Here is a 112,595-nt window from a genome sequence, read left to right on the forward strand (position 1 = left end):
GCGCGGTGTCATTGGAATCGTAGTCGGTGATGGTCACCTTGATGTTGTATTTGTCCTCGAACTTCTTGATCACGTCGGGGCTGGTATAGTTGCCCCAATTGTAGATGTTGAGCACGCCGTCGGCGTGGGCGAGGCCCGTCGAAGCGAGCAGCGCCAACCCCATGGCGGTCGCTGTGGTCTTCCAGTTCATCGTTCTATCTCCCATTTCAGGTTCAGTCTCGTTTCCTGCTGACAAAGAAAAACAACGTGACGATCGCGACCGAAAGCAGCAGGAAAGCGGTCGATATCGCGTTGATCTCGGGTGTAACGCCACGGCGGATCTGGCCAAGCATGTAGGTGGGCAGCGTGTCCTGGCCGCCCGATTTGACGAATTCGGTGATGACGACATCGTCGAGCGAGATGACGAAGGCCAGCATCAGGCCGGCCAGGATGCCCGGCCACAGAAGCGGCAGCGTGATGCGGCGGAAGGTCTTCCACGGCGTTGCGTAGAGATCGGCCGCGGCACGCTCCAGCGTCAGGTCCATGTTCTCCAGCCGCGCCCGAATCGGCAGGTAGGCGAACGGGATGCAGAACGCCGTATGCGCGGCGATCAGGTAGCCGAGGCCGGAATAGCCGGTGAAGATCTTGATGCGCGAGAAGAAGATCAGCAGCGCCACGCCGGTGACGATCTCGGGCACCATCAGCGGCTGGTTGATCGCCGCGTATTTGAAGGTAAGGCCGGGATAGGAGGCGGTACGCGTGGTGGCGAGCGCAGCCATGGTGGCGAAGATCGTCGACAGCACCGCCGCGATGGCGCCGATCTGGAACGAGCGCAGCGTCGCGTCGATGACCTGCGTGTTCTGGTATGCCGACTGGAACCATCTCATCGAGAAACCGCCCCATTCGGATGTCGAACTCGCCGCGTTGAAGGCGTAGACGACCAGCACGATGATCGGCAGATAGAGCACGACGAAACAGGTTGCCGCGATCGCGGTGAAGCCAGGCTGGTGCTTGATGGAGAAGTTGCTAGCCATGACGCACCCCTGACTTGCCGGCATTGCGCACATAGGCGAGCAGCGCCACCATGACGATGATCATCACCGTGATCGACAGCGCCGAGCCAAGCGGCCAGTTGCGGCCCTGCCCGAACTGCAATTCGATCAGGTTGGACAGCATCATGTTCTTGCCGCCGCCAAGCACGCTTGGCGTCACATAGGCGCCGAGGGCTGGAATGAAGACCAGGATCGAGCCCGCGATGACGCCGGGTTTGACCAGCGGGAAAATGATCTTCCGCAGCACCTTGAACCGTGTCGCGTAGAGATCATAGCCCGCCTCGACCAGGCGAAAGTCGAGCTTCTCCATGCTGGCGTAAATCGGCAGCACCATCAGCGGCAGGTAGACATAGGCCATGCCGATCAGGATCGCGGTGTCGGTGTAGAGGATCTGGATCGGTGCCGAGATGATGCCGAGCTTCAAAAGGATGGTGTTGATGATGCCTTCGTTGCGGATGATCTGCAGCACGGCGAAGGTACGGATCAGCAGGTTGGTCCAGAACGGGATGGTGATCAGGAACAGCCAGAGGTCACGGGTCTTTTCGCTGCGCGTGGCCATGAAATAGGCGGTCGGGAACCCGAGCGCCAAGGTCGCCAGCGTCGTTACCACCGCAAGCTTGATCGAGCGCCAGAAGATGGTGACATGCGCCGCCGCGAGCGAAAGCGTGTCGTCGAAAATATCGCGTTCCAGGAACACCGATGTCCATGCGTCGGACGAGAACTGCCATTTCACGTCGCCATAGGCGCCGGGCGTCAGGAACGAATAGACGAGCACGATAAGCAACGGGCCGGTGGCGGCGAGCAGGATGACCAGCAGCGCCGGCGCCGACAAAAGCCAGCGGTCACGGACATCGCGCCGTTCGGCGGCCTTGGCGACTTCTTCCGCGGTGGCCATCAGTCCCTCAGCACTTGCGCGGCGTCGTTGCCGATCAGGACGCCGACCTTGTCGCCGCGTTCGAAACCGCAGCCTGCGCTGCGCGTGTTCTGCTGGCGCACGGTGAAGGCTTCGCCGCTGTCGAGTTGGACATGGATATGCGTGTCGGTGCCGAAATAGACGATGTTTTCGACCGTGCCCGACAGGTCGCCCTTGTCCTTGGTCAGCTTGGCGTGCTCGGGCCGCACCACCACGGTGGCGTTGTCCTTCGGCTGGAACCCTTCGGCAACGGTGGCCTCGATGGTCGTGCCGGATTTGAGCGTCGCGCGCGCCTTGCCATTGCCGGCGCCCGATATGGCGGCGGTGAGGAAGTTGGTCTCGCCGATGAAGTCGGCGACGAAGCGTTCCGCCGGCTTGTCGTAGATGTCCCACGGCGAGCCGACTTGCAGGATCTTGCCCGACGACATCACCGCGATGCGGTCCGACATGGTCAGCGCTTCTTCCTGGTCATGGGTGACGAAGATGAAGGTGATGCCGGTTTCGTGCTGCAGCCGCTTCAACTCGATCTGCATCTCCTTGCGCAGCTTGTAGTCGAGCGCGGAGAGCGGTTCGTCGAGCAACAGCACTTTCGGCTGCGGCGCGAGCGCCCGTGCCAGCGCCACGCGCTGCTGCTGGCCACCGGAAATCTGGGCCGTGCGGCGGCCCGCCAGCGCTTCCATCTTGACCAGCTTCAGCATCTCGGCGACGCGCGCCTTGATCTCGGCCTTGGGCTTGCCCAGCATCTCCAGGCCAAACCCGATATTGTCGGCCACGGTCATGTGCGGGAACAGCGCATAGGACTGGAAGACGGTGTTGACCGGCCGCTTGAACGGCGGCAGCGGCGCGATGTCCTGGCCGTAGAGCAGGATTTCACCGGCGGTTGGAAAGTCGAAGCCGGCGATCAGCCGCAAAAGGGTGGTCTTGCCGCAGCCGGAAGGTCCCAGCAGCGTGAAAAACTCGTTCTCGCGAATGGACACCGAGACCTTGTCGAGGGCAGCGACCTGCCCCTCACCCGATCCGAAAATTTTACTGACGTTTACTACTTCAATCGCATTCCGACCCGGTTTGTCCGGCACGATTACGCCTCACTGTTGACCCCGCTCTTGCTGGCGGAGCTGTTCCCCTGTTCGATGTGACCACACGCCCGGTAGGTTGGCAAGCCCGGCATTGAATCACAGTTCAGTCCGTCTTTAGCCAGCAAGCCTCATGCCATTGTCAGGCCTGATAGGTGATCTTGCCACCGCAGATCGTCGTCACCGGGCGCACCTTGTGCAGATCGGCCGGCGCCGTCTTCTCGATGTCACCAGACAAAACCACCAGATCGGCCATATAGCCTGATTTCAGCGCGCCTTTGCGGTGTTCGGCGAATTCGGCATAGGCGCCTTCGACCGTGTAGGCGGCGATCGATTCCTGGAGCGAGAAACTCTGGTCCGGATCGCTTTCTGCCCACGGTTTGCGCATCACTGCCGCCTGAATGCCCAGGATCGGGTCGATCGGCGACACCGGCCAATCCGAGGCGAAGACGACACGCGCGCCGGCGTTCTTCAGGGTCCGCCAGGCATAGCTCAGCGGCCAGCGGGCCGGCCCGATCCGCGACACGGTCGGCTCGAGCGGGAAATCCATGGCGCCCGGCGGATGCGGCGGCTGCATCGAGGCGATGACGCCGAGTTCGGCAAAACGCGGCACGTCCGCGGTGGTGGTGACCTCGATGTGTTCGATGCGGTGACGGCTGTCGCGCTTGCCATTGGCTTTTTGCGCCGCCTCGTAGCCGTCGAGCACCGCACGCACCGCGCCATCGCCGATCGAGTGGACGGCGATCTGCAGCCCACGCCTGTCGACGGCGACCGCCAGATCGATGAACTGCTGCGGCGTGAACAGCGGCTCGCCGACCCAGTCCGGACGGTCGGCGTAGGGCTCGACCATGACGGCCGTCCAGGAATCGAGCACGCCATCATAGAACACCTTGACCATGCCCGACGACAGCCACTCGCTGCTGTAGCGCTCGGCCATGACGGACGCCTTGTCGAGCATGTCGAGCGTCATGAAATTCTTGTAGTGGAAGGGGATCTGCACGCGGCAGGGCAAGCCCTCCTCGGCGTCGATCTCGGCCAGCAGTTCGAGCTGGTAGAGATTGCCGTCCATGTTCTGGATGGAGGTGATGCCGTGGCGCGCGCACCAGGCGAGGCCGCGCCGCATGATGTCGCGGTCGGCGGCGCGTTCGGCGGCCGAGGGCATCGGGTCCGGCTCGCCGCCGGTGGCCAGCCCCAGCCTCACCCGGCCCTCGCCGGCAAGATCGAGCACCGGACCGAAGGCCTCGCCCTCGCGCAATTCGCCCGCCGCCAGGCCATCGTCGCCCATGACGATCTCATTGCCCGGGCCAAGCGTGCGGCCATGCAGAATGCCGGCCAGCTCCAGCGCCTTGGTGTTGGCCCACATCGTGTGGTGATCGGGCGCGGCCATGCAGAAAGGGCGGTACGGCAGGATCGCGTCGAGATGGTGGCGCGTCACCCGTTCGCTGCCGAGCACCGTATAGTCGACACCCTGCCCGACCAGCATCGGGGCATTGGGCTTTTTCGATGCATAGTCGCGGATCGCCTTCTGCAGCGCCTCGAAGCCATGGACACCGCCAAGCTGAAGATGCGCGAGCTCGGCCCCTCCCGAGAACAGATGCATGTGGGCTTCGATGAAACCGGGCAGGACCGAACCGCCCTTGGCGTCGATCACTTCTGTGGCCGAGCCCTTGAGCTCTTCGATTGCAGCGCGGCTGCCGATGGCGATGATGGCGCCGTCCTTGACGGCAACGGCCTCGGCAACGGGATTGCCTCCGTCCATGGTCAGCACACGACCATTGATGACGATCAGATCCGCATTGTGATCCGCACCCGTAACAGACATCGCGACTCCGCGCTTTTGATGACCGACTGACACCGACAACACCGCACCCAACGGTCTGCCGCTCCAGCGAAGCGGCGCCATGGGACAAAAAACAATGTCAGTACGCCGGCTCTGAAATTCCCCTTGTGATCTCAAGAGACAGCGTGGATAAAGAATGCGACTGATTATTCGCGTTTGTCAACATGCGGAATTTAGAATGTATTGTGGACAGCACCCCGCGCCTGTGTTGGGACCAGGCGGGGAACGAGGGCATCGAGCAGTGAAGCGCAGTCTCGACCGCAAGACCAGGATAGCGCTCGAGCCGCGCAAGCAGCCGCGGCAGCAACGGTCGAGCAGGGTTGTCGACCGGATTCTCGACGCGGCGCTGATCCTGACGCGAGAGCAAGGAACCAGGACGCCGACGACGCTCGCCATAGCGCAGCGCGCGGGCCTGTCGGTCGGTTCGGTCTATCAATACTTTCCCAACAAGGAAGCCATCCTTCTGGACCTCGCCCGGCGCTGGCTGTCCTCCTTTCCCGAGGTGATCGAGAAGCGCATCAAGGTCCCCCGGCCCACCAATCGCGATGAGTTCCGGCGCGAAGTTCGCAAGCTCTTCATCGACACATCCAGCATCTATCTCGAGAACGCGACCCTGATGCCGGTGATCGAGGCGATATCCGGCAACGCCGATCTCAGGCCGATCCAGGACGAATATGACGAGCAGATCATCGCGCTTTACGCAGCCTGGCTGCGGCATGTGAATCCTGCTCTCGAAGACAAGATCGCCAAACGGCTCGGCCTGGTGATGATGGAGGTCGGGCACGCCTGCCGGCTGGTCGGACTGAAGAGAGATCGCAGGACATTCGACCTCATCGAGGACGACGTCGAAGCCATGTGGCTGGCTCTGGTGAGCCCCTATCTCAACCTGGACTGATTTCGCATTTCGAGAGGAATTTCATGAAGACTGTCTATTCACCGCTTCATGCTGGCCATGCCGGCCAGATGGAACTGGTCACATCGGCCATCGTGCCGGGTTTCGAAAAACCCTCGCGTGCCGAATTCATAAAGGCGCGGGTTGAAAGCGAGAAGCTCGGTCCAATCGTCCTGCCGCTCGAGCACGACCTTGCCGCCGCCAAGCGCGTCCACAGGGCTGACTATATCGACTTCCTGCCGACGGTCTGGCCGCAATGGGTGGAATCCGGTTTCCAGGGTTCGGCGATGCCGTTCACCTGGCCGACGCGTGGCCTGCGCGGCGACGTGCCGCCAAAGCGCATCGACGCCCTGCTCGGCTATTATTCCTTCGACGGCGGCGCCACCTTCGTCGAAGGCACATGGGCAGCGATCAAGTCCTCCTACGACGTGGCGCTGACCGCGGCCGGCCTGGTCAAGGGCGGCGAAAGGTCTGCCTTCGCGCTCTGCCGCCCACCCGGCCACCATGCCGGCGCCGGCTTCATGGGCGGCTATTGCTACATCAACAACGCCGCCGTCGCAGCGCAATGGTTTCTCGACCAGGGCGCGGCCCGCGTCTCCATCCTCGACGTCGACTACCACCATGGCAACGGCACGCAGGAAATCTTCTACGACCGCGCCGACGTGCAGGTCCTCAACCTGCATGGCGACCCGATGGTCGAATATCCGTTCTTCCTCGGCCATGCGGACGAACGCGGCGCGGGCGCGGGCGAAGGTTTCAACATCAACTACCCCATGCCTTTCGGCACCGGCTGGGACGCATGGAACGCCTCGCTGGAGGATGCCTGCGCCAGGCTCGCTGCCTACGCGCCCGACATCGTCGTCGTCTCGCTTGGCGTCGACACCTTCGAGAAGGACCCGATCAGCCAGTTCAAGCTGAAGAGCGCGGACTATCCCAAGATCGGCCGCCGCATCGCCAAGCTCGGCCTGCCGACGCTGTTCGTCCAGGAAGGCGGCTACGCCGTCGAGGAGATCGGCATCAATGCCGTCGGCGTGTTGACCGGTTTCGAGGATCGGTAAGCCTGCAAACCCGGGGCGGATAACAACAGGCAAGAAAAGGGCGGCATATCAGCCCTTTTCTTTTCGCCAGCTACGTCGCGGCGCCGGCGCTCGGTGTCCCCATGGGTGCGGCAGCCTTGCGTGAACGGCCGAGATAATAGACCGCCGCCGCCGCGATGATACCGGCCGCCAATATGCCCGCGGCCAGAACCGGCCGATACCAGAACCAGGCAATCGCGATCGTCGTCGTGCCGACCAGGATCGCCAGGAAGAAGGCGATGATGCCGGTTCCCATACGCGCCATGCTGCCGAGGAACGGGATGACGTCGAGGATCACGCCGATCGGGCTGAGAAAGAGCGCGAAACCGATCGTCAGCAACAGCAGGCCGGCGGCGCGCAGCAGCCAGGTGATCAGCGTGTTGGCGCTCACCGCCTCGGCGAACATCTTGTCGGCCGGCACCTGGCCGGTGTCGACCATCAGCAGCGCATCGCCGGCTTGCGTCTGGTATGGTTCGAACCGGCTGCCGGCCTGGCGCGCCACGATGCTGACGACGCCGAGCGGCGCCAGTTCGTAGCCGATCCGGTAGTCGCCCAGCGCGGGCGTTGTGTTGTCGCTGCCGAGATAGATCTTGCCATCAACGATGCTGAGCGGCTTCGTCCCGGTATAGGCGGCCTTGATCGCCGCCGACTGACTGGCCGACAGCGAATAGGCCTTATCGCCGTCGATGCGATCCAGCACTGGCGTGTCCAGATCGAAGGCGACGAGCTTGCCTTGTGGTATCTGGAAGGCACGGCTGTGGATCGCCATTGGCGGATTCTGATGGCCGTCCGGCTTCTTGAAATCCGACGAGTCGATCTGGCTGTCGTCCCAGACCTTCGAATAGCTGTAGGTGGTCTCCGTCTCCTCGCCGCCGCCAAGCTTCTTGGTGGTCTCGGATTTGGACTCTTCCTTCCACTGGTACATCTCGACGTTGCGCGACAGACGCAGCCCTTGCGCTGCGATCCCGAAATCCGGATCGGACAGGCCGCTATCCGCGGTCACCGGCCCGCTGACATGCACCAGCTTTCCGTCATTGCCGGCATCGACGCTGTCGGCGTTGATCGAGACCACGGCGCCTGCCCCTTCGGCCAGCGAACGCGCAGTCTGCACCGCGCGGCCCTCGTTCCAGAACAGCCCGATCACCATCAGCACGATCAGCAGCAGACCGAAGATGACCCCGCCAACCGCCCGCTTGATCCGCCCGAACCACGAGACGGATGTGACTTCCCGAAATGAATCGCTCATCGTTTCCCCCGAAACAAAAGAAGCCAGGAGCCCGCGTGCCACGGCTGCGGACAACCGTATCCGTCCTGCAGCTCACGAACTCGATTGCCGGAGGTGCCCACCCCTTCGGCGCTCGCGAATCTATCGCAACCTGCCGATCGCCGATATGGCCGGCTTGCGCAGTCCCGGTATTTTCACGCCGTCGAAGGCCGCGAAAATGGCCCCCTGAGTCGCGCCTGAGTCCATCGGATTCGATTTTGTCAAATCGCGTTTGATGTCAGATTCATCTACGGGTAGATTAGACCCGAATCAGCCGGTCCTCGGGGGGCGCGGCGACCACCCAAAGTCTCACGTTCCGGAATCTTCCGGCGCCAGACGCGGACGGCTTCGCGTTCCCTGAATGGATTCCGTCTGGTTGGGCGCGGCCCCGCGCCTCGTGTGTGTGTCTCGTAAAAGTAACGCGTTTTCGGGTTCGGCGGCTGGCTCTCCAGCATCCGGGCATCAGAAACGATTCCGGCCAAAAGCAACAAATGAGCAGTCCCGCCGCGCCTCTTCAATCCGACACATTGGGCTCGCGCCTGGCGTCGCGCGGTGATCTGACCAGCTTCTTCATGGAGCTGACCGCCGAGATCGGCGCCGACAGCTACATGCTGGTGGCCATCGTCCATGACCAGGACCGCAACGACGCGCGCATCGTCTCCTCCAACTGGATCTTCGACGCCATCGAACTGATCGGCAAGCGGCTGATCGCCGGCCTTGCCCAGGGCGCGCTTACCGTCGCGCCCGGCATCCGGCCCAGACCGCTGGTGGCGGCACAGGCGCCCGACGTCGACGGGCTGGTCTCCGGCGAAGAGGCCCGTCTCCTCGACGTGCTCGGCCATGCCGAGATCTATTCGCTCAGGCTGAATGTCGGCCGCCAGCGCCTGTTTGCTCTGTTCTCGGCGGCGACATCAGGCCAGATCGACCAACCGGCACTGATGAAGGCGCAATTGAAATGCTGCTACGCGCTCTCGCACATTCCGCAGCTGATCGCCGCCGCGGCCATGCAGGATCCGCTCTCGGATCGTGAGCGCGAATGCCTGTTCTGGGTTTCGGAAGGCAAGACCACCGATGAAGTGGCGGTCATCCTTGGCGTCTCCTCCAACACCGTCAACAGCTACATCACCCACGCCATCCAGAAATTCGCTGCCAGCAACCGTGCGATGGCCATCGCCACGGCGATCAGGAGTGGCATCATTTGAAACAGGCCGACATCAAGGACGCCGCGGAGGCGATCTTCAACGATCAGCGCAGCCCCTTCGGCGCCTTCTCGCTCGGCTCCGAAACACATCACGCGGTCACCATTCCCGACGCCGTGCGCCGCTGCCGGTGGATCGCGGTCGACATCAACGCCTCGGCCTTCGGCCTGTTCTTCGTCAGCCCGTCGCCGGAACGCGCGCGGCTGGTCCCGTGTTTCGATTCCGACTATCCCGGCATCGCCGTGGCGACGAAGTTCATCTCGGGCGCCAATGGCGAGGAGATCGTGCGCCACACCCACAACTCGACGGAGCCACGCTGGTGGACGGATGACGGCGTCGCCGCGATGACCGAGACGTTCGGCAATCTCGCCTGGACCGAGCAGATGGCGCCGCTGGCGCCCGGCACCAGCGGCATCGCCTTTCCTGTCCATGCCGATCGCGGTCAGTGCGGCCTTGTCGTCTTCCTGGGGTCGGAGATCGCGCTGCCGCAGGATGCACTCTACGAAATCCACGCCCGCTGCTTTTCCCTGTTCGCCGCGGTCGCCCGCATCCGTCCGGGTGACACCGGCAGGATGCGTGCCATCTCCAAGCGCGAGTTGGAGTGCCTGAAGCTGACCGCCAACGGCAACACCAGCGAGGAGATCGCGCGGCTCCTGAAGCTGTCGGTGCACACAGCCAATCAGTATCTGACCCAGTCGACCCAGAAGCTCAACGCCGTCAACCGCAACCAGGCGGTCGCCAAGGCGCTGCGGCTCGGCCTGATCGAATAATGAACGATGAGGCGCTCAACGTCTGTTGAGATTGAGACCCGGCCGAGCCGCGATCGAAGACGGGCGCGAAGCGACCAAACCGGTGGATAACGAGAGCCGGAGCGGAGCGTAGGCTTGGGTATGTGAGCACCCGAAACACGGGGAGCCCTTTTGCAGACCGGTCTCGCCGGACCCGCGACAGACCTCAGAAAGCCATGGGCTCCACCTTGCGGATACGGGCCTCTTCGATCACCGCTTCCAGCAGCGCCGTATTGTGCTCGGGATCCTCGCCAGGCTTTTCGAACGACACGTAATTGACCACGACCGAGTTACCGGCCTCGCTCAGCGTCAGCTGGAAATAGACGGTCACTCCGGGTGGCCGCAACTCCAGATCGAGCACGATGCGCGGGCTGCCGCTCCAGTCGACATGCGCCTCGCCGCCGTGGCCGAGCCTGAGCGTGCCGGGCATGAAGAACAACTCCACCGCTGAATCGACCAGGTCCGACAGGCACGCGAAATGCTCCAGCCGGATGAAGGCGATATAGTCGGCGACATCGATCAGCCGCAATTCGCCAACCACCTGCTCGATGGCGTTGGCGACGATGATCTCGCGGGATTTTGCGTGCGGTTGGCGATTCATGAAATCTGTCTGCGCTCAGCCTTTTTCGAGTAGACGATCCGCACCAGTTCGGCGACGGCCTGGTAGAATTGCGACGGGATCACATTATCGACCGAAACTTGCTTGTACATGGAGCGGGCGAGCGCCACGTCCTCGAAGATCGGAATGTTGTGCTCCTTCGCGATCTCGCGGATTTTCAGCGCCACCAGATCCTGCCCCTTGGCAACCACGAGCGGCGCCGCATCCTCGTCGCGCACATATTTCAGGGCGATCGAGAAGTGGGTCGGGTTGGCGATGATCAGCGTCGCGCGCGGCACCGCCGTCATCATTCGCTTGCGCGCGCGGTCGCGTGCCAGCGAGCGCAGCCGGGACTTGACGATCGGATCGCCCTCGGACTGCTTGAACTCGTCCTTGACCTCCTGCTTGCTCATGCGCAGGTCCTGCCTCCAGTGGAAGCGCGACCAAACGATGTCGATTGCCGCGATCAGCCCCATGACGAAGACGATCGCCACCAGTATGTCGACCGCGATGCCGCGGATGACGAGACCGAAGGCGACTGGATTGGTGATCATCCCGGCGAGCAGCTTGCGGTGATCCTCCGACAGCGTGAAGGTGAGCACGGCGATGGCGAAACCGACCTTTGCCAGGGATTTCAGGAACTCGACCCAGCCCTGGGCACCGAACATCCGGCTCCAGCCCTTGGTGATCGAAATGCGCGAAAGCTGCGGCCTGATTCGCTCGCCGACGAATTGCGGCATGTTCTGGAGCACCGAGGCGCCGATACCGGCGACGGTCAGAAGCACCAGCAGGCTGACGATGGCGCGGCCCACTTCCAGCATGACAATCTTGTAGAGCTCGATGACATCGGTCTCGGTGTCCATCGGCCAGGCTTCGGGCTTCTCGAGGAACATCGACAGGAACATGCCGAGATTGATGACCGCGTCCTTGGCATAGAAGACGGTGAACACCAGTATGGCGACGAAGGAGGCCAGGATCGCGGTTTCCCTCGAATGGGGCAGCTTGCCCTGTTCGATGGTGTCGCGGATCTTCTTCTCCGTCGCCTCTTCGGTTTTCGAGTCCTTGTCGGTCGCGTCGGACATAATTTAGAGCATGGTGCCGAAAAGTGTGGAGCGGCTTTCGGATGATATCATGCTCTAATCCTTTGATTTAGAGGCAGATTCAGACTTCAGGGCGATTCGACCTGAAGTCATCCGGCTCTAGGCGGCGTTCTGCGTCGACGGAAGCTCGAATGCGCCTTCGCGCGACAGCCGGATCGTCGTCGACACGATCGTCTTGCGCGCCGCCATGACATCGGCGAGGGGTACCCCCTCCGAACCCTGTCCGAGTTCGGCCTCGATCATGCGTCGCGACCGTGCGCCGATGGCCGACAGGACCGCTTCGGCGAGTGCCGCCGAGGTGCCGCGCAGCGCCAGCGTGACGAGCTCGGTCGACAGTCCGTCGAACAGCAACACGCGCGCCTTCTGCGTGAGCAATGGCAGGTCGTCGAAAGCGAAAAGCCTTGCCCGCACACCGTCGAGATCGGGCGTGCCGGCCTCCTCCAGATCCTGCATGACCTCCTCGAGCAGCGGCTTGTCCAGCTCGTTGAGCACGCTGGCGACGCGCGCTTGTCCCGCCGACGTGTCCTTGGTCGAGGTTTCCGCCAGCACGCTGGCGCGCAGCCGGTTCTCGACGATCCTGGCGGCGGCGTCCGGAACGTTGGCCATCGTCACCATGCGCTTGATGATTTCGCCGCGCATCGGCTTCGTCAGTGTCAAAAGCACGCTCGCCGCCGCTTGCGGCGCCAGCTTCGACAACACCATGGCCGCCGTCTGCGGATGTTCGCCGGCGAGGAAGGAGCCGAGCCGCGAGGGTTCGAGCTTTTCAAGATCCGGCCAGATCGGCGGTGGCCCTTCCGGCGCCGCCTCCGGTTTCTTGTTGCCCATGATCGCGTTCATCTCTTCGGGCGACAGGGATTCGTTGAGGATGGTGTCCATCCTGTCGGCGGAATCGAGCAGGCCGGCACCCTCGGTGAATTCGGCCTCGAATTCTGCGACGATGCGCTCGAGATCGCTTTGCGGAATGGTTCTCAATAGCCGAGCGCCCTCGATCAGCGCCTTCAACTCTTCCTGCTTGAAGAATTTCAACAGGCGGCTGGCGGATGGCTTGCCCATCGCCACCAATATGGCGGCGGCCTTCTGCGCGCGCGTCAAGGTCGTCAGCGGTGTCATGCTGCCTCTCGCCTCCGCTGCAACCGGCAAGCCCCACCAGCCATGTCTAGGCGCCCTTCGTGCCGGCGATGATTTCAGTCAGCCTGATGCCGAAGCGCGACGGATCGCTTTCGAGCACCGTGATCTCGCCGCGCGCGATCTTGCGGCCATTGACCACGACGTCGACTGGCTCGCCGATGCGGCGGTTGAGCGCCACCGTCGAGCCCTTCTGCAGCGCCATCAGGTCGGAGACCGGCATCTCGGTGCTGCCGAGGATGATCTGGACATCGACCGGGATGTTCATGATCACGTTCGAATTGGCCGATGAAGCGGCCCTGAACGCCGCGTCCGGACGTTGCTCTTCTTCATGCAGGACGCCGCGCAACTCCTCAATGGCACGGTCGAGCTGCTCGTCGGGCTGGTCGTCTGGTTGATCGAGGGCGGCTTCCACCTTGGTCTTGGCCATGCGTCGTCTCCAAATGCTCAGGCACGCCCGGCGGAAGCCGGCATCAGCCCATCGATAAAGTCCTGACCGGCATCGTAGGGATGCTTGATCCGGACGGTGTAATTTTGCCCCAGCTTGCCGAACTCGCACACGAACAACGTCTTGCCGCGCGCGCCGAGGCGTGCCCGCGACTGCGCCGTTTCCTCGAATTCGATGACCTGGCCGATTTCGAAATCGGCGAGGTCGCCGAGTGTCAGGCGGGCCAGCGGCATGGTGGCCTCGAGCTCCACGGTGGAGCGCATCACCTCTTCCGAAAAGCGCTGGCGCCAGCTCGCGCTCTGGTCGTCCTCGCCGCCGGCGGCAGCGCTATCGCGGCTGGCCAGAACGACACGCTGCGGCATCGTCACCGTGACGGTGCCGCTGTCCACCGGTGTCGAGATACCAAAGACGATGCGGACCGCCGCGCCGTCGCGCAGCACGTGCCGCTTCGCCTCGGTGCCCGATGCCGCCCGCGGCACGGGAAGGCGCAGGTCGAGCGAGCGCCGTCCCGATCCGTTGAGGGCTTGCGCGACCTGCTGGAACACCATGGTCGAGACATCGATCTCGATCTGCGACAGATCGCGCTCTATCGGCGATGCCGGCATCTCCGGGTCGCCGCCGAACAGCGTGCAGACCGCGATCGCGATCGCCGGTGCATCGATCACCAGGGTCATGGCATCGGAGGACATGGACGACGCGACGACAGTCATGGCGAAGGTATCGCCAGCGCGCGATCGTGCCTCCGAGACGCGGCTCACCTCGACGGCCCTGAGATCGATGGTGACCGGGACGCCAAGCTCACTGGTCAGGCTCTTCTGCAGCAGCGGCGCGGCGCGCTCGGCCATGCCGCGGCCGGTGCCGATGACCTGGCCCGCCTCGCCGCTGTCGCCGACCAGGCGCTCGATGATCAGCGAGCGGACCTCCGAGGGGCTGCCCGGACTGGTCATGACAGTGCTGGTACCAAGCTGTCGCGCATCGCTCAGGCGGCCTTCTTCTCGGCGGAAGCGGTGTTCATCGTGCTCTGCTCGACGGCATCGATCGTCGGCCGTTCATAGGATGAGATGGTCTTGCGGCCGAACTCGATCGCCACCTGCGGCAGCGCGCCGTTCATGTAGGCGAGCAGCGTCTGCTTGACGATGATGTAGAGGCGGTTCTTCTTCTCGCGCACCGTCTTGATCTTGGTGGCCACGGGCCCGACCACGGCATAGGACAGGAAGATGCCGAGGAAGGTGCCGACCAGCGCGGCGCCGATCAGGCCGCCGAGGATTTCCGGCGACTGGTCGAGCGCGCCCATCGCCTTGACCACGCCCAGCACCGCGGCGACGATGCCCAGCGCCGGCAGGCCGTCGCCGACCGCGACCAGCGCGTGATAGGCCTTCATCTTGTCGCTCTTGATGGTCTGGATTTCTTCATCCATCAGCGCCTCGATCTCGTGCGAGCGGGCATTGCCGATGATGATGATGCGGCAGTAGTCGCAGATGAAGGCCATCAGATCGTGATTCTTGAGCACCGTCGGAAAGGCCTGGAAGATGGCTGATTCTTCCGGATTGTCGATATGCGCCTCGACCTCGCTGCGCGACTTCGAGCGCAGTTCGCGCATCAGGCTGTGCAGCACGCCGAGCGTTTCCAGATAATCCTGTTCCTTCGGCACCGCCTGCTTGAAGGCTTCCAGAATGCCCTTGCCGGTATCCTTGACTGTCTTCATCGGATTGGCGACCAGGAAGGTGCCCAACGCAGCGCCGCAGATGACCACGGCTTCCCAGGGCTGGACCAGCACGTGCAGATGCCCGCCCATGGCCATGAAGCCGCCAAGGACGCAGCCGAGCGTCACCACAAGTCCGATCAGAATGCCCACGGCAGGTCCTTCCGCATTTCACACCAGGTGCAAGGGATAGTCCCCGTGCCTTGTGTGAGGCTTGAATCCGAGCTGCCGTGGAACCGAATGTCAGGGCGATTCAGTTTCGCGCAAGGAAGTGCGGCTATTGTGCCGGCATAGCTTCGGCCGGAGGCACGTTCTTGCTCAATACCTTTACCAGCTACCAGTTGATCACCAAGGACATCAACAAGTCTATCGACCGCATCGAGCAACAGCCGACGGTTGATCGCGACACCAAATATTATCTCGCCAACATCACCAAGGTGAAATCGATCGACGATTTCGTCAACAATGACCGGCTGTTCAAATATGCCATGAAGGCCTACGGGCTGGAGAACATGGACTACGCCAAGGCCTTCATGGTCAAGGCGCTCAAGGAAGGTGTCACCGACCCCAACAGTTTCGCCAACAAGCTGACCGACAAGCGCTATGCCCAGTTCGTCAGCGCCTTCAATTTCGCCGCCAACGGCGCCGACGCCACCATCTACAACAAGGCGCAGCAGCTGGTGACAAAGAACTACGCCACGCAGGCTCAGATCGCCGGCGTCGATCCGAATTCAGACTATGTGAAGGGCGAGACGACGTATTATCTCGCCAACATCACCAAGGTGAAGTCCATCGACGACCTGATGTCGAACGACCGGCTCTACACCTATGCACTGGCGGCGTTCGGTCTCGATTCGGCGACCGAGGACAAGGACCTCATCAAACAGGTCCTGCAGGGTGGCGTGCGCGACCCCGACAGCGTCGCCAACAAGCAGACGGATCCGGCCTACGCGGCACTGGCCTCGGCCTTCAATTTCGAGCAGTACGGCGAGAACGCCACCACCATCAATGCGGCGCAACAGCCGACCGTCGACAAATACATGCGCCAGACGCTGGAGGAGGATGCCGGCAAGACCAATGAGGGCGTGCGGCTGGCGCTCTATTTCCAGCGCAAGGCGCCCGACATCACCAGCTGGTACGACGTGCTGGCCGACACGGCGCTCGCCAGCGTCGTTCGAACCGCGCTGGGCCTGCCCGATTCCTTCGCCACCGCCGACATCGACAAGCAGGCGCAGTTGTTCGAGCAGAAGCTCGACCTCACTGATTTCACCGATCCCGCGAAGCTCAGCAAGTTCCTGACGCGCTTCACCAGCATGTACGAGATCAACAACCCGACCTCGACCGCGGTGTCGTCCATCAGCGTGCTCTTTGCCAAGCCAGTCACGTCGGGCATCTCCACCGACCTGATGATGGCCATGCAGAAGTTGAAGTTCTGACCATGCAAGACAGTCTCTACGTCGCCCTTTCCGCGCAGATGGCGCTCGAGCGCCGGCTCGACACGATCGCCGACAATGTCGCCAACGCCAACACCGTGGGCTTCCGCGCCACCGGCGTGAAATTCGAGGACGTTGTGTCGGGCACCGGGCAGAAATCGGTATCCTTCGCCTCGTCCGGCAAGACCTATCTTTCGGGCGCCCACGGATCCCTGACCGAGACCGGCAATCCATTCGATTTCGCCATCCAGGGCGACGCCTGGTTCGCCATCGACACGCCGGCCGGCACCGTCATGACCCGCGACGGCCGCTTCTCGATGAACGAGAATGGCGAGCTGATGTCGATCGAAGGCCATCCGGTGCTCGACGCCGGCGGCGCGCCGATCCAGCTCGACCCCCGCAACGGCCCGCCCAAGGCCGGCGCCGACGGCTCGCTGCGCCAGAATGACCAGCTTGTCGGCTCGATCGGCCTCTACAATTTCGACCCGGGCGAGAATTTCGTGCGCTACGGCAATTCAGGCATCGTGCCTTCGCGCACTCCAGATCCGGTCACCGATCGCTCCGATGTCGGCATCGCCCAGGGGTTCGTCGAGGAATCCAACGTCAATCCGGTGATGGAGATGACCCGCCTGATCATGGTCCAGCGTGCCTTCGAGAACACCGCCGCCCTGATGCGGCAGACGGATTCCTCCACCGACGAGGCGATCAAGACGCTCGGCTCGAAGTCGTAGCATGCCGATCGGCCAGCCCTCCATCCGCGCACCCGAAATTCAGCTCCATCCGGCGCCGGAAGATCGGCTTGCCGCGTTGGAGCGGGTATGGCGGCGCTTCAGCAGCGCCGATGGGCTGGTCAAGCGTGGCGGTCTGGTCACCGAAGTCACGCCCACGCATTACAAGGTGCGCGGCCTTTCCGATTTCGCCAGGCTGGGCGACATCGTCGAGCAGCGCGGCCAGGCCGGCACGCGCCGTGGCGAGATCGTCAAGATCAGCCGCGACGAGGTTGTCATCGCTCCCTTCGAACGCAGCGCCGACGCCGGTATCGGCGATGCCGTGTTCCGCAGGGGTCCGCTCGCGGTGGCGCCGCACGCCTCATGGCGCGGACGTGCCATCGACGCGCTCACCAGGGCGATCGATGGTGGCCCGCCGCTGATCAGGGGCGACGACATGTCGGGCGGCACCACGCCCGGTGCCATGGCACGGCAACGCGTCGGCACCGCCTTCATGACCGGCGTCAAGGTCATCGACATCTTCACGCCGCTCTGTTTTGGCCAGCGCATGGGTGTCTTCGCGGGCTCGGGCGTCGGCAAGTCGACACTGCTCGCCATGCTCGCCGGCGCAGACGCGTTCGACACCGTCGTCGTCGCGCTGGTCGGCGAACGCGGCCGCGAAGTCCGCGAATTCCTCGAGGACACGATCGGCGACAGCATGGCCAAGACCGTGGCCGTCGTCGCCACCAGTGACGAGAGCGCCATGATGCGCCGGCGCGCGCCCGACACAGCCATGCGGGTCGCCGAGCACTTTCGCGACCAAGGCCATCGCGTGCTCCTGGTGTTGGATTCGATCACCCGCTTTGCCCATGCCTTGCGCGAGGTGGCGACAGGCACCGGCGAGCCCCCGGTCGCGCGCGGCTATCCCGCATCGGTTTTCACCGAACTGCCCAAGCTGCTCGAGCGCGCCGGGCCTGGCGCGGAAGGCAAGGGCTCGATCACCGCCATCATTTCCGTGCTGGTCGACGGCGATGACCACAACGATCCGGTCGCCGATTCCGTGCGCGGCATCCTCGACGGCCATGTCGTGCTCGACCGCACGATCGCCGAACAGGGCCGCTATCCGCCGGTCAATCCGCTGTCGTCCATATCGCGCCTGGCCGGCAAGGCCTGGAGCGTCGAACAGCGCGCGTTGGTGACGCGGCTGAAATCGATGATCGCCCGCTTCGAGGACACGCGCGACATTCGCCTGCTCGGCGCGTATCAGGGCGGCGCCGACGCCGAGCTCGACATCGCCGTGCGCCAGGTGCCGCTGATCTACGAGGCGCTGACGCAATCGCCCAGGGACCGCCCTTCGGCCGATCCGTTCTCCGATCTTGCCCGCCATCTCAAGGGAAAGCTGAATGCCGAACCAGGAGACTGAACGCCAGTATACCGAGCGCATCCTGAGCGAGATGCTTGCCGAGGCGAAGGCAGCCGAGGAAGCGCGGGCCGAGGAAGAGAGAAGCGCCAAGGCAAAGGCCGCCAGCGCCATAGCCGCCAAGACCGCGGCTGTGCTGGCCAGGGCCGCCAAACCCGCTCTGCCCAGAGCCAAGCCGGCTGTACCCAGATCAGAGCCGGATCTCCCCAGATCCCAGCCTGTTCTTGCTCAGACTGCCGTGCCCGCCATGCATGTGGTTCCCCGCGTCGAGGCTGCCGAGGCGACGCAGGCAAGCCGCGAATCGTTGATCGACGGCCTGTTTCCCGTCACCGAATGGCCGCAACCGCCAAAGCCGCAATTTCCGAAATTGGCCAGGAAGGCAGACCGGCGAAGCGACTTCGTCATCGCCGCGCTCGGCGTCACGCTCGGCCTGATCTGCGCCCTGTTTCCCTGGTATATCTTCTTCAACCAGGACCAATTCGGCGTTCAGGCGATCAAGTTTGGCGGCACCGGCACCAATTCGGGACGCGAGGGCGGCGGCGTGGTCGCCGAGCGCAGCGCGCCGCTGACGACCAGGGATGTTCCCAACACAAGCATCGATCTGTTCGCCACCGGAACGGTGCCGGATGGCACCACCCCGGCAGAGCCGCCCGGCGACCAGCCCTTCCCCGCCGATGTCGCGAAATTCCGCATGGTTCATGTCGCCAACGGCCGCGCCATGATCGAGGACGATACCGGCCTGTGGATGGTCCAGCGCGGCTCGACACTGCCGGACTCGAGCACGGTCTCGTCGATCGAGCAACGCAACGGCAAATGGGTCATGCTGACCAGCACCAACCAGGTGATCCCGCTTTCCCGGTAAGGCCGTCGCGGTTGTGCCCTGCCCTGGATCAAGGAGAGGGCATGATGTCGACCGAAAACCGGCTCACGCTTTTCGGCGTCATGCACTAGCCGCTGTCCGCAAGGTCCGCGCAAGACTGGCGGCCTAGTCTTTGGGCACATGCCCGGAGATTCCCATGGAGCCTGTTTCCCTTTTCGATCTCGCCGCCAAGCAAGCGCAGTGGCTTTCCGTGCGCCAGTCGGCGATCGCCGGCAACATCGCCAACGCCAACACGCCGGGCTACACGGCAAACGATGTCGAACCCTTCGAGAAGGTGCTCGACCGTACGGCGGTGTCGCTGCAGACCACCGAGACAGGCCATCTCGGCAGCGCGGCGACCAATGCCGGCTTCACCATCAAGCCGCAGGAAGATGACGGCGTGGTCATGCCGTCCAAGAACACCGTCGTGCTTGAAGACCAGCTTCTCAAGGCCGGCGAAGTACGCCGCTCCTTCGAACTCAACACGGCGATCGTCAAGGCCTTCCACTCGATGATGATGATGGCGGTGAAGAGCTGATCATGGACGCGCTGACCGCAGCCCTGAAAGTCGCAGCATCCGGCCTCGGCGCCCAGTCCGAGCGCCTGCGCGTGGTTTCGGAAAACCTCGCCAATGCCCAGTCGACCGGCACCACGCCCGGCGCCGACCCCTATCGCCGCAAGACCATCAGCTTCGTCTCCGAACTCGACCGGGCGTCCGGCAGCTCGACGGTTGAAGTGAACTCGATCGATCGCGATCCGAGCAATTTTCCCATCGAATTCCAGCCCGGCAACGAGGCCGCCGACGAGAAGGGCTACGTCAAGATGCCCAATGTCAACGTGCTGATCGAAATGGCCGACATGACCGAGGCCAACCGCTCCTACGAGGCCAACCTGCAAGTCGTGAAGCAGGCGCGCGACCTCATTTCAATGACCATCGACCTGATGAGGAACCAATGATCGTGAACGGCATCGGTGCGCTTAACCTGAAGCCCGGACTGGGCGACACGGCGACGGACCTGCTTCAGGGCGGTGTCGCGCCGGCCACGGCCGGCAACCTTGGCACCTCCTTCGCGGAAGCGGTGAGCCAGGCGGCGTCCAAGACCGTCAACACGCTGCAGAATGCCGAGCAGGTGTCGCTGCAGGCGCTCAAGGGCGATGCCGATACCCGCCAGGTCGTCGATGCCGTGATGAGTGCCCAGCAGGCGCTTCAGACCGCCGTCGCCATCCGCGACAAGGTCGTTTCGGCCTATCTCGAAGTCAGTCGCATGGGCATCTGAGGAGTAGGTCATGAAAGCACTCGCCATCGCCGCCACCGGCATGAATGCCCAGCAGACGAACCTGGAAGTCATCGCCAACAACATCGCCAACATCAACACCACCGGCTACAAGCGTGCCCGCGCCGAATTCTCCGACCTGCTCTACCAGGTCGACCGCACGCAGGGCGTGCCCAACCGCTCCAACGCCTCGCTGGTGCCGGAGGGCGTCTCGATCGGCCTTGGCGTCAAGACGACCGCCGTGCGCAACGTGCACACACAGGGCGAATTGACCAGCACCGGCAACAGTTTCGACATGGCGCTGACCGGCAGGGGCTGGTTCCAGATCGAGGGCGCCGATGGCGGCACGCTCTACACCCGCGCCGGGGCCTTCAACACCAACGCCACCGGCCAGCTGGTGACGGTGGATGGCGCCAGTGTCATTCCGGCCATCACCGTGCCGGTCGACGCCGTCGAGGTCATCGTCAACAAGACCGGTCAGGTCTTTGCCCGCATCGACGGCCAGACCGACCTGCAGAATCTCGGCCAGCTCCAGATCGTCAACTTCGCCAACGAGGCCGGCCTCGCACCGCTCGGCGACAATCTGTTCCAGGAAACGACGGCCTCCGGCCCGGCCAATGTCGGCGTGCCTGGCGACCCCGGCTTCGCCACCATCCAGCAGGGCTATCTCGAGGCTTCCAACGTCGACCCCGTCAAGGAAATCACCGAGCTGATCTCGGCGCAGCGCGCCTATGAGATGAATTCCAAGGTGATCCAGGCCGCCGACGACATGGCCTCGGTCGTCTCCAAGAACATCAGGTAACGGATGATGGTCATGCCGATCTCCTGCTCCGCATTCCGCCGCACCGCGCTGATCCTTGCGCTGGTGGCCGGCGGCATGCCGGCTTTCGCCCAGGAATCGGCAAATCAATCGGCGACGCAGATCGCCAGCAATCAGACTGCCGGCGAGGTCGTACTGATCCCCAACCGGGTCATCTATCCCGGCGAAACGATCGAGCTTGCCGCCCTGAAGCAGGTGACGCTGATCCCGGGCAAGCACAAGCCCGAAGCGATGGCGACCCGCGCCGAGGAGCTTCAGGGCAAGATCGCCAAGCGCACGCTACTGCCCGGCCGCTACATCCCGACCGCCGCTATCCGCGAGGCCTGGCTGGTCGAACAGGGTGCCGCGGTGCAGGTCTTATTTGTCGCCGGCGGCCTGACGATCACCGCAACCGCCGTAACGTTGCAGCCTGGTTCGGCCGGCGACCTCATCAAGGTTCGCAACAGCGACAGCGGCAAGATCCTCTCCGGCACGGTGATGGCCGACGGAACCATCCAGGTCAGCGCTTCATGATGCGCCCGCTTGCCCTTCTGCTCGCGGCCGCGCTGGGCCTGCAGCCGGCGCTCGCCGACGGCCTGACACCCAAGGCCAAGCGCGATCTCGCCGCCAAGAATGGCGGCGTCTACGACGATCCGGAATATAATCCGGCGACCACCACCCGCATGTTCCGCGTCTCGCCCGGGCCAAGCTCGCTGCCGCCCGGCCAGGTCGCCTCGCGCATCAAGGACATCGCCCAGCTGCAGAGTTCGCGCGACAACCAGCTGGTCGGCTACGGCCTCGTCATCGGGCTCGCCGGGTCCGGCGACAGCCTGCGCAATTCGCCGTTCACCGAGCAGTCTATCCGCGCCATGCTCGAAAATCTCGGCATCGCCACCGAAGGCGGCAGCGCGCGCGCCAAGAACGTCGCCGCAGTCATCGTCACCGCCAACATGCCGCCCTATGTGCAGTCGGGCGCCCGCATCGACATCGACGTCTCTTCGATGGGCGACGCCACCTCGCTTACCGGCGGCACGCTGATCATGACACCGCTGAAAGCGGCGGATGGCGAGATCTACGCCGTCGGCCAGGGCGCGGTGATCGTTTCGGGTTTCACCGCCCAGGGTCAGGCCGAGCAAGTGACCCAAGGCGTGCCGACCGCCGGCCGGGTGCCGAACGGCGCCATCGTCGAGCGGGAGGTGAAAGCCGAATTCGACGACCAGTCGACGCTGACGCTGCAATTGCGCAACCCCGATTTTTCAACCGCCATCCGCATCGCCGACGCGATCAACGACTACACCAGCCAGCGCTTCGGCATGCGCGTGGCGGCCGAGCGCGATTCCCGCACCGTCCAGATCAGGCGACCGAAGAGCGTTTCGGCGGCCCGCTTCTATGCCGAGATCGAGAATCTGGTGGTCGAATCCGACACGCCGGCCCGCGTCGTCATCGACGAGCGCACCGGCACCATCGTAATCGGCAACGACGTCAAGATCTCTCGCGTCGCCATCAGCCATGGCACGCTGACGGTGCGCATCACCGAAGCGCCGCGCGTCGTGCAGCCCGAACCCTTCTCCAAGGGCGAAACCGCCGTCGAGCCGTTCACCGCCATCGACGTCAGCCGGCCCAACGCCCGCGTCGCCGTGCTTGACGGCCCCGACCTGCAAACCCTCGTTTCCGGCCTCAACCGCCTCGGCGTCAAGCCGGATGGCATCATTGCCATCCTGCAAGGCATCAAGTCGGCCGGCGCCCTGCAAGCCGATCTGGTTCTCCAATAGGCGATGCCGATGATCTCGTCTCCCTCATCCCATGAAAGGCGCCGCCCTCGCGCAATCCTGTTCGCGGTCGCGGCTCTAGCGGCCATGTCCGTTTCCGGCGGAGCACATGGTGAGGATACTGTTCGCCAGGTTCTGCCGGGAGCGCAGCCCGCGGTGGCACCGCAGCAATTGGCGCGGGAGAAAGCGCCCGACCAGAGCGAGATCGAGCGCTTCTGTTCCAACATCGCCGACGCCGCGCGCGACCGCCGCTATGCCTTGCAGGCCGAGGAGTTGAAGCAGCTCCAGGCCGGCATCGACGAGCGCATGAAAGCGCTGGACGCAAAGAAAGCCGAATACGAGACCTGGTTGAAGCGGCGCGAGGTATTCCTCGCCCGGGCCGAGGACGGCGTCGTCAAGATCTATGCCGGCATGAAACCCGATGCGGCGGCCGAACGGCTGGCAATGGTCAACGCCGATCTGGCGGCGGCTATCCTGATGAAACTCGATTCGCGCAAAGCCGGCGTCATTCTCAACGAAATGGACCAGAAGGCGGCGGCGACGCTCACCGGCATCATGGCCAGCGCAGCCCGAAGGGTAGATCCGTCATGATCCGCAGAATGTTCGTCCTGTGCGCGGTCGCGGCACTGTCCGGCTGCGGAACCAACCTCAAGGAGGTCGGCAAGGAACCGTCGCTGTCGCCGGTGGGCTCCGGCATCGACGGCGGCAGCACCGGATCCATGTACAAATATCCCGAGACGCCGCGGCAGCCGGTGAAGAAGTTCTCACTGTGGGACGATCGGCAGAGCCGGCTGTTCACCGATCCCCGGGCGCTGTCCCAAGGCGACATCCTGACCGTCAAGATCAAGATCAACGACCGCGCCAACTTCAAGAACCAGAACGACAGGAGCCGCACCGCCAACCGCAAGCTCGGTTTCGACATCAGCGCGCAATGGGACAAGGTCGGCAGCACCGCCGGCAAGGGCTCCGGAGCGCTCAACTCCCAAACGGACACGACCGCCGATGGCGAGATAAAGCGATCGGAAACGCTCGAGCTCAACGTCGCGGCTGTCGTTACGGACGTCCTGCCCAACGGCAATCTGATGATCAGCGGCTCGCAGGAAGTGCGCGTCAACTATGAACTCAGGGTGCTGACCATCGCCGGCATCGTGCGGCCGGCCGATATCGGCGCCGAGAACACGATCCCCTATGAGCGTATCGCCGAGGCGCGCATCTCCTACGGCGGACGCGGCCGCATAAGCGAGGTTCAGCAGCCGGCCTACGGTCAGCAGGTTCTCGACCAGGTTCTTCCGTTCTAGGAATTGGAGAACAAAACGCCATGGCCAATATCGAACAGGTCCAGCCTCGCAAGGGTCCTTCCCTTGTGGTTCAGGGCGCCATGCTGCTGGTGGTGACGGCCGCCGCCATCGGCATGGGCTGGATGTCCGGCGGCTATCTCAAGGGCGTCGGCGCACCGTCATCGGTGCCGGTTGCGCCCGAGAATGAAGGCAAGGTCGCGGAGCCTGCCGCCGCGCGCGAAGCCGGCATGGGACCGACGCTGGTCGCGCTGGCGCCGATCACCACCAACATGGCCTCGCCCTCCGACACCTGGATCAGGATGGAAGTATCCGTGGTCTACGATGCACCGCAGCCGCCAACGATGACGGAGGACATCCATCAGGACCTTCTGGCCTTCGTGCGTACGCTGAAGATGCATCAGATCGAGGGCGCCAGCGGTTACCAGCACCTGAAGGCGGATCTCGAGGAACGCGCCTCGATCCGCAGCCAGGGGCATGCCAAGCAAATTCTCATCAGGACATTGCTGCTCGAATGAGAAAATTCCTTCTCGCTATCGCCTTGATCGGTGCCGCCACCTCCGTCGCGGCGGCGCAGCAGCTGGACCTTGGCGGCATCGGCAAGGCCGACGGCACCACCGTCGGCTACATCATCCAGATGTTCGGCCTGCTGACCGTGCTGTCGGTGGCGCCGGGATTGCTGATCATGGTGACGAGCTTCACCCGTTTCGTCATCGCTTTCTCGATCCTGCGCGCCGGCATCGGCCTGCAGTCGACGCCGGCGAACCTCATCCTGATTTCGCTGTCGCTGTTCATGACCTTCTATGTCATGGCGCCGACCTTCGATCAGGCCTGGAACACCGGCGTCAAGCCGCTGATGGACAACCAGATCAGCCAGACCGAGGCCTTCGAGAAGATCTCGGATCCGTTCCGCACCTTCATGCTGCACAATGTGCGCGACAAGGATTTCGATCTCTTCGCCGACCTCGCCCGCGAGCGCGGCCAGGTCGTTGCCAAGGAGACGGTCGACCTGCGCATCCTGGTTCCCGCCTTCATGATCTCCGAGATCCGCCGCGGATTCGAGATCGGCTTCCTGATCGTGCTGCCATTCCTGGTCATCGATCTGATCGTCGCCACCATCACCATGGCGATGGGCATGATGATGCTGCCGCCCACCGTGGTGTCGCTGCCTTTCAAGATCCTGTTCTTCGTCCTGATCGACGGCTGGAACCTGCTCGTCGGCAGCCTGGTGCGCTCCTTCACCTGATTCTTTTTCCGTCGCGCACCGGCGAAGGAGGCCATCCCCGACAGGGGTTGGGCGGTGCGGGAGCCGTGATCGAATTCTCCCGAATTATTTTCGATTAACCGTCCGATTTAGTCCTTTGGTAGGGACTTGCCGCCATAGTCGCTCGCAGATGGCGGGTGACCCAAACGCAACGGTCATTGGCATGATGCCGCTCCGTCATACCGGACAAACCGGTATGTCAAAAAAACCTGTAAAATTAGGGTACGAGTAGCCATGGCCAGTATCATGACCAATGCCTCGGCGCTGACCGCGCTGCAGAGCTTGAACGCCACACAGAAGAACCTCGACACCACCCAGGCCCGCATCTCGACGGGCTATCGCGTCTCCCAGGCTTCGGACAACGCCGCTTACTGGTCGATCGCCACCACGATGCGCTCCGACAACCAGGCCATGTCCACCGTTTCGGACGCGCTCGGCCTCGGCGCTTCCAAGGTCGACACCGCCTACACCGGCATGGACAGCGCGATCACCACCATCAACCAGATCCAGCAGAAGCTGACCGCATCATACGGCCAGACGGATGCTTCCAAGGAAAAGACCCAGGTCGAAATCGCCGCTCTCCAGAAGCAGTTGAAAGCCTACGCCGATGGCGCCACCTTCTCCGGCACCAACATGCTTTCGGTCTCCACCGCCTCGGGTACTGCGGCAGACGTAAAGATCGTTTCGGCCTTCAACCGCAGCTCCACCGGTGCGGTTTCGATCTCGACGATCGACGTCAACGTGGAAAGCATCAAGCTCTATGACTCCGGCGCCGCGCCGACCGCCAAGGGCATCCTCGACACGGCCCGCCTCGGCACCACTGGCGCCGCCGTCACCACGGCCTCGGCCCCGACCCTGGGTGCCGCCGCGGCGGCTACCGACACCTATTCGGTCGCCAGCCTGGCCATCTTCTCGGGCACCACTGCTGCCAGCGACACCCAGATCCAGCAGATGATGAACGTCGTCGATGCCGCGCTCAAGGACATGACGAACGCCGCCACCAAGCTCGGCTCCGCCAAGAGCTCCATCGACCTGCAGAAGACCTTCACCTCGAGCCTGATGGACTCCATCGATCGCGGCGTCGGCCAGCTCGTCGATGCTGACATGAACAAGGAATCGACCCGCCTCCAGGCTCTGCAGGTTCAGCAGCAGCTCGGCGTCCAGGCGCTGTCGATCGCCAACGGTTCGTCGCAGTCGATCCTGTCGCTCTTCCGCGGCTGATCGCTCTCAAACGGCTACATCGTCAAACGGGCCGCGCCAAAAGCGCGGCCCGTTTTGCGTTTGCTCCAGCCCCACGCAACCCTCGTTTCTTAACCCTCGAAAGCGCGCCTTTAACAGGGCGTTAACCATAACGCGCTAGTCATGGTTAACCATAGCTTACAACGGATTGGCGAATCGGCCCGGTCGGGTCGACGGCAATCGATGGGGCGGGCCAGCGGCTCGCGAGGGCAACGCCGGTTTTGAGAAAACCGGCCTGGGAAAAAGGAGCGAGTTTCTTGGCGAGCATCATGACAAACGCTGCGGCGTTGACTGCACTTCAAAGCCTCAACGCCACCAACAAATCGCTTGAGCAGACACAGTCCCGAATCTCGACGGGCTACAGGGTCTCGGAGGCCGCCGACAACGCCGCCTACTGGTCGATCGCCACGACGATGCGCTCCGACAACCAGGCGCTGTCGACCGTGCAGGATGCGCTCGGCCTCGGCGCCTCGAAGGTCGACACCGCCTATACCGGCATGAACAATGTCTTGACGACGATCGGCCAGATCAAGACCAAGCTGCTTTCCACCGTCGGCCAGACGGACGCTGCCAAGGCAAAGACGCAGACGGAAATCACCGCACTCCAGGCGCAGATGAAGTCCTTTGCCGATGCCGCCACCTTTTCGGGTTCCAATTTCCTTTCGGTGACGTCAACGCAGGTCGCCACCAACAATGACGGCGTCCAGCCTGACGCCAAGATCGTGTCGTCCTTCAATCGCTCCTCGTCAGGCGCCATCTCGCTCGGAACGATCGACATCGATGTCGAAAGCACGAAACTGTTCGATTCCGGTCTCTCCACCGCCGTCAAGAACCAGGGCACGCTCGACCGCAAGACTTCGGTTTACGCAACAGCGGCCGCGCAGACCCTTTACGACAACGCCTATGCGACCGCGCTCGCCGGTGGCGCCACCGACATCGCCGCCAACACCGCTGGCCAGACGGCGGCTGGCGCGACGGTTGCCAAGATCGACAACGTTTCCGCCTTCAATCTCGACATCACGGCATCGGGCGTAACCGACGACATCATCACCCAGATGATCGGCAAGATCGACAACGTCATGAGCCAGCTGACCGACCAGGCCACCATCCTCGGTTCGGCCAAAAGCAGCATCGACCTTCAGAAGACCTTCACGCAGAGCCTGATGGACTCCATCGACCGCGGCGTCGGCCAGCTCGTCGATGCCGACATGAACAAGGAATCGACCCGGCTGCAGGCGCTGCAGGTCCAGCAGCAGCTGGGCATCCAGTCCCTGTCGATCGCCAACAGCTCCTCGCAGTCGATCCTGTCGCTGTTCAAGAACGGTTAATTCAGCCGTAACCGACGGCTACCCCTGCTTCCAATCCACGGGCCGCGCCGCAAGCGCGGCCCGATTTCATTTTCGCACAAGCTTCGAGGGCTAGTGTTCCGGCGGACAATCATGCTGGGAGTCGCTCTATCGTGCCGGAACAGATCCAGAGCATCATCTCGAATCTCCGCGATTTTGGTGTGAAGCGCCTCGCCATGCTCGCGGGCATCGCCGTTCTGGTGATGGGCGTCATCGGCATCGCCTCCGTCTACCTCAACCGTCCCGCCTACGACACGCTCTATGTCGGGCTCGATCGCTCCGACGTGAACCAGATCGGCCTCGTGCTGGGCGAGGCCGGCATCGGCTTCGACGTCGGTTCGGACGGGACCTCCGTTCTGGTGCCTGCCGGCACCACGGCGCAGGCACGCATGCTGCTTGCCGAAAAAGGCCTGCCGACCAGTTCCAATGCCGGCTACGAGTTGTTCGATAATGTCGGCGCGATGGGCCTCACCTCGTTCATGCAGCAGATCACCCGCGTGCGTGCGCTCGAAGGCGAGATCGCCCGCACCATTCAGTCCATATCGGGCATCAAGGCGGCGCGCGTCCACATCGTCATGTCCGAGCGCGCCAATTTCCGCCGCGACGAACAGCAGCCCTCGGCATCGGTCGTCATCCGCTATGCCGGCATCGATGCCGAGAAAAGCGCCCAGTCGATCCGCCATCTCGTTGCCGCCGCCGTCCCAGGCCTTTCGGCCGACAAGGTGACGGTGCTCGATTCGAACGGCAACCTGCTGGCCGCCGGCGATGATCCCTCCAACACCAGCGCGGCCCGCACGCTGGGCGTCGAGCAGACCGTGGAGGCGCAGATCGGCGACAACATCCGCCGCGCGCTCACCCCCTATCTCGGGCCCGACAATTTCCGCGCCAGCGTCAAGGCCGATGTCAACACCGACACCCGCCAGACCGAAGAGACGATCTTTGATCCGGAGTCGCGCGTCGAACGCTCGGTGCAGTCGGTGCGCGCCAATGAGAACAGCAACCAGAAGCAGGCCTCCACCCCGGCCAGCGTCGAACAGAACCTGCCGGAGACCCAGGCGACCAGCACCGAGGGTCCGCAGACCTCCTCGGCCAACGACCGCAAGGAAGAGATCACCAACTACGAGATCAACTCCAAGAAGATCGCCACCGTCTCCAACGGCTACACCGTCACCAAGATGTCGATCGCCGTGGTCGTCAACCAGGACCGGCTGAAGACGATCCTGGGCAAGGACGCCACCCCGGAGCAGATCGCCAAGCGCGTCGCCGAGATCCAGAAGATGGTAAGTTCCGCCACCGGCTTCGACGACAAGCGCGGCGACGTCATCGACGTCTCCGCGGTCGAGTTCATCGACGGATTGGATGGCGAGGCGATCCCACAGGCTGGAATGCTGGATTCCATCGGCCAGCACGCCGGCACGCTGATCAACGCCGGCGCCTTCATCGTGGTGGTGTTCCTTGTGGCCTTCTTCGGCCTGCGGCCGATGGCGGCGGCGCTGACGGCAAAGGCGACGCCCGCTTTGTCGGGTCCCAATTTCGATGAAGTCCAGCGTTCGCTGCCGACACCGGAGGCAACCGCTTCCGCCGATGCGGGTGCTGCGATCGGCGCCTTGCCCGGAGCGCGGCCCGGCGTCACCCCGCTCGACGATCTTCGCCAGAAGATCAGGCCGGCGCCGCAGGAGCGGCTTGCCCGCATGGTCGACCTCAATGAGGAGCGCACCGCGCAGATCTTGCGCAAATGGGCGGCCCAGGAAGTCGCGGCGTAACCCATGGCCTCCGCAGCCCTTTTCGATCTTCTCCCTGATTTCGGCACGCGCGCGCCGCGCATCAGCCAGCCCCAGGCCACGTCCGAGCACAAGCCGGAAGCATCCGCACCGCCGGCCGATATCGGCACGCTTATCGCCGAGGCGGTCGCCCAGGCGGAGGCAACGCTGGCGGAACGCCTTGTATCTGCCCATGACGCGGCGCTGGAAGCGGAACGCCAGGCCAATGCCGAGGAAGTACGGATCTTTCTCGAAAGCTTCGGCGGTGACGTCGGCCACGCCGTTTCGACACGCATCGATGCCATGGAGGCGCGCGTGACGGATCTTGTCGCCGCCACGGTCGCCCGCATCATCGGCGGTGTCGTCAGCGACGATCTGCAGAAGCGCTCGCTTGAAGCACTTGCCGGCGCGGTTCGTGAAGCGGTCGGCGATGGCGAAGCGGTGCGCATCGCCGTCCGCGGACCGCTGTCGCTGTTCGAAACGCTGAAGGCATCGCTTGGACCACGCGCTGCTAATCTCGACTTCATCGAGGCGCCCGGCTTCGACCTGACGGTGACCATTGACGAGGCCGTGTTCGAGACACGCATGGCCGAATGGTCGGCAACCCTTTCCGAGGTCTTGTCATGAGTGTCGCCGAGGCCGATCACGGCAGGCACGAGATCATCATCGTGCGGCATGCCCATGGTGACCACGACGAAGGCCACCATGGTGGCGTCTGGAAGATCGCCTTCGCCGACTTCATGACCGCCATGATGTGCTTCTTCCTGGTCATGTGGCTGATCAACGCCGCCAACGAACAGACCAAGGCGGCCGTCGCCAGCTACTTCAACCCCGTCAAGCTGGTCGACCGCAATTCAAGCCGCAAGGGCCTGGAAGACCTTGGCGACGGGCCGAGCGCGATTGGCACGACTGCCCAAAACCCGCAAAAGGCCACAGCCAAGGCTGGTCAGGGCGGCAATGGCGAGGCGGGTTCATCCGACCGCAAGCAGGAAAAGCAGGAGCCACAGCAGCCGCAACAGTCAGACGATCATCTCTTCGCCGACCCCTACGCCGTGCTGTCGGAAATCGCCACCGACACCGGCGTCATGCAGAATGTCAGCCAGAAGGGTGATGGCGGCGCGCAGAGCGCCGGTCCCGCGACGGGCGCCTCGGGCGGTGCATCCTACCGCGATCCCTTCGAACCCGATTTCTGGTCGCAGCAGGTGGCCACGCCCGCCGCCGAGGCGAGTGCCCAGCGCGCCAAGATCGAGGGCGACCCTCTCAAGCCAGGCGACAAGGCCGCCGAGACGCAAGTTGCCAAGGTCAAGGCCGTGCCGCCCGCCCCGCCGGTCGAGGACGCGCCGCTCGAGCCTCTTGCGAAGGATGGCAAGGAGGTTGCCGCGGCTATGGCCAGTGCCGGCGAAACCAAAGCCAGCGATGCCAAGGCAGCGGATGGCAAGGCAGCGGATGGCAAGGTCACGGATGCCAAGGCGGCCGATGCGCCCCGGCCGGATGCAACCGTCGAGAAGCAAGAGGCTGCAAAGCCCGAGACTGCGGAAAAGGCACCCACCGCCGCCGCGCTGAAGGCGGCTGCCGACGTCAAGCAGCAGCTGGCTGATGCTTTCAAGCCCGGCGACAAGCTTCACGATGGCGTCTCGGTCGAGGCCACCGACAAGGGCGTCGTCATCTCGATCACCGATCAGCTCGACTTCGGCATGTTCGAAGTCGGATCGGCTGTGCCGAGCCGCGAACTGGTGCTGGCAATGGAAAAGATCGGTCGCATCGTCAACGGCCAGAAGGGCACCATCAGCATCAACGGCCACACCGATGCGCGCCCCTTCCGCAGCGCCAGCTATGACAATTGGCGGCTGTCGACGGCGCGCGCGCATTCGGCCTACTACATGCTCGTGCGCGGCGGCGTCGACGAACGCCGTATCACCGAGGTCGCCGGCTTCGCCGACCGCCAGCCGAAGGATCCCGCCGACCCCATGTCGGCGGTCAACCGCCGCATCGAGATCCTGATGGCGACCGGCGGATGAAGCGCGCGGCCATCACCAGCCGGCTGATGGGCCTGTTGCTGCTGGCCGCAGGATATCCGTCGGCCGGCTTTGCCCAGGACACGCTGCAGCCTTACCAGCTGGTGCGCTCGCTGCAGCTTATCCAGGATGGGATCGCCGCCGGCGATCACGCCGCGATGCCAATGCAGGCCAAGCTGCTCGAGATGACCGACGCGCGCCTGCGCGCAGCGGACGCAGACGACTTCAAGGATCCCAGGAATTTTCGTGCGCTGCTGGTCTACGGCATGAGCGGCGGCAATCCATCTACCGTCGAGGCGGCGGTCTCCCGCGCCAACCCGGTGGATGCCCAGGATCTCTCGATTGCCAAGGGCATCATCAACTATCTGGTTGGCCGGCCCGCCGGCGCCATTGAAGTCCTGAAGCCAATCGATCCCATGACATTGCCAAGCGACCTCGGGGCCTTTCTTGCGCTGGTCAAAGGATCGCTGATGGCGACGGACGACCCGGCGGCGGCCCTCACGCTGCTCGACGAGGCCAAGCTGCTCAGCCCCGGCACCCTTGTCGAGGAAGCCGCCTTGCGGCGCTCGGTCGGCATCGCCGTGGCGCAAGGCGATGCCGCGCGGTTCGCGCTTACGTCCACCCAGTATGTCGAGCGCTATCTCTATTCGCCCTATGCCAGCCAGTTCGCCGATTCCTTCGTTTCCGGCGTCATCGCGCTGCACATGTCGATCAGCCAGGACAAGTTGGCCGATATCACCTCGATGATGGATCCCGAGCGCGAGAAGGTGATTTATCTGCGTATTGCCCGCCGCGCCGCGATCGACGGCCTCAGCGAGTTGTCGGCCTTCGCCTCGGCGCGGGCCGAACAGGGCCGCGACGGCAACACCAATCAGGGCGATCCGCGCGCCCAGCTCTACTCCAGCCTGTCCACGGTGACGTCGGGCACGATCGAGGACGTTCGCACCAAGCTTGGCAAGATCGACCGCAGCAGGCTGTCGGACGGTGACCGTGCCCTGCTCGACGCCGCCCAGGCCATCGCCGGTGAGGTGGTGGCGCCGCCTGCTTCCCTTCCGGCAGCAAATGCGGCACCGGCAACCGTTGCACCGCGGTCCGAGACCGAGGTTGCCGCCACGCAGGCCGCCGACGAAGCCGGATTGCCGCCCGTCGAGGGTGCGGTCTCCGAACAGCCTGCCGTCGCGCCATCCGGCGGCACGGCAGCGGCCGCACCGGGCGCGCCAACGCCTCCGGCCGACTCGGCGACGGTCCTGCCGGCATCGGCGCCGGCAAACACTGCCGGTCCCGACACGACCGACCCGACCGACGCCGCCATGATGAAAACCCGTCGACAGCTCGACCTTATCGACCAGATGCTTGGAGCCGCCCCGAAATGACCCCCAGCCTCGGCCCGGCCCTGCCAGGATTTACCGCCACGCGCACGGAGCAGCCAGCCGTGCCCGGAAAGAAGGATGATGCTGGTTTCGGCAGGATGGTGCATCGCGGCGCAAGCCAGGCGGAAAAGCAGCCGACGACCGAGTCCGGGGCACGCGATCCACGCTGGAGCAAACTTGCCGCCGGCCTTGCGGCGCAAACCGGCGAGGACGAACAGATGCCGGCTGGCAAGGCGAGGACCGCAGCGACCGGATTGACGGCTGCGAAATCCATGAAGGACGGCAAGGAAGTCGAGGCGGACAAGGACGCCGACACCGAAACGCCGACGACCGACGCCGGCGCAACGCCGCTCGACGACCATCTGCCTTTGCTGATGGCGTTTCATGACCTGCGCCATTTCTCGACATCGGCCAAGTCGGCCGACGCGGGCCAGGCCGGACAGGAATCGGCGCTCGACGGGCAGATCTTGCCCAAGGCCTATCGGGCCTCCGCCGGGCATGACGACCTCGAACCGATGACGAAGTCGGAGCGGGCATCGCTCGTCGACGGACCGTTGACAAAGCTCGACGGCCAGTCCGTCCACGACGCCGCAGCTGGCGTATCGCGGCATGACAATGCAATCGCTCCCGGCCCGCTACCCGAGACGACGGCCGCCGAGGTGCCTGGCGTCGGGTCGAAGCAGGCGGCGCCACAGATGAAGTCCATCGCCGACGTCCAGTCCTCGTTGCGGCTGGAGCCAGGAAAACAGCTCCCGGCATCGGCGCGCATCGACGTGGTCTCCGAGCGCAGCTTCCCTGCCCCGCCTCAAGCTCCCATGAGCCAGGCGGCGCTGAGCATAATCAACGCCGTAGCGGCAGATGGTGGCCCGCGGCAGGCGTTTTCAACGACCTCCGCGGCCACCCAGACGACCGGCTCTGTTGCCGTTCCGACACATGTGTTGAAGATCGAACTTCACCCGGCCGAACTGGGCATGGTCACCGCCCATCTTCGCCTCTCCGGAGGACAACTCTCGATTGAACTGAAGCCCGAAACGCACGATGCCTACCGGCGGCTTTCCAGCGACAGCGAGGCGATCGTCAAGTCACTGCGCGGGCTGGGCTTCGAGGTCGACAAGGTCACCATCATGCAACCATCAGTGGCCGTTCCGGCCACAACCCGGGCGGATGCAACCGCCTCGCCCGCCGCCGCGCCCGGTCGCGATCAGTCCTCCTTCCAGCCCGGAAACTCTGGCGGTGGCAACAGTGGAGCCGGCGGCCAGCAACCGGGCCAGCAGTCCGCAAGGGGTAACCATGATGACGCGCAGGATTACGGCCGCGCCGCTTCGCCATCTCGCGAGCGTGCTGGCGGCGATATATTTATCTAGCCTCGCGAACGCCGCCCTCGCCGCCACCAATCCCTGCGAGCCCGAGATCCTGCGCGCCGCCGACCGCTACGGCGTGCCCGCCGGCATCCTCTATGCCGTCGGCCTGACCGAGACGGGAAAGAAAGGCAGCCTTCAGCCTAACGCATTGAATATAGAAGGAAAAGCGGTCTTCCCAAGGAGCCGGGCCGAGGCCCTTGCCACCTTCGCCAACGCGCAGCGCGAGGGCAAGACACTGATCGATCTCGGCTGCATGCAGATCAACCACCACTACCACGCCTCGCATTTCCGCAGCGTCGAGGACATGCTGGACCCGCGCCAGAACGTCGACTACGCGGCGCGTTTCCTGGCCAGTCTCCATGCCCGCCACGAAACCTGGTCGATGGCCGTCGCCCGTTATCATGCCGGCCCGGACAACGACCCGGCGCAGAAGGTCTATGTCTGCCGGGTGATCGCCAACATGGTTGCCACCGGCTTTGGCAGATGGACAACCAACGCCCGCGCCTTCTGCAACCAGTAAGCGCATTCTCTGCTTCTAATGTAGCGATTCCGCTGCTTTGGGCTTGCCGTTTTGACTTGCCCGGAACTTCCCTCCGCAAGCATATCTGGCTGCACGCTAATGCAACCGATACGATTCCAGACTCCCAAGAAACTAGTTACAAGAAATGACGGTTGTTCACGATTCCCACCAGCGGTTACGCCTTTCCCCACGGGGCAGATGTGCTGATTCGGAAGGCGGGGCCGATGATCGTGATCGTGGACGAGCGAGAGCTCGTGACTGAGGGATACAATTCACTTTTTGATCGCGAGGGCGTCGCCTGCGCGGGCTTCGCGCCCGGCGAATTCGGCGAATGGGTGAACTCGGCCGCCGATACCGACCTGCGTTCGGTGCGGGCCTTCCTGATCGGTGACTGCCGCGAAGGCGCCATCTCGCCGCGCCAGATCCGCGACCGCACCGGCGCTCCCGTCATTGCGCTCAGCGAGCAGCATTCGCTGGAGAACACGCTGCGGTTGTTCGAGAGCGGCGTCGACGATGTCATCCGCAAGCCCGTCCATATCAGAGAGATCCTGGCCCGTATCACGGCCATCCGCCGTCGCGCCCATGAGGATGTCGCCTACACCGAGATCGGCGCCATGCGCATCTTCATGGACGGCCGCGACCCCGAGATCGACGGCCAGCCGTTGCCCCTGCCGCGACGCGAACGCCGCATCCTCGAATATCTGGCGAGCAACCGCGGCCGCCGCGTCACCAAGACCCAGGTCTTCAACGCCATCTACGGCATCTTCGACGAAGAGGTCGAGGAGAACGTTGTCGAAAGCCACATCAGCAAATTGCGCAAGAAGCTGCGCGAGAAGCTGGGCACCGACCCGATCGATTCCAAGCGCTTCCTCGGCTACCGGCTCGTGTTCTGATGCCGTGCCGCGCCAGCCTCGCGCAAGACAGGGCGCGTAGCCTCGTTGCCAGTGGCATGGATATTGCGGAGACATCTCGATGAGCCTCTACGGAATGATGCGGACCGGCGTTTCCGGCATGAACGCCCAGGCAAACCGCCTGTCGACGACAGCCGACAACATCGCCAACTCCGACACCAACGGCTACAAGCGATCCTCCACCGAATTCTCGACGCTGATCATGCCGTCGACGGGAGGCGCCTATAATTCCGGCGGCATCACCACGACGATTCGGCAGTCGGTCAGCGACCCGGGCGTACTTCAATACACCACATCGGTTTCCGACCTTGCCGTCAGCGGCGACGGCTTCTTTGTCGTCCAGGACCCGAGCGGCACGCCTTTCCTGACCCGCGCCGGCGCTTTCGTTCCCGATGCACAGGGCAGGCTGGTCAACGCGGCCGGCTTCCAGCTTATGGCCTACAGCTACGAAAACGGCGTGCCGGCGGCGACGGTGAACGGCTTCGAAGGACTCGTCCCGGTCGTCATCTCCGACCAGGGAATGACCGCAACGCCGAGCACCGAGGGCAACTACACCGGCAACCTGTCGGCCGGCGCGACCCCGGTCGTCGCCGCCAACCTGCCCTCCACCAACTCGGCGGGCGCGCAGTACACTTCGAAATCCTCGATGGTCGCCTACGACAATCTCGGCAACAAGAAGCTGCTCGACGTCTATTTCACCAACACCGGCGCCGGCACCTGGCAGGTGGCGGTTTTCGACCAGTCCCAAGCGACGCCGGGAACATCGTTCCCCTACACAGGTGGCGCGCTCGGCACAGCCAACCTGACCTTCGACACCACCACCGGCAAGCTCACCGGCGCCACCACGGGCGTCACCTTTACCGTACCGGGCGGCGCCAGCCTCAATCTCGACCTGTCGGCGATGACGCAGCTCGGCACCGGCTTCACGGTTTCCGACGCGAACGTCAACGGCAACGCGCCGAGCACCATCGACAAGGTCCAGATCGGCAAGGACGGCACCATCTACGCCCAGTACAAGGATGGCTCCACCAAGGCGCTCTACAAGATTCCGCTGGCCGATGTGCAGAGCCCCGACCAGCTCAAGGCCCTCCCCGGCAACGTCTACGCGCAGGGCACCGAATCCGGCGCGGTCCGCGTCGGCTTTGCCAATGAAGGCAAGCTGGGCTCGATCATCTCCGGCGCGCTCGAGAATTCCAACGTCGACATCGCCGAAGAGCTGACCGACATGATCGCGGCGCAGCGCAGCTACACCGCCAATTCGAAAGTCTTCCAGACCGGTTCCGACCTGATGGACGTCCTTGTCAACCTGAAGAGATAAACCGGGCGTGGCCCGTGAAAGACCAGCATGTCGTTATCTTCCGCATTGAGCATCGCCCAATCGGCGCTTATGAACACCGCGCGGCAGACCAGCGTTGTCTCGCGCAACGTCGCAGACGCCTCCAATCCAGACTATACGCGCCGCATCGCCGTCGTCACCAGCACGGCGCCCGGCGCGCGTTCGGTTGATATCCAGCGCGTAACCAACGACCTGCTCTTTAGGCAAAATCTCAGCGCCTTGTCGGCGTATAGCGGTCAGAACGCGCTCTACAGCGGCATGGATCAGCTGGACGTTTCGGTCAACGGCGTCGACAACGCCTCCTCGCCCTCGACCGCCATCGCCAATCTGCAGCAGGCGCTGCAACTCTACGCCACCTCGCCGTCCAACCAGAATCTCGGCTCCAGCGTCATCGACGCGGCCAAGCAGGTCGTGCGCTCCCTGAATGAAGGCTCCCAGGCCATTCAGAGTTTCCGCACCCAGACCGACAGCCAGATCGACACGGCGGTCAAGGACCTCAATTCGCTGCTCAGCCAGTTCCAGGACGCCAACCAGGCGGTTATTTCCGGGACCCGTTCCGGCACCGATGTTTCCGACGCGCTCGACCAGCGCGACGCGCTGCTGAAAAAGATCGCGGACTATGTTCCGGTATCGACCTTCACGCGCGGCGACAACGACATGGTCATCACGACGGGTGATGGCACCACGCTGTTCGAGACCATACCGCGCACGGTGAGCTTCACCCCGTCGGCCGGCTATGCCGCCGGAGCCGCCGGCAACACCGTCTATATCGACAACGTGCCGGTCTCCGCGGGAGCCGGCGGCAACACCAGCGCCAGCGGCAAGCTTGCCGGCCTGTTGCAATTGCGCGACGGCGTCGCCTCGACCATGCAAAGCCAGCTCGACGAGACCGCGCGCGGCCTGATCACGGCCTTTGCAGAGACCGCCACATCGATGCCCAATGCCGCAGGCCTGTTCACCTGGTCCGGCGCGCCGGCGGTGCCGGCCGCGGGCACTCTGGTCAATGGCCTGGCTTCCATGATCAGCATCAATACGGCGATGGATCCGAGCACCGGCGGCAATCCGACCTTGTTGCGCGACGGCGGCGCCAACGGCGCTGCCTACGTCTCCAACACCAGCGGCGGCGCCTCCTATTCCAGCCTTCTGGTCGCCTATGGCGATCGGCTCGACCAGCCGATGACGTTCGATCCCGCCGCCGGTATTTCGGCGACCTCCAGCGTTTCCGACTACGCCGCCAATTCGATCGGCTGGCTCCAGGGCATGCGCCAGCAGGCTTCGACCGCCGCCGATGCGAAGGAGGCACTGGCGCAGCGCAGCTCCGAGGCGCTGTCCAATGCGACCGGCGTCAATGTCGACCAGGAAATGTCGCTGCTGCTCGACCTCGAACACACCTATCAGGCATCAGCCCGGATGATGAAGACCGTCGACGACATGATGACGGCCCTGTTGAACGCGGTGGGATAATCCATGACCTCAGTTTCCTCGGCCGCCCTCTCCAATGCCATGCGCTATCAGCAGATGCGCATGCAGGCCGACCTCGTCAAAGCAACGAAGGAATCATCGACCGGCAAGGTCGCCGATGTCGGCCTGGCATTGGGCGGACGCACCGCCCAGTCCGTCACCTTTTCGCGCGACCTCGACCGGCTGAACGTCATCGTCGATTCCAACGGGCTGGTCACCGCCCGGCTTGCGTCGACCCAGACCGCGCTCGGCCAGCTCTCCGGCGTGGCGCAGACCTTCCTGTCCAGCCTGACCACCGCGTCTTCGGGCGACAACTCCGACAGCCTGACCCAATCGACCGGCCAGACGACGATCCAGCAGCTTGCCTCGATCCTCAACACCAGCGTCAACGGCGAGTATCTGTTCGCCGGCACCAACACCGACGTCAAGCCGATCAACGATTTCACCGCCGCCGGCTCAACGGCCAAGGCCGCCTTCGATGCCTCCTTCGTCGCCAAATTCGGCTTCACGCCCGATGATCCGGCCGCCGCCAATATCACCACCGCCCAGATGGACGACTTCATCACCAACGATGTTACGCCGCAATTCCTCGGCGCGGGCTGGCAGGCCAACATGTCGAACGCCACCGACCAGCAGATCGTCAGCCGCATCGCCCTCAACGAAACCACCGCCACCTCGACCAGCGCCAACAGCGACGGCATCAAGAAGCTCGCAATGGCCGCCGCCATTGTCTCCAGCCTGATGTCCACCAACATCAGCCAGGCGGCGAAGGACAGCATCGTCAGCCACTCGCAGACACTGGTCGGCGAGGCGCTGAGCGGCATCGCCCAGGTCCAGTCCGAAACCGGCATCGTGCAGAAGCGTGTCTCCGATGCCAGCGACCGCATGAAGACGCAGGTCGACCTGTTCGAACGGCACATCCTCGATCTCGAGGCCGTCGACCCGGCCGAAGCCGCGACCCGCGTCGCCGATCTGACGCAGCATATCGAGACGTCCTTCGCTCTGACGGCGCGCCTGCAGCAGCTCAGCCTGTTGAATTACCTGACCTGACAACTCCCAGCGGAACGGTAGAGCCACCGATGTACCAATTTTCCTATGCCGACGTCCAAAGCACCTCCGTCTCGGACGCCAAGGATCGTGAGCGCGAACTCCTGACCCGCTCGATCGACATGCTGGCTGCGGCGGCAGTGGCCGGCCAGGATTCGATGGAGGCGGTGGAGGCACTGCATTTCACCAATCGCGTTTGGACCACCTTTGTCGAGGATCTCGGCTCCAGCGACAATGCGCTTCCCAAGGAATTGCGCGCCAACCTGATTTCCATCGGCCTATGGCTGCTGCGCGAGGCGGAGGACATTCGCCAGGGCCGCACCAATAATTTCGAAGGGCTGATCGAAGTGTCCCAGATCATCCGCGACGGCATTCAATGACCAACACGCTGAAGATATCGCTGAAGCCCAACGAGAAGATCTACATCAACGGGGCCGTCATCCGCGTGGACCGCAAGGTCACCGTTGAACTGATGAACGACGTGCAGTTCCTGCTCGAAAGCCATGTGATCCAGGCCGATCAGGCATCGACGCCGCTCAGGCAGCTGTATTTCATCGTTCAGGTCATGCTGATCAACCCGGCCGGTGCTGGCGAGGCGCGCGAGATGTTCCGCCGCTCATTGCCGCTGCTCATCGCGAGTTTCGAGGACGCTGATATCTGCAGCGCTCTGAAGCAGATCGACCGCATGGTCGGCGAGGATCATATCTACGAGGCATTGAAGGCGATCCGTTCGCTTTATCCTCTCGAACGCCGCGCGCTTGGCGGCAATGACGATGTTCCGGGCGCACCGCGCCCGCTGGCCGTGGGAGCACGCTACTGATGACCGTGGACATGACGACGACGATACCGGTTGGCGCCAATTCGGCGACCACGTCGACCTCGAAGACAGCGGTCGACTACCAGTCCTTCCTGAAGCTTCTGATCGCCGAGATGAAGAACCAGGACCCGACCAAGCCGATGGATTCGACGCAGTACGTCGCCCAACTCGCCACCTTCTCGCAGGTCGAGCAATCGGTGCAGACCAACACCAAGCTCGACCAGATCATGCAGTCCTCGGCGCTGTCGCAGGCTGATGCGCTGATCGGCCGCTCGATCACGTCGGCCGACGGCAAGACCACCGGCATCGTGTCCTCGGTGACGCTCGCCAGCAGCGGACTGATCGCAGTGCTGCAGGATGGCACCCAGATCCCCGTCGGCGCAGGCGTGTCGATCAAGCCGGCAAGCTAGGCCAACCTCCCACATGAACGAGGCCGACGCACTCGACATCGTCCAGTACGCGGTGTGGACGGTGCTGACCGCCTCCGCGCCGGTTGTGCTGGTCGCCATGGCGGTCGGCATCGGCATTGCCCTCATCCAGGCGCTGACGCAGGTCCAGGAAATCACCTTGACCTTCGTGCCGAAGATCGTCGCCATCATGCTGGTGGTGGCGCTCACGGGTCCGTTCATCGGTGGCCAGATATCGGCCTTTACCAACGTCATCTTCGAGCGCATCCAGAACGGGTTCTGACGCAACCTGCAGGGGATGCACGGGGGGCCGTCCGCGACGTCCATCATCCGGCAAGTCGTAGGGCTCTATAGCGGCATTCGTCGCAAGGGCCTCTCGCAAAACCCCGGACCACCCCGGACCGACCGGCGGACCATGTGCGCCATGGCCGGCGTCCGGCCGCGAGCGATGGCTTGGCTTTTCGCGATGCGGAGGTGTGGCCCTCCTCTATCCCCTTGTTGGACCATGATCTTCCTCGCATCGCATTCGCCCTTTGCGGCGCGATGCCATAGTTTCGGCAAACGATGCGGAGAAACGGATCACCGCAAGGATCAGCACGCTGTGGCGGGGACCCATCCATGATTGACGAGAAACCGGATAGCGAAGGCGCTTCGGCGCTGGCGCCCTTCCGGCATGGCATTTTCCGAGCCGTCTGGTCCGCAAGTCTCGTTTCCAATTTCGGTGGTCTGATCCAGGGCGTCGGTGCCGCCTGGATGATGACCACGATCGCCACCTCGCCCTATCAGGTCGCCCTGGTCCAGGCCTCGACCACTTTGCCGATCATGCTGTTCGCGCTTGTCGCCGGCGCCATTGCCGACAGCTTCGACCGGCGCAAGGTGATGCTGGTCGCGCAGACCTTCATGCTCGTCGTCTCGGTGCTCCTGACGGTGTTCACCTGGTATGGCCTGATCACGCCCTGGACGCTGCTTGCCTTCACCTTCCTGATCGACAGCGGCACGGCGCTCAACAGCCCATCCTGGCAGGCGTCCGTCGGCGACATGGTTCCCCGCAACAAGGTGCCCGCGGCCGTTGCGCTGAACTCCATGGGGTTCAACCTGACACGCAGCGTCGGCCCGGCGATCGGCGGCATCATTGTCGCCGCCGCCGGCGCCGCGGCCGCCTTCGCGGCGAACGCGATCAGCTATATCGGCCTTATCGTCGTGATGGCGCGCTGGAAGCCTGACGTGCCGGTATCGACCTTGCCGCGCGAGTCGCTGGGTGCTGCCATGGGCGCCGGCCTGCGTTATGTCGCCATGTCGCCCAACATCGGCAAGGTGCTGGTCAGGGGTGCCGCCTTCGGCTTCAGCGCCGGCGCCGTCCTGGCGCTCTTGCCGCTCGTCGCGCGCGACGTCGTCAAGGGCGACGCCTTGACCTACGGTATCATGCTTGGCTCTTTCGGCATCGGTGCCGTCGGCGGCGCGCTGATCAGCGTGCGGCTGCGGCAAATGCTCTCCAGCGAGACGATGGTACGCTGTGCCTTCGCCGGCTTCGCCGTCTGCGCCTTCAATGCCGCGATCAGCCATCACGCCTGGCAGACGTCGCTCGGCCTGCTGGTCGGCGGCGCCTGCTGGGTGATCGCGCTGTCGCACTTCAACGTCACCGTGCAGATGGCGACGCCACGCTGGGTGGTCGGCCGGGTGCTGTCGGTCTACCAGACCGCGACCTTCGGCGGCATCGCGCTGGGCAGCTGGATCTGGGGCGTCGTGGCCGATGCGCATGGCGCCGAGACGGCGCTGATCGCGGCCGCCATCGCCATGCTCGCCGGCGGCGCCATCGGCCTCGTGCTACCGCTGCCGCAGCAGCAGGTGCTGAACCTCGACCCGCTCAACCGTTTCAAGGAGCCGCATCTGGCGCTGGACCTGAAGCCGCGCAGCGGTCCCATCGCCATCATGATCGAATACATCATCCGCCATGAGGATGAGGCGGAGTTCCTCGCCACCATGGCCGAACGCGGCCGCATCCGCCGCCGCGACGGTGCCCGCAACTGGACACTGGCGCGCGATCTCGAAAATCCGACGATATGGATCGAGCACTACCACACGCCGACCTGGCTCGAATATGTCAGGCACAACGGCCGCATCACCCATGCCGACGCCATGGTCGGCGATCGCTTGCGGGCACTGCATAGCGGTGACGAACCGCCGCGCGTACGGCGTGTCATCGAGCGTCCGACCACCGCCGGCACAGCGCTGGTGATGGCCAAGGGGCCGATCGAGCACTGATTTCGATACGGCGCTGACGTCCGCCGATCACCCCGCCGACTGGATCATGTAGAGCTTGCGCGTGGTCTCCCGGATCCGCCATTCGCCCTTCCATCCCCGCGGCAGCACGAGAAGGTCGCCTGGTCCCAGTTCACGCGCCTCGCCGTCGGCGCGGCTCACCTCCACCCGTCCGGAAATGATGTGGCAAATTTCCGATGAATCCGACCGGTCGGCGGTGAAGCGGCCGGGCGTACACTCCCAGATACCGATATCGACGGTGCCGTCCGGTGACTGGAAAAGCGAGCGCGCCGCTTCGATCTGATCTCCCTCGATGGAAGTGGGCTTGGGTGAGAACGCGCCGATGTCGGTCTTGGCGAGATCGTGGAAGGTCGAAAGGTCGATCAAGTTGGACTCCATGAACAAAGCAATTCCAGGAAAAGTGTCCAGCGGTTTTCCGTCCGGAATTGCGTAAAGACAAATTGCTGGAGCGGTTCAGCGAACGCTGAACCGCTTCAGTGACCCGTAATGCTGTCGGCGAGCGCGGCCAGTCTCGACGTATGCGCAAGCCCGGCGGCTTCGCGCCCGTCAGCGATGCGATAAAGCTGGTACATCGAATGCACGCCGAGCCAGCGGAACGGCTCCGGCTCCCATGGCCTGACCTTGCGGTTGACCCAGGGCAGCCTCGTCAGCTCCGTCTGCTGGCCGAGGATTAGGTCAGCCAGCGTGCGCCCCGAAAGATTGGAGCTCGACACGCCAAGTCCGACATAGCCGCCGGCCCAGCCGATACGGGTGGCGGGATCGAGGCCAACGGTCGTGCACCAGTCGCGCGGCACGCCGAGCACGCCGCACCAGGCGTGCTCGATGCGGCAGTTCGCCGTCTGCGGCAGCAGCGTCGTCAGGATCTGATGCAGCTGGTCGATCGTGGCCTGCTGCGTCTGCCCATTGATGTCGGTGCGCGAGCCGTAGCGATAGGGCACGCCGCGCCCGCCCATGGTGATGCGTCCCTCGCGCGTGCGCTGGGCATAGCAGTAGGCGTGGGCGGCGTTGCCGAGAAGCTCGTGACCTTCCCAGCCGATCTGGCGCCAAAGCGCCTCCGACAGCGGCTCGGTCACGATCTGCGCGCTGTTGAGCGCCAGCCAGGTCCGTTCCTCGCCGGGAATGCCTGCGGTAAAACCCTCCGTCGCGCGGATGACGGTCTCCGCCCGCACCGTGCCGTGGTCGGTCGTCACGGTGCCCTTGGCGATGGCCGTCACCGTCGTCTGTTCGTAGATCGGCACGCCGAGGCGCTCGACGGCGGCGGCAAGCCCGCGCACCAGCTTGGCCGGCTGCACCCGCGCTTGCCCATGGACGACGAAGCCGCCCATGACATTGCGCACATCGATGCGTGCCCGCGTCGCCGCTTGATCCAGCATCTCGACGCGGTCCGGATCGACGTCCCAGGCGCGGATCGTTTCGCATTCCTCGCGCGCGCGTTCGAGCTGCGCCGGGTTGGTGGCCACCGTCAGATTGTCGACGCGGCGAATATCGGCATCGATGCCTTCCGCGCTCGCCACCCGGATCACCTCGTCGACGCAGCCCGCCATGGCCGCCTGCATGGCGCTCACCCCTTGCCGGGTCGAGGTCTTGAGATATTTTTCGCGCGACCAGGAGAAGCCACCCGACAGCCAGCCACCATTGCGGCCCGAAGCGCCGAAACCGGCAAACTCGCGCTCGATCAGCGCGACGCGCAGCGATGGTTTGGCCTTCTTCAGATAATAGGCCGTCCACAGCCCGGTATAGCCGGCGCCGACGATCGCGACATCGGCCTCGACATCGCCGGGCAAGGGCGGCCGGGGCGTGGGAACCCCGCCCAGATCCGCATACCAGAACGATATGTCGCCGTTGCGTTTGGCTTGCATGGGATGACTTTCGGTAGAGCAATTCCAGGAAAAGTGTGAAGCGGTTTCCCGTCCGGAATTGCGTTAAAACAAAAAGATGATCAGGTCAGCGTCGCGTCGGCGGTGCTGTCATCGGCCAGAAGCTTGGCATCGGCACCGTCGAAGCAAAGCTCCACCTTCTCGCCCAGGCCAAAACTGTCGCCGGTCAGCGGCGAGCGCACGATCGCCGTGGAGCCGTCGGCGAGCCTGACTTCATATTTCGATCCCGAACCGAGATAGATGGCTTCCGCGATCGTCCCCGGCAGCCGGTTGGTGGTGCCCGCAGCGCTCTGGCCTGGCCGACGGATGGCGAGTTTTTCTGGACGCAGCAACATGACCGGACGGGCTTCGCCCGCCATCCGCCGCGGCGCTGTCACCGTCTCGCCGGCGATGGTCAGCGCCGTGCTCGCGCCGTCGCTTCGCGGCTCTCCGCGCAGCACCGTGGAATCGCCGATGAAGCGGCCGACGAACAGCGTCGTCGGTTCGTCGTAGAGCTCGCGGCCGGTGCCGACCTGCTCGATCCGTCCGCGATTGAACACGGCGATGCGGTCCGACAGGACCAGCGCCTCCTCCTGGTCGTGCGTCACGTAGACGAAGGTGGTGCCGAGCTCGCGATGGATGCGCTTGATCTCGAGCTGCAGCCATTCGCGCAGCTTCTTGTCGAGCGCGCCGAGCGGCTCGTCCATCAAAAGCAGCGGCGGATCGAAGACGATCGCGCGGGCCAGCGCCACGCGCTGCTGCTGGCCGCCCGACAGCTCGCTGGGGTAACGATGCGCGAAGTCGCCCATCTTGACCATGTCCAGCGCTCTTGCCACGCGCGCCTTTCGCTCCGCCGGGTCGACGCCACGCAGCGTCAGCGGATAGGCCACGTTGCGGCCGACGCTCATATGCGGGAAAAGCGCGTAGTGCTGGAAGACAACGCCGATGTTGCGCTTGTGCGCCGGCACGCCGACTACGCTCTTGCCGCCGACCTGCAGCTTGCCACTGGTCACGTCGGTAAAGCCGGCCACGACGTTCAGCGTCGTGGTCTTGCCGGAACCGCTCGGGCCAAGCAGCGTCATGAACTCGCCGGGCTCGATCCGCAGCGAAACGCCATCCAGCGCCTTGAAGCCGCCATAGGCCTTGCTGATCGATTCGAGATCGATCGCCGCGCCCTTGCTCTCCTGTCCCGGCTTCATGGGCGTCCTTTCCGCTCGTGGCCAAGAAGAAACATGCCGCCGCCGATCAGGATCGTGGTGGCCAAAAGCAGGATCGTGCCGACGGCGGCAACCGTCGGGTCGGCGTCGCGGGTGATGGAGGAGAATATCTGCACGGGCAAGGTCTTGAGATAGGGGTTGGTGATGAACAGCGACACGACGATCTCGTCGAAAGAGGTGGCGAAGGCGAAGAGCAGGCCGGACAGCATGCCGGGCAGGATCAGCGGCAGCGTCACCGTGCGAAACGCGGTCAGCGCTCCCGCGCCGAGGCTTGCCGCCGCCGTCTCGAGGCGCCTGTCGAACACTTCGAGACTGGCGGAAACCGCGATCAGCACGAAGGGAAGTGCAAGGATGGTGTGGGCAAGCACGAAGCCCAGCAGCGTGCCGACGAGATGGGTGTCGAGATAGACGGCGTAGATGCCGATGGCCAGCACCACGCCCGGCACCACCATCGGCGTCAGCATCAGCATCCGCAACAGGTTGGCGGGCCCTGCCTTCATGCGATCGAGGCCGAAGGCCGCGAGCGTGCCAAGCACCGTGGCCAGCACCGCCACCACGGAGGCGACCTTCAACGAGTTGAGGAAGCTCGACGACCAGTCCGGATTGGTGAAGAAGTTCTGGTACCACTGCCAGGAGAAGCCTTGCGGCGGGAAGGCAAGAGACTTGTTCTCGTTGAACGACATCGGCACCACGACCAGCGTCGGCGCGACAAGCCATATCGCCATCAGCAGGCAGACGAGGCCGAGGATCACGCGGGTGAGCGGCTTCATCTCCATCAGCTCCGTCCTGCTTCCCGGTACCGCGAGCGCATAACGGGTGCAGCGAGCGCCAGAAGCACGAACGTGGTGACGAGCAGCACCACGCCCATGGCGCCGCCGCGGCCCCATTGCAGCAGGCTGAGCACCTGGGTCTGCACCAGCGTCGACAGCATGGTCGAGCGCGGCCCGCCGAGCAGCGCCGGCGTGATGTAGAAGCCCAGGGCCAGGATGAACACGATGATCGCGCCGGCATAGACGCCGGGCAGCGACAGCGGCAGGTAGACGGTAAAGAACGCACGCGAAGGTCGCGCACCGAGGCTTTGCGCAGCCCGCATCAGCCTGAGGTCGATGCCCTTCATCACCGAGTAGAGCGGCAGGATCATGAAGGGCAGAAGCACTTGCGCCATGCCGATCACCACGCCGGTCTGGGTACGGATCAGCCGGATGCCGTCAAAACCGGCCGCGCGCAGCAGCGAATTGATGACGCCCGAATCCTGCAGAAGGATCACCCAGGAGAGCGTGCGCACGACGCCGCTTACCCAGAACGGGATCAGCACGCAGAGCACCAGGACGAGCCGCACGCGCGGCCCGACGGCGGTCATCAGATAGGCGTAAGGGTAAGCGCAGATCACGCAGACGATCGTCACCCAGGCCGAGATGGTGAAAGTGCGCTGTAGCACCGTGAGATTGATGGGCGCGCCGAAGAACCAGGCGTAATTCTGCACGCCCCATTGCGGTTCCGACAGGCTGCGCAGCACGATGGTGAGCAGCGGATAACCTATCACCGCGGCAAGCAACACCAGCGCCGGCAGCGTGAGCGCGAACGGCCGCCATGCCCATCCGGCCCGTTTCGGGGCGGATGGCGTCGTCGGTTCGTGCGCGCTCACGGGCCTTGCCTTCTTGGTCAGCCGGTCAGTTGCCGGCCATCAGCGCCGACCACTTCTCCTGCGCCACCGCGAAATTCGGGACCCAGAACTTGAAGTTCTGCTTGTAGCCCTGCTTCTGGCGGTCCGGAGTATTGGTCAGGAAGGCGGCAACGGAAGCGTCGACCTTGGGCTGCGCGTCGCTGTTGATCGGCGTATAGGACGTCTGTTCCGCCAGGACCTCCTGGGCATGCTTGCCGAGATAGGCATTGAGCAGCGCATAGGACGCGTCCGTGTCCTTGACGCCGACCGGGATCGTCATCTGGTCCATCACCACCAGCCAATCCTGCCAGGCGGGCGCATATTTGGCGCCGTTCTTGACCGCGGTCATGGCGCGGCCGGTCCACATCATCAGCATATCGGCTTCGCCGGATTCGGCGAGCTGCTGCGATTCGGCACCCGTCTTCCAGAAAATCGTGTCGGGGCCGAGCTTGCGGACCACGTCGATGGCCTTGTCGATATCGGCCACCGTCATTGCCTTCGGGTCGCCGCCGGCAACCTTGAACGCCTGTTCGAGCAAGCCGCCGGTCGGGCTGCCGGAGCCGTCGATTCCGCGCACGCCCGGAAACTTTGCCGTGTCGAAGAAGTCGGCCCAGCTCTTGGGTGGATTATCCTTGTACTTCTCGGTGTTGTACATCAGCACGACGCCGTAGTTCATCGCCGGCACCGAGCATTCGCCGACCTGACCTTCCGGGATTTTCGAGACGTCGAGCTTGGTCAGATCCAGCTTCTGGAACAGCTTGCCGCAATACACGTAAGGCGGCAGGTCGTCGGTATCGACAACGTCCCAGGTGACGTTGCCGGACTCGACCTGCGCCTGCAACTTGGCGATCTCGGTCGGGCCGTCATTGAGCAGCTTGACGCCGGACTTGTCGGCGAATTCCTTCAGCGCCGCCGCCTGGCCGTCCTGGTAGATGCCGCCATAGGAAACGAGCGTCAGGGTCTTGCCCTTGAGCGAGCCTTCCTTCACCTCGCCGGCCACCGGCTTGTCCTGCGCAAAGGCCGCGCCGGCCACAACGCCAAGCGCCAGAATGGCGCCAAGGCCTGCAAATCTCGATTTAAACATCACACTAACTCTCCCATTCATGCCCGCGTTTTGATCGGACTACCTGGCCGCGAGCGGTTTCCAGGCCGTATATTGTTCGAGTTCGGCGCGCGCCGAGGTCGGCGGCGCGATGATCCACATCACTTCGGCTCGGCCACTGCCGATGTTCTCTGAGCGATGCGGTGTCGACGTCGTGTATTCGATGCTGTCGCCCTCCTCGAGCACGTGGCGCGCCTCACCCAGCGAGACCTCGACGATCCCGCGCAGCACGACGAGCATCTCGTGGGCGTCGCCATGAGTGTAGCGATCGGGTCCGGTCGAACCGCCAATGTCGAATTCGCCGACATAGACTTCCATGTCGCTCAGCGGCGGGCGCGACAACAGCATCTTGCGGCAGCCGTCGCTGGGCGGCAGGCTCGGCCGCTCGCTTCGTCTCAGGACGCCATGGTTTTGCGCCGCGCTTTCCTCGAACAACATGGCGACGCTGACGCCAAGCGCCGAAGCCATCTGGTTGAGCGATGCGGTGCTGGCCCCGGTCAGGCCGCGTTCGAGCTGGCTGATGAAACTGGCGCTGGTTCCAGTCGCCTCCGCAAGCTCCCGCAATGACAACCTGCGGGCGAGGCGAAGGCTCTTGAGGCGCATGCCCAGCACTTCATGTGCATGGGTCGCGGCGGGCGCGTCGCCCGTCTTTACCGAAGCCGCGCCAGAGGCCTTGCGCATGCTGTCTCCTCGCTTCACTTAACAATGTGTACAGTACCACTGCACAACTGGCAAGCCACGCGTGGCGCCAGGACCTCGGCAATAGCTGGGCCAGGCTTGCAAGCTGGGATGATCTATAGGCTGAAGTAAGCCGCGACCGTCGGAACGCGTAGGGAGCCTACCCCTCGCCGGACAGGTCCCGACGCGCCTTTTCGAGCTCCTCGGCATAGCGCCGCATGAGGTGTCCCTCGGTCAGCAGCCCGAGCACGATGTGGTCGGTGAAATCCTCGACGACGGCCAGTTCCTCGGCGCCGGCGCGCTGGAACGTCTCGGCGGCGGCCTGCACGTTCATGCTGGGCACCAGAACCGCATCCTTGTACTGGGCAAGATCGCGTACCGGCACGTCGCCGCCGGAGGGATCGCTGTGCAGTTCGGCCACGATCAGCACGCCGACATATTGATCGCCCGGGTCGACGGCGATGACGCGCTGGCCGGATCCGAGCGGAATCTGCTTGCGGAAGGCGGCCAGTGTCGTCGAGGCATCGATGGTCTTGATGTCCTTGCGCATCATCGAGCCGACGGTGAGGCTGCGCATCCAGCCGACATCGTGGGCGCTGCGGATCGTCTCGCCGCGCAGATGGAAGCGCCATGTCGAGAACGAATAGCCGAATGTCTCGCGCACCAGGATCGCCGCCATGATCGAGGCCGCCAGCACGACGCCGGTCAGTGTCAGGTCACGGGTCGATTCCAGCGCCAGGAAGGTCATCGTCAGCGGACCGCCGACGACACCGACGGCAAGCGAGGTCATGCCGACGACGGCGGCGACCGAGGGGTCGATGCCGGTCGCCGGCGAAACCAGTGCCATCACGCCGGCGAATGCCTTGCCGAGCAGCGCACCGAGGAACAGCGACGCAAAGAACAGGCCGCCGCGAAAGCCCGAACCAAGCGAGATCGCCGACGCCGCCAATTTCAGCACGAAGACGCTGGCCACCACGGTCAAACCATAGTTCATGGCGAACTCGCGATGCAGCGCGCCGTGGCCGCTGGACAGGACCTGCGGCGTGATCAGCCCCAGGAGGCCGACGATGACGCCGCCGATGACGGGGCGCAGCGAGGCATCGACCGACAGCCTGTTGAAAGCGCGTTCGATCAGCGTCACCAGCTGCATGATGGCAATCGAAGCGGCGCCGCCGAGCAGCCCGAGCAGCAGGAACGGCACGTACTGGCTGGCGGTGAGTTGCGGCAGTCCCGAAAGCTCGAGCGGAAACGGCACGCCGCCGAACATTTCAGCCGTCAGCGAAGCGCAGATCGCGGCCGTCATGACCGGCGCGACATTGGCGACCGAGTAGATGCCGATGACCAGCTCGAAGCCATAGAAGGCACCGGTCAGCGGCGCATCGAAGGCGGCGGCGATGGCGCCGGCCGCGCCGCAGCCGACGAGGACGCGGACATCGTTGCGGCGCAGCCTGAAGATGCGCGCCAGCCGCGATGCCAGGCCAGAGCCGACCTGCGTGTAGCCAGCTTCCAGTCCGACCGACGCGCCGAAGCCGCTGGAGATCATGGTCTGGCCGGCGATGATGAACGTGTCGGTCAGCGACATGCGCCCGCCATAGAGCGCGTTGGCCTCGATCGGATCGACCGGAGTGCGGAATTTACGCAATCGCAGCCAGATCACCGTCAACCCGAGCAGCGCGCCGCCGATCGCCGGTATCAGCGCCTGAACCGGATTGGCGAGCGAGAACATGCCGGACAGCCGGCCGCCGGGTTGGACGCCGAACAGGAGCCCGTGCAAATCCTGCACGATCTGGCTCATCGCGGTGACCAGTATGCCCGCCATGACGCCGACGACGCCGGCGAGGATGACCACGGCAATGCCGCGCGCCTCGAGCAGAGGAATGGATCTCAGAAGCACCGCGCGCAGCCGGCGGGCGTAGACTTCGCTGTGGTTTCTGGAAAGCACCGGGGCGGCTCGCCGACATCAAAAGGCAGAACCGCCTGATACGCCGGGCGGCACGACATGACAACCACAATGGCGACATCAAAGGCGCCATTGTGGCCGTGAAACCAGCTGATTTCGTCTTGCAGCCTTCTGATCGCGAGGCAGCCGGCTCCGCGGTCAGTCCGGTATGGTCAGCGGCCCGCAATCGTCATCGGCGACGAAGGTCGCCAAGAGTTCGGCGGGCTCGGTGGTGCTGGCATTCTCGGCGAAGAGATGGACCGCGCCGGGTGGCTCGAACCATGTCTGTCCCTTGGTGAAGACTGCGGCCGGGCTGCCTTCGAGCTGCGAGCGCAGCGTGCCCTTCAGGACGAAGGCGCTGACCGAGCCCGGATGCCGGTGACGAGGCGTGAAACCGTTTGGTGGAAATGCCACGATCACCGTGGTGATCGACTTGCCCGGCACGTTTGGCAGCTTTTCGCAGGAGATCGGCGTGACGACCGTCTTTGGCCGCGCCCCGGCAACACCGTTCACATCGGCATTTGCCATCTGCACATGCATTTCCATGCCTTTCGGCACGATGCCTGTGAAACCGGGGCCGGCCCACTTTGCCGCGAGCGCGAACAAAACCCCGACAGCGCTGGCCGCGATGACAAATTGGCCGGCGCGCGGACGAGCTTGATTGCCGATCATCTCGATATCTCCGCATTCAGGCGGGCAAACGGAAATCAGCACGCCAACCCAGCTCCTCGACCGCCCTTTGCGTCGAGACAGCCTGGTTGGGTTCCGCCACGTTGAAGACGCCAGGCGCGCCCTTTTCGAGTGCGAGCAGCGCCGCATGGGCAGCAGCATCGACATGCACAGGCGAGGCGCCGGTAGCCGCATCGGTTCCCGTTCCCGGTCCATAGAGCTGGCCATATCGCAGGACGACGCCGGCGAATGGTGCGTTGAGAACAGCCTTTTCCAAGGCGATGACGCCACCGACGCTGATGCCGCGACTGCCGCTCGCCCCGCCGTCCAGCGGGTCGGCTTCGCCATGCGGCTCCGGTCCCGGCGCATAGGCCCAGGCGATGCTTTGAGCGACCATGCGCCGGGCGCCGGACGCGGCGGCCGCCGTGACCAGATTGCGGGTGCCCTCCTCGCGGATGCGGGCATTGCGAACAACCGCATCGCCCATCCGGCTCGGATCCAGCCCCGGCGGCAGGTCCGTCATCTGATGGACGACGATGTCCGGCCGGGCGGCAAGCATGCAGCGCGACAGGGCCTCGGCATCGAAGACATCCACGATCACCGGTTCGACGCCGAGGGCACGCAATGTCGCAGCCTTGTCAGGACTGCGCGTGGTACCCGTCACGTGATGGCCGGCGGCCAGGAGCTGCGGGATCAGCCGCTGCCCGATGGCGCCAGAAGCGCCGGCAAGGAAAATTCGATGCCCCATCGTCATGAACTCCACATCGTCGTAGTATCAGCACACGAATAACATATAAGAGCTCTGATATCATGCGCAAGGCAAATCCGACAGTTCCGGCTCCGGGCGAAGGCAAGCGCGGCGAGGAAGGCTATCTCGGCTATCTCCTGCGGCAGGCCGCCGGCGCGCATCGGCTGAGGGTCGACAGGGCACTGGCCGATTTCGGCGTGACGCAGCCGCAATTTGCCACGCTGACCATGCTTGGCGCCTATCCCGGCCTCTCCAACGCCGATCTGGCCCGGTTGGCGCTGCTCACCCCGCAAACGCTCAGCGTCATCGTCGCCAATCTCGAACGGGCCGGTTCGCTGGTGCGCAGGCCGCATGCCGTCCATGGCCGCATCCAGCATATCGAGCTCAGCGACAGCGGACAGGCGCTGCTGCGGGAATGCCGCGAGCGGGTGCATGCCATCGAGCGCGAACTGACCGAAGGCCTGTCGTCCGAGGAAGAAAGAGCCGTCAGGCGCTGGCTGGTCGGCGTCGCCACGGCTGACACATCCGTGCCCTGATCGTTTGCCGGCGGCTGACGATTGTCGAGCGGCGGCCGATCAGGTTGTCATCGGCTCACCGGCTTCGTAGAGCACGAGGTTGCGCTCGCCTATGCCAAGCGCCGGCCAGCTCGAACGCCACTCGGCGATATGCGGCGAGCGGAAATGTGCATCGAGCGCCGCCTTGTCGCGCCACACCTCGGTCACCCGGATCAGCCCGGCGTCGAGCACATCCCGCGCATAGGAGTATTCGAGACAGCCAGTCTCGGCACGGCTGCCCGAGATCATGCGCTCCATCGCGGACCTTGCCTCCTCGAACCTGTTGGGCGGCAGACGGATCGTGCCGATGATCAGCAGCATGGGCTTTCCTTCTTGCGAGATAGTCTATCCGCCTACTGCATGTCGCCCGAAAGTGGCCGCGGTTTTGGGAAGACGACATGCATAAAACAAGGTCTCCCACCCTCGCGCAAGCTTGGCCAGCTACCCTCGCCGGGCTGTCGTATGCGCGGCAGCCTATGGTTCGAGGACTTAAATGGCGATCAGCGAAAGCATCCAGCCCGGCGCGGTGGCCAAGAACGGCCGCGACATCTTCTTCGCGCTCGGCATCGTCATCATCCTGGCCGTGCTGTTCCTGCCGATCCCCGCCTTCCTCATCGACATCGGCCTCGCCTTCTCGATCGCGCTTTCGGTGCTGATCCTGATGGTCGCGCTGTGGATCCAGCGGCCGCTCGATTTCTCCTCGTTCCCGACCGTGCTGCTGATCGCCACGATGCTCAGGCTATCGCTCAACATCGCCACCACGCGCATGATCCTGTCGCATGGCAATGAGGGCACGCACGCCGCAGGATACGTGATTGCCGGTTTCTCCAAGCTGGTGATGGCCAGCGACTTCGTCATCGGCCTCATCGTCTTCATGATCCTGATCGTGGTGAACTTCATCGTCATCACCAAGGGTGCCACGCGTATCGCCGAGGTCGGCGCCCGCTTCACCCTCGACGCCATCCCCGGCAAGCAGATGTCGATCGACGCCGATCTCTCCGCCGGCATGATCGACGACAAGACCGCGCAGTTGCGCCGCCGCGAACTGGAAGAGGAATCCTCCTTCTTCGGCTCGATGGACGGCGCCTCGAAATTCGTGCGCGGCGACGCCATCGCCGGCCTCATCATCACCGCCATCAACATCGTCGGCGGCATCGCCATCGGCTACATCAGGCACGGCATGGGCATGGGCGAGGCCGCCGACGTGTTCATCAAGCTGTCGGTCGGCGACGGCCTGGTCACCCAGATTCCGGCGCTGATTGTCTCGCTCGCCGCCGGCCTGCTGGTTTCCAAGGGCGGCACCCGTGGCTCGACCAACCAGGCCGTGTTCGGCCAGCTGGGCGCCCATCCGCGCGCGCTTTACGTCGCGGCGGCGCTGCTGGTGCTGCTCGGCCTGATGCCCGGCCTGCCGCTGTTTCCATTCTTCGCGCTGGCTGGCGGCATGGCCGGCCTCGGCTACATCATTCCGCTGCGCGCCAACCGGGCAGTCGCCGAGGCCGAAGCACTGAAGGCCCAGGAGAAAGTGTCCAAGGCCGAGGAAGAGAAGAACTCGGTCAAGGCTTCGCTCGCCACCGCCGAGATCGAACTGCTGATCGGCAAGCAGCTGTCGACCCGCCTCCTGGTCTCGCATCAGGAGCTGGTCTTCCGCATGGCCAAGATGCGCAAGAAATTCGCCCAGCAATACGGCTTCGTCGTGCCGGAAGTGCGCGTTGCCGACGACTTCGCCATCCCGCCGAAGAGCTACCAGATCAAGGTGCACGGCACGGTGGTGGCCGAATATTCGATGCGCGTCGGTGAGATCATGGTGCTGCTCGGCAGCCGCGACGTGCCCGAAATACCCGGCGAGGAAATCCGCGAGCCGGCCTTCGGCATGCGCGCCTATTCCGTCATGGAAACCTTCGCCGAGGACTTGAAGCGCGAGAACTACACCTTCGCCGACAACATGTCGGTGCTGCTCACGCATCTTTCCGAAGTCATCCGCAACAACCTGCCGCAGCTCCTGTCCTACAAGGACATGAAGGCCCTGCTCGAACGCCAGGACCAGGAGTACCGCAAGCTCGCCGATGAGATCTGCACCACGCACATCTCCTATCCCGGCCTGCAGGCGGTGCTGAAGCTGCTGCTCGCCGAGCGCGTCTCGATCCGCAACCTGCACCTGATCATCGAGGCCATCGCCGAGATCGCGCCGCATGTGCGCCGCACCGAGCAGATCGTCGAACATGTGCGCATCCGCATGGCGCAGCAGATCTGCGGCGACCTTTCGGAAGGCGGCGTGCTCAAGGTGCTGCGCCTCGGCAACCGCTGGGACCTCGCCTTCCACCAAAGCCTCAAGCGCGACGCCAAGGGCGAGGTGCGCGAGTTCGACATCGATCCGCGCCAGCTCGAGGAATTCGGCCAGGACGCCACCAAGGCGATCAAGAAATTCCTCGAGGCCGGCGAGCGCTTCGTCCTTGTCACCGCCCCGGACGCCCGCCCCTATGTGCGCATGATCATCGAACGCCTGTTCACCACGCTGCCGGTGCTCTCTCACGTCGAAATCGCCAAGGGCGTCGAGATCAAGGTGCTCGGAACCATATCGTGAGCGTTCTCTCGCAGAGCGTCGTCATCGCGGCGTTCCTGGCCTTCTGCCGCATCGGCGCCTGCTTCATGCTGATGCCGGGCCTGTCCAGCGCCCGCGTGCCGGTCCAGGTCCGGCTGTTCGTGGCGGTCGCTGCCACTGGCGGCCTGCTCGCCTTCCTGTGGGACCGCATCATTCCCTTCGTCGATCCGCGCCCGCAGATCCTGGTGCCGATGATCATCTCGGAACTTCTGGTCGGCGGGCTGATCGGTGCCATGACCAGGCTCTACATGGAGGCGCTGCGCTTCATGGGCTCGGCCATCGCCATGCTGATCGGCTATGGCGGCTCGGGCGGACCGGCGATCGAGGAACCGGAACCGCAGGCCGCCCTTGCCGCGATCATCTCGTTCTCGGCGCTGCTGATGCTGTTCGTCTTCGATTTCGACCACGAGATCGTGCGCGCGCTGGTGGCATCCTATACGGTCGCGCCGGTCAACGTCTTCTTCAACCCCCAGGCGGCGCTCGTCGACATCACCGACACTGTGTCGGATACCTTCTTCCTGGTCATCCGCCTCGGCAGCCCGTTTGTCGCCTATGCCATTCTGGTCAATCTGACGATCGGCTTCGTCAACAAGCTGACCCCGCAGATCCCGATCTACTTCATCTCACAGCCCTTCGTCATCGCCGGCGGCATGATCATCTTCTATTTCGCCGTCGGCACCATGCTGTCGCTGTTCGTCGACGGCTTCGTCGACCTGACTCTGGCGAGGTGACATGAGCACGCGCAAGGACCGCCTGCGGAAACTGGTCAAGGTGCAGGAGCAGCTGAAGGCGCTGCACGAGACCCGCCACGCCACCTTCCTTGCCGCGGCAAACGCCGCCGAGGCCGAGGCCAGGGAATTGATCGGCCATTTCGACCAGGACAATTCCCTCTCCGGCCTGTTCCCCGATCTCTATCATCGCCGCATCGCGAAGGCGGTGCTACGCCAAGAGAAGAGCCTGGAGAGCGCCAGGCAGGAGGTCGGCCTTATCGCCACGGCAAATGCGCGCACCAATATGGTCGAGCGCGCCTACAAGGATGTGCGCAACCGCGACGAACGCGAACGCTCCGACCGCGAGCGGCTTGATTTGATCGCGCAGAAGCGGGGCGAGGAGTAGCTGAGGGAATTTGGCGAGGACCCGATTGTCCCCGGGCAACCGTCCTGGTTCGTCGAGCAAGGTTGCGTTTCGCATTTCCACCGGTGCGGTCTGCCGGCGCCGTTGCATCGGCGCGGACTCAGGTCAAAAATGCCCCCATGGAAGCAGTCCGATTTCCCAGGCTCACGACACCAAGGCTCGTGCTTCGGGCGCCGAGCGAAAGCGATATCCCGGCATGGTTCGCGCGCGCGACGGATGTCGAATCCGCCTCGCTGGCCGGCGATCCCGTTCCCGACGACATAGACGCGGGCGAGCGATGGTTCGCCCATTCGCGTCAGCGGTTCGCCGACGGCAAGGCGATCCAGTGGTCCATGGACCAAACAGGAGTATCGGACGCGATCGGAACGATAACCCTGTCCTTCGACGCAACCGGCGCCAGGGCAGCCGCATTAGGATTTGTGCTGGCGCGTGCGCATTGGGGGCACGGACTGGGCAGCGAGGCGGCGCGCGAAGTGCTGCGCTACGCCTTTGAAACCCTGGAGCTCGAACAGGTGACGGCAGAGGCGGCGACGCGCAATTTCGCGTCGCTGCGAATATTGGCGAAGCTCGGCTTCAAACATATCGAGAGCTTCATCGATGAGTCCGACGGCGAGCGCTGCGAACGTTTTGCGCTCGACGCAGGCAACGGATGTTCACTGCGGGCGGTCTAGGTCCGCAACGAAACATCCGCTTGCGGCTCGGCAACCTTCGGGGTTTCAGGGCTCGGATGAAACCGTGCGCCTTTCAGCCACAATTTCAGTGCCTCCCAGTGAATGCCGAAAATGATTTTCAAGGTCATCAGCGGAAACTTGATCAGGCATGCGCAAAGGTTCAGCGTGGCAAGCGGGCGCGCGCTTCCGGCAAAGGTCGCCGACAGCAATGGCTCGCCATTTTCAGTCTCATGGATGCGAAGCCTGACCGTCCTGCCGGGCGGCAGGATGCGAAAATGATAGCGCGCATCCATGCCGATGAAGGGCGAGACGTGAAAGAGCCTTGCTCTTGTCTGGCGCACCCCTCCGGGGCCGAGTTCGCCGCACATGATCGGCGCGACGTAGAAATGCCGCCCGCCGAAGGTATTGCGCACGGCATAGATCAAGGCGATCAGCGCGCCGGCCTCGTCGTAGCAGAAATAGACCGAGATCGGATTGAAGACGTAGCCGAAGATGCGGGGATAGGCGAGCAACAACACACGCGCCGCCGGCTTGCCAAGGCCTGCATCGGCAAGCAGCCTGTCGGCGAAAACCCGAAGGCTTTCGCCTGGGATCCCGACGTGGTCACTCTCACGGAAAGAGGCTGGGCAGGGCCGATTGACCCCCAGCAGCCATGTCATGCGGTCTAGTTCGGGTAGCCTGTCTATGTCGACCAGCAATGAGAACACGCGATAGACAAAGCGGTGGCCGAACGGCTTCAGCCGGGCATGCATGACCTCACCCGGATAGAGCACGCCCGCCGCCAGTGGCGGCGGACCATTTTGCTCCAGGGTGGTGACGCGTTGCTCCATAGCTCGCAAAAGGCCTTTATTCCGCAGCCATGAGCGCCTTGGGCGAAGCCTCCACGCCGCGCCGCCACGGCACTTCAGCACCAAGCGCAATCGCCGCGTTAAGGCCCGACCGTAAACCGTCTTCATGAAAGCCGTGGCCGGTCCATGCACCGGCGAAATAGGTGCCGCGCGCGCCCTGTATGTCATCGAGGCGGGCTTGCGCGGACAAGGCGCGAGCATCGTATTGGGGATGGTCGAACATCCATTCGCCGAAGACCAGTTCCGGCCGCGGCTCGACGACCGGATTGAGTGAAACGAAGAGCGGCTTTGCGGCATCGATCCCTTGCAGGCGGTTCATCCAGTAGGTGACCGACACCTCCGGTTCTGCACTGTCACAAGAGCAGCGCAGATAATTCCAGGCCGCCCAGGCGGCCCGCCGCTTCGGCATCAGGCGCGGATCTCTGTGCAGTACGACCCGGTTGGGCCGATACGGTATGGCTGACAGGATCGATTCTTCGACGCTCGACACATCGCCGAGCATGGCAAGTGCCTGGTCGCTGTGGCCGGCAATGATGACATTGTCGAAGCGCTCCGGCGTGTCATTGCCGGCCCAGACAGTAATGCCGAACGCATCGCGCACCATCGTCTTGACCGGCGATGACAGGCGCAAAGCCGACCCGAGGGGCGCCAAGAGTTTTTGCAGGTAGTTGCGGGAACCGCCGCTCACCGTGCGCCACATCGGCCGCGTATCATTGTCGATCAACCGATGGTTCTCGAAGAAGCTGATGAAGCTTGCGGCCGGATAGTCCAGCATTTTGGCGCGCGGAGTCGACCAGATCGCCGCCGCCATCGGCATGAGATAATTGTCGCGAAAACCCGCGGAGAAGCCGCGGGTGCGAAGATAATCTCCGATCGAGACGTTGCCCAAGGTGCCGGAGTCGCGCTCGGCGATGCACGCCTTGTTGAAGCGCAGGATTTCGCGCAGCATCCACAGGAAGCCGGGCGAAAAGACATTGCGCTTCTGGGCGAATATGGTGCGCAGCGTCGAGCCGCACCATTCGAGTTTGCCACCGTCGAGCGAAAGCGAAAAGCCCATGTCGCTCTCATGCGTGGCCACGCCAAGATGCGAAAACAGCGCGGTCAGATCCGGATAGGCCAGCTCATTGTAGACGATGAAGCCGGTGTCGACCGAAATCGGTGTGCCGTCATAGTCGATGTCGACTGTGGCTGTATGGCCGCCGGCGCGGTGGGATGCCTCGTAAAGAGTAACGTCTGCGCTCGCATGCAAAGCCCATGCGGCGGCAGCGCCGGAAATCCCTGAACCGATGACAGCGATTTTCTTCTTGCCGTCCGGACGACCACGACTGATAGGCACGATGTTCATCGAGAATCCTTGTTGGAAATCAATCCTGTAAGGCACTGGCAGCGCCCGGAGGTAACTTTGTAGATACGGGAGGATGCGGCGTGAGTTTCACTGTGAGGTCGAGCTATTTCATCGCGAGGTGAAGAGGTGCCGAACTGAACCGGTCGCTCGCAAGATCAGCGGGCGCGAGACCAGTTGACCGACTTGCAAACCAGCCCGCCAGCAACGCAGCCACGCGTGACCAGCCTCTGCCCGGCCACCTTGAGCTGGATCGCATAGGTCAGCGCGCGTTTTGCATCGAAGGCCTTGCCGGCCAGCGTGTCGGCGGACTTCGGCCGCAGCGTCATCACAAGCCTGTCGCCTACGGCTTCGCCGCCGCTGGTATCCCTGATCCAGACATTGGTCGCGCAGATGTTCGAGCCGCATGGAGCGATCCGGACCTTCGCATTGCCATCACCGCGATTCCACGTGCCGCTGGGGTCAGGCGCCGATGCCGCAAACGCCGATCCGCAGAGCGGGACGCAAAATACCAGAACTGCCGCCGCTGCCAGTCGGTTCATCATCACTCACCCTGTCATCTGTTTGCGAAGGTACGGTCGACAGGCAGAGTGAGTTTCGTCCCCTCGAAACTATCGCCGATAAAAACCGTTGCTGAACGACAGCCAACGCGAATTCGGGAGCGAAAATGATCAAGACCTACGGCATCGCCTATCTGACGACGGCGATCGTGTTCCTGTGTGTCGACGCCGTCTGGCTGTCGGTGATGGCCAGCCGGCTTTACAAGCCGTTGCTGGGGCCGATCCTGCTCGACAGTTTCGACGTCAAGGCGGCAGCACTTTTCTACATCATCTACATCGGCGGCGCGGTCTATTTCGCGGTGCAGCCAGCCTTGCAGACCGGATCGTGGGCGACCGCGGCGGTGCACGGCGCTGTGTTCGGCTTCTGCGCCTACGCCACCTACGATCTGACCAACCAGGCAACGCTGAGGAACTGGCCCGTCGCGGTCACCATCGCGGATATCTTTTGGGGAACCGTGCTCACCGCGATCGCGGCAACAGCGGGGTTTCTCGTCTGCAGTGCTCTGTCGCGAACGGCGTAGCGGCCGTCAGTGCTTGGCCGAGAGGCCAATCAGGTTCATCACGAGAAGACCGATGAAGGCTGTAAGCGTGCCGGCGCTAAGTGCGTTCATTTTCAGAAAACCCGCATATTCCTCGATCGAATAGAGGTGGATGGGTGCGCCGTAGCGCCCATGCAGGACCGTGAAGGCCAGCATACCGACGATCGCTATGGCGATCGCAATGATCCGTTCACTCGGTCGGAACAGCACGAAGCCGAGCAGCACGCAAGGGAGCAGAAAAACCTCCACGCCAGAGGCGACGCCGAACACCTTGGCGCTCAGCACCGTATTGCCTATCCCGGCGAGCGGCAGCAGCGCACGGCCGGCCCGGGCGTTGATGCGCCCAACAGCCGGCACCGCGAGGAAGAACGGCGTCGAGATGAATGTGTAGAAGGTCGGCGCAATATCGGGACCGACCGCCCAGTAGACATAGAGCGGATAGAAGGGCTGGTTCCACAGCACGACAAGCGCGACCAGATTGACGGTGGCAACGAGAGGATCGTCATTGGCGAAGTAGGCCTTCGCCGCCTGCCAGCCTGCCCCCAGCACTCCCGATCGGACCGGCGTTGCCAACCTACCTGGCCGCCCGCAGGCGATAGTGGCTGACGCCCCATTCCTCGCCGTTCGCATGTCCGAACAACCCGGCGGTCGCGAGGAAGAACAGACGCCAGCGCCGGCGCCAGATCAAGGCGTCCTTGCCGTAGACCTGAGCAAGGATGCGGTCGATCTCGGGCAGGTTGGTGTCGAGATTGGCAAGCCACTGGTTTGCGGTGCGCTGGTAGTTGCGCCCATTCCATCGCCATTCCTGCTCGACCTCGAACAGTGCTGGAAAATGCCGGATCAGTTCGTGGCTCGGCATGATGCCGCCCGTGAAGAAGTGCTGCGCGATCCAGTCGGACTTGTCGCGATGGTCGAAACGGTAGGACCGGCTCTTGTGGGTGAAGACATGGATGAAGAGCCGCCCTTCCCGCGTCAGCCAGGAATGCACGCGTTCGAGCAGCTTTTGCCAATTCGACATATGCTCGAACATCTCGACCGAAACGATCCGGTCGAATATGCCGTTCGGATGAAAGCTGTTCATGTCGGCGGTTATGACGCGGATGTTGGCGAAGCCCTTCTCCCGTGCCTGCGCTTCGATATATGCCCTTTGCGGTGCCGAGTTGGACACCGCGGTGATCCTGGCAGAAGGAAAACGCTCGCCCATGAACAGCGTCAGCGAACCCCAGCCGCAGCCGAGTTCCAGGATGTCCTGGCCATCGGCCAGACCAGCGTGCGCGACAGTCTCCTCCAGCGCAAGCAGCTCGGCCTGCGCCAAGGTCTCGTCACCACGCTGGTAGAGGCATGAGGAGTACTTGCGCCGCGGCCCGAGAACCAGGCCAAAGAAAGCCGGCGGCAATTCGTAATGCTGCTCGTTGGCAGCGTCTGTGTGCTCGGCAATCGGATGATCGGCCATGGCATGGACGAAGGCCTGCTCATGCTTGGCGGGGCTCTCCAGCAGGTTTCGGCGGGTGCGTCCGACCAGAAAATCAATCCCCGTCCGGGTCACGGGGTCAGGAAACCGGTTGCGTTCGACCGTGCGTATGGCGGATGCGATGAGGCTCATGACGGCTGACCTTTCGAAGTTTGTGGAGAGGTATGGCGGGGCGGACCTGGCCAGAATGCGTTGACGCGCGCCTGATAGGCACGGAACGTGTCGCCACGTGATTTCAGCATGTGCGCTTCGAGCGGCGGGATGCCGGACACATGGACCAGGAGCCAGTACATGAAGAGCGGGCCGGACACTGCCACCCAGCCCCATGCGTAGGCGCCGGTCAAATCCAGTGCGATCACGACATAGGCCAGCCAGCCGAACCACTCGAAGAAGTAGTTGGGATGGCGCGAAAGTCCCCAAAGCCCGGCGTCGCAGACTTTCCCTTTGTTGGCCGGGTTTTCGCGAAACCGTGCGAGCTGACGGTCGGCCACGCCTTCGCCAAGGATGGCAATCACCAAAATGACGATGCCTAGCCAGTCGCCGATTTTCAGTTGCGGTACCGGATTGCGGGCGGCTGCGAAGATCGAGAGTGAGAGCAGCAAGGCAGCACCGGCCTGCACTTGCAGAAACCAGAACAGCCGGCGCGGAAAATCCCCACCCCATTCGCTGCGCAGTTGCGCGTAACGCGGATCGTCACCACCGTTCAGGGTCCTGACGACTATATGCAGGCCAAGCCGGATCGACCAGATCGCCGCGAGCAGGGCGACGATCGCCGGCCTTGTCGACGCGTGCTGCCAGCCGGGCAATGGAACAATCGCCATTGCGATGCCGGCGGCGCCCACCGCAAACGACCAGATCGCATCCACCCAGCCGGACTTGCCGCTTCTAATCGCAACCACCCAGGCGACCGACATGGCGAGAAAAACGCAAATGCCGACACCGATAAACAAGATTGCAAACGTCACAATATGGCCCTGCACGATCACTGTGATCTGTTGGGTGAGTTACGGGTCGACACGGTGGCAAGTTTCTCGCGCCCTTGCAGTTTTGCCGGACGCGCATCGCGGCCGAACGGCAAAATGCAAACCGGCAAGCCTGCCACAAGCTTGTTGAGGCATGGTCTGGCCAAGGAAACCTGGCAAAAAGGCGGACCTTCTTGGCCATTTCTCCACCCAGCGACATCGTTATGGATGTCGCCCGAGCCGCGGAGCCAGCGGACATCGAGGCTGCCCGTGCCGCGCTGACGAAGCGTGCGGGCGGCGCTGCCGGCACATTCTCGGTCGACACCGCCGCGTCGGTCGATGCCGGCTCGATCCTGTCGCGCGCCACCGCCGAGCATGCGGCCGGAACCGATCCGGCCAAGAAATTCAAGAAGTTCGAGGCGATGGTCCTGCAAACCTTCATCCAGAACATGCTGCCCAAGGACACCGAGGGCGTCTACGGCACCGGTCTTGCCGGCGACATGTGGAAATCGCAGCTGGCCGAGCGCGTCGCCGACGTCATGGCCGAGCGCGGCGGCATCGGCATCGCCAAGTCGCTGCTCGCCGACCACTATCTCGACGGCAAGCGCAAGGTGCCGATCGGCCCGGTTTCAAATGGACCGGAAAAGACCGAGATCGATCAGCAAACCCGTCTGTCCACCTCGCTCGTCCAGGAATTGCAGCGCAAGGCCGCAAGGTCGATGACCGGCGACGAGACAACCATAAAAACAGACACGAAGATCTAGACTGGGAAACACCATGGCCGACTCTTCCGAATTCACCGCCAACCTGCCAGCGCGCACGACCGCGCCGGAGGCTCCGATCCCGTTCGCGCGGCCTGGAAATCTTGCCGCCATCATTGGCCGCATCGAGGAGGTGGTCGAGGAAGAGACCGCCGGCATCCGCAGCGATACCGGCTATGACCTCAAGGCCTCCAACGCCCGCAAGAGCCGCTATCTCTACGAACTGACCCGCGCCATGAAGGGCGGCAGCGAAGCCGAGTTCCTCGAACAGCACCGCGAGGGCCTGACCCGGCTGCGCCAGAAACTGGTGAAGAACGAGGCGGCGATCCTGGCGCATCTGAGCGCCGTCAACGAGGTCGCCAACCTGTTGCGCAGCGCCATCCAGCGCGCCGAAACCGACGGCACCTACTCCGCCGGCGAGTTCGGCCGGATGAAGGGCTAGAGCGAGGCCATGCCGGGCTCGAGTTCCGAATGATAAAGGTCATCGCCATCGCGGTCTGGGTCTGCGCCGCCACGCTCGGCGCGGTCTTCTATTCGTTCCAGGCCGCGGGCGACCGCGGCGTCGGCGAGAAACCCAAGCCGATGCTGGGTGGGCTGGATTACGTCAAGACCGACATCATTTCGGTGCCGCTGATCCACGATTCGAGGATCGACGGCTACTTCCTGGCCAAGCTCGTCTACACCGTCGAGCCGGAGCAGATAAAGAAACTGTCGATTCCGGCCGAGGCGCTGATCACCGACGAGGTCTACAGCTATCTCTACGCACACCCCCAGATCGACTTCGGCAAGAAGGAGGCGATAGACCTCGACGCCTTCCGCGCCGCGATCCGCGACACCGTCAACACCCGCGTCGGCTCAACCCTCGTGCATGAGGTTCTGATCGACCAGGTCAATTTCCTGAGCAAGGACGAGATCCGCGACAACTGGCTGCGCCGCCGGCAGGATGCCGGCACCACGGCGCCCGAGGCGGCCAAGCCGGCCAGCGCGCATTGAGCGGCACTGGCCGGCATGGCTGGTCCCGACACTTCACCCGGTGCGGCGATAGGAACCAGTCTCCGCAATCCGCGTTGACGTAAACGTCAATCCAAAGCTATATGCGCCAGCGACCATGATCGCGAAGTGCTGCGTGGGCTTCAGCCGGACCGAAATGCCCTGCGCGACAGATGCAACCAGACAGGGAGAACAGCGTGAGCGTTCAGGAGATTGCCGAGAAGATCAAGTCGCGCGTGGCCAGCAGCGGATTCGATCGTTCCGTGAAATTCGACACCGGCAGCGACGGCGTCATCGTCATCGACGGCGCGACCGTCTCGAACACCGATGCCCCGACCGACTGCACCATCAAGCTCTCGCTCGACGATCTCGACTCGCTGATCGCCGGTGATCTGAACCCGACCATGGCGTTCATGACCGGCAAGATCAAAGTCGAAGGCGACATGACCGTCGCCATGGCGCTCAGCCAGTTGATTGGCTGAGCCGACTCCATTGCAGCGATGGGCTCATGGCCCACGAAAAACGCCGCCTTTTTCAGGCGGCGTTTTGTTTTGAGCAGGCTTGGCGCTCAGGCCGCCATTGTCGGCGCCGGCGCCTTCAGCTTGCGGCCGGAAGCCTTCAGCGTGCCGTGCGCGCCGTCGAGCGCGCCGCCCACCAGCTCCAGCGCCAGAAGGCGGTGCCGCTCATAAGGTCCCGGCATGGCGAGCGAACCGGTCCTGGCGGCCGAGAAGCCGAAACGTCCATAGTAGGGCGCATCGCCAACCAGCAGGATCGCCGCGTGACCGAGACGCGCTGCTTCGGCCACGGCATGCCGCATGAGCGCCGAGCCGATGCCTGCATTCTTGAGCGACGGATCGACGGCGAGCGGGCCAAGCAGCAGCGCTGACGGACCGCCTTCGCCCAGCGCGACATCCCACAGCCGCACCGTGCCGACCACGCCGCCCGACGCATCGCGCGCGACGAAGGCCAGGCCTTCCGAGGGCCGACGGCCACGCCGCAGCTTCTCCGACGATTTTTTCCGCCGCATCGGCCCCATGGCACGATCGAGCAAGGCTTCGCGTGCCGCGACATCGGCAACGGTTTCGGCGACCATTATGAAGGCCGGCGCATGAGCTACGATTTCAACTGACATTTCCATTTCCGCAATCCCTGGCGAGCGGAGATCTGTTCCACAAGCGAGACCCGGGTGGACGACAAGCGCCCACCTGGGATGATCTGCACGGCTCTCAGCGCATTTTCAGGCGAAGTTGTGACCGGTTCGCCGTTCGAAAATGCGCTGAGAAAGCGCCGTCAGATCACGTAGGATCGGAGAGGCTCGAAGCCGTTGAACGCGACCGCCGAGTAGGTGGTCGTGTAGGCGCCGGTGCCCTCGATCAGCACCTCGTCGCCGATGGTCAGCGACAAGGGCAGCGGATATGGCGTCTTCTCGTACATCACATCGGCCGAATCGCAGGTCGGGCCAGCGAGCACGCAAGGCGCGGTCTCCGAGCCGTCATGGCGGGTGACGAGGGGATAGCGGATCGCTTCGTCCATGGTCTCGGCGAGGCCGCCGAATTTGCCGATGTCGAGGAACACCCAGCGCACATTGTCATTGTCCGCCTTCTTGGAGATCAGCACGACTTCCGACTTGATGACACCGGCATTGCCGACCATGCCGCGACCCGGCTCGATGATGGTCTCGGGCAGCGCGTTGCCGAAATGCTTGCGCAGCGCCGAGAAGATCGCCTGGCCGTAGGCCTGTGCCACCGGCACGTCCTTCAGGTAACGGGTCGGGAAACCGCCGCCCATATTGACCATCTTCAAGACGATGCCTTCCTCGGCGAGCGTGGCGAACACCTTCTTGGCGTCGGCCAGCGCGCGGTCCCAGGCGGTCAGGTCGGTCTGCTGCGAGCCGACGTGGAACGACACGCCATAGGCATCGAGGCCAAGGCCCTTGGCATGACGCAGCACGTCGACGGCCATGGCAGGCACGCAGCCGAACTTGCGCGACAGCGGCCACTCGGCGCCTTCGCCGTCGGTCAGCACACGGCAGAACACGCGCGCGCCGGGAGCGACGCGGGCGATCTTCTCGACCTCCTCGACGCAGTCGACCGCGAACAGGCGGATGCCGAGCTGGTAGGCGCGTGCGATGTCACGCTCCTTCTTGATGGTGTTGCCGAAGGAGATGCGGTCCGCGGGCGCACCCGCGTCCATCGCCATCTCGACTTCGGCAACGGAAGCGGTGTCGAAGGACGAGCCCATCGCAGCAAGGAGGCGCAGGATTTCCGGCGCCGGGTTTGCTTTCACCGCATAGTAGATCTTGGAATCGGGCAGCGCCTTCTCGAAGGCGCGGAAATTGTCGCGCACGACATCGAGGTCGACGACGAGGCAGGGGCCGGACGGACGTCGGGTGGCGAGGAAGTCGAGGATGCGCTGAGTAGCCATCGGGTTTCTCCATCACGCCTTTCGGCGCGCACAAGGGTGCGGACGCGGGCTGTCGGCCTCGCGAACACGCGGTCAAACAAAGGCGGGACGAAAATTCCATGGAACCAGCCGGTGGAGACCCCGGAACCATGAAACGCCGTCTCGCGGCGATGAACCTAGCCTTGCCCGGCTTCGGTTCGCTTTGTCTGCCTTGGCTTGGATTGGGAGAACCCCGTTCCGCACTGCCGGCAATGAAGGTGTGCCTCTTCAGTAACCCCGGTCTTTGGACAACCGGCAGAGAACCAGAAAGGCCCGCACCGTCGTTGCTTCAAGGTGTCCTCGGTCTGGCGGTTGGCCGCTAAACCGACTGGAGGGGTTAGCTCCAGTTACCTTACCGATTTCCCTCACCATTCGAGGATCGGCGGACACCCACAGGCACGTGCGACTTTGGGCAAGCGCGATATAGGAGCGAAGGGTTTCACAATCAATAAAAATCGTATCGCAGGTTGTAAAATTTCTGGCATCGAACAATGTTGGGAAAACCGTATCCGGATATCGAACGATGACAGGCACGCACGGCCCCTACAACGCCTTCCTCGATCTTCGCCAGATGCCGGTGGCGCACGCCGAACTCGGCCCGCTCGCCGGCCTGCGGCTGGCCGTCAAGGACATCTACGATGTTGCCGGCTACCGCACCGGCTGTGGCAATTTGCGGAAGTTCGCCGAGGGCCAGGCCGCCTCGCGCACGGCGCCCGCCGTGCAGACGATTCTCGAGGCCGGCGCGCGCTTCGCCGGCAAGACCCAGACCGACGAGCTTGCCTTCGCGCTGTTCGGCCAGAACGCGCATTTTCCGTTTCCGGTGAATCCCGCGGCCCCCGACCGCGTCACCGGCGGCTCCTCGTCGGGGTCGGCATCGGCGGTGGCGGGCAGGCTGGCCGACATTGCCACCGGCTCCGACACCGGCGGCTCGATCCGTGCGCCGGCGAGTTTTTGCGGGCTGATCGGGCTGCGCACCACGCATGGCCGCATTTCGCTCGATGGCACGATGAAGCTGGCGCCAAGCTTCGACACATTCGGCTGGTTCGCCGACGACATCGAGACCTATGAGACCGTCGGCAAACTACTGCTTGGCCGCGACCCGCACCAGCATTCGCTGGACCGCCCGCTGTCGCTCACCTGGCTGGACGAGATGGTGGCGCGCCCCGCGCTCGTCGAATATGCCAGGATGAAGGCACTGGCGGGCGCGGTTTTCGGTGCGCTGGCGACGCCGACGACGTACTTCTCTTCTTCCCCGGATGAACTCTATTGGTGCTTTCGCCGCCTGCAGGCCAAGGAAGCCTGGGGCGTGCATGGCGAATGGATCACCAGCGGCGAGCGCGACCTTGGCCCTGGCGTCGAGGAGCGTTTCGGCTTCGGCCGCGCCGTCGACGACCGGACAGCGCAGGCCGAGAAGGTGCGCCGGCTGACCTTTCGCGGCGAACTGACCGCCCTGCTCGGCAAGGACGGCTTCCTCATCCTGCCGACAGTGCCGGGCCCGGCGCCCTATGTCGACTCGACACCGGAGCAGTTCCAGGCCTATCGCGAGCGAGCCCTGCATCTTCTGTGCCTGGCCGGGCTCTCAGGCTTTCCACAGATCACCTTGCCCATCGGCTCTGTCGCCGGCGCACCGTTCGGCCTGTCGCTGCTTGGCCCTTCCGGCAGCGATGTTGCCCTGATACGGCTCGGCCGAAAACTTCTCGACGCAGCAAAAAGGGCCTGAACCATGGACACACTGACCCGCATGCGCGCCTTCATCGACGTCGTCGAGGCCGAGGGCTTTTCGGCGGCTGCGCGCAAGATCGGCCGCTCCAAGGCGTTGCTGTCGAAATATGTGCGCGAACTGGAAGACGAGCTCGGCGCTCTGCTCCTCAACCGCACCACGCGCCAGTTCTCGATGACCGAGGCCGGCCACACCTACTACCGGCGCGCCTCGGAGATCGTGCGCGAGGTCGACAGCCTGGCGGACGCCGTGCGCGAATCCTCCGGCGACGTGCGCGGCAGGATCAAATTGTCGGCGCCGCGCACTTTCGCCGACGCGCCGATCGGCCAGTCACTGATCGACTTCGCCAAGCAGCACCCCGACATCGTGCTCGACATCCAGCTCGACGACCGCTTCGTCGACCTGGTCGAGGAAGGCTTCGACCTCGCGGTGCGCATCTCGCGCCTGGAGAATTCGTCGCTGATCGCCAGGCGGCTGGCGCCGTTCTCGATAAAACTCTGCGCCTCTCCCGAACTGATCGCCAAGCATGGCATGCCGACGCGGCCGCAGGATCTCGGCCACATGCCCTGCATCGTCGACACCAATGGCCGCGGGCTGAACAACTGGCCGTTCAAGGGCGACAACAACGATCAGCTGAGCGTCGCGGTGTCGGGTCCGATCGAGGTCAACAGCCCGATGGCGGCGCGGGCCGCCGCCATTTCCGGACTTGGCTTTTGCATCCTGCCGGATTTCATCGCCGCTCCCGATCTCAAGAGCGGCCAGCTGGTGACGGCGCTCGATGACCGAATCCTGTCGGGTGGCGGCATCTTCGCCGTCTACCCGCACCGCCGCTATCTGCCGGCCAAGGTCCGCGTTTTCGTCGACTTCCTGGTGCAGTGGTTCAGGACGCGTGAGATCGCGTGAGCGGCCTCGAATTCTCGCTGCGTACCCGTCGTTACCTAAAGACCGCTGCGCACTTTTGGCTGACACGCTTTGAGCTTGGTGCGTGTCATCGTCCCAAAACCGCTGCGCACTTTTGGGTGACACGCTTTGGGCTTGGTGCGTGTCGTCGCCCCAAAACCGCTGCGCACTTTTGGGTGACACGCACTGGCGGTCCCAATTTCGCCCCCTTTCTGGTGACCTTCGGTTCCTCTCCAAAGCCAAGGGAATCGCGACCGGGAATGCATCTCAAGCGGCACGCAATCACACTGGCTTCGGCCTTGGTGGCGACCTTTGCCGCCACGGGACCGGCTTACGTGCATCCGCACGTCTTCGCCGAGGCGCGGCTCGATGTGATCCTGTCCCCGGATCACCAAAGTGTGAAAGCGCTGCGCCATCTCTGGCGCTTCGACGACCTGTTTTCGAGTACTGTCATGATGGAGTTCGACAAGAACTCGGACCTGAAGCTTGACGACAAGGAGCTGAAGGATGTCGCCGACACCGTCCATGCCTCTCTGGCCGAATTCAACTATTTCCAGCTCGTCACGCAGAACGGCAAGGACGTGACGATGGTGCCGCCTCCACACCTGATGGCCAATTTCGACAACGACCAGCTGATCATCCTGTTCGAGTCCGAACCCAAGGCGCCGATCAAGCTGACCGGCACGATCGACATCGGCGTCTATGATCCGACTTTCTACACGGCGATCGACTTCACCGAGGATTCCAACATCACGGTCGAGGGCCTGCCGTCGAATTGCACCAGCAAGGTGATCCGTCCGGATCCGGATGAGGCCATCAAGGAAAACCAGAAGACACTGACGGATGCCTTCTTCAACGACCCGACAGGCACCGACATGAGCAAGATCTTTGCCACCAAGCTCGAACTGACCTGTCAGCCAGAAGGATGAAGCCGGTGACGAAACCGTCCCTGCGTTTGGCATTCGGCCTGTTGGCCCTCACCTTTGCCGCGATGCATTTCGCCAACGCCGCGCACGCCCAGAGTTCACTCGGCATCGGCGTCAATGACGGTATGGCGCCGACCACCGGTCCGTTTGCCCACATCCTGATGTGGATCAACCTGCGGCAGCAGGAATTCTACCGCGCTCTTGCCGGCGCCATGAAGGCTATGCGCCAGGATGGCAGCAAAATCTGGATCCTGATCGGCCTGTCCTTCGCCTATGGCATTTTCCATGCCGCCGGCCCCGGCCACGGCAAGGCGGTGATCTCGTCCTACATGGTCGCCAATGAAGTGGCGCTGCGGCGCGGCATCCTGTTGTCCTTCGTCTCGGCCCTGCTGCAGGGCCTGACGGCGATCGTGGTCATGCTGCTCGCCTATTTCGTCCTGCGCGGCACCACCATCTCGATGACAGACGCGGCCTGGTTCATGGAGATCATGAGCTTTGCCCTGGTCACCCTGTTCGGCGCCTGGCTGTTGTGGCGCAAGCTCGGCCCTTCCATCCTGCGCCTGTTCGGCCGAGCACCTGCCTACAGTCTTTCCGCGGCTCATGCGGGCCATTCCCATGGGAGCCACTCCCATGCCGGCCATTCGCATGCCGGTCATTCCCACGCCGGCCATTCGCATGCCGGCCATTCGCATGCCGCGCACAGCCATTCGGCGCATGCCCGTTCGCACGCGCTGCAGGTGCATGACGATCACAACCATGTTCATGACCATTCGCACGACCATCACGGCCATGGCGCGGATGACCACCATCACGATCACGGCACACACGATCATGGACATCACGACCATGCGCATCACGATCATGCGGCGGGCGAGGTCTGCGAAACCTGCGGCCACTCGCATGCGCCCGATCCGGCGCTGCTGTCGGGTGATCGCTTCGACTGGCGCACCGCCTGGTCGGCGGTGGCGGCCGTAGGCATCCGCCCCTGCTCCGGCGCGCTGATCGTGCTCAGCTTCGCGCTGCTCAACGGTCTCTGGCTCGGCGGCCTGCTGTCGGTGCTGGCCATGTCGCTGGGCACCGCCATTACCGTCTCGGCCCTGGCGACGCTCGCCGTGACCGCCAAGAACTGGGCGGTGTATTTCGCAGGCGACGGCCGCATGGGCAACCGCATCCATTCGATCGTTGAGATCGGCGGCGCTGCCTTTGTCTTCCTGTTCGGATTGCTGCTTTTGTCGGCGAGCTTGACCGGCAGCGTCTAGGCCATCCCATAAGAATGGGATGGGGATGGTAAACTCCTAACCGGGAATCTTGCCGCCCAGCTCATCCTCGATATGGGCCCGGATGATCTCGTCAAAACTCTTCTCGGCGCTGAAGCCGAGTTCTCGTGAGCGTCTTGCCTCGAAGCGGGTCGGCCAACCCTTGACGATCGCCCAGATCGTCTCGTCTGGCACCTCGCGGATCAGGCCTGCCGTCTTCGGCCCGGCGATGCGCTCCAGCGCCTCGATCTGCTCGCCGACGGTAACGGCGACGCCAGGCATCGTAAGGTTGCGGCGCGGCCCGACGGCGGCACCGTCGATCTCGGCCGCATGGATCAGGAAGTTCACCGCCGAGCGCGGGCTGGCATGGGTGTGCACGACGGAGCGCGGCACCGGCAGGATCGCCTCCTGGCCGCTCAACGGTTCGCGGATGATGCCGGAGAAGAAGCCAGAGGCCGCCTTGTTCGGCTTGCCGGGCCGCACGCAGATCGTCGGCAGCCGGATCCCGATGCCGTCGAAGAAGCCGCGCCGGGAATAGTCGGCGAGCAGCGCCTCGCTCATCTGCTTCTGCGTTCCATAGGAGGTCAGCGGCGTCGGATGGAACTCATCGGGGATGACATCCGGGAACGGCGCGCCGAACACCGCGATCGACGAGGTAAAGACGACGCGCGGCGCAAAACCCGCCAGGCGGATGGCATCGAACAGGGCGCGCGTACCGTCGAGATTGACGCGGTAGCCAAGATCGAAGTTCGCTTCCGCCTCGCCCGACACGATGCCCGCAAGATGGAAAATGACATCCGGCCGCGACGCCACCAGGCTCTCGGCGGCGCCCGCTTCTGCAAGGTCGCCGGTATGGACGTCGATGCTCACGCCATCCATGGCCGGGGCCTGCGGTGGCACGATGTCATGCAAATCGAGTGCGGTGATCTTTTTGCCGCGCAGCGTGCCGTCCTTGGCCAGCCTGGCGATGAGCTTGCGGCCGACCATGCCCGCGGCGCCGGTGATCAGAATGCGCATGTCAGATATCCCTTACTTGCCCTGATTTTTGCGCTGGCTGCGCGCGCGCAGCCAGAACACGAGGAAAAACGCCAGCACGAAAACGATGCCGAAGATGCCGGCCAGCACGGTCGAAAAACTGCCGAGTGCCAGCATCACTGTCGGCAGATAGAAGGCCGCGATGCCGAACAGAAGCATGATCCACAGCGCGGCAATAGCCGCGTTCCTGGTGTCGCGGTCCATCATGCGGCACCGGGACAGCAGGCGTTCGTCGGGCTGGCTTTCAAAGCTTTGGAACTCCTGAGGCAAGGCCGATCGATATCAACGGATCGAACCTAGTGGTGGTGGTCGTGATGCGGGGCCGCATCGTGCCCATGATCGTGGTCGTCGCCCTCGTCGGCGCATTGGCCGAATTCCGGCTCCACGGTGGCATGGCTGATGCCGTGCTCGCTGGCAAGCCGCTTCTTTATGGTGCTGACCGCCTGATGCGCGTCGACGCCCTCGTCGAGGCAGGCATGCAGCGTGGCCATGTTGCTTGAGCCGTCGATCGACCAGATATGCATATGGTGCACTTCGCGCACGCCTTTTACCGTTACCGCGAGATCACTGGCGATGAGATCCCGGTCGAGGCTTGGCGGCACGCCCTCCAGCAGCACGTGGGCTGCGGCGCGCATCAGCGACCATGCCGTCGACAGGATCAGCAGCGAGACCAGCACCGACAGGATCGGATCGATCGGCGTCCAGCCGGTCGCCAGGATCACCAGTGCCGCCACGATCGCCGCCGCCGAGCCGAGCAGGTCGCCAAGCACATGCAGGATGGCGCCGCGCATGTTGAGGCTCTCGCGGTCGCCGCCATGCAGCACCAGGAAGGAGGCGATATTGACCAGGAGGCCGAGGATCGCCACCGCCAGCATCGGTCCGCCCAGCACCGGTGCAGGCATTTGCAGGCGCCTCCACGCCTCGTAGACGATCCACAGCGCGATGACGAAGATGGCGATGCCGTTGGTGTAGGCCACCAGGGTCTTGACCCGGCCGAAACCGTAGGTGAGTTGGCCGGTCGCTGGCCGCCCCGCAAGATGGAAGGCATACCAGGCAAGGCCAAGCGCGATGGCGTCGGCAAGCATGTGGCCGGCATCGGCCAGCAGGGCCAGCGACCCGGTGAAGAGGCCGCCAAGCGCTTCCGCCACCATGAACCCTGCCGTCAGGCAGGCCGCGACCAGCACACGCTTCTTGTCGGTGGAGCCATGCACGTGACCGGCACCGTCATGATCATGGCCGCCGTGGTCGTGGGAATGGGTATGCGCCAAATGGCAAACTCCCGTTGAGCCCTGAATTCAGCTCACGCCCCGAACTGCGAGCGAAAATCCTCGAGCCGCCGCTTCTGCTGGCCGTCGCCATCGAAATTGGCCGGATCGAGCCACGCCTCATAGGCCTTGCGAAGGGCCGGCCATTCCTTGTCGATGATCGAATACCATGCGGTGTCGCGGTTTTCACCCTTGACGATAAGGTGCTGGCGGAAAATGCCCTCGAACTTGAAGCCGAACCGTTCCGCGGCGCGCTTCGACGGTTCGTTGCGGTTGTTGCATTTCCATTCGTAGCGGCGATAGCCAAGGTCGTCGAAGACATATTTCATGAACAGGAACTGCGCTTCCGTCGCGCCCGGCTTGCGCGAGATCAGCGGCCCCCAATAGATGTTGCCGATCTCGATGACGCCGTAAGCGGGATCGATGCGCATCAGCGTCTGGCGTCCGGCGACCTTGCCGCTGGCCTTGTCGATGACGGCAAAGAACAGCGGATCCTCGCTGGCCTCGACCTTGTCCAGCCAGGGTTGGAAGGCGGCGCGGGTTTCCGGCGGATAGTCGGGCAGCCAGGCGAAGCGGCCGTCGACATCGGACACGGAAGACGCCTCATAGAGCCCATCACCGTGCCTTGCGGCGCTCAGCGGTTCAAGCCGGACATAGCGACCGTCGATCGCCTTGCGCTCCGGACGCGGGCGTGGCTGCCAATTCGCGAGATTTTCCGACACCGAAGACTCCAATCCGTTTGACTTTTGCGGGCCGAAGCTCACAAAAACACGACCTCACAGCAAGAACCACATGGACGGGAAAAATGCTCCACACGATTTCGGCCTTCGACCGTCTCGGCGAGGAAAATGCCTTCGCGGTGCTCGCGAGGGCGACCGCACTTGCCCAACAGGGCCGCGACATCGTCAATCTCGGCATCGGCCAGCCGGACTTCAAGACGCCGCAGCACATCGTCGAGGCGGCGATCAAGGCGCTGCGTGACGGCCACCACGGCTACACGCCCGCCAACGGGCTTCTGGCAACGCGCGAGGCGGTGGTTCGCCGCACGCTGACCACCACGGGCGTCGAGGTCTCGCCCGAGACGGTGATGATCCTGCCCGGCGGCAAGCCGACCATGTTCGCCGCCATCCTGATGTTCGGCGAACCCGGCGCGGAGATCCTCTATCCGGATCCCGGTTTTCCCATTTACCGCTCGATGATCGAATTCACCGGTGCCGCCCCCATTCCCGTGCCGATGCGCGAGGAAAACGGCTTTGCCTTCTCGGCGGAAGAAACGCTGGCGCTGATCACCCCGAAGACCAGGCTCTTGATCCTCAACTCGCCGGCCAACCCGACCGGCGGCGTCACGCCGCGTGCCGAGATCGAAAAGCTGGTCAAGGGACTGGAGAAGCATCCTGATGTCGCGATCCTCTCCGACGAGATCTACGACGTCATGACCTATGACGGCGAGACGCATTGCTCGCTGCTCGGCTATCCCGAGATCCGCGATCGGCTGATCGTGCTCAATGGCTGGTCCAAGACATGGGCGATGACCGGGTGGCGCATGGGCTGGTCGATCTGGCCGAACGGCGACAAGGGCGCGCATCTCTACGACAAGGTGCGCAAGCTGGCGGTCAATTGCTGGTCCTGCGTCAACGCGCCGAGCCAGTTCGCCGGCATCGCCGCCATCGATGGCCCGCAGGACGACGTCGACACCATGATGCGCGCCTTCGACCGCCGCAGGAAGGTCGTGGTCGAGGGGCTGAACGCCTTGCCGAATATTTCCTGCATCACCCCCAAGGGCGCGTTCTACGCCTTCCCCAATGTGTCGAAGACCGGCTGGAAGGCAAAGAAGCTGGCCTCGGCGCTGCTCGACGACGCCGGCGTGGCGCTGATCGGCGGCCCCGATTTCGGCATTCTCGGCGAAGGCTATGTCAGGCTCTCCTACGCCAATTCCGAGGAGAACATCTTGCGCGCGCTGGAGCGGATCGGGGCGTTCCTGGCCAAGTAGGCCTCAAAGCAGGCCGGAGCCATTTTCGGATGGTTTGCGGCCGGCCGCCATGTCGATGTCATGATCCGTCCGGAGGCTCACGGCCAAGACTGTGCGTCCATGTCGGGAACGGTTACGGTCCTGAGATCAGGATCGAACCGGGATGCCCTAGATGTTTTATGCAATCCTTGCCTATCACGTGGAAGACGCGATCAAGGCGCTGACGCCGCAGGAAGATGCGGCGCTGATGGCCGATCTGTTCAAGATCAACACCCGGCTTCATGAGGAAGGCACGCTTGGACCGTCCGCGCGTCTGGGGGCGACACAGGATGCCTGCACCTTGCGCGGCCCTGGCGACGGCGTGATCATCGACGGCCCGTTCGCCGAGACCAAGGAACAGTTGCTCGGCCTCTATGTCGTCGACTGCGCCACGAGGGACGAGGCAATCGCGATCGCCCGCGACCTTCGCCGCGTCAATCCGACGGCCGTCTACGAGATCAGGCCCATTCTGCTCTTCAAGCCCGGCGTTCCCCTGGCGGGAAAATGAGGCGGCGAAAGCCCTGCCGGCGCCCGCCGCTCAACCACGCCCGACGAACGGCATCTTGGTCGCCATGACAGTCATGAACAGCACATTGGCGTCGAGCGGCAGGCTCGCCATGTGCACGACAGCGTCGGCGACGCGCTGGACATCCATCACCGCTTCGGCGGCGATGGAGCCGTTGGCCTGCGGCACGCCGACGGTCATCGGCTGCGCCATGTCGGTCAGCGCGTTGCCGATGTCGATCTGGCCGCAAGCGATGTCATAGGGACGCCCGTCGAGCGCCAGCGTCTTCGTCAGTCCTGTGATGGCATGCTTGGTCGCCGTATAGGGCACCGAGCCCGGGCGCGGCGCATAGGCTGACACAGAGCCGTTGTTGATGATGCGGCCGCCCATCGGCCGCTGCTTGCGCATGGCGCCGAAGGCGGCACGGGCGCACAGGAACGAACCGGTGAGATTGACGCCGACGATATCGTTCCAGACCTCGACCGGGATCTCGTCGATCGGCGTCGACTTGTAACCCATGCCGGCATTGTTGAAGAGCAGATCGACGCGGCCGAACGCCTCCGCCACCGTCTCGAACAGATCGTCGACCTCGCCGGCCTTGCTGATGTCGCAGGCGACCGCCAACGCCTTGGCCTCGGTCCGGCCGGCCTCGGCGATGGCGGCATCCAGAACGGACTTGCGGCGTCCGCAGAACACGGTGTTCCAGCCGGTCTTGAGCAGCGCCGTGGCAACGCTCTTGCCGATACCCGTCCCGGCGCCGGTGACGATGGCGGTTTTTTGCTCGGTCATGACAGATATCCTCCGGCCCCGCCGCGCGTGCCTGATTTTCAGGGATTTTGCTCGGCAGAAGGCATCGCAAATGACGGCAGCGATGGCAAGCGCGGCCGCCAAAGCATGCCCTTGAAAAAGTGGAATCCGTTTTCGGAGGAAGCCCGGCAGGTGCCGACAAAAAGGGCGGTCATTGGCGACCGCCCTGATCTGAACCGGGCTTGGGAGGAGGAAAAGCCGATCCGACTGTGTAGAATCATGCGCTTCCTGAGTTAACGAAAGGTAAACGGCTCTCTGTGCCGTTTTGGCCTACCAGCGCGGGTTGGGCGAGGTGCCTGCCTTGCCAGCCGGAACCTTGGCCGCCGAAACCGTCGCCTCGACATGGTCGACCAGCGCGTCCGGCAAACCGAGCCGGCCGGCCAGCAGGTCGAGATAGCCGCGCTCGGCGCGTGTATCGGGATCGATGGTGAGCCGCGATGCGGTGTAGAGCTCGAGCTTCTGCGCGTCGGTCCGGGCACCCGCGACCAGCGTGTCAAGGTCGAGCGGGCTTTCCAGCTCCGCCATCAGGAATTTCTCGGCATCGGCGCCGATCCCCGCAAGGCTGAGCTTGCCGGCGATCTTCTTGCGCTCCTCGTCGTCGACATGGCCGTCGGCCTTGGCCGCCGAGATCATCGCGCGAACCAGCGTCAGCGTGAACTCATCCTCGCCTTGCGGCGCCTGTGAAGGGTGGAAGGCGGTGTCCTTGGGCGGCGGCAGCAATTCCGGTTCGCCGGCCGCGGGCGCCTGCTCCGGAGCATTGCCGGCCTTGTAGTTCTGGTAGGCCTTGTAGGCGAGACCGCCGATCGCGGCCAGGCCACCGAGCCTTACCGCCGTGCCTGTCACCTGACGACCGGCGCCGGTTCCAAGCAGCACGGCCGCGAGCGCGCCGGCCGCAAGCGGATTGTCCTTGGCCATCTGCACGGCCTGGCCAGCCTTGTCGCGGACGGTGCCGCTGGTGCCGGGAATTTGCGAGCCGAGCAGATCGTCGAGAAGCTTCTTGGGATCGAACATTCAGTGCCTCCAGCATGTGCCCGGCCGAACGGGCAGGTTTCGAACGCCGAAGACGTAGGTCCCGGGACTTGACATTGCAATGACAGGCCGCCGCTTTGCCGCGGCTCCGGAGCCTCAGTCAGGACCCGATATGCGGCCCCTTGCCCCGCACCTCGGCAAGCTCGACCTGCCGCTGGCGCTCGGCATAACGCTGACGGTCCTCGTCCGACCGGGCATCGAAGCAATGCGGGCACGAGATACCGGCTGCATATTTCGGCGACGCCAGCTCGCTTGCCGTCAGCGGATGGCGGCAAGCACGGCAGAGTTCCGCGTCTCCCTCGGCGAGGCCGTGCGAAACGGAAACCCGCTCGTCGAAGACGAAGCACTCGCCTTGCCACAGGCTCTGCGCGGCCGGAACCTCCTCGAGATATTTGAGAATGCCGCCCTTGAGGTGGAACACGTCCTCGAAGCCGAGCGACTTGACATAGGCCGTCGCCTTTTCGCAGCGAATGCCGCCGGTGCAGAACATCGCCACCTTGCGGCCTTCGAGCTCGGCTCGATGCGCTTCCACCCAGGCCGGGAATTCGCGAAAGCTCGCGGTCGCCGGATCGACCGCGCCCTTGAAGGTGCCGATCGAAACTTCGTAGGCGTTGCGCGTGTCGATGACGATCGTGTCGGGCTCGGAAATCAGCGCGTTCCAATCCGCCGGTGCCACATAGGTGCCCGCGCTCGTCGCCGGGTCGATGGTCTCGATGCCCATGGTGACGATCTCGCGCTTCAGCCGCACCTTCATGCGGTGGAAGGGCATTTCAGCGGCGCCGCTGTACTTGACCTCGAGGCCCGCCAGCCCGTCGATGGCTTCGATATGATCGATCAGTTCGGCGATCGCTGCTTCGCTGCCCGCGACCGTGCCGTTGATGCCTTCATGCGCCAGGAGCAGCGTGCCCTTGATGCCACGGCCGCAGCAGAAGGCGGCGAGCGGCGCGCGCAGTTCGTCAAAGGCATCGAGCCGGGCAAACCGGTAGAGCGCGGCGACGCGGACGGGCTGGGTTGGTGTGGACGGTGTCATTGCCAGAGCAACTAGACGCTCGTAAATGCTGTTTCAAGGTGAAACGGGCTTTGGTGCCTGTCATGGCCCTGTCGGGGAAGAGCCGATAAGCTGTCCGACAGCGCGTGACATCGCGACGCGACCGGTTTCGTGGACAGGCAAACACCCGTCTGCTAATCGGTTGAAATGAACTAGAGCGCGCGCCGAGACGGATTCACGCGACGCGCTTAGGATACGGAGAGACAGATGCCCAGCAAGACCGAAACACTCCTGTCGCTCCTCAATGGCCAGCCGGTCATACCGGTGCTGAAGATCGCCAATGTTGCCGATGCGGTGCCGCTGGCCCGCGCCCTGGCACGTGGCGGCCTGCCGGCGATCGAGATCACTCTGAGGACCGCCGATGCGTTGGAAGCGATCCGCCGCGTTGCGGCCGAAGTCGAGGACGCCATTGTCGGCGCCGGCACCATTCTCGACGCCCGCCAGTTCGCCGAAGCGGCGGCGGCTGGATCGAAATTCATTGTCAGCCCCGGCATCACCAGCCAGCTTCTGGCCGCGGCGAAAGACAGCGCCGTCCCGTTGCTGCCCGGCGCCATCACGCCCGGCGAGATCATGGCCGCGCGCGAGGCAGGCCTGCGCTTCCTGAAATTCTTCCCGGCCGAGCAGTCCGGCGGCATCGCTTCGCTGAAGGCCTTCGCCTCGCCGCTCGCCGACGTCAAATTCTGCCCGACCGGCGGCATCACCGGCAAGAATGCCGCCGATTATCTCAGCCTGCCCAATGTCATCTGCGTCGGCGGCTCCTGGGTCGCGCCCGACGACATGGTCAAGGCGGGCAAGTGGGACGAGATCGAAGCGCTTGCACGTGAAGCGAGCAAGCTCAGGAAATAACCGATCACCAGGGCAGCGGACCGTTCTCATCGAAATACCCGCCGGTGGGCCCGCCCGCCTGCAGCGTCGCCAATTGCACGATGATCCCGGCAGCCTGCTGCACCGTACGCCCGCCGCTATGCGCATTGAGGTCCGTCGCGGTGTAGCCCGGAGCGGCGGCGTTGACCATGATGCCGCGCGGCGAGAGCTCCCGGGCGAAGGCCACGGTGATGGCATTGAGCGCTGTTTTCGAGCTGCCATAACCCATGACATTGGGCGACTGACTGTTGCCGGCGGCGCGCGCGATCGAGCCGAGAGAGCTGCTGACCATGACGATGCGGGCGGCGGGCGATGCCAGGAGCAGCGGCAGGAATGCCTGGGTGACGCGAACCGGGCCGAAGACGTTGACGTCATAGGTGACCTTCATATCGGCGACATCCTCGCGGCTCGGGGGCCGTTCGTAGCGGCCGTCCGGTCCCAGCGCGTCGACATAGCCGGGGGCAATGCCGGCATTGTTGACCAGCGCGTCGAGGCTGGATAGCTGTGTTGTCAGGGCCTTGGCCGCGGCCGCCACGCTGTCGTCGCCGGCGACGTCCAGCTCGAGCCATTCGACGTCGAGCCCGTCGTTGCGCAGCGCCTTCGCCGCGGCCTCCCCGCGCCCGGCATCGCGGGCGCCGAGCCAGACCTTGAACCCTTTTGTCCCCAGCCGGCGAGCGGTCTCGAGGCCGATACCCTTGTTGGCGCCGGTGACCAGCGCATTCCTCTGCGTCGTCATATCGATGTCTCCTTCTTTGGTGACCTAGAGATGACGTGCCTCGGCCGGTTTCGCGCGCCGGATACTCGCGTCCTCTTGCCTAATCCTCTCAACCAGTTGCGCGGGCCGCCCGGATCGGCAATGCTGAAGAATGGAAGAGGTTTTGCAGGAATTGATCGGCATCGCCGGCCGCCATGCGCATGGGCGGCGCACGAAAACGGCGATCCCGCGCGTCACGATCGGCCGCAGCGAGGTTGCGACCCCGCCGCTGCCCGAGCTTTGCCAACCGACGGCGCTGTTCGTGCTGCAGGGGACCAAGACCGTGCTGATCGGCGACCGCACGCTTCGCTATGGCGCCGGCAGCTATTTCATCTATGCGGTGGAGACGCCGGCCACCAGCCAGCTCATCGAGGCGAGCAGCGCCCGTCCCTACACGGCCATCGCCTTCGCCCTCGATGTCGGGCTGATCGCCGCCCTGATCATCGACCACAAGCCGGCGGTCGACGGCGACGGCTTCGTGACCAACCGGGCCGATGACGAACTACTCGATGCATGGCGCCGCATGCTGCGGCTGCTCGACCGCCCAACCGAAATCCCCGTGCTCGCGCCCATGCTCGAACGCGAGATCGCATTCCGCTTGCTGCAGGGTCCGCAAGGGGCGAAGTTGCGGCAACTCGCGCACGCCGATGGCCGCCTGCCACAGATACGCCGCGCCACCGCCTGGATACGAGCACACTACAACGAACCCATCGATGTGACGGAGCTGGCCGAACTCGCGCATATGAGCAATGCCTCGTTCCATCGCCATTTCAAGGCGGCGACCGCCATGAGCCCGATCCAGTATCAGAAGCAGGTGCGTCTGCTGGAGGCTCGTCATCTGCTGATCGCGGGGCCGGGCAGCGCCACGCGTGTCGCCTTTGCCGTTGGCTATGAAAGCGCTTCCCAGTTCAGCCGGGAATATGCGCGCCATTTCGGATTACCGCCGGCGCGCGACGCAGCGCGGCTTTTGGCCAGGGGCGAAGCAGCCACGATGGAAATCGACTAAAGCGCTCGGAACCAAGCGTAAGCGCTGCGTCAGCTGGCACATGAAAAGCCCGGCCGACTCTCGCCGACCGGGCCAATTCTCCCGGATCCCAGCGGTTCCGGATCAGCGGCAGACCTTGACCTTCTCGGTCACCCTGTGATGGTGCACCCAATGCGTGACCAGCTTGGTCCTGCAGTGATGCTTGCCATTCTTGATGATCACGGTTTCGGCTTGCGATGGAGCGATCGCGGCAGATGCTGCAACCAATGCCAGAACGGATGCCAGTAGAATTTTCTTCATGAATATCCCCAGGGTTGGAACGTACCCATGCTAACCCGCAAACAGCCAGGCCGTTCCGGCCTCACGAGAAGTTCAGCCGCGCGTGATCCGCGGGGTTCGCGCCTCACGCATCACGCCCGGACAGCAAAAGCCGCGCTGGTCGCCCGGCGCGGCTTTGTCTCGTCTGGCCAGCAGGCTATTTCGTCTGGAAGCGGGCCACCGACATGAACTTGACGGCGTTGCCCGTGAACCGGTTGGCGTCGGCCACCTGGTTGCTCGGCTGGAAGCCGGCCGTATAGACCTCGCTCGGCGGCGTATGCACGATGTTGTAGGCGTAGCCCGGCGCCGTCGTCGCACTCGAAGCGGTGGCGACGTTCTCGCCGCTGGTCAGCGCCCAACGGGCGGCCTGGGGCGCTGCTGCGACCACCATGGCCCTGGGGCCGGGCTTCTGGTCACGGGCGGTGGCCCTGGCTTCCTTGCGGGTCGTCTTCACGCCGGCGCCGATCGCGGCGGCCGGATCGGAACCGGCCGGGCGGGCGGCAACCGCCTGGCGTGGCGATGCTGCATCGACACCTGACGGATCGTTGAAGGCCGAGCGCGGTTCTTCCGACAGCGACGCAACCTTGTATTCGTCGGCATTGCCGACCTGGGCATTGGCCTCGTCGAGCACGGCCTTGACGGCGTCCGGCTTGGCCGGCTCGGGACGCGCCGTCGGCAGCACCGAGAACGCATCGGACGCGGTCTTGCCCTGTTCGGCCGTATCCGCCAGCGCCATCAGCACATCCTTGCTGGGCGGCGGTGCGAGATCGGCCGGAAGCGTGCGTTCGGGACGCCACGTCGGCAAGGGGATGTTGTTGACGGCAACCTGCGCCGGATCGGCCGCCGCCGTCACAGTGGTGGGATCAGCCTTGCTGAACGGCATGTTCGCCGGCGCCTGCGCGGTCGCCACGGCCTGTTCGGTGGTCGCAGTCGCGTCCGCCATGGCGAACGGAACATTCTCAGGCTGCGCACCGACATCGGCCTTCGGCCGCGGCGCGAAATCGGGCAGCGGAATCTCCTTGGCCGGCAGCGCGGCGATGATCGTTTCCGGCGTGTCCTTCACCGGTTCCGGAGCCTGCTCGTCGGCAATCTGCGGGATGTTGGCGCGCTGCGCGTTCTCGGGCGCGACGATGGCGATGCCCGGCAGGTTGCTGCTCTTGGCGGTCGCGGCCGGCTTCAGGTTTCTAGGCTTGGGCGCAGGGGCAGCCGAAGCGGTCTCGACGTCGGCGCTGTCGTCGGCTTCATCGTCGCCGCCACCGCCGAAGAAGGCGGAGAGGAAGCCACCGGACTTCTTGCCGCTGCCGCCGGCGCTCGCAAGCTCGACATTGGGCGTACCGGCACCCTTGCGCGCCTTGTAGGCGGCCATTGCCTGCTCATAGCCCGGCAGCGGGCGGCCGTCGCTCGGCACATGCAGGGTCTTGCCGTTGGGGAACAGGCTGACCAGTTCCTGCCGGCTGATGCCGGGCCAGTGGCGCACATTGCCGACATCCATATGGACGAACGGCGAACCGGAGGTCGGATAGTAGCCGACGCCGCCGCCCTGCATCTTCAGGCCGATGTTGCGCAGCTTCTTCAGCGGCACGCCGGGAATGTAGAAATCCATCGCCTTGCCGAGCATGTGCTGGCTCTTCTCGGCGACACCGCGGCTGCGGCTGCGCAGCATCGAGTTGGTCGACGGAGAACGGTAGCCGCAGACGACCTGGATATAGTCGGTGGCGCCGCTTTCGCGATATGCCTCCCAGACCAGGTCCAGCAGGCGCGGATCCATCTTGGTCGGCTCGTTGCGGCGCCAGTCGCGCAGGATGATGTTGATCTTCCTCAGGCCCTCCGGATCGTAGCGGCCATTGCGCTTGTAGACGATCTCCGCCTTCTCGTGCGTGTGGAGGTGGTAGAGCTTCAGCGAACGAACTTCGGCCTGGGCGCCGGTGGCGGCCGCGGCAACAAAACCAAAAGCGACAATCACCGCTGCCAGCCATCTCGGCCAGACGCTCAGATGATGATGCCGCCCGTTTGTGAGTCGTTCGATTCTGTTCAAATCAAAAGGCCTTGCAGGCTGCCGTTTGTCCCCGGATTTGCCCAAACGGACGTGTGGTTTTCACATCCGAATATCAATCCTAATGGTTAATCATCGCTTATTGAAGCCGAAATGCGGTAACACCATGGCGATATCCCGTCAAAAATTGTTCACAAGGTTTCTTGGTAAACCGCTGGTTTAGATCAGGATTCCGGCTTTTGACAGAACACGATCTGTTACCATTAGCCTTAATGCGTGAACAGAGCTGTCCACGGGCTTGCCATATTCCGGCCGAACCCCGCTGACAGCGGGACAAACTCTGGCATCGCAAGCTGGTCCCGGCCTTGCGTCCGATGCATGTTGCCCAAACGTGGCCTCGGTTTCGGGGCGAACGACATGCACGGGGACATGGCCTGACACGCGGCGGCTATCCGGTTCGGCGCGATGCGATTTAGGACGCCAGCCGTTCCACGCGGCCGGTCTCCGGGTCGATGCCGTATTCCTTGAGCTTGCGGTAAAGCGTCGAACGGCCGATGCCGAGGCGGCGCGCGACTTCGCTCATCTGGCCGTTGTAATGGTCGATGGCAAGCTTGATCATCTCGAGTTCGACGTCGGCGAGCGCCCGCACATTGCCGCGTTCATCGAGCGCCCGCAGGGTGCCGAAGCGAGGCTGAAGCCGGGGGGGCAGTTCGGCCTCGGCCATCGAGGCTGCCTCGCCGGCCAGGATATCATCGTCGCGAGGTTCCAGCGGCGGTGGCGTGGCGACATCCGTTTCGAGATTGACGGTACCTTCGACCTGCGCCCGGATCTGTGGAAAATCATCGACATCGAGCACGTCGCCTTCACACAGCACCGAAGCGCGGAAGACGGCGTTTTCCAGCTGCCGGATGTTGCCGGGCCAGTCATAGGCCTGCAGCACGGCAAGTGCCGGCGCCGAAATGCCTTGCAGGCGATGGCGCGGGTCGGCCGGTGCCACCTTCTCCATGAAATGCGTGACCAGGTGCGGAATGTCGTCGCGGCGGTCGCGCAGCGGCGGCACGAAGATCGGATAGACATTCAGCCGGTAGAACAGATCCTCGCGGAACTTGCCGTCCTTGACCTGCTGCAGGAGGTTGCGGTGCGTCGCCGAAATCAGCCTTATGTCGACCTTGACGGTCGAGCGGCCGCCGACCGGATCGACCTCGCCCTCCTGCACGGCGCGCAACAGCTTGACCTGGACGTCGAGTGGCAAGTCGCCGATCTCGTCGAGGAACAGCGTGCCCGTATGCGCTTCGACGAACTTGCCGGTGTGCTTGTCGGTGGCGCCGGTGAACGAGCCCTTCTCGTGGCCGAACAGGATCGATTCGACCAGATTGTCGGGGATGGCGCCGCAATTGACGGTGACGAAAGGCTTCGAGCGGCGGTCGCCGCTGCCCTGGATGGCGCGTGCCACCAGCTCCTTGCCGACGCCGGATTCGCCTTCGATCAGGATCGGGATGTTGGAGGCGGCCGCTTTCTGGCCAAGCCGTATCACCCTGTCCATGGCCGGGCTGTGGGTGATCATGTCCCTGAAGGTCAGCAGTCCGCCGCGCCTGCGCGATGTGCGCTTGACCTCGCCCTCGACCGCTTCGACCTTGAGCGCGTTGGCGATCGACGCCTGCAGCCTGTCGGGCGACGCCGGCTTGACGACGAAATCGAAGGCGCCATGGCGCATCGCCGACACAACGGTTTCGATGCCGCCCTGGGCGGTCTGGACGATGACCGGGACGGTGATGTCGCGTTCACGCATCGCCTGCAGCACGCCGATGCCGTCGAGGCCGGGCATGACCAGATCGAGGATCACCACCGAAACGTCGCGGGCCGTTGGCCCGTCGAGCACTTCGAGGCCGGCGGCACCGCCGTCGACGACGATCGCCGGGTGGCCGAAGCGCGTCACCGCGGCCTCGAGCAGCCGGCGCTGCACGGGATCGTCATCGACTATGAGTATGGAACCTGTCATGACTGTCTTGATTTGCCCGCGCCCGAAATCCCCATGGATCATCTTGGCACAGGGTTCTAAACAAGGTTTCAAAAAACCCGGTGAACGAATTCCTTAGGATTTGACCGGCTTCTCCATTCTCCCCGATTCTGGCCACTTGATTCTGACCCCGTGATTCACAGAAGGTATGTCGATGCGCATGATGTTTGGTCGGCGGCTTGCGGCACCAGCGTCCGGTCAGGGCGCGGCCGAGCTTGGCGATCTGCCGGAATGGAACCTTGCCGACCTCTATGCCGGCATGGAAGCCCCGGAACTGAAGCGTGACATCGCCAGGGCCGCCGCCGACGCGATCGCTTTCGAGACCCGCTGGAAGGGTACGCTCGCGGCCGAGGCCGGGCGCGGCAACGCCGGCAAGCTGGGCGAGGCACTGGTGGCCTACGAGGCGCTGGAGGAACTGATCGGGCGCATCGTCTCCTATGCCGGCCTGGTCTACGCCGGCAATACCGCCGACCCGCAGCGCGCCAAGCTCTATGGCGACATCCAGGAGAGGATGACCGACGCCAGTGCGCATCTTCTGTTCTTCGCGCTCGAACTGAACCTGATCGATGACGCCGCGATCGAAAGCGCGCTGGCCGGCGATCCCGCTTTCGGCCACTACCGGCCCTGGGTGCTCGACCTGCGCATGGACAAGCCCTACCAGCTCGAGGATCGTGTCGAGCAGCTTTTCCATGAGAAGTCGATCACCGGACGCGGCGCCTGGAACCGCCTGTTCGACGAGACGATGACCGACCTTCGCTTCGACATCGATGGCGAGGAATTGACACTGGAGCCGGCGCTCAACCGTTTGCAGGATGCCGACGGCGAGGTGCGCCGCCGCGCCGCCGAGGCGCTGGCCGCGACCTTCCGCAAGAATTTGCGCACCTTCACGCTGATCACCAACACGCTGGCCAAGGACAAGGAAATATCCGACCGCTGGCGCGGCTTCGAGGACATCGCCGATTCACGCCATCTCGCCAACCGTGTCGAGCGCGGCGTGGTCGATGCGCTCGCCGCCGCGGTGCGCGAGGCCTATCCGCGCCTGTCGCACCGCTACTACGCCATGAAGGCGCGGTGGCTCGGCATGGAGGTGATGAACCACTGGGATCGCAACGCACCACTGCCGGAGACGCCGCAAGCGGTGATCGGCTGGGACGAGGCCAGGAACACCGTGCTGTCCGCCTATCAGAGCTTCTCGCCCGAGATGGCCGAGATCGCGCGCACCTTCTTCGACCGCAATTGGATCGACGCCCCGGTAAGGCCCGGCAAGTCGCCTGGCGCCTTTGCCCATCCGACCGTGCCGTCGGCGCACCCCTATGTGCTGCTCAACTACATGGGCAAGCCGCGCGATGTGATGACGCTGGCGCATGAGCTCGGCCACGGCGTGCATCAGGTGCTGGCCGCCGGCCAGGGCGCGCTGATGGCCTCGACGCCGCTGACGCTGGCCGAGACCGCTTCCGTGTTCGGCGAGATGCTGACCTTCCGCTCGCTTCTCGAGCGGACCACCGACAGGCGTGAGCGCAAGGCCATGCTCGCCCAGAAGGTCGAGGACATGATCAACACGGTGGTGCGCCAGATCGCCTTCTACGAATTCGAGCGCAAGGTGCATGCCGAGCGCCGCAACGGCGAACTGACGTCCGACAGGCTCGGCCAGTTCTGGCTGGAAGTGCAGGCCGAAAGCCTGGGGCCCGCGATCAAGCTGCGCGAAGGCTACGAGGTCTTCTGGACCTACATCCCGCACTTCATCCATTCGCCCTTCTACGTCTATGCCTATGCTTTCGGCGACTGCCTGGTGAACTCGCTCTACGCGGTCTACCAGAATGCCGAGCGCGGCTTCCAGGACAAGTATTTCGAGATGCTGCGCGCCGGCGGCACAAAGCATCATTCGCAGCTTCTGGCGCCCTTCGGCCTCGACGCCACCGATCCCGCCTTCTGGCAGATCGGACTTGGCGTGATCAGCGGCCTGATCGACGAACTGGAATCCCTCGACAGCTGAGACGCGTCTCGCATCGGCAGAACAGTTTAGCCGGAATGCATGTTGGGATTGCAGTATTCTTGCGCTAAATATTTGTTCTTGAAGAACTCTAGGCAGAAGTTTTTCCCATAGCTTTCCGTAAGCTCTATGATAGCCTTCGCTCCAAGCTCAGCCGGAGCGCATGCGGATCGGCGAGGGAAATCCTAGCCGGCCGTGCCGCTCAGGCGAACGCGACAACGGCCGTTGGCCATGGGCAAGCAAAGCCGATTGCCAACAGCTCGAACCGAAGCCGGCTGTTCTGCGAACCCGCGGAAACATCACCGAGTAGTCCATCGCCGAAGGTCATGACCCACGGCAGACGGATCTGACTGGAGAGAGACAATGGGCACTTTTTTCTACGTGGTCCTGGCGTTCCTGGTAGGCGTGTTGGTTGGCTGGTTCATCTGGGGTCGCCTGCGTGGCGAACTCGACAGCCTTCGCGGCGACCTCGACCGAACCCGCGGCGAGCGCGACCGGCTGCGTGCCGACAGCGACCGGCTGACCGGCGAACTGAATGCATGCGGCAAGACCCGCGCCGACCTCGAGCGCCAGTTGCGCGACGCGCAGGCTTCAACGGGTGGCGGAGCAAAGGCCGCCAGCCAACCCCCGGCAGCCCTGCTGTCGACGCCGGCCGCCGCCAAATCCGCTCCGCCCGCGGCCAAGGCTGCGCCTGCCAAACCTGCAGCGCCGGCAAAAGCCGCCGCCACCAAGTCGGCGGCGCCGAAGCCAGCGGCCGCCAAACCCGCTGCAAGCAAAACCGCGGCCTCCGCCGCTTCCTCGGCAAAGAGCTCGGCCCCGCCCAAGCCGGCAGCCGCCAAGAAGGCCGCACCGGCGGCAGCCAAGCCTGCGGCGGGCAAGCCCGACAATCTGCGCCGGCTGATCGGTATCGGCCCGGTCAACGAGAAGCTGCTCAAGGCGCAGGGCGTCACCACCTTCGCCCAGATCGCCGCCTGGACAGCAGCCGACATCAAGCGGATCGAGGACGTGATGAACTTCGACGGCCGCATCGCGCGCGAACACTGGATCGAGCAAGCCAAGCTGCTCGCCGCCGGTGACGAGAAGGAATTCGCCAAGCAGTTTCCGACAGCCGGGACTGCCAGCAACACCTGAACCGCACAGGCAGATCACCAAGCCGGCGGGGCCACAGGCCCCGCCGATTTCTTTTTGGCGGGCAAGGCCGCCAAGAGGTCGGCTTTGAGGGGCAAGGTGCCGTTCCCTCGATTGCACGCGGGCGGCCCCCCATATAGAGCGATCGACGGCTTCATCGATCCTGGTCCCCATGTCCCTGCCCGCCGCCATTTTCCGCAACGACGAAAGCGCGCGCCAGCTCGTTTTCGACCGGCCGGCCGACATCATCGTGGCGCATGAGGCGCGTGATTTCCTGCCGGCGCTGGAAGCAGCGCAGGCCGCGCACGACGCCGGCAAATGGCTGGCCGGCTATTTCTCCTATGAGGCGGGCTACCTGCTCGAGCCGAAACTCGTTCCCTTGCTGCCGGGCCGGCGCCGCGCACCGCTGATCTGCCTCGGCGTCTTCGACGCTCCGGTCGAGGACGCCGTGCCGCCACGCAACGAAACGGCCACCAACGGCCCGATCTTCGATGCAAGGGCGGCCTGGTCGTTCGAGGATTACGAGAAGCGTTTCTCGCGGCTGCATCAACACATCAGGCAAGGTGATTGCTACCAGGGCAATCTGACCTTCCCGGTGCAGGCGCAATGGTCTGGCGACCCGCTTGCCGCCTTCGATGCGCTGACCGAACGCCAGCCGGTGAAGTATGGCGCGCTGGTGGCGCTTGGCGATCCCATCGTGCTGTCGCGCTCGCCCGAACTGTTCTTCGAGATCAACGCGGCCGGGATGATCGAGACGCATCCGATGAAGGGGACGGCCCCGCGCGGCGCGACCAGGGACGAGGACGAGCGGCAGAAGACCTTCCTGCGCCATGACGAGAAGAACCAGGCCGAGAACCGGATGATCGTCGACCTCTTGCGCAACGACATCTCGCTGATCAGCGAGGTCGGCACACTGGAGGTGCCCGAACTGTTCCGCATAGAGAGCTACCCGACCGTCCACCAGATGGTGAGCGATGTAAGGGCGAAGCTGCTGCCTGGCCTCACCATCCGCCAGATCTTCGCGGCTTTGTTTCCCTGTGGCTCGATCACCGGGGCGCCGAAGATCCGCGCCATGGAGATCCTGCACGATCTGGAAGGCACGCCGCGCGACGTCTATTGCGGCGCCATCGGCTGGATCGCGCCCGGCGGCACGATGCGCTTTTCCGTGGCGATCCGCACCATATCGCTCTTTGCCAGCGGCGAGGCCGTCTACAATGTCGGCGGCGGCATCGTCTTCGATTCGACGGCGCAGGAGGAGTATCAGGAGTGTCTGCTCAAGGCCCGCTTCGCGACGGGGACCCCGCCGATTTCGAGCTGATCGAGACCATGCGCTGGCAGCCCGAGACCGGCTTCCTGCGCTTCGACCGCCACCTTGCGCGCCTCTATGGCTCGGCGGCGGAACTCGGCTTTGACTGCGATCCGCAAAAGGTTGGCGCCGTGCTGGGCGACGCGGTCGACGGCGCCCGTACCGCCATGCGCACGCGGCTCGCCTTGGCGCGCAACGGCGAAGCCACCGCCTCGGCGCAACCCTACGAACCGCTCGCCGCCGACAAGGTCTGGGTGCTGCGGCTGGCACGGACCAGGCTCGATTCGAGCAATACGCTGCTGCGCCACAAGACAAGCCGGCGCCAGCTCTACACCCATGCCCGATCCGAATATCTCGTCACCCAGGCCGACGAGGTGATCCTGGCCAATGAGCGCGGCGAGATCTGCGAAGGCACCATCACCAATGTCTTCGCCGATTTCGGCGACGGCGTGCTGGCTACGCCCCGGCTGGACTGCGGCCTGCTGCCTGGCGTATTGCGCGCCGCGCTTCTGGATGAAGGCCGGGCGGCGGAAGCAATCTACACCTTTGACGATCTGAAGTCGGCCAAGGCTCTCTTTGTCGGCAATTCGCTGCGCGGCTTGATCCCCGCAAGGCTGGTGTGACCGGGAGAACGCCATGTTCGTCGTTTCGCTGAACTACAAGGTGCCTCTGACCGAGATCGACCGCCTGCAGGCGGCGCATGTCGAATGGCTGAAGGCCTGCTATGCAGAGGGCGTCTTCATTGCCTCCGGACCGAAGAAGCCGAGGACCGGCGGCATCATCGTCGCCCAATGCTCGCGCGAGATCCTCGATGCCAGGCTGGCCGCGGACCCCTTCGCCAAGGCAGGCGCCGCGGACTACGACGTCACCGAATTCCTGGCGAGGATGACCGCCGCCGGTCTCGAAGCCTTCAAGGAAGCATGAGCTTGGTCGAAGCCCTGCCCACCCATACCCCCTATGACGGTTCCTCGAAGCTGTTCAACATCGGGCTGAAGCCGCTGGACCCCGCGAACTGGATCGAGGTCGATGGTCATCTCCTGCCCTATCTCGCCGAGAAGCGCCGGCTTTATGCCGAGATTCCCGAACGGGTTTTCGTAGAGGAAGACGGCACGCGAGACGCCCAGCAGGAAGTGCTCGACTTGCTCGGCGCCTATCTGCCGGAGCGATTTCCGCGCACCCATCGCCGCACCGATGCGGGCATCGAGCTGGTGGGCGCCGCGAACCACCCTGCTTTGCCTATGGGTCTCGCCGACGCGCCGCTGGTCGCGGCCTCGCTGCTGGTCCAGGAGGACCTGATCCTGATGCGCCGCGACGACAGCGGCTGGCGGCTCGCCGCCGGCTCGCTGTGCTTTCCCTCGTCCTGGTCGCTGCTCGAAAAATTCGGCAAGCCGTTGCAACAGATTCACGAGCCGGTACCCGGCTTCGGCCCGGGCACGCGTCCCGCCGAACTCATCACCCGCATGTTCGACGGCCTGCAGGGCCAGGCGATCGAGCGCTTCAACTGGTCGATCCAGGCCGACAATGCGCTCTACCATCCCTTGTCCAATGTCGAGCGCATCGACCGTGCCACCAGCCGGCCGACACGGTTCCCCGATGGTGACGTCAAGGCGCACGCCTTCATCCGCGTCGAGCGCCAGACGCTGCGCAAGCTGCCCGCCTCGCGCGACATCCTGTTCACCATCCGCATCCACCTCGACCCGTTCGCCGTGCTGGAGCGGCACCCGGACCGGGCGACGCTTGCTCTGTCCTTTGCCGCCCAGCTCGAAGCGCTCGATCTCGACCAGCTCGACTACAAGGGCCTGACATCGGACCGCGACCGGCTGATCGAACATTTGAAGACGATGGCCGGCTGAAGCCGGCTACAGGCTGCCCGCCAGGAAATCGACGAATGTCCTTGCCCTGACGCTGGCCTTGCGTCCGGCTGGAAACAGCGCCCACAATTCGACAGGCGGCAGCGCCCAGTCGACCAGGATCGGCCGCACGGCACCGCTGCGCAGCTCCGCGTCGAACATCCATTCGGAGCCGACCGTGAAGCCGATGCCGGCAAGCACCGCCTCACGTATCCCTTCGGCGGAAGTCACGCGCAGCCGCCCTTGGCCGGCAAGCGAAACCTCTTCGGCGCCGCGCCGGAACGTCCAGCGGCTGGAAGTGCCTGCCCGGACGAAAAGGATCGCCTCGTGCCGCGACAGCTCATCCGGCGCGATGGGTTCGCCCTCGCGTGCCAGGTAGGAGGGTGCCGCTACCACCAGACGACGACAGGTGGCGATCTTGCGCCCGATATGAGCGGGGGCGAAGCTTTCACCCAGACGCAGCATGACATCCACCCCTTCCTCGACGAGGTCGACGTTCCTGTCGTCCATCGCCACCTCGACGTCTAGCCTTGGGTGAGCGTCCAGGAAGGCTTTCAGCTTCGGCACGACATGCAGGCGGCCGAAGGTTACCGACGTACCGATGCGCAGCAAACCGGTAAGCGCCGCCGCGGTGCCACGCGCCGCGTTCTCCGCTTCGTCGGCCTCGTCGACCGCGCGCTTGGCGCCTTCATAGAAGCTGAGGCCGGCATCGGTCGGCGAGAGACCTCGGGTGGTGCGCGACAGCAGGCGAACGCCGAGTCGTTCCTCAAGCTGCGCGATGGCCTTCGAGACGGCTGGCTGCCCGACGCGCAAATGCCGCGCTGCCGCCGAGAACGAGCCGGTTTCGATGACCCTTATGAAGGTGCTCATCACCATGAGCCTGTCCATCTATTCCACCTTGGAATTAGTTATATGGTTTTATTCACTCTACCTGACCCATCCAGGAATGGCCAATTGGCGGTTGTCAAATCCATCCATCCATTCGGAGAACCAAAATGGGCAAGCTCAACAACAAGGTCGCCATCGTCACCGGTGCCGCGCGAGGCATCGGTGCGGGCATCGCCAAACGGCTGGCGGCGGAAGGCGCCGCCGTCGTCGTCAACTACGCCTCCAGCCGCGAGGCTGCGGAACGCGCGGTCAAGGAGATCGTCGCCGCCGGCGGCAAGGCGACCGCGGTTCAGGGCGACGTGGCCGAGGCCGCCGAAGTCGAGAAGATGTTCGAGGTCGCCGAGATCGCATTCGGCAAGCCAAGCATTCTGATCAACAACGCCGCGACCGCCAGCTTCGGCACTTTCGAGGAAGCCAGTGAGGCGGACTATCGGCGGCTGTTCGACACCAACGTGCTGGGCACGATCCTGACCACCAAGGCGGCCATGCGCCATTTCCCCGAGACTGGCGGCAGCATCGTCAACATCGGCACGATCTCGAGCTGGAACCCGGTGCCGAACACCAGCCTCTATTCCGCCAGCAAAGCGGCGATCGATACGCTGACGCTCAGCTTGTCGAGAGAACTCGGAGCCCGCAACATCCGTGTCAACATCGTGGCTCCTGGCTATACCCACACCGAAATGACCGAAGGCATGGTCGGCACCGATTTCGGCAATATGCTGATCGCCGGCGTCCCCCTTGGCCAGCGCTTCGGCAAGCCGGACGACATCGCCCCGACAGTGGCCTTCCTCGCCTCGGACGAGGCGGCGTGGCTGACCGGCGAACGCATCAACGCGTCCGGCGGCGCTCGCTGATACGACGCCGGCTCAACATCCGCCATCGGGCAGGCAATGGCCTCCCGGTGGCCTCGCCGAGCACTTCCAAAGCGGCGTTCCCAGGCGTTTCGCTGCTTTTCCCTTTATTGTGACAATGATCTATGGTTTGTCGCGCCGCGGCCAAGCGGCTGTTCTGGAGTGATTTTTAAGGAGTGCTCGATAAAATGGCGAATGAAAACTGGCCAGTCTACGGCGAGATCACCGGCCCTGTGGTGATGATCGGCTTCGGCTCGATCGGACGGGGAACGCTGCCTCTCATCGAGCGCCATTTCAAGTTCGACAAGTCGCGCATGACGGTCCTTGATCCGCGCGACACTGACCGCAAGCTGCTCGACGAGCGCGGCATCGCCTTCGTCCAGGAAGCAGTGACCGAGAAGAACTACAAGAAGCTTCTGACGCCGCTGCTGACCAATGGCGGCGGCCAGGGCTTTTGCGTCAATTTGTCGGTCGACACCGGCTCGGTCGACCTGATGCGGCTCTGCCGCAAGCTCGGCGTGCTCTACATCGACACCGTCGTCGAGCCTTGGCTTGGATTCTATTTCGACGCCAACGCCGACAATGCCAGCCGCACCAACTATGCGCTGCGCGAATCGCTGATCAAGGAAAAGCAGGACAAACCGGGCGGCGCTACGGCGGTTTCCACCTGCGGCGCCAATCCCGGCATGGTCTCGTGGTTCGTCAAGCAGGCGCTGGTGAACCTCGCCACCGATCTTGGCCTTGAGTTTTCCGAGCCCGCACAGGAAGACCGCGAGGGCTGGGCGAAGCTGATGAGGAAGGCCGGCGTCAAGGGCATCCATATCGCCGAACGCGACACCCAGCGCGCCAAGAAACCAAAGCCGATGGATGTGTTCTGGAACACCTGGTCGGTCGAGGGCTTCATCTCCGAAGGCCTGCAGCCGGCCGAACTCGGCTGGGGCACGCATGAGAAATGGATGCCGAAGAACGCCAAGAAGCACAAGCACGGCTCCAAGGCCGCGATCTATCTGGAGCAGCCCGGCGCCAACACGCGTGTGCGTTCCTGGTGCCCGACGCCGGGCCCGCAATACGGCCTGCTGGTGACGCACAACGAGGCGATCTCGATCGCCGATTTCTTCACCGTGCGCTCCAAGAAGGGCAAGGTGCAATACCGGCCGACCTGCCATTACGCCTACCATCCCTGCAACGACGCGATGCTGTCGCTGGACGAGATGTTCGGTGCCGCCGGCAAGCCTCAGCCGGTACACCATGTGCTTGACGAGAACGAGTTGGTCGACGGCGTCGACGAACTCGGCGTCCTGCTCTACGGCCACGACAAGAATGCCTACTGGTTCGGCTCGCACCTCTCGCTCGCCGAGGCGCGCAAGCTGGCGCCTTATCAGAACGCCACTGGCATGCAGGTCACCTCGGCGGTTCTGGCAGGCATGGTCTGGGCCCTGGAAAATCCGGACGCCGGCATCGTCGAGGCGGACGAGATGGACTACCGGCGCTGTCTGGAAGTGCAGTCGCCCTATCTCGGGCCGGTCGAAGGCCATTACACCGACTGGACGCCGCTCGACAAACGCCCGGGGCTCTTCCCCGAGGACCTCGACCGCAGCGATCCGTGGCAATTCCGCAACATCCTCGTCCGATAGCATCGCGCACACCCTGCGCCATTGCCTTGCAATCGCCCGGAAATCGGGCGATTGAAGAGATGCGGCCTGGGGCAGCGTGCGTCTTGCGGGACGCATGCCCGTTCCAGCACTTTGGACGTTCGCATCATGCCTTCCAAAATCGAATCCGATTTTTGGGCCGGTGCGTTTGGAGAGGATTTCAGATGACTATTGCGCGCAAAATTCTTTCGATGGGCGTGGCGGGTTCCTTTGCCGTGATGCTCGCTGCCTGCACCACAAGCGGTCCCGATGCGCCGCCGATGGCAGCCGCGCCGAAAGGCGTCGAGGGCTCGTGGATCGATGCCAAGGGCACCGGCCTGTCGACGCTGACAGGTGGTAAATTCACGACCGTCGCCACCGACACCGGCCAGAAGCTGGCCGATGGCAGCTACACGATGACCGGCGCCACCTCGGTCGAGATCAACGGCACGTCGCTGATCCGTCAGACGCCGGTCAGCTTCAACTGCCTGCTGGTGTCCACCAGCCAGCTGAACTGCACCAGTTCATCCGGCCAGAACTTCGTGCTAACGCGACGCGCCTGAACCGGCGAACACAGGACTCATCGGGGACGGCGGCCACTGGCCGCCGTTCTTTTTTGCGCCCCGGGCTTTCACCAGAACTTTCGCCAGAAAATACCCCCGGTTTTTCACCCGAAAATACCCCAGGTTTTTCGCAAGAAAATACCGACGGCATTTCTGCTTGCGTCAGCCGGAACGCGATGGGAACATGGTCAAAACGCTGGCTGTTATATCCCAGTCAAGCAAGGGCGTTAAACGCTTCTGATCAGCCTACCGGGAGACGAAGATGAAGAAGATTGCCGCCATTCTGGCCCTGTCCGCATCGGCGCTTGGCCTGTCGGCCGGCGCATCTTTTGCCGACTACACATTGAACATTCTGCATTTCAATGACTGGCACAGCCGCATCGAAGGCAACAACAAATACGAGTCGACCTGTTCGGCCGACGAGGAGACCAAGGGCGAGTGCATCGGCGGCGCCGGCCGGTTGATCACGGCGATCGCCCAGGAACGCAAGAAGCTCGAAGGGCAGAACGTGCTGCTGCTCAATGCGGGCGACAGTTTCCAGGGATCGCTGTTCTACACCACCTACAAGGGCGCCGTCGAAGAGGAATTCCTCAATCAGTTGAAACCCGACGCGGTGACGCTCGGCAACCACGAATTCGACGACGGCGAGAGCGCGCTGGTGCCTTACCTGGACAAGGCGAAGTTCCCGATCGTCAGTGCCAATGTCGTGCCCAACGACAAGTCCGGGGCGGCGGGCAAGATCAAGCCGTCGATCGTCGTCGAGGTCGGTGGACAGAAGATCGGCATTGTCGGTGCCGTCACCAACGACACGCCCGAGCTCGCTTCCCCCGGCCCGAACATCGCCATCGCGGACGACGTCAAGTCGATCACGGCGGAAGTCGAGAAGCTGAAGGCGCAAGGCGTCAACAAGATCATCGCGGTGACCCATATCGGCTACAACAGGGAGCGCGATGTCATCGCCAAGATCCCGGGCATCGACGTGGTTGTCGGCGGCCACAGCCATACGCTTTTGTCCAACACCGATCCGAAGGCGCTAGGCCCCTACCCGACGATGGTCGACAACCCGGACGGCTACAAGGTGCCGGTGGTGCAGGCGGCGTCCTATTCGAAATATCTCGGCGAGTTCAAGGTGGTGTTCGACGACAATGGCGTCGTCAAGTCGGCGAGCGGCGACCCCATCTATCTCGACAAGTCGATCACGCCCGATCCCGCCGTGCTCGCCCGCATCAAGGAACTCGGCGCCCCGATCGAGGCCCTGAAGAACAAGGAAGTGGCCGAGACCACCGACGTCATCGACGGCAGCCGCGAGAATTGCCGCGCCAAGGAATGCGCGATGGGCAACCTCGTCTCCGACGCCATACTCGACCGCGTCAAGGGACAGGGCGTCGAGATCGTCATCTCCAATGGCGGCGGGCTGCGCGCCTCGATCGACAAGGGCACCGTCACCATGGGTGAGGTGCTGACCGTGCTGCCGTTCCAGAACACGCTGGCCACCTTCCAGATTTCCGGCAAGGACCTGGTCGCCGGCCTCGAAGGCGGTCTTAGCCAGATCGAGGACGGCGCCGGCCGCTTCCCGCAGGTGGCGGGCCTCAAATATTCCTTCGACAAGTCGGTCGCGCCCAATGCGGGCCGCGTCAAATCCGTCGAGGTCATGGAGAACGGCGCCTGGGCGCCGATCAATCCCGACAAGGACTATCTCGTCGCCACCAACAATTACGTGCGCCAGGGCGGCGACGGCTACAAGGTCTTCGCCGACAAGGCCAAGAACGCCTACGATTACGGCCCCGGCCTCGAACAGGTCGTTGCCGATTACCTCGGTGCCCACCGGCCTTACACACCCAAGCTCGACGGCCGCATCACCGAGATCGCCGCGACTGTCGCGGCGGCACCCGCCGCCGAGCCGACCAAGCCAGCCGAACCCGCAAAGCCGGCGGAGACGGCGCCGGCCGAGGCCGCGAAACCGGCAGAACCGGCAAAGCCCGCCGAGGTTGCACCCGCGATGCCCGAACTGCCTGCCAACTCGGGCGACATCGCCAACACGCCACCGGCAATCGCGACAGAGGCAGCGCCTCCCCCGCCGGCACCCGCTGCTCCAGCCCCTGCACCAGCCGAACCGGCAAAACCGGCCGAAGCTGCTCCTGCGCCGGCGGCACCCGTCCCAGCGGAACCCGCAAAGCCTGCTGAACCGGCTGAAGCCGCACCGGCAACAGGCAGCCATGTCATCGTTACCGGCGATACCTACTGGGATCTGGCAAAGAAGGCCTATGGCGACGCCACCAAGTGGAAACTCATCTATGACGCCAACAAGGGTCAAAGGCCGCACCGGCTTACCCTCGGCGCGACGCTGACCATCCCGCCGAAATAACACCGCTTCAGGGTTCTTCGACGCAAAACCCGTCCGGGAAACCGGGCGGGTTTTGCGTTTTCAGGTAAGGTGCGGCCAGACGCTGCATTGAAAACCGGCGTGGCATCGCTAGTTTCGCGCCGTGTTCGGAGACCAATTATGACGCTTTCCACTCCTGTCGACCCCAAAGCCGTGAAGGCCTCCGGTCCGCAGCCTACCGGATCCCAACCGGCCGAGGCCGGCAAGGTCGGCGTCATGCTGGTCAATCTCGGCACGCCCGACGGCACCGAGTTCAAGCCGATGTGGCGTTATCTCAGGGAATTCCTGTCCGATCCGCGCGTCATCGAGCTCAACAAGGCGATCTGGTATCCGATCCTCTATGGGCTCGTGCTCACCACGCGGCCGAAGAAGTCGGGCGCCAATTACGCAAGGATCTGGAACCAGGAGAAGAACGAGTCGCCGCTACGCACCTACACGCGCGCCCAGGGCGAAAAGCTGGCCGAGACGTTGCGCGACCTGCCCAATGTCGTCGTCGACTGGGCGATGCGCTACGGCAACCCTTCGACGGCAAGCGTTGCCCAAAGGCTGGTTGCCCAGGGTTGCGACCGCATAGTTTCGTTTCCGCTCTACCCCCAGTACTCCGCCACCACGACGGCCACGGCCAATGACCAGCTGTTTCGCGCGCTGATGAACATGCGGGCGGCACCGGCCATCCGCAGCGTTCCGCCCTATTATGCCGAGCCCGTCTACATCGAAGCGCTGGCCCACTCGATCAAGCGGCATCTGGCGAGCCTCGATTTCGAGCCGGAGGTGGTCATCACCTCTTATCACGGCATCCCGAAACCCTATTCCGACAAGGGCGACCCCTACCAGGCGCATTGCCTGGAAACGACGCGGCTGCTGCGCCAAAGGCTCGGCTGGAGCGAGAGCAGGCTCATCACCACCTTCCAGTCGCGTTTCGGCGCCCAGGAATGGCTGCAGCCTTACACCGACAAGACCGTGGAGAAACTCGGCAAGGACGGCGTGAAATCGATCGCCATCGTCAATCCCGGCTTTTCCGTCGACTGCATCGAGACGCTGGACGAGATCGGCCGCGAGGCGGCCGAGACGTTTCATCACGCCGGCGGCAAGAATTTCGCCCACATCCCTTGCCTCAACGACAGCGCCGAAGGCATGGCGGTGATCGAGGCGATGGTGCGGCGCGAACTGTCCGGCTGGGTCTAGAAGAAATTCCAGGAAAAGTGTGAAATGGTTTTCCGTCCGGAATTTCGTCAAACAAAGAGTTAGAGCGGCTCGCCGTTTCCGTGAAGCGGTGAGCCGCTCTGACACCGGAACAACAGCCACTCCGGGGCGTTGAGCCGCACCTTCCGGAGAATTCGATGCCCCGCAAACTCGACCTCAGAACTGGCCGGACCGTCTGGTCCGCCTACCGGGCGCCGGCCGTGCCGACGTCGGCGCTGGCCCGGGACGTCAAGACCGACGTCCTGATCATCGGCATGGGCATCAGCGGCGCCATGATGGCAGAGGCGCTGACGGCGGATGGTCACTCCGTGATCTGCATCGACCGGCGTGGGCCGCTCAAGGGTTCGACCGCAGCGACCACCGCGCTCGTCCAGTTCGAAATCGACCAGCCGCTTTCAATGCTCTCGAAGATGATCGGCAGGGCCCGCGCCGAGCAGGCCTGGCGGCGCTCGCGGCTCGCGGTTTCCAACCTGGCTGGCCGTATCGAGGATCTCGCAATCGACTGTCGCCTGCGCCGCACCCAGTCGCTCTATCTGGCTGGCACGATGCTCGGCCCCTCGGAACTTCGCGATGAAGCCGAAGCGCGGCGGCAAGCGGGCATTGCCGTGTCCTATCTGACACCGCGGCCTCTGGCGGAGACATTCGGCATCGACCGCGATGGCGCCATCCTCAGCCATGGCAATATCGCGCTCGACCCGCGCAAGCTGACGGCCGGGCTGTTGCTCAAGGCGTTGGAGCGAAAGGCACGGCTTTACGCTCCCGTCGAAGCGACGGCGATCAAGGACAGTACCGGCGAGGTGGTCGTGGCCACAAAGGACGGCCCGACCATCACCGCACGGCAGGTTGTTCTGGCCACTGGCTATGAACTGGTCGACATCGTGCCGGCGGCCGCACACCAGATCATCTCGACCTGGGCGATCGCAACCCGCCCGCAACCGGGAAAGCTCTGGCCGGGCGCGGCATTCATCTGGGAAGCGTCGGACCCCTACCTCTACGTCAGGGCGACCGCCGACGGTCGCGTCATCTGCGGCGGCGAGGACGAGGATTTTGTCGACGAGACGCGGCGCGATGAACTGATCGCCGACAAGGCCGCACGCATCGCCGAAAAGCTTGGCCTTGTATTTCCGCAACTCGATGTCAGGCCCGAATTCGCCTGGACCGGCTCCTTCGGCACAACCACCACCGGCCTGCCCTATATCGGAGCCATCCCCAGGCATCCTCGCATCCATGCCGTCATGGGTTATGGCGGCAATGGCATCACTTTCTCGCGTATCGCTTCCGAAATTGTTTCCGCTTCGATCAAAGGGATGACCGACACGGATGCAGAGCTGTTCGCTTTCAACCGTTGATTGCAAACCTGCAAACAATCCCTCATCACCTGATTGTAACGCACCTGAAACACACTTAAGTCTTTGGTGAAGTCGGCTGCGCGGGAATGGCTCTCGCGGCCCGCTTCTGAGGGAGAGCCAAATGGATTTCAGTGGTTTCGATATTGCGATCATTGTTCTTGTCGCGCTTGTCGTGCTGGTGCTGTTCAAAGGCATCAAGACAATTCCGCAAGGCTATAACTATACCGTCGAACGCTTTGGTCGTTATACCAAGACACTGAGCCCCGGCCTCAACATCATCACGCCGTTCGTCGACCGCATTGGCGCCAAGATGAACATGATGGAGCAGGTGCTCGACGTTCCGAGCCAGGAGATCATCACCCGCGACAACGCCATCGTCGGTGTCGACGGCATCGCCTTCTACCAGATCCTCAATGCGGCACAGGCCGCCTATCAGGTTGCCGGCCTGCAGAACGCCATCCTCAACCTGACGATGACCAATATCCGTACCGTCATGGGCTCGATGGACCTCGATGAGCTCTTGTCGAACCGCGACGCCATCAACGAGCGCCTGCTGCGCGTCGTCGACGAGGCGGCGCATCCGTGGGGTATCAAGATCACACGCGTCGAGATCAAGGACATCAACCCGCCGGCAAACCTCATCGAATCGATGGGCCGCCAGATGACCGCCGAGCGTAACAAGCGTGCGCAGATCCTCGCCGCCGAAGGCCTCAAGCAGTCGCAGATCCTGGAGGCCGAAGGCCGCAAGGAAGCCGCTTTCCGCGACGCCGAGGCGCGCGAACGTTCGGCCGAGGCCGAAGCCCGCGCCACCCAGGTGGTGTCTGAAGCCATTTCCAAGGGCGACGTGCAGGCGCTGAACTATTTCGTCGCCCAGAAATACACCGAGGCCCTGACCAGAATCGGTTCGGCCACCAACAGCAAGGTGGTGCTGATGCCGCTGGAAGCCTCGTCGCTGATCGGCACGCTTGGCGGCATTGGCGAGATCGCCAAGGAAGTCTTCCGCAGCGAAGGCACGACCGGCGCCCAGCGCCAGGCCGCCCGCCCGCCCGTCGTGCGGCCGAACGAAAACTGAGTCCATAGGAGGTCCCTCTTATGTTCGATCGCGTCATCTCCGAACTCGGACCCTGGACCTGGATGGTTCTGGGCTTCGTCCTGCTGGTCATGGAAATCATCGCGCCGGGCATCTTCATGCTCTGGATCGGCATTGCTGCCCTGATCATCGCCGCAATATCGCTGCTGATCTGGGATGCGGCGATCTGGACCTGGCAGGTTCAGGTCCTCGCCTTCCTGGCGCTGTCGCTGCTCTCGGCCTATGTCGGCAAGCGATGGGTCAGCCGGCGCCACGACCCGACGGACCAGCCGCTGCTCAATCGGCGCGGCGCCCAACTGGTCGGCAGGATGGCAACGCTTGCCGAACCGATCCGGGACGGCCGTGGCCGCATCAAGCTTGGCGACACGCTATGGCGTGTCTCCGGCCCCGACCTGCCGGCCGGCACGCAGGTGCGTGTCACCGGGGCAGCCGATACCGACCTGGAACTGACGGTGGAGCGGGTCTGATTTTTTCACAGCAGACCACCTCGCTAGAGCAATTCCAGGAAAAGTGTGAAACGGTTTTCCGTCCGGAATTGCGTAAAAACAAATAGTTAGAGCGGTTCTGCGATTCCGTGAAACGCTGAACCGCTCTAGGTGTGTCGAGATTCAGGTCCAGTCGAAAACGGTGGCTTCCGAGAACCGGAGCGGAGCGTACTTTTGTACGTGAGCTCAGTTCTACTGCGACGCAGTAGAACGAGGAAGCGCAGGAGGCCGCCGTTTGCAGACCGGCCTCACCTGAATATCGGCATGCCTAGGCAGCGCCGATGCGCAGCAGGTCGTGGAAATGCACCACGCCGAGCGGCATGTTGTTTTTGGTCACCACCAGCGCGCCGATATTGTGCTCGTTGAGCAGCGCGATCGCGGTGCCCGCAAGCGTCTGCGGGTCAACGGTCTTCGGGGTGCGGGTCATCACCTCGTCGACGATGACGTCGGCCAGGTTGCGGTGAAGGTTGCGCGCCACGTCGCCGTCGGTGATGATCCCGGCCAATTCGCCATTGGTGTCGACGATCAGGACGCAGCCGACCTTCTTCTGCGACAGCGTCATCACCGCTTCCGGCATCTTGGTGCCGAGCGCGGCCAGCGGTATCTGGTCGCCGACCCGCATGATCTCGGAGACCATGGTCAGGTTGGCGCCGAGCTGGCCGCCGGGATGGAAGGTGCGGAAATGGTCCGGCGTGAAGCCGCGCGCCTCGAGCAGCGCGATCGCCAGTGCGTCGCCGACGACCAGTTGCAGCAGCGTCGACGTCGTCGGCGCCAAGCCGTGCGGGCAGGCCTCCGGGGTGCGCGGCAAAAGCAGCACCACGTCGGCGGCGCGCGCCAGCGCCGATGTCTCTCCGGATGTGACGGCGATGAGCGGAATGGAGAAGCGCCTGGAATAGGCGACGATGCCCATCATCTCCTTGCTCTCGCCCGACCATGAGATGGCGATGATGGCGTCGTCCCTGGCGATCATGCCGAGATCGCCATGGTTGGCCTCGACGGGATGGACGAAGAAGGCCGGTGTGCCGGTCGAGGCCAGCGTGGCCGCGATCTTCGACCCGATATGGCCGCTTTTGCCGACGCCGGTGACGATCAGCCGGCCTTCGATGTTCGAGATCATGTCGACAGCCTGCGCGAAAGGCGCGGCCAGTCCATTCTCGAGCGCTTCGGCAAGGGCGGCGATCCCCGCCTGCTCGGTCGCCACCGTTCTCAGGGCCGAATCAATCGACGCTTGCCGGTCCAGGGGCTTCTTATCGAGAGGTCTCGCATGCATGGATGATGCGATTAGCGCTTTGCCGTCCGCCTGTCCAACGGAAATGGCACTGATGCCCCCGGGCGGGGATTTGCCACGCGCCGCGCGATCCCCGCTTTAACCGGCCGAACGGCAACCGCCTCAACCCTCCGTTAACCATCCCCATTTACGGTTCGGTAAGTATGGCGCGCATAGCGCCGCGCAAGCAGTGGTGGCGATGTCCGGGGCCCAGCCAGAAAAATCAAGAGGACGACAGGGCAAGGCGGTATGCGCCTTGTTGCTGGCGACCAGCATCTTTGCGCTGACGCGTCCGGGCCTGCTTCATGCCCAGGAAACGGAGCTGCGCGGCGAGGTTTCGGAATCGGCGATCCTGTCCGACCAGCAACGCAAGGCAAGGCAACTCGCCCTTGCCGCCCAGGGCCAGCAGGCGCCGGCCGCGCAGGACGATGCGCCGCCACGCACCTATTTGCCGGCCAGCGCCGGCGCTGTCCCCGACGACACCGACACGAACGCCGCCACCGGCAGCATTTTCGATCCACCGCAGGCGACCGACGACGCCTCGACCGACACTCCGACGCCACCCAAGCCTCGCCGCCGTCCATCGACCGCCAAGCAGACTGCCGCGGATCAGGACAAGACCAGGACGGACGCCAGAACGACCGGCAAATCGAAAAAGAAAAAGAACACGACGGCCGCGACCAGCGACACCGCCGCCGCCGCGACAGACGATGCCGACAACGCCACGACCGATCAGGAAGCGGCCAACCGCCGCGCCCTGACCGTGGACAGCGCCGACAGGCAGAAACTCGACCCCGGCGCCGAGCGCACCGCCGCCATCGAAGGCCAGAACAAGAAAGCCGAGGACGATCCATTCGCCGCCACCGGCGTCAAATGGGGATCCTTCGTCATCCGGCCGTCGATCGAACAGGGTCTGACCGCCACCACGAACGGCGATTCGAGCAGTGCCGGCACATCGGCACTGCTGTCGGAAACGGCATTGCGCTTTTCCGCCATCTCCGACTGGCGCGAGAACTCCGCCACCATCGACGGCTATGGCCTGTTCCGCGAGACCGTGTCGGGCTACCCGGTCCACGACGCGCAGGGCCGCATTGAAGGCCAGCTCAATGTCGATCTCGACAATGAACTGCGGGCCATCGCCAAGCTCGGCTACGAAGCCGTGCCGGAAACGGCGTCATCGCCCAACGCCATTGCCGGCGTCAGTACCCAGCCGCTGCGCCAGACGATCGACGGCAGCCTCGGTGTCGAAAAGGCCGCCGGCAAGATGCAGTACACGTTGACCGGCGCGGTCTCGCACGACTTCTATGGCGACGCGGAGCTTTCGGACGGCACCTCGCTGTCGCAGAAGGATCAGGACAACACGCTCTATACGGCGACCTTGCGCACCGGCTACGAAATCTCTCCGGCCCTCACCCCGTTCACCGAAATCGAGGCCGGCCGCCGGGTCTACGATCAGCGCATCGACAATGAAGGCTTCGAGCGCTCCTCGACGCGGCTCGGCGCGCGCGCCGGCCTGCAACTCGACATGGGTGAGAAGCTGTCGGGTGAATTCTCCGCCGGCTGGCTGAGGGAAGCGATCGATGACAAGAGCCTGGAAGCGATTTCGGGCGCCACCGTCAACGCCGACCTCAAATGGTCGCCGCAGCGCGGAACCACGATCGGCCTGACCGGCAAGACCACCGTCGAAACCACGACCACCGCGGGCGAAAGCGGCGATATCCTCTATTCCGGCCGCCTGACGGGGGAACGGCTGATCCGTGCCAACCTCACCGCAAATGCGGCTCTGGGGCTCGACTGGCGAGACTATATCGGCATCGATGGCCATGACAGGATATTGAGCGCCGAGGCCGGACTGACCTGGTGGCTGAACCGCTATGCCGGTCTCACCAGCCGGGTAAGAACCGAGAAGCTGACCAGCAACCTGCCCGGCCGCGACTACACCGCCAACAGCATCTACCTTGGCCTCAAAGTGCAGCGCTGAACGCATTCGCGCCAAGGGTATGTCGAGATTCAGGTCAGGCCGAGCCGAGAATGGTGGTGTTCGAGAACCGGAGCGGAGCGTACTTTTCGTACGTGAGCACCGGAAGCGCAGAACGCCGCCATTCGCAGGCCGGCCTCACCTGAATATCGGCGTACCCTAAAACGCGGCCCCACGCCGCTCCGATGGCTTCATCTCATCGAGAAGCGTGCGGATGACGCCGGCCATGTTCTCGTTCATGTCGCTGCGCCACAGCGCGAAGGCGACGTTGGCCTCGACGAAACCTTCCGGCGAACCGCAGTCGAAGGTGCGGCCCTGATAGTGATAGCCGTAGAAGGCCTGCTGCTTCTCCAGCTTCAGCATCGCGTCGGTGAGCTGGATCTCGTTGCCGGCGCCCTTTTCCTGGCCTTCGAGGATCTTGAAGATCTCGGGCTGCAGGATGTAGCGGCCGTTGATGTAAAGGTTGGAGGGTGCTGTGCCGGTTTTCGGCTTCTCCACCATCTCGGTGATGCGGAAGCCGTGATGCGTATCCTCGCCACGGCCGACGATGCCATACTTGTGGGCCTCCGCCGGATCGCATTCCTGCACGGCGATGATGTTGTTGCCGGTTTCCTCGTAGAGCTCGACCATCGACTTCATGCAGCTCTTTTCCGACTGCATGATCATGTCGGGCAACAAAAGCGCGAATGGCTCGTCGCCGACCAGTTCGCGCGCGCACCAGACGGCATGGCCGAGCCCCATCGGCACCTGCTGGCGGGTGAAGCTGGTCTGCCCCGGCGCCGGCTGCAGCCGCTGCAGGCGGGCCAGCTGCTCGTCCTTGCCGCGCTGGGCCAGTGTGTCATAGAGCTCGAACTGGATATCGAAATGGTCCTCGATGACCGCCTTGTTGCGGCCGGTCACGAAGATGAAATGCTCGATGCCCGCTTCCCGCGCCTCATCCACCACATATTGGATGACTGGCCGGTCGACGACGGTCAGCATCTCCTTGGGAACGGCCTTGGTGGCCGGGAGGAACCGCGTGCCGAGACCGGCGACCGGGAAAACTGCCTTGCGAACTCTCTTCATGCTTTCAATTATCCGTTTGCAGGCCGGCTCCGCAATCCCCGCCTGGCGACATTTTCACGCCGGAATTGAAGATTACTGGAGCGGGTAAGGGAAACTTCCACCGGTTAAAAGCATCGAGGTGTCTTTTCGTTCCAGGCGACGCCTATGGTAAACTAATTCCTAACCCGGTTCGGCGATGAATGGTCTTTCCTGAGACAGAGAAGGAGGAAAACATGTCCGTTCGCAATGCCGCAAAACGTTTGACCAGCGTCATGACGGCAGCCAGCCTCTCGCTCGCCCTGCTGATGCCCACCGGTCCGGCTTTCGCTGACGCCGGTTTCCGGCAATGGGTCGCCGGCTTCCGCGCCACCGCTGTCGCGGGCGGCGTTTCCGGCGCGGTCTACGACCAGGCTTTCCGGGACATCAAGGAGCCCGATCCGGTGGTGCTGGAAAAGGCGCGCACCCAGCCCGAATTCACCGCGCCCGCCTGGGATTATTTCGACAACCGCGTCCACGACCAGTCCGTCGCCGTCGGACAGCAGATGGCGAAAAAGTGGAAGCCGTGGCTGGACAGGATCGAGGCGAGGTTCGGCGTCGACCGTTACATCCTGCTCGCCATCTGGTCGATGGAATCGAACTATGGCGAGATCCTCAAGCGCGACGACATCATGCGCAACGTCATTCGTTCGCTGGCGACTTTGGGGTATGGCGACCCGAAACGGTCCAAATATGCCCGCACCCAGTTGGTCGCGGCCCTGAAGATCCTACAGACCGGCGACATCGACGAAAGCCACCTGATGGGCTCCTGGGCTGGCGCTATGGGCCAAACCCAGTTCATCCCCACCAGCTACCAGCATTATGCCGTCGACATGGACGGCAACGGCAAGCGCGACATCTGGAATTCCATCCCCGATGCGCTGGCGACGTCAGCCAATCTGTTGAAGAAGAATGGCTGGCAGGCCGGCAAGACCTGGGGCTACGAAGTCGCCATACCGGCCGGCAAACTGCCGGGCGGCTCGAAGACGCTGGCGCAATGGCAAGCGCTCGGCGTCGTCAGGGCCAGCGGCAAGCCGTTCAAGAACCTCACCGACAAGGCGACGCTGAAGGTGCCGGACGGCCGTGGCGGCCCGGCTTTCCTGATGATCAGGAATTTCTCGGTTATCAAGGCCTACAACAACGCCGACAAATATGCCCTTGCCGTTGGTCTTCTCGCCGACGAGATCGCCGGTGGCAATGGCCTTGTCCAGGACTGGAAGCGGCCCTTCACCAAGCTCTCCTTCGAGGAAAGGCAGGAGTTGCAGAAGCGGCTTTCGCAGCACGGACTTTACGACGGCAAGTTCGACGGCAAGATCGGCGACGGGTCGAAAACCGCCATCATGGCCTATCAGGCAAAGGTCGGCTTGACCCAGGACGGCTATCCGAGCATGGAAGTGCTCAAATGGCTCAGGCAAAAATAGAGCCAGCCACGCCGCCGTGCGCATTTTTGGCGCACGCATCCGGCGCCATGGCACTTTGAACTTGCGCCCGGCCGCAAAACCGGCTCCGGTTTGCGGGATCGGGCGCAAGGGGATGGAGGAGTGATTGGTTTCGGCCGCGCGTATCGCGATCCTTGTTCGTCGCACGCCGATCCTTTTTCTGGCGATCGTCCTGCTGGCGGTCGGCGCGGCCGCTGCTTTCCATGCCCCGGCCATGGCGCAGGAACAGCCGCAGCAGAACCGTGGCTGGTCGCTGCGCGACCTGCTTTTCCCGCGCCGCAGCGAGCGCGTCGAGCCACCGCTCGATATCGAAAAGGCAAAACCAAAACCCAAGCCCAAGAAACCGCGGGCCCCGCGCCCGCCGGCGGAGCCTGAAACCCCAGTCGTCGAAAAGGCGCCGGACGCCCGCACCGTGCTGGTGGTCGGCGACTTCATGGCGTCCGGCCTTGCCGAAGGCCTGGACACCGCCTTCGCCGACAATCCCGGCGTCAGGATCGTCGTGCGCAGCAATGGCTCGTCTGGCTTCGTGCGCGATGACTTCTACAACTGGCCCGAACAGATCAAATCGCTGATCGAGACCGAGAAGCCGGCCGCGGTGGTGGTCATGCTGGGCTCCAACGATCGCCAGCAGATGAAGGTGGGGGACGTGCGCGAGCAACCCCGGTCCGAGAACTGGACCAAGGAATATGAGCGCCGGACCGACGCACTCGGCAAGGCTATCGCCACCGCCAAGGTGCCCTTCCTTTGGGTCGGCATGCCGGCCTTCCGGGTGCCGAAGATGACCTCCGACATGCTGGCCTTCAACGACATCTATCACCAGGCCGCTGAAAGCCATGGCGGCGAATTCGTCGATGTCTGGGACGGGTTCGTCGATGAGAACGGCGCCTTCGTCACCACCGGCCCCGACATGAACGGCCAGCCTGTTCGGCTGCGCGCCGATGACGGCATCAACGTCTCCAAGGCCGGCAAGCGCAAGCTCGCCTTCTACACCGAAAAGCCGCTGATGAAGATCCTGGGCCTGGCCGCGCCCGGCAGCATGGCCCCGGCGACGGCACCGGCGGGTGCGCCCGTCGAGGCTCCGGCGCCGGCCGCGGCACCCATCGTAATCGACCGCACCGCACCCATGCTGCTCAGCGACCCCGCACTCGACGGCGGCACCGAACTGCTTGGCGCCGCGCCGCCGGCAAAAGCCAATCCGGCTCTTCCGGGGGAACGACTGGTGATCGAGGGCAAGGCTTCCGAGGCGTCGCCAGGACGCGCCGACGATTTTTCCTGGCCGCCCAAGGCCGAGCCGCCGGCGACAGCCGCTGCGGCCGACACGACGACGGCGATCACCCCTTAGTAGCGGAGCCTCCGGGACCGTTTCGAAACTCGCTCCTGCGAGTCATATGATGGTGTTTTCGAGAACCGGAGCGGGCGTACATTTAAGTACGTGAGCACCGGAAGCACAGAAAACGCCCTCAGATGGCCGCAGGAGTAGAGTTTCCAAACGGTATCAGCGTGGCAATACGGTCGACCCCATCAGCGCCTCGTCGATCGAGCGCGCGGCCTGACGGCCCTCGCGGATCGCCCAGACGACAAGGGACTGGCCACGGCGGACATCGCCCGCCGCATAGAGCCGGTCGACGCTGGTCCGGTAGTCGCGGTCATTGGCCTCGACATTCCGGGAGCGGCGGCTGTCGGTGGTGATTTTCATCTCACCTTCCAGCTCCTTCGCCACGCCGGCCGTCGCCGGGCCGGCAAAACCGATGGCGATGAAGGCAAGATCGGCGCGGATGACGAATTCGGTGCCGGCGATCGGCTTGCGCTTCTCGTCAACCTCGCAGCATTTGACGCCGGTCAACTGGCCGTCTTCGCCGATGAATTCGAGTGTCGCCACCTGGAACTCGCGCTCCGCACCCTCGGCCTGCGAGGACGAGGTGCGCATCTTGGTCGCCCAATAGGGCCAGACCGCGAGCTTGTCTTCCTTCTCCGGCGGCTGCGGGCGGATGTCGAGCTGGGTGACCCGCACCGCGCCTTGGCGGAAGGCGGTGCCGACGCAGTCGGACGCCGTATCGCCGCCACCGACGACGACGACATGCTGTCCGCCGGCGATGATCGGATGCGACGGCCAGGCCACCGACTGGATCGGCTCGCCGCCGACGCGGCGGTTCTGCTGCACCAGATAAGGCATGGCGTCATGCACGCCGCCGAGATCGTC

General features: G+C 63.9%; 117 protein-coding genes (2 of these 117 only partly in view). 70 read left to right on the top strand and 47 right to left on the bottom strand.

The window, feature by feature from the left end; genetic code table 11:
- The 5 genes from FJ977_RS12110 to FJ977_RS12130 form a co-directional block, all read right to left on the bottom strand.
- A protein-coding gene (locus tag FJ977_RS12110) for an extracellular solute-binding protein (protein ID WP_140771681.1) crosses the window boundary here: on the bottom strand, positions 1-190 show its start. Its footprint begins 845 nt before the window's first position; the window shows 190 of its 1,035 coding nt (coding positions 1-190); it begins with the start codon at positions 188-190; the stop codon falls past the left edge of the window.
- A 22-nt stretch (positions 191-212) separates the two neighbouring features.
- On the bottom strand, positions 213-1,013 hold the full coding sequence (locus FJ977_RS12115; protein WP_140771683.1) for an ABC transporter permease: 801 nt from the start codon (positions 1,011-1,013) through the stop codon (positions 213-215).
- Complete coding sequence (locus tag FJ977_RS12120) at positions 1,006-1,926, bottom strand: ABC transporter permease (RefSeq protein ID WP_140771685.1); 921 nt, start codon at positions 1,924-1,926, stop codon at positions 1,006-1,008. Before FJ977_RS12120 ends, FJ977_RS12115 begins: the two co-directional genes overlap by 8 nt.
- Positions 1,926-3,020 carry an ABC transporter ATP-binding protein gene (locus FJ977_RS12125; RefSeq protein ID WP_140771687.1) on the bottom strand — a complete coding sequence of 365 codons (1,095 nt, stop codon included), beginning with the start codon at positions 3,018-3,020 and terminating at the stop codon, positions 1,926-1,928. Before FJ977_RS12125 ends, FJ977_RS12120 begins: the two co-directional genes overlap by 1 nt.
- A gap of 139 nt (positions 3,021-3,159) precedes the next feature.
- Positions 3,160-4,839: an amidohydrolase gene (locus FJ977_RS12130; RefSeq protein ID WP_140771689.1), complete on the bottom strand. Its 1,680-nt coding sequence runs from the start codon at positions 4,837-4,839 to the stop codon at positions 3,160-3,162.
- A gap of 259 nt (positions 4,840-5,098) precedes the next feature.
- On the opposite strand from FJ977_RS12130, the gene FJ977_RS12135 reads away from it, so the two are divergent.
- On the top strand, positions 5,099-5,752 hold the full coding sequence (locus FJ977_RS12135; protein ID WP_140771690.1) for a TetR/AcrR family transcriptional regulator: 654 nt from the start codon (positions 5,099-5,101) through the stop codon (positions 5,750-5,752).
- A gap of 23 nt (positions 5,753-5,775) precedes the next feature.
- Positions 5,776-6,807 carry a histone deacetylase family protein gene (locus FJ977_RS12140; protein ID WP_140771692.1) on the top strand — a complete coding sequence of 344 codons (1,032 nt, stop codon included), beginning with the start codon at positions 5,776-5,778 and terminating at the stop codon, positions 6,805-6,807.
- A gap of 70 nt (positions 6,808-6,877) precedes the next feature.
- Here FJ977_RS12140 and FJ977_RS12145 read toward each other — a convergent pair whose 3' ends face one another.
- On the bottom strand, positions 6,878-8,071 hold the full coding sequence (locus FJ977_RS12145; protein WP_181179790.1) for a TMEM43 family protein: 1,194 nt from the start codon (positions 8,069-8,071) through the stop codon (positions 6,878-6,880).
- Positions 8,072-8,580: 509 nt separating this feature from the next.
- On the opposite strand from FJ977_RS12145, the gene FJ977_RS12150 reads away from it, so the two are divergent.
- The gene (locus FJ977_RS12150) at positions 8,581-9,291 is read left to right on the top strand and encodes a helix-turn-helix transcriptional regulator (RefSeq protein ID WP_140771696.1); all 711 of its coding nucleotides are present in this window, start codon (positions 8,581-8,583) and stop codon (positions 9,289-9,291) included.
- On the top strand, positions 9,288-10,058 hold the full coding sequence (locus tag FJ977_RS12155; RefSeq protein WP_056578217.1) for a helix-turn-helix transcriptional regulator: 771 nt from the start codon (positions 9,288-9,290) through the stop codon (positions 10,056-10,058). The genes FJ977_RS12150 and FJ977_RS12155 overlap by 4 nt, the downstream gene beginning before the upstream one ends.
- Before the next feature lie 184 nt (positions 10,059-10,242).
- Here FJ977_RS12155 and FJ977_RS12160 read toward each other — a convergent pair whose 3' ends face one another.
- From FJ977_RS12160 to motA, 6 genes are all read right to left on the bottom strand, one after another.
- A complete protein-coding gene (locus FJ977_RS12160; protein ID WP_140771698.1) occupies positions 10,243-10,677 on the bottom strand; it encodes a hypothetical protein in 435 nt (144 codons plus the stop codon).
- Complete coding sequence (gene flhB, locus FJ977_RS12165) at positions 10,674-11,756, bottom strand: flagellar biosynthesis protein FlhB (RefSeq protein ID WP_140771700.1); 1,083 nt, start codon at positions 11,754-11,756, stop codon at positions 10,674-10,676. Before flhB ends, FJ977_RS12160 begins: the two co-directional genes overlap by 4 nt.
- Before the next feature lie 117 nt (positions 11,757-11,873).
- Positions 11,874-12,884, bottom strand: coding sequence for a flagellar motor switch protein FliG (locus FJ977_RS12170; protein ID WP_140771702.1), 1,011 nt, complete (start codon positions 12,882-12,884; stop codon positions 11,874-11,876).
- Positions 12,885-12,930: 46 nt separating this feature from the next.
- Positions 12,931-13,329: a flagellar motor switch protein FliN gene (gene fliN / locus FJ977_RS12175; RefSeq protein WP_140771704.1), complete on the bottom strand. Its 399-nt coding sequence runs from the start codon at positions 13,327-13,329 to the stop codon at positions 12,931-12,933.
- A 17-nt stretch (positions 13,330-13,346) separates the two neighbouring features.
- Entirely contained in the window at positions 13,347-14,294 is a 948-nt protein-coding gene (locus tag FJ977_RS12180) for a FliM/FliN family flagellar motor switch protein (RefSeq protein ID WP_140771706.1), read from the bottom strand.
- Positions 14,295-14,326: 32 nt separating this feature from the next.
- The gene (motA, locus tag FJ977_RS12185) at positions 14,327-15,202 is read right to left on the bottom strand and encodes a flagellar motor stator protein MotA (protein WP_140771708.1); all 876 of its coding nucleotides are present in this window, start codon (positions 15,200-15,202) and stop codon (positions 14,327-14,329) included.
- 161 nt (positions 15,203-15,363) lie between these two features.
- Here motA and FJ977_RS12190 point away from each other — a divergent pair, with 161 nt between their 5' ends.
- From FJ977_RS12190 to FJ977_RS12340, 31 genes are all read left to right on the top strand, one after another.
- Positions 15,364-16,485 carry a DUF1217 domain-containing protein gene (locus tag FJ977_RS12190; RefSeq protein WP_140771710.1) on the top strand — a complete coding sequence of 374 codons (1,122 nt, stop codon included), beginning with the start codon at positions 15,364-15,366 and terminating at the stop codon, positions 16,483-16,485.
- Positions 16,486-16,487: 2 nt separating this feature from the next.
- Positions 16,488-17,213, top strand: a complete 726-nt coding sequence (flgF, locus tag FJ977_RS12195) for a flagellar basal-body rod protein FlgF (RefSeq protein WP_056578233.1) — start codon at positions 16,488-16,490, stop codon at positions 17,211-17,213.
- Position 17,214: 1 nt separating this feature from the next.
- Positions 17,215-18,612, top strand: a complete 1,398-nt coding sequence (fliI, locus tag FJ977_RS12200) for a flagellar protein export ATPase FliI (RefSeq protein WP_140771711.1) — start codon at positions 17,215-17,217, stop codon at positions 18,610-18,612.
- Positions 18,593-19,471: a hypothetical protein gene (locus FJ977_RS12205; RefSeq protein WP_140771713.1), complete on the top strand. Its 879-nt coding sequence runs from the start codon at positions 18,593-18,595 to the stop codon at positions 19,469-19,471. The genes fliI and FJ977_RS12205 overlap by 20 nt, the downstream gene beginning before the upstream one ends.
- 154 nt (positions 19,472-19,625) lie before the next feature.
- Positions 19,626-20,006, top strand: a complete 381-nt coding sequence (gene flgB, locus FJ977_RS12210) for a flagellar basal body rod protein FlgB (protein ID WP_140771714.1) — start codon at positions 19,626-19,628, stop codon at positions 20,004-20,006.
- A 2-nt stretch (positions 20,007-20,008) separates the two neighbouring features.
- Positions 20,009-20,425 (top strand): flagellar basal body rod protein FlgC, encoded by a 417-nt coding sequence (flgC, locus tag FJ977_RS12215; protein WP_140771716.1) that lies wholly within the window; start codon positions 20,009-20,011, stop codon positions 20,423-20,425.
- Positions 20,422-20,745 (top strand): flagellar hook-basal body complex protein FliE, encoded by a 324-nt coding sequence (locus FJ977_RS12220; RefSeq protein WP_172224748.1) that lies wholly within the window; start codon positions 20,422-20,424, stop codon positions 20,743-20,745. The genes flgC and FJ977_RS12220 overlap by 4 nt, the downstream gene beginning before the upstream one ends.
- 10 nt (positions 20,746-20,755) lie before the next feature.
- Positions 20,756-21,544, top strand: coding sequence for a flagellar basal-body rod protein FlgG (gene flgG / locus FJ977_RS12225; protein ID WP_140704515.1), 789 nt, complete (start codon positions 20,756-20,758; stop codon positions 21,542-21,544).
- A gap of 6 nt (positions 21,545-21,550) precedes the next feature.
- Positions 21,551-22,075 (top strand): flagellar basal body P-ring formation chaperone FlgA, encoded by a 525-nt coding sequence (flgA, locus tag FJ977_RS12230; protein ID WP_181179793.1) that lies wholly within the window; start codon positions 21,551-21,553, stop codon positions 22,073-22,075.
- A 149-nt stretch (positions 22,076-22,224) separates the two neighbouring features.
- Positions 22,225-23,313: a flagellar basal body P-ring protein FlgI gene (locus tag FJ977_RS12235; RefSeq protein WP_244735531.1), complete on the top strand. Its 1,089-nt coding sequence runs from the start codon at positions 22,225-22,227 to the stop codon at positions 23,311-23,313.
- A gap of 3 nt (positions 23,314-23,316) precedes the next feature.
- Positions 23,317-23,901, top strand: coding sequence for a MotE family protein (locus FJ977_RS12240; protein WP_140771722.1), 585 nt, complete (start codon positions 23,317-23,319; stop codon positions 23,899-23,901).
- Entirely contained in the window at positions 23,898-24,608 is a 711-nt protein-coding gene (flgH, locus tag FJ977_RS12245; protein WP_140771724.1) for a flagellar basal body L-ring protein FlgH, read from the top strand. Before FJ977_RS12240 ends, flgH begins: the two co-directional genes overlap by 4 nt.
- Positions 24,609-24,628: 20 nt before the next feature.
- The gene (locus FJ977_RS12250) at positions 24,629-25,123 is read left to right on the top strand and encodes a flagellar basal body-associated FliL family protein (RefSeq protein ID WP_140771726.1); all 495 of its coding nucleotides are present in this window, start codon (positions 24,629-24,631) and stop codon (positions 25,121-25,123) included.
- Entirely contained in the window at positions 25,120-25,851 is a 732-nt protein-coding gene (fliP, locus tag FJ977_RS12255; RefSeq protein ID WP_056578257.1) for a flagellar type III secretion system pore protein FliP, read from the top strand. Before FJ977_RS12250 ends, fliP begins: the two co-directional genes overlap by 4 nt.
- 252 nt (positions 25,852-26,103) lie before the next feature.
- Entirely contained in the window at positions 26,104-27,090 is a 987-nt protein-coding gene (locus FJ977_RS12260; RefSeq protein WP_140771728.1) for a flagellin, read from the top strand.
- Between the two features lie 275 nt (positions 27,091-27,365).
- A complete protein-coding gene (locus FJ977_RS12265; RefSeq protein WP_140771730.1) occupies positions 27,366-28,436 on the top strand; it encodes a flagellin in 1,071 nt (356 codons plus the stop codon).
- A 131-nt stretch (positions 28,437-28,567) separates the two neighbouring features.
- A complete protein-coding gene (gene fliF, locus FJ977_RS12270; protein WP_140771733.1) occupies positions 28,568-30,217 on the top strand; it encodes a flagellar basal-body MS-ring/collar protein FliF in 1,650 nt (549 codons plus the stop codon).
- Positions 30,218-30,220: 3 nt separating this feature from the next.
- Positions 30,221-30,841, top strand: a complete 621-nt coding sequence (locus FJ977_RS12275) for a hypothetical protein (RefSeq protein ID WP_140771735.1) — start codon at positions 30,221-30,223, stop codon at positions 30,839-30,841.
- A complete protein-coding gene (locus tag FJ977_RS12280) occupies positions 30,838-32,232 on the top strand; it encodes a MotB family protein (protein ID WP_140771737.1) in 1,395 nt (464 codons plus the stop codon). The genes FJ977_RS12275 and FJ977_RS12280 overlap by 4 nt, the downstream gene beginning before the upstream one ends.
- On the top strand, positions 32,229-33,602 hold the full coding sequence (locus FJ977_RS12285) for a chemotaxis protein MotC (RefSeq protein ID WP_140771739.1): 1,374 nt from the start codon (positions 32,229-32,231) through the stop codon (positions 33,600-33,602). Before FJ977_RS12280 ends, FJ977_RS12285 begins: the two co-directional genes overlap by 4 nt.
- Positions 33,599-34,963 (top strand): flagellar hook-length control protein FliK, encoded by a 1,365-nt coding sequence (locus FJ977_RS12290; RefSeq protein WP_140771741.1) that lies wholly within the window; start codon positions 33,599-33,601, stop codon positions 34,961-34,963. The genes FJ977_RS12285 and FJ977_RS12290 overlap by 4 nt, the downstream gene beginning before the upstream one ends.
- On the top strand, positions 34,893-35,480 hold the full coding sequence (locus FJ977_RS12295; RefSeq protein ID WP_181179795.1) for a transglycosylase SLT domain-containing protein: 588 nt from the start codon (positions 34,893-34,895) through the stop codon (positions 35,478-35,480). The genes FJ977_RS12290 and FJ977_RS12295 overlap by 71 nt, the downstream gene beginning before the upstream one ends.
- 224 nt (positions 35,481-35,704) lie before the next feature.
- Complete coding sequence (locus FJ977_RS12300) at positions 35,705-36,373, top strand: response regulator transcription factor (RefSeq protein WP_019860967.1); 669 nt, start codon at positions 35,705-35,707, stop codon at positions 36,371-36,373.
- 79 nt (positions 36,374-36,452) lie between these two features.
- On the top strand, positions 36,453-37,709 hold the full coding sequence (locus FJ977_RS12305; RefSeq protein WP_140771743.1) for a flagellar hook protein FlgE: 1,257 nt from the start codon (positions 36,453-36,455) through the stop codon (positions 37,707-37,709).
- A gap of 27 nt (positions 37,710-37,736) precedes the next feature.
- Positions 37,737-39,191, top strand: coding sequence for a flagellar hook-associated protein FlgK (flgK, locus tag FJ977_RS12310; protein ID WP_140771744.1), 1,455 nt, complete (start codon positions 37,737-37,739; stop codon positions 39,189-39,191).
- A gap of 3 nt (positions 39,192-39,194) precedes the next feature.
- Entirely contained in the window at positions 39,195-40,238 is a 1,044-nt protein-coding gene (locus tag FJ977_RS12315; protein WP_140771746.1) for a flagellar hook-associated family protein, read from the top strand.
- Positions 40,239-40,267: 29 nt separating this feature from the next.
- Complete coding sequence (flaF, locus tag FJ977_RS12320; RefSeq protein WP_140771748.1) at positions 40,268-40,615, top strand: flagellar biosynthesis regulator FlaF; 348 nt, start codon at positions 40,268-40,270, stop codon at positions 40,613-40,615.
- Complete coding sequence (gene flbT, locus FJ977_RS12325; protein ID WP_140771750.1) at positions 40,612-41,055, top strand: flagellar biosynthesis repressor FlbT; 444 nt, start codon at positions 40,612-40,614, stop codon at positions 41,053-41,055. Before flaF ends, flbT begins: the two co-directional genes overlap by 4 nt.
- Before the next feature lie 11 nt (positions 41,056-41,066).
- Positions 41,067-41,462, top strand: coding sequence for a flagellar hook assembly protein FlgD (flgD, locus tag FJ977_RS12330; RefSeq protein ID WP_181179853.1), 396 nt, complete (start codon positions 41,067-41,069; stop codon positions 41,460-41,462).
- Positions 41,463-41,475: 13 nt separating this feature from the next.
- A complete protein-coding gene (gene fliQ / locus FJ977_RS12335; RefSeq protein ID WP_013893193.1) occupies positions 41,476-41,742 on the top strand; it encodes a flagellar biosynthesis protein FliQ in 267 nt (88 codons plus the stop codon).
- Between the two features lie 335 nt (positions 41,743-42,077).
- Positions 42,078-43,721 (top strand): MFS transporter, encoded by a 1,644-nt coding sequence (locus FJ977_RS12340; RefSeq protein ID WP_140771754.1) that lies wholly within the window; start codon positions 42,078-42,080, stop codon positions 43,719-43,721.
- Between the two features lie 27 nt (positions 43,722-43,748).
- Here FJ977_RS12340 and FJ977_RS12345 read toward each other — a convergent pair whose 3' ends face one another.
- From FJ977_RS12345 to FJ977_RS12390, 10 genes are all read right to left on the bottom strand, one after another.
- Positions 43,749-44,117, bottom strand: coding sequence for a cupin domain-containing protein (locus FJ977_RS12345; protein ID WP_140771756.1), 369 nt, complete (start codon positions 44,115-44,117; stop codon positions 43,749-43,751).
- A 95-nt stretch (positions 44,118-44,212) separates the two neighbouring features.
- Entirely contained in the window at positions 44,213-45,598 is a 1,386-nt protein-coding gene (locus FJ977_RS12350) for an FAD-binding oxidoreductase (RefSeq protein ID WP_140771757.1), read from the bottom strand.
- A gap of 80 nt (positions 45,599-45,678) precedes the next feature.
- Positions 45,679-46,794 carry an ABC transporter ATP-binding protein gene (locus FJ977_RS12355; RefSeq protein WP_140771758.1) on the bottom strand — a complete coding sequence of 372 codons (1,116 nt, stop codon included), beginning with the start codon at positions 46,792-46,794 and terminating at the stop codon, positions 45,679-45,681.
- Positions 46,791-47,588, bottom strand: a complete 798-nt coding sequence (locus tag FJ977_RS12360) for an ABC transporter permease (RefSeq protein WP_140771759.1) — start codon at positions 47,586-47,588, stop codon at positions 46,791-46,793. Before FJ977_RS12360 ends, FJ977_RS12355 begins: the two co-directional genes overlap by 4 nt.
- Positions 47,588-48,457, bottom strand: a complete 870-nt coding sequence (locus FJ977_RS12365) for an ABC transporter permease (protein ID WP_140771761.1) — start codon at positions 48,455-48,457, stop codon at positions 47,588-47,590. The genes FJ977_RS12360 and FJ977_RS12365 overlap by 1 nt, the downstream gene beginning before the upstream one ends.
- 25 nt (positions 48,458-48,482) lie before the next feature.
- Positions 48,483-49,559, bottom strand: a complete 1,077-nt coding sequence (locus tag FJ977_RS12370) for a PotD/PotF family extracellular solute-binding protein (protein WP_140771763.1) — start codon at positions 49,557-49,559, stop codon at positions 48,483-48,485.
- Between the two features lie 39 nt (positions 49,560-49,598).
- A complete protein-coding gene (locus FJ977_RS12375) occupies positions 49,599-50,258 on the bottom strand; it encodes an XRE family transcriptional regulator (protein ID WP_140771765.1) in 660 nt (219 codons plus the stop codon).
- Positions 50,259-50,415: 157 nt separating this feature from the next.
- Positions 50,416-52,197 (bottom strand): chloride channel protein, encoded by a 1,782-nt coding sequence (locus FJ977_RS12380; protein WP_140771767.1) that lies wholly within the window; start codon positions 52,195-52,197, stop codon positions 50,416-50,418.
- A 156-nt stretch (positions 52,198-52,353) separates the two neighbouring features.
- A complete protein-coding gene (locus FJ977_RS12385) occupies positions 52,354-52,866 on the bottom strand; it encodes a cupin domain-containing protein (RefSeq protein WP_140771769.1) in 513 nt (170 codons plus the stop codon).
- Positions 52,867-52,882: 16 nt separating this feature from the next.
- Entirely contained in the window at positions 52,883-53,611 is a 729-nt protein-coding gene (locus FJ977_RS12390; protein ID WP_140771771.1) for an NAD(P)-dependent oxidoreductase, read from the bottom strand.
- A 62-nt stretch (positions 53,612-53,673) separates the two neighbouring features.
- On the opposite strand from FJ977_RS12390, the gene FJ977_RS12395 reads away from it, so the two are divergent.
- Positions 53,674-54,147: a MarR family transcriptional regulator gene (locus tag FJ977_RS12395; protein ID WP_140771772.1), complete on the top strand. Its 474-nt coding sequence runs from the start codon at positions 53,674-53,676 to the stop codon at positions 54,145-54,147.
- Between the two features lie 39 nt (positions 54,148-54,186).
- Here the strand turns inward: FJ977_RS12395 and FJ977_RS12400 are convergent, their stop codons facing one another.
- Positions 54,187-54,486 (bottom strand): putative quinol monooxygenase, encoded by a 300-nt coding sequence (locus tag FJ977_RS12400; RefSeq protein WP_140771774.1) that lies wholly within the window; start codon positions 54,484-54,486, stop codon positions 54,187-54,189.
- 172 nt (positions 54,487-54,658) lie between these two features.
- On the opposite strand from FJ977_RS12400, the gene flhA reads away from it, so the two are divergent.
- The 4 genes from flhA to FJ977_RS12420 all read left to right on the top strand — a co-directional run bounded on the left by flhA (position 54,659) and on the right by FJ977_RS12420 (position 58,569).
- Positions 54,659-56,746, top strand: coding sequence for a flagellar biosynthesis protein FlhA (flhA, locus tag FJ977_RS12405; RefSeq protein WP_140771776.1), 2,088 nt, complete (start codon positions 54,659-54,661; stop codon positions 56,744-56,746).
- Positions 56,743-57,495 carry a flagellar biosynthetic protein FliR gene (gene fliR / locus FJ977_RS12410; protein ID WP_140771778.1) on the top strand — a complete coding sequence of 251 codons (753 nt, stop codon included), beginning with the start codon at positions 56,743-56,745 and terminating at the stop codon, positions 57,493-57,495. Before flhA ends, fliR begins: the two co-directional genes overlap by 4 nt.
- Before the next feature lies 1 nt (position 57,496).
- The gene (locus FJ977_RS12415) at positions 57,497-57,880 is read left to right on the top strand and encodes a hypothetical protein (protein WP_140771780.1); all 384 of its coding nucleotides are present in this window, start codon (positions 57,497-57,499) and stop codon (positions 57,878-57,880) included.
- Positions 57,881-57,963: 83 nt separating this feature from the next.
- Entirely contained in the window at positions 57,964-58,569 is a 606-nt protein-coding gene (locus FJ977_RS12420; RefSeq protein WP_246683027.1) for a GNAT family N-acetyltransferase, read from the top strand.
- On the opposite strand, the gene FJ977_RS12425 is transcribed toward FJ977_RS12420, so the two are convergent.
- From FJ977_RS12425 to FJ977_RS12435, 3 genes are all read right to left on the bottom strand, one after another.
- Positions 58,566-59,399: a DUF1365 domain-containing protein gene (locus tag FJ977_RS12425; protein WP_140771782.1), complete on the bottom strand. Its 834-nt coding sequence runs from the start codon at positions 59,397-59,399 to the stop codon at positions 58,566-58,568. The genes FJ977_RS12420 and FJ977_RS12425 overlap by 4 nt on opposite strands.
- Positions 59,400-59,415: 16 nt before the next feature.
- On the bottom strand, positions 59,416-60,762 hold the full coding sequence (locus FJ977_RS12430) for an FAD-dependent oxidoreductase (RefSeq protein ID WP_140771784.1): 1,347 nt from the start codon (positions 60,760-60,762) through the stop codon (positions 59,416-59,418).
- 155 nt (positions 60,763-60,917) lie between these two features.
- Complete coding sequence (locus FJ977_RS12435; RefSeq protein WP_246683029.1) at positions 60,918-61,301, bottom strand: DUF2147 domain-containing protein; 384 nt, start codon at positions 61,299-61,301, stop codon at positions 60,918-60,920.
- A 128-nt stretch (positions 61,302-61,429) separates the two neighbouring features.
- Here FJ977_RS12435 and FJ977_RS12440 point away from each other — a divergent pair, with 128 nt between their 5' ends.
- Positions 61,430-61,840 (top strand): DUF2177 family protein, encoded by a 411-nt coding sequence (locus FJ977_RS12440; protein ID WP_181179857.1) that lies wholly within the window; start codon positions 61,430-61,432, stop codon positions 61,838-61,840.
- Positions 61,841-61,846: 6 nt separating this feature from the next.
- On the opposite strand, the gene FJ977_RS12445 is transcribed toward FJ977_RS12440, so the two are convergent.
- Genes FJ977_RS12445 through FJ977_RS12455 form a run of 3 tightly spaced genes read right to left on the bottom strand, consistent with a single transcriptional unit; the run spans position 61,847 to position 64,243 of the window.
- Complete coding sequence (locus tag FJ977_RS12445) at positions 61,847-62,431, bottom strand: hypothetical protein (protein ID WP_246683036.1); 585 nt, start codon at positions 62,429-62,431, stop codon at positions 61,847-61,849.
- Position 62,432: 1 nt separating this feature from the next.
- On the bottom strand, positions 62,433-63,461 hold the full coding sequence (locus FJ977_RS12450) for a cyclopropane-fatty-acyl-phospholipid synthase family protein (protein WP_140771790.1): 1,029 nt from the start codon (positions 63,459-63,461) through the stop codon (positions 62,433-62,435).
- Entirely contained in the window at positions 63,458-64,243 is a 786-nt protein-coding gene (locus tag FJ977_RS12455; protein ID WP_181179859.1) for a DUF1295 domain-containing protein, read from the bottom strand. The genes FJ977_RS12450 and FJ977_RS12455 overlap by 4 nt, the downstream gene beginning before the upstream one ends.
- Positions 64,244-64,485: 242 nt before the next feature.
- On the opposite strand from FJ977_RS12455, the gene FJ977_RS12460 reads away from it, so the two are divergent.
- The 4 genes from FJ977_RS12460 (at position 64,486) to FJ977_RS12475 (ending at position 66,524) form a co-directional block, all read left to right on the top strand.
- Positions 64,486-65,055, top strand: coding sequence for a rod-binding protein (locus FJ977_RS12460; RefSeq protein WP_181179797.1), 570 nt, complete (start codon positions 64,486-64,488; stop codon positions 65,053-65,055).
- Positions 65,056-65,068: 13 nt separating this feature from the next.
- Positions 65,069-65,494: a hypothetical protein gene (locus tag FJ977_RS12465; RefSeq protein WP_140771791.1), complete on the top strand. Its 426-nt coding sequence runs from the start codon at positions 65,069-65,071 to the stop codon at positions 65,492-65,494.
- A gap of 29 nt (positions 65,495-65,523) precedes the next feature.
- Entirely contained in the window at positions 65,524-66,045 is a 522-nt protein-coding gene (locus FJ977_RS12470) for a hypothetical protein (RefSeq protein WP_140771792.1), read from the top strand.
- 194 nt (positions 66,046-66,239) lie between these two features.
- Complete coding sequence (locus tag FJ977_RS12475; RefSeq protein WP_013529756.1) at positions 66,240-66,524, top strand: SCP2 sterol-binding domain-containing protein; 285 nt, start codon at positions 66,240-66,242, stop codon at positions 66,522-66,524.
- Positions 66,525-66,610: 86 nt separating this feature from the next.
- Here the strand turns inward: FJ977_RS12475 and FJ977_RS12480 are convergent, their stop codons facing one another.
- A complete protein-coding gene (locus tag FJ977_RS12480; RefSeq protein WP_140771793.1) occupies positions 66,611-67,180 on the bottom strand; it encodes an N-acetyltransferase in 570 nt (189 codons plus the stop codon).
- Between the two features lie 152 nt (positions 67,181-67,332).
- On the bottom strand, positions 67,333-68,466 hold the full coding sequence (odc2, locus tag FJ977_RS12485) for an ornithine/lysine decarboxylase (RefSeq protein WP_056578400.1): 1,134 nt from the start codon (positions 68,464-68,466) through the stop codon (positions 67,333-67,335).
- Positions 68,467-69,007: 541 nt separating this feature from the next.
- Between odc2 and FJ977_RS12490 the strand changes: the two genes are divergently transcribed.
- From FJ977_RS12490 to FJ977_RS12505, 4 genes are all read left to right on the top strand, one after another.
- A complete protein-coding gene (locus FJ977_RS12490; RefSeq protein ID WP_140771794.1) occupies positions 69,008-70,204 on the top strand; it encodes an amidase in 1,197 nt (398 codons plus the stop codon).
- 3 nt (positions 70,205-70,207) lie between these two features.
- Positions 70,208-71,107, top strand: a complete 900-nt coding sequence (locus tag FJ977_RS12495; RefSeq protein ID WP_140771795.1) for a LysR family transcriptional regulator — start codon at positions 70,208-70,210, stop codon at positions 71,105-71,107.
- A gap of 257 nt (positions 71,108-71,364) precedes the next feature.
- The gene (locus FJ977_RS12500) at positions 71,365-72,033 is read left to right on the top strand and encodes a DUF1007 family protein (protein ID WP_140771796.1); all 669 of its coding nucleotides are present in this window, start codon (positions 71,365-71,367) and stop codon (positions 72,031-72,033) included.
- Positions 72,030-73,289 carry a nickel/cobalt transporter gene (locus FJ977_RS12505; protein WP_140771797.1) on the top strand — a complete coding sequence of 420 codons (1,260 nt, stop codon included), beginning with the start codon at positions 72,030-72,032 and terminating at the stop codon, positions 73,287-73,289. Before FJ977_RS12500 ends, FJ977_RS12505 begins: the two co-directional genes overlap by 4 nt.
- A gap of 36 nt (positions 73,290-73,325) precedes the next feature.
- On the opposite strand, the gene denD is transcribed toward FJ977_RS12505, so the two are convergent.
- The 4 genes from denD to FJ977_RS12525 form a co-directional block, all read right to left on the bottom strand.
- Complete coding sequence (gene denD / locus FJ977_RS12510) at positions 73,326-74,303, bottom strand: D-erythronate dehydrogenase (protein WP_140771798.1); 978 nt, start codon at positions 74,301-74,303, stop codon at positions 73,326-73,328.
- 12 nt (positions 74,304-74,315) lie between these two features.
- Positions 74,316-74,528 (bottom strand): hypothetical protein, encoded by a 213-nt coding sequence (locus tag FJ977_RS12515; protein WP_140772773.1) that lies wholly within the window; start codon positions 74,526-74,528, stop codon positions 74,316-74,318.
- Between the two features lie 89 nt (positions 74,529-74,617).
- Positions 74,618-75,589, bottom strand: a complete 972-nt coding sequence (locus tag FJ977_RS12520) for a cation diffusion facilitator family transporter (RefSeq protein ID WP_140771800.1) — start codon at positions 75,587-75,589, stop codon at positions 74,618-74,620.
- A gap of 32 nt (positions 75,590-75,621) precedes the next feature.
- Complete coding sequence (locus FJ977_RS12525) at positions 75,622-76,308, bottom strand: GNAT family protein (RefSeq protein ID WP_140771802.1); 687 nt, start codon at positions 76,306-76,308, stop codon at positions 75,622-75,624.
- An 83-nt stretch (positions 76,309-76,391) separates the two neighbouring features.
- Between FJ977_RS12525 and FJ977_RS12530 the strand changes: the two genes are divergently transcribed.
- Positions 76,392-77,576, top strand: coding sequence for a pyridoxal phosphate-dependent aminotransferase (locus tag FJ977_RS12530; protein ID WP_056578340.1), 1,185 nt, complete (start codon positions 76,392-76,394; stop codon positions 77,574-77,576).
- 151 nt (positions 77,577-77,727) lie between these two features.
- Entirely contained in the window at positions 77,728-78,102 is a 375-nt protein-coding gene (locus tag FJ977_RS12535; protein WP_140771804.1) for a YciI family protein, read from the top strand.
- Between the two features lie 30 nt (positions 78,103-78,132).
- Here FJ977_RS12535 and FJ977_RS12540 read toward each other — a convergent pair whose 3' ends face one another.
- From FJ977_RS12540 to FJ977_RS12550, 4 genes are all read right to left on the bottom strand, one after another.
- A complete protein-coding gene (locus FJ977_RS12540) occupies positions 78,133-78,888 on the bottom strand; it encodes an SDR family oxidoreductase (RefSeq protein WP_140771805.1) in 756 nt (251 codons plus the stop codon).
- A gap of 38 nt (positions 78,889-78,926) precedes the next feature.
- Positions 78,927-79,061: a hypothetical protein gene (locus FJ977_RS36660; protein WP_281406816.1), complete on the bottom strand. Its 135-nt coding sequence runs from the start codon at positions 79,059-79,061 to the stop codon at positions 78,927-78,929.
- A gap of 115 nt (positions 79,062-79,176) precedes the next feature.
- Positions 79,177-79,917 carry a tellurite resistance TerB family protein gene (locus FJ977_RS12545; protein ID WP_140771807.1) on the bottom strand — a complete coding sequence of 247 codons (741 nt, stop codon included), beginning with the start codon at positions 79,915-79,917 and terminating at the stop codon, positions 79,177-79,179.
- 118 nt (positions 79,918-80,035) lie between these two features.
- The gene (locus FJ977_RS12550) at positions 80,036-80,965 is read right to left on the bottom strand and encodes a rhodanese-related sulfurtransferase (protein WP_140771809.1); all 930 of its coding nucleotides are present in this window, start codon (positions 80,963-80,965) and stop codon (positions 80,036-80,038) included.
- A gap of 225 nt (positions 80,966-81,190) precedes the next feature.
- On the opposite strand from FJ977_RS12550, the gene FJ977_RS12555 reads away from it, so the two are divergent.
- Entirely contained in the window at positions 81,191-81,829 is a 639-nt protein-coding gene (locus FJ977_RS12555; RefSeq protein ID WP_140771811.1) for a 2-dehydro-3-deoxy-phosphogluconate aldolase, read from the top strand.
- Positions 81,830-81,833: 4 nt separating this feature from the next.
- On the opposite strand, the gene FJ977_RS12560 is transcribed toward FJ977_RS12555, so the two are convergent.
- Positions 81,834-82,583, bottom strand: coding sequence for an SDR family oxidoreductase (locus FJ977_RS12560; RefSeq protein ID WP_140771813.1), 750 nt, complete (start codon positions 82,581-82,583; stop codon positions 81,834-81,836).
- A 130-nt stretch (positions 82,584-82,713) separates the two neighbouring features.
- Here FJ977_RS12560 and FJ977_RS12565 point away from each other — a divergent pair, with 130 nt between their 5' ends.
- The gene (locus tag FJ977_RS12565) at positions 82,714-83,607 is read left to right on the top strand and encodes an AraC family transcriptional regulator (RefSeq protein ID WP_140771815.1); all 894 of its coding nucleotides are present in this window, start codon (positions 82,714-82,716) and stop codon (positions 83,605-83,607) included.
- A 102-nt stretch (positions 83,608-83,709) separates the two neighbouring features.
- Here the strand turns inward: FJ977_RS12565 and FJ977_RS35775 are convergent, their stop codons facing one another.
- The 3 genes from FJ977_RS35775 to FJ977_RS12575 form a co-directional block, all read right to left on the bottom strand.
- A complete protein-coding gene (locus tag FJ977_RS35775; RefSeq protein ID WP_172348716.1) occupies positions 83,710-83,886 on the bottom strand; it encodes a hypothetical protein in 177 nt (58 codons plus the stop codon).
- A gap of 175 nt (positions 83,887-84,061) precedes the next feature.
- Positions 84,062-85,867 carry a DUF882 domain-containing protein gene (locus tag FJ977_RS12570; protein WP_246683042.1) on the bottom strand — a complete coding sequence of 602 codons (1,806 nt, stop codon included), beginning with the start codon at positions 85,865-85,867 and terminating at the stop codon, positions 84,062-84,064.
- 502 nt (positions 85,868-86,369) lie between these two features.
- The gene (locus tag FJ977_RS12575; RefSeq protein ID WP_140771817.1) at positions 86,370-87,896 is read right to left on the bottom strand and encodes a sigma-54 dependent transcriptional regulator; all 1,527 of its coding nucleotides are present in this window, start codon (positions 87,894-87,896) and stop codon (positions 86,370-86,372) included.
- A gap of 172 nt (positions 87,897-88,068) precedes the next feature.
- Here FJ977_RS12575 and FJ977_RS12580 point away from each other — a divergent pair, with 172 nt between their 5' ends.
- The 6 genes from FJ977_RS12580 to FJ977_RS12605 all read left to right on the top strand — a co-directional run bounded on the left by FJ977_RS12580 (position 88,069) and on the right by FJ977_RS12605 (position 94,191).
- Positions 88,069-89,907: a M3 family oligoendopeptidase gene (locus tag FJ977_RS12580; RefSeq protein ID WP_181179799.1), complete on the top strand. Its 1,839-nt coding sequence runs from the start codon at positions 88,069-88,071 to the stop codon at positions 89,905-89,907.
- A gap of 360 nt (positions 89,908-90,267) precedes the next feature.
- On the top strand, positions 90,268-91,035 hold the full coding sequence (locus tag FJ977_RS12585) for a proton-conducting membrane transporter (RefSeq protein WP_140771819.1): 768 nt from the start codon (positions 90,268-90,270) through the stop codon (positions 91,033-91,035).
- A 169-nt stretch (positions 91,036-91,204) separates the two neighbouring features.
- A complete protein-coding gene (locus FJ977_RS12590; RefSeq protein WP_140771821.1) occupies positions 91,205-92,350 on the top strand; it encodes an aminodeoxychorismate synthase component I in 1,146 nt (381 codons plus the stop codon).
- Complete coding sequence (locus FJ977_RS12595) at positions 92,299-92,961, top strand: aminotransferase class IV family protein (RefSeq protein WP_140771823.1); 663 nt, start codon at positions 92,299-92,301, stop codon at positions 92,959-92,961. Before FJ977_RS12590 ends, FJ977_RS12595 begins: the two co-directional genes overlap by 52 nt.
- 13 nt (positions 92,962-92,974) lie before the next feature.
- Positions 92,975-93,262, top strand: a complete 288-nt coding sequence (locus FJ977_RS12600) for a YciI family protein (RefSeq protein WP_140771825.1) — start codon at positions 92,975-92,977, stop codon at positions 93,260-93,262.
- On the top strand, positions 93,259-94,191 hold the full coding sequence (locus FJ977_RS12605) for a DUF3445 domain-containing protein (protein ID WP_140771826.1): 933 nt from the start codon (positions 93,259-93,261) through the stop codon (positions 94,189-94,191). The genes FJ977_RS12600 and FJ977_RS12605 overlap by 4 nt, the downstream gene beginning before the upstream one ends.
- A gap of 6 nt (positions 94,192-94,197) precedes the next feature.
- On the opposite strand, the gene FJ977_RS12610 is transcribed toward FJ977_RS12605, so the two are convergent.
- A complete protein-coding gene (locus FJ977_RS12610) occupies positions 94,198-95,076 on the bottom strand; it encodes a LysR family transcriptional regulator (protein ID WP_140771828.1) in 879 nt (292 codons plus the stop codon).
- A gap of 107 nt (positions 95,077-95,183) precedes the next feature.
- Here FJ977_RS12610 and FJ977_RS12615 point away from each other — a divergent pair, with 107 nt between their 5' ends.
- The 8 genes from FJ977_RS12615 to FJ977_RS12650 all read left to right on the top strand — a co-directional run bounded on the left by FJ977_RS12615 (position 95,184) and on the right by FJ977_RS12650 (position 104,613).
- Positions 95,184-95,930, top strand: a complete 747-nt coding sequence (locus tag FJ977_RS12615) for a glucose 1-dehydrogenase (protein ID WP_140771830.1) — start codon at positions 95,184-95,186, stop codon at positions 95,928-95,930.
- Positions 95,931-96,115: 185 nt separating this feature from the next.
- Positions 96,116-97,561 carry a homospermidine synthase gene (locus FJ977_RS12620; RefSeq protein ID WP_140771832.1) on the top strand — a complete coding sequence of 482 codons (1,446 nt, stop codon included), beginning with the start codon at positions 96,116-96,118 and terminating at the stop codon, positions 97,559-97,561.
- Between the two features lie 182 nt (positions 97,562-97,743).
- Complete coding sequence (locus FJ977_RS12625) at positions 97,744-98,121, top strand: hypothetical protein (RefSeq protein ID WP_056577483.1); 378 nt, start codon at positions 97,744-97,746, stop codon at positions 98,119-98,121.
- Between the two features lie 262 nt (positions 98,122-98,383).
- On the top strand, positions 98,384-100,486 hold the full coding sequence (locus tag FJ977_RS12630) for a bifunctional metallophosphatase/5'-nucleotidase (protein WP_140771834.1): 2,103 nt from the start codon (positions 98,384-98,386) through the stop codon (positions 100,484-100,486).
- A 138-nt stretch (positions 100,487-100,624) separates the two neighbouring features.
- Positions 100,625-101,689, top strand: a complete 1,065-nt coding sequence (gene hemH, locus FJ977_RS12635) for a ferrochelatase (protein WP_140771836.1) — start codon at positions 100,625-100,627, stop codon at positions 101,687-101,689.
- Between the two features lie 155 nt (positions 101,690-101,844).
- A complete protein-coding gene (locus tag FJ977_RS12640) occupies positions 101,845-103,056 on the top strand; it encodes an FAD-binding oxidoreductase (protein WP_140771838.1) in 1,212 nt (403 codons plus the stop codon).
- Between the two features lie 121 nt (positions 103,057-103,177).
- Positions 103,178-104,128 (top strand): SPFH domain-containing protein, encoded by a 951-nt coding sequence (locus FJ977_RS12645; protein WP_140771840.1) that lies wholly within the window; start codon positions 103,178-103,180, stop codon positions 104,126-104,128.
- Positions 104,129-104,148: 20 nt separating this feature from the next.
- Positions 104,149-104,613, top strand: a complete 465-nt coding sequence (locus tag FJ977_RS12650; protein ID WP_056577499.1) for an NfeD family protein — start codon at positions 104,149-104,151, stop codon at positions 104,611-104,613.
- A gap of 286 nt (positions 104,614-104,899) precedes the next feature.
- Here FJ977_RS12650 and FJ977_RS12655 read toward each other — a convergent pair whose 3' ends face one another.
- The gene (locus tag FJ977_RS12655) at positions 104,900-105,901 is read right to left on the bottom strand and encodes a KpsF/GutQ family sugar-phosphate isomerase (RefSeq protein ID WP_140771842.1); all 1,002 of its coding nucleotides are present in this window, start codon (positions 105,899-105,901) and stop codon (positions 104,900-104,902) included.
- A gap of 196 nt (positions 105,902-106,097) precedes the next feature.
- Between FJ977_RS12655 and FJ977_RS12660 the strand changes: the two genes are divergently transcribed.
- Positions 106,098-107,879, top strand: coding sequence for an outer membrane beta-barrel protein (locus FJ977_RS12660; RefSeq protein WP_181179801.1), 1,782 nt, complete (start codon positions 106,098-106,100; stop codon positions 107,877-107,879).
- A 156-nt stretch (positions 107,880-108,035) separates the two neighbouring features.
- On the opposite strand, the gene galU is transcribed toward FJ977_RS12660, so the two are convergent.
- Positions 108,036-108,941, bottom strand: a complete 906-nt coding sequence (gene galU, locus FJ977_RS12665) for a UTP--glucose-1-phosphate uridylyltransferase GalU (RefSeq protein ID WP_027030893.1) — start codon at positions 108,939-108,941, stop codon at positions 108,036-108,038.
- Positions 108,942-109,153: 212 nt separating this feature from the next.
- Here galU and FJ977_RS12670 point away from each other — a divergent pair, with 212 nt between their 5' ends.
- Together FJ977_RS12670 and FJ977_RS12675 are read left to right on the top strand one after the other, a co-directional pair.
- On the top strand, positions 109,154-110,377 hold the full coding sequence (locus tag FJ977_RS12670) for a lytic murein transglycosylase (RefSeq protein ID WP_140771846.1): 1,224 nt from the start codon (positions 109,154-109,156) through the stop codon (positions 110,375-110,377).
- Positions 110,378-110,501: 124 nt separating this feature from the next.
- On the top strand, positions 110,502-111,737 hold the full coding sequence (locus FJ977_RS12675) for a DUF459 domain-containing protein (RefSeq protein WP_140771848.1): 1,236 nt from the start codon (positions 110,502-110,504) through the stop codon (positions 111,735-111,737).
- A gap of 153 nt (positions 111,738-111,890) precedes the next feature.
- Here the strand turns inward: FJ977_RS12675 and FJ977_RS12680 are convergent, their stop codons facing one another.
- Positions 111,891-112,595, bottom strand: partial view of a glutamate synthase subunit beta gene (locus tag FJ977_RS12680; protein ID WP_140771850.1) — the final stretch only. Its footprint extends 750 nt past the window's final position; only the last 705 of its 1,455 coding nucleotides appear in the window; the start codon falls outside the window, past its right edge; it ends in the stop codon at positions 111,891-111,893.

Origin of the sequence: Mesorhizobium sp. B2-1-3A, from assembly GCF_006442655.1 — a bacterium.
Taxonomy (GTDB): Bacteria; Pseudomonadota; Alphaproteobacteria; order Rhizobiales; family Rhizobiaceae; genus Mesorhizobium.

Excerpts from the sequence above, each read along its gene's own strand:
- FJ977_RS12115 (WP_140771683.1), bottom strand. The coding sequence starts at position 1,013 with ATGGCTAGCAACTTCTCCATCAAGCACCAGCCTGGCTTCACCGCGATC.
- FJ977_RS12120 (WP_140771685.1), bottom strand. The coding sequence starts at position 1,926 with ATGGCCACCGCGGAAGAAGTCGCCAAGGCCGCCGAACGGCGCGATGTC.
- FJ977_RS12130 (WP_140771689.1), bottom strand. The coding sequence starts at position 4,839 with ATGTCTGTTACGGGTGCGGATCACAATGCGGATCTGATCGTCATCAAT.
- FJ977_RS12140 (WP_140771692.1), top strand. The coding sequence starts at position 5,776 with ATGAAGACTGTCTATTCACCGCTTCATGCTGGCCATGCCGGCCAGATG.
- FJ977_RS12145 (WP_181179790.1), bottom strand. The coding sequence starts at position 8,071 with ATGAGCGATTCATTTCGGGAAGTCACATCCGTCTCGTGGTTCGGGCGG.
- FJ977_RS12150 (WP_140771696.1), top strand. The coding sequence starts at position 8,581 with ATGAGCAGTCCCGCCGCGCCTCTTCAATCCGACACATTGGGCTCGCGC.
- FJ977_RS12160 (WP_140771698.1), bottom strand. The coding sequence starts at position 10,677 with ATGAATCGCCAACCGCACGCAAAATCCCGCGAGATCATCGTCGCCAAC.
- flhB (WP_140771700.1), bottom strand. The coding sequence starts at position 11,756 with ATGTCCGACGCGACCGACAAGGACTCGAAAACCGAAGAGGCGACGGAG.
- FJ977_RS12170 (WP_140771702.1), bottom strand. The coding sequence starts at position 12,884 with ATGACACCGCTGACGACCTTGACGCGCGCGCAGAAGGCCGCCGCCATA.
- fliN (WP_140771704.1), bottom strand. The coding sequence starts at position 13,329 with ATGGCCAAGACCAAGGTGGAAGCCGCCCTCGATCAACCAGACGACCAG.
- FJ977_RS12180 (WP_140771706.1), bottom strand. The coding sequence starts at position 14,294 with ATGACCAGTCCGGGCAGCCCCTCGGAGGTCCGCTCGCTGATCATCGAG.
- flgF (WP_056578233.1), top strand. The coding sequence starts at position 16,488 with ATGCAAGACAGTCTCTACGTCGCCCTTTCCGCGCAGATGGCGCTCGAG.
- fliI (WP_140771711.1), top strand. The coding sequence starts at position 17,215 with ATGCCGATCGGCCAGCCCTCCATCCGCGCACCCGAAATTCAGCTCCAT.
- FJ977_RS12205 (WP_140771713.1), top strand. The coding sequence starts at position 18,593 with ATGCCGAACCAGGAGACTGAACGCCAGTATACCGAGCGCATCCTGAGC.
- flgB (WP_140771714.1), top strand. The coding sequence starts at position 19,626 with ATGGAGCCTGTTTCCCTTTTCGATCTCGCCGCCAAGCAAGCGCAGTGG.
- flgC (WP_140771716.1), top strand. The coding sequence starts at position 20,009 with ATGGACGCGCTGACCGCAGCCCTGAAAGTCGCAGCATCCGGCCTCGGC.
- FJ977_RS12220 (WP_172224748.1), top strand. The coding sequence starts at position 20,422 with ATGATCGTGAACGGCATCGGTGCGCTTAACCTGAAGCCCGGACTGGGC.
- flgG (WP_140704515.1), top strand. The coding sequence starts at position 20,756 with ATGAAAGCACTCGCCATCGCCGCCACCGGCATGAATGCCCAGCAGACG.
- flgA (WP_181179793.1), top strand. The coding sequence starts at position 21,551 with ATGGTCATGCCGATCTCCTGCTCCGCATTCCGCCGCACCGCGCTGATC.
- FJ977_RS12235 (WP_244735531.1), top strand. The coding sequence starts at position 22,225 with ATGTTCCGCGTCTCGCCCGGGCCAAGCTCGCTGCCGCCCGGCCAGGTC.
- FJ977_RS12240 (WP_140771722.1), top strand. The coding sequence starts at position 23,317 with ATGCCGATGATCTCGTCTCCCTCATCCCATGAAAGGCGCCGCCCTCGC.
- flgH (WP_140771724.1), top strand. The coding sequence starts at position 23,898 with ATGATCCGCAGAATGTTCGTCCTGTGCGCGGTCGCGGCACTGTCCGGC.
- FJ977_RS12250 (WP_140771726.1), top strand. The coding sequence starts at position 24,629 with ATGGCCAATATCGAACAGGTCCAGCCTCGCAAGGGTCCTTCCCTTGTG.
- fliP (WP_056578257.1), top strand. The coding sequence starts at position 25,120 with ATGAGAAAATTCCTTCTCGCTATCGCCTTGATCGGTGCCGCCACCTCC.
- FJ977_RS12260 (WP_140771728.1), top strand. The coding sequence starts at position 26,104 with ATGGCCAGTATCATGACCAATGCCTCGGCGCTGACCGCGCTGCAGAGC.
- FJ977_RS12275 (WP_140771735.1), top strand. The coding sequence starts at position 30,221 with ATGGCCTCCGCAGCCCTTTTCGATCTTCTCCCTGATTTCGGCACGCGC.
- FJ977_RS12280 (WP_140771737.1), top strand. The coding sequence starts at position 30,838 with ATGAGTGTCGCCGAGGCCGATCACGGCAGGCACGAGATCATCATCGTG.
- FJ977_RS12285 (WP_140771739.1), top strand. The coding sequence starts at position 32,229 with ATGAAGCGCGCGGCCATCACCAGCCGGCTGATGGGCCTGTTGCTGCTG.
- FJ977_RS12290 (WP_140771741.1), top strand. The coding sequence starts at position 33,599 with ATGACCCCCAGCCTCGGCCCGGCCCTGCCAGGATTTACCGCCACGCGC.
- FJ977_RS12295 (WP_181179795.1), top strand. The coding sequence starts at position 34,893 with ATGACGCGCAGGATTACGGCCGCGCCGCTTCGCCATCTCGCGAGCGTG.
- FJ977_RS12300 (WP_019860967.1), top strand. The coding sequence starts at position 35,705 with ATGATCGTGATCGTGGACGAGCGAGAGCTCGTGACTGAGGGATACAAT.
- FJ977_RS12305 (WP_140771743.1), top strand. The coding sequence starts at position 36,453 with ATGAGCCTCTACGGAATGATGCGGACCGGCGTTTCCGGCATGAACGCC.
- flgK (WP_140771744.1), top strand. The coding sequence starts at position 37,737 with ATGTCGTTATCTTCCGCATTGAGCATCGCCCAATCGGCGCTTATGAAC.
- FJ977_RS12315 (WP_140771746.1), top strand. The coding sequence starts at position 39,195 with ATGACCTCAGTTTCCTCGGCCGCCCTCTCCAATGCCATGCGCTATCAG.
- flaF (WP_140771748.1), top strand. The coding sequence starts at position 40,268 with ATGTACCAATTTTCCTATGCCGACGTCCAAAGCACCTCCGTCTCGGAC.
- flbT (WP_140771750.1), top strand. The coding sequence starts at position 40,612 with ATGACCAACACGCTGAAGATATCGCTGAAGCCCAACGAGAAGATCTAC.
- flgD (WP_181179853.1), top strand. The coding sequence starts at position 41,067 with ATGACGACGACGATACCGGTTGGCGCCAATTCGGCGACCACGTCGACC.
- fliQ (WP_013893193.1), top strand. The coding sequence starts at position 41,476 with ATGAACGAGGCCGACGCACTCGACATCGTCCAGTACGCGGTGTGGACG.
- FJ977_RS12340 (WP_140771754.1), top strand. The coding sequence starts at position 42,078 with ATGATTGACGAGAAACCGGATAGCGAAGGCGCTTCGGCGCTGGCGCCC.
- FJ977_RS12345 (WP_140771756.1), bottom strand. The coding sequence starts at position 44,117 with ATGGAGTCCAACTTGATCGACCTTTCGACCTTCCACGATCTCGCCAAG.
- FJ977_RS12350 (WP_140771757.1), bottom strand. The coding sequence starts at position 45,598 with ATGCAAGCCAAACGCAACGGCGACATATCGTTCTGGTATGCGGATCTG.
- FJ977_RS12355 (WP_140771758.1), bottom strand. The coding sequence starts at position 46,794 with ATGAAGCCGGGACAGGAGAGCAAGGGCGCGGCGATCGATCTCGAATCG.
- FJ977_RS12360 (WP_140771759.1), bottom strand. The coding sequence starts at position 47,588 with ATGGAGATGAAGCCGCTCACCCGCGTGATCCTCGGCCTCGTCTGCCTG.
- FJ977_RS12370 (WP_140771763.1), bottom strand. The coding sequence starts at position 49,559 with ATGTTTAAATCGAGATTTGCAGGCCTTGGCGCCATTCTGGCGCTTGGC.
- FJ977_RS12375 (WP_140771765.1), bottom strand. The coding sequence starts at position 50,258 with ATGCGCAAGGCCTCTGGCGCGGCTTCGGTAAAGACGGGCGACGCGCCC.
- FJ977_RS12385 (WP_140771769.1), bottom strand. The coding sequence starts at position 52,866 with ATGATCGGCAATCAAGCTCGTCCGCGCGCCGGCCAATTTGTCATCGCG.
- FJ977_RS12390 (WP_140771771.1), bottom strand. The coding sequence starts at position 53,611 with ATGGGGCATCGAATTTTCCTTGCCGGCGCTTCTGGCGCCATCGGGCAG.
- FJ977_RS12395 (WP_140771772.1), top strand. The coding sequence starts at position 53,674 with ATGCGCAAGGCAAATCCGACAGTTCCGGCTCCGGGCGAAGGCAAGCGC.
- FJ977_RS12400 (WP_140771774.1), bottom strand. The coding sequence starts at position 54,486 with ATGCTGCTGATCATCGGCACGATCCGTCTGCCGCCCAACAGGTTCGAG.
- flhA (WP_140771776.1), top strand. The coding sequence starts at position 54,659 with ATGGCGATCAGCGAAAGCATCCAGCCCGGCGCGGTGGCCAAGAACGGC.
- FJ977_RS12415 (WP_140771780.1), top strand. The coding sequence starts at position 57,497 with ATGAGCACGCGCAAGGACCGCCTGCGGAAACTGGTCAAGGTGCAGGAG.
- FJ977_RS12425 (WP_140771782.1), bottom strand. The coding sequence starts at position 59,399 with ATGGAGCAACGCGTCACCACCCTGGAGCAAAATGGTCCGCCGCCACTG.
- FJ977_RS12430 (WP_140771784.1), bottom strand. The coding sequence starts at position 60,762 with ATGAACATCGTGCCTATCAGTCGTGGTCGTCCGGACGGCAAGAAGAAA.
- FJ977_RS12435 (WP_246683029.1), bottom strand. The coding sequence starts at position 61,301 with ATGAACCGACTGGCAGCGGCGGCAGTTCTGGTATTTTGCGTCCCGCTC.
- FJ977_RS12450 (WP_140771790.1), bottom strand. The coding sequence starts at position 63,461 with ATGAGCCTCATCGCATCCGCCATACGCACGGTCGAACGCAACCGGTTT.
- FJ977_RS12455 (WP_181179859.1), bottom strand. The coding sequence starts at position 64,243 with ATGTCGGTCGCCTGGGTGGTTGCGATTAGAAGCGGCAAGTCCGGCTGG.
- FJ977_RS12465 (WP_140771791.1), top strand. The coding sequence starts at position 65,069 with ATGGCCGACTCTTCCGAATTCACCGCCAACCTGCCAGCGCGCACGACC.
- FJ977_RS12470 (WP_140771792.1), top strand. The coding sequence starts at position 65,524 with ATGATAAAGGTCATCGCCATCGCGGTCTGGGTCTGCGCCGCCACGCTC.
- FJ977_RS12480 (WP_140771793.1), bottom strand. The coding sequence starts at position 67,180 with ATGGAAATGTCAGTTGAAATCGTAGCTCATGCGCCGGCCTTCATAATG.
- odc2 (WP_056578400.1), bottom strand. The coding sequence starts at position 68,466 with ATGGCTACTCAGCGCATCCTCGACTTCCTCGCCACCCGACGTCCGTCC.
- FJ977_RS12490 (WP_140771794.1), top strand. The coding sequence starts at position 69,008 with ATGACAGGCACGCACGGCCCCTACAACGCCTTCCTCGATCTTCGCCAG.
- FJ977_RS12495 (WP_140771795.1), top strand. The coding sequence starts at position 70,208 with ATGGACACACTGACCCGCATGCGCGCCTTCATCGACGTCGTCGAGGCC.
- FJ977_RS12500 (WP_140771796.1), top strand. The coding sequence starts at position 71,365 with ATGCATCTCAAGCGGCACGCAATCACACTGGCTTCGGCCTTGGTGGCG.
- FJ977_RS12505 (WP_140771797.1), top strand. The coding sequence starts at position 72,030 with ATGAAGCCGGTGACGAAACCGTCCCTGCGTTTGGCATTCGGCCTGTTG.
- denD (WP_140771798.1), bottom strand. The coding sequence starts at position 74,303 with ATGCGCATTCTGATCACCGGCGCCGCGGGCATGGTCGGCCGCAAGCTC.
- FJ977_RS12515 (WP_140772773.1), bottom strand. The coding sequence starts at position 74,528 with ATGATGGACCGCGACACCAGGAACGCGGCTATTGCCGCGCTGTGGATC.
- FJ977_RS12530 (WP_056578340.1), top strand. The coding sequence starts at position 76,392 with ATGCTCCACACGATTTCGGCCTTCGACCGTCTCGGCGAGGAAAATGCC.
- FJ977_RS12535 (WP_140771804.1), top strand. The coding sequence starts at position 77,728 with ATGTTTTATGCAATCCTTGCCTATCACGTGGAAGACGCGATCAAGGCG.
- FJ977_RS12540 (WP_140771805.1), bottom strand. The coding sequence starts at position 78,888 with ATGACCGAGCAAAAAACCGCCATCGTCACCGGCGCCGGGACGGGTATC.
- FJ977_RS36660 (WP_281406816.1), bottom strand. The coding sequence starts at position 79,061 with ATGACCGCCCTTTTTGTCGGCACCTGCCGGGCTTCCTCCGAAAACGGA.
- FJ977_RS12545 (WP_140771807.1), bottom strand. The coding sequence starts at position 79,917 with ATGTTCGATCCCAAGAAGCTTCTCGACGATCTGCTCGGCTCGCAAATT.
- FJ977_RS12550 (WP_140771809.1), bottom strand. The coding sequence starts at position 80,965 with ATGACACCGTCCACACCAACCCAGCCCGTCCGCGTCGCCGCGCTCTAC.
- FJ977_RS12555 (WP_140771811.1), top strand. The coding sequence starts at position 81,191 with ATGCCCAGCAAGACCGAAACACTCCTGTCGCTCCTCAATGGCCAGCCG.
- FJ977_RS12560 (WP_140771813.1), bottom strand. The coding sequence starts at position 82,583 with ATGACGACGCAGAGGAATGCGCTGGTCACCGGCGCCAACAAGGGTATC.
- FJ977_RS12565 (WP_140771815.1), top strand. The coding sequence starts at position 82,714 with ATGGAAGAGGTTTTGCAGGAATTGATCGGCATCGCCGGCCGCCATGCG.
- FJ977_RS35775 (WP_172348716.1), bottom strand. The coding sequence starts at position 83,886 with ATGAAGAAAATTCTACTGGCATCCGTTCTGGCATTGGTTGCAGCATCT.
- FJ977_RS12575 (WP_140771817.1), bottom strand. The coding sequence starts at position 87,896 with ATGACAGGTTCCATACTCATAGTCGATGACGATCCCGTGCAGCGCCGG.
- FJ977_RS12580 (WP_181179799.1), top strand. The coding sequence starts at position 88,069 with ATGCGCATGATGTTTGGTCGGCGGCTTGCGGCACCAGCGTCCGGTCAG.
- FJ977_RS12585 (WP_140771819.1), top strand. The coding sequence starts at position 90,268 with ATGGGCACTTTTTTCTACGTGGTCCTGGCGTTCCTGGTAGGCGTGTTG.
- FJ977_RS12590 (WP_140771821.1), top strand. The coding sequence starts at position 91,205 with ATGTCCCTGCCCGCCGCCATTTTCCGCAACGACGAAAGCGCGCGCCAG.
- FJ977_RS12600 (WP_140771825.1), top strand. The coding sequence starts at position 92,975 with ATGTTCGTCGTTTCGCTGAACTACAAGGTGCCTCTGACCGAGATCGAC.
- FJ977_RS12605 (WP_140771826.1), top strand. The coding sequence starts at position 93,259 with ATGAGCTTGGTCGAAGCCCTGCCCACCCATACCCCCTATGACGGTTCC.
- FJ977_RS12610 (WP_140771828.1), bottom strand. The coding sequence starts at position 95,076 with ATGGACAGGCTCATGGTGATGAGCACCTTCATAAGGGTCATCGAAACC.
- FJ977_RS12615 (WP_140771830.1), top strand. The coding sequence starts at position 95,184 with ATGGGCAAGCTCAACAACAAGGTCGCCATCGTCACCGGTGCCGCGCGA.
- FJ977_RS12620 (WP_140771832.1), top strand. The coding sequence starts at position 96,116 with ATGGCGAATGAAAACTGGCCAGTCTACGGCGAGATCACCGGCCCTGTG.
- FJ977_RS12625 (WP_056577483.1), top strand. The coding sequence starts at position 97,744 with ATGACTATTGCGCGCAAAATTCTTTCGATGGGCGTGGCGGGTTCCTTT.
- FJ977_RS12630 (WP_140771834.1), top strand. The coding sequence starts at position 98,384 with ATGAAGAAGATTGCCGCCATTCTGGCCCTGTCCGCATCGGCGCTTGGC.
- hemH (WP_140771836.1), top strand. The coding sequence starts at position 100,625 with ATGACGCTTTCCACTCCTGTCGACCCCAAAGCCGTGAAGGCCTCCGGT.
- FJ977_RS12640 (WP_140771838.1), top strand. The coding sequence starts at position 101,845 with ATGCCCCGCAAACTCGACCTCAGAACTGGCCGGACCGTCTGGTCCGCC.
- FJ977_RS12645 (WP_140771840.1), top strand. The coding sequence starts at position 103,178 with ATGGATTTCAGTGGTTTCGATATTGCGATCATTGTTCTTGTCGCGCTT.
- FJ977_RS12650 (WP_056577499.1), top strand. The coding sequence starts at position 104,149 with ATGTTCGATCGCGTCATCTCCGAACTCGGACCCTGGACCTGGATGGTT.
- FJ977_RS12655 (WP_140771842.1), bottom strand. The coding sequence starts at position 105,901 with ATGCATGCGAGACCTCTCGATAAGAAGCCCCTGGACCGGCAAGCGTCG.
- FJ977_RS12660 (WP_181179801.1), top strand. The coding sequence starts at position 106,098 with ATGTCCGGGGCCCAGCCAGAAAAATCAAGAGGACGACAGGGCAAGGCG.
- galU (WP_027030893.1), bottom strand. The coding sequence starts at position 108,941 with ATGAAGAGAGTTCGCAAGGCAGTTTTCCCGGTCGCCGGTCTCGGCACG.
- FJ977_RS12670 (WP_140771846.1), top strand. The coding sequence starts at position 109,154 with ATGTCCGTTCGCAATGCCGCAAAACGTTTGACCAGCGTCATGACGGCA.